Below are 84,944 nucleotides of genomic sequence, written 5' to 3' on the forward strand. Positions count from 1 at the left end.
CTTCCGACCCCGGGCCCCCCCGATCAGCGGACCCCCGACTGGCAGTGCGGGCGGGACGGGGGGTTGGGGGGCACGGCCCCCGGGCCCCCGTTTCTCGTTCGCCGGAAGGGTCCGACGGCCACCGGAGGGCTCAGGGCCGCTTCTGCGGGCGGTACGCCGGAGGGCGGTCACCCTGGTCGGGGTGACCGCCCTCCGGCGCGCCTACGGGGCCTACTTGCCCTTGGCGGCTTCCTTGAGCTTCGAGCCCGCGGAGACCTTCACGCTGTAGCCGGCCGGGATGTCGATCGGGTCGCCGGTCTGCGGGTTACGAGCGGTGCGAGCGGCACGGTGGGTGCGCTCGAAGGTCAGGAAGCCGGGGATGGTGACCTTCTCGTCGCCCTTGGCGACGATCTCACCGACGGTCTCGGCGAGGGCGGCCAGCACGGCGTCGGCGTCCTTGCGGGTCACCTCGGCACGGTCGGCCAGGGCGGCCACCAGCTCACTGCGGTTCATGTTGTTACTCCCGTGTTCTTCTTGCCTGTGAGGCGTGAGATCGAAGCCGATGCTGCCAGGGCCCTCGGACAGTCCCCGGACCCGGGTCTGTCATGAGACCTCGCGCCTGTGGGGTCTCCCCTGGACGTAGTCCTTGGGGAAGCATCCTGCCCCCACCTGCGGCGGGAAAGCCAATCCGGCACCCTCCGGAGTCACACGAAAAGCGCCACTGCCTCGTCGTGGTGACGTTCCGTCGACTCCCTGAAGCGGTCCGCAGCGGGTGCGGACTTCTGCGGGGCTCGCTGCCCGCCCACCCTAAAGGGGCGTTTGGGGTGCCGTGACCCGCGACGCGCCGTGGGTCAGGCCAACGTGGGGGCACCGCGGCCGTGGGCGACGCCGGCAGGGGCCGTGGTGGGTTCTGTGAGTGGGGTGGTTCAGCCGAGGTCCCCCGGGCCCGTCACAGCGCCGCCGGCACCCTTCGCGGCGTTCCGGACGGCTCCGGCGACCGCTCCCGCGACCCTCTCGTTGAAGACCGACGGGATGATGTAGTTGGCGTTCAGCTCGTCCTCGGCGACGACGTCGGCGAGGGCACGGGCCGCGGCGAGCATCATCTCCGTGTTGACCGTGCGGGACTGAGCGTCCAGCAGACCGCGGAAGACGCCCGGGAAGACCAGCACGTTGTTGATCTGGTTCGGGAAGTCGGAACGGCCGGTGGCGACAACCGCTGCGGTCTGGCGGGCGATTGCCGGGTCCACCTCGGGGTCCGGGTTCGCGAGCGCGAACACGATCGCACCGTCCGCCATCGCCGCGACGTCGTCGCCGTCCAGCACGTTCGGGGCGGAGACGCCGATGAAGACGTCGGCGCCCACGACCGCCTGCTTGAGGGTGCCGGTCATCGACTCGGGGTTGGTGTTCTCGGCGATCCAGCGCAGCGGCGAATCGGCGTCGGCGGAGACCAGGTCCTCGCGGCCCGCGTGCACCACGCCGTGGATGTCGGCGACGACAGCGTGCTTGACGCCTGCCGCGATGAGCAGCTTCAGGATGGCCGTACCGGCGGCTCCGGCGCCGGACATGACGACCCGTACGTCCCCAATTCCCTTGCCCACCACGCGCAGTGCGTTGGTCAGCGAGGCCAGGACGACGATCGCGGTGCCGTGCTGGTCGTCGTGGAAGACGGGGATGTCGAGGGCCTCGCGCAGCCGTGCCTCGATCTCGAAGCAGCGGGGTGCGGAGATGTCCTCCAGGTTGATGCCCGCGAAGCCGGGGGCGATCGCCTTGACGATCTCGACGATCGCGTCGGTGTCCTGGGTGTCCAGACAGATCGGCCAGGCGTCGATGCCGGCGAACCGCTTGAAGAGGGCCGCCTTGCCCTCCATGACCGGCAGGGCCGCCATCGGGCCGATGTTGCCGAGGCCGAGCACCGCGGAGCCGTCCGTCACAACTGCGACGGAATTGCGCTTGATGGTGAGGCGGCGTGCGTCCTCGGGGTTCTCGGCGATCGCCATGCAGACCCGCGCCACACCCGGGGTGTAGATCATCGAGAGGTCGTCACGGTTGCGGATGGGGTGCTTGGACGCCATCTCGATCTTGCCGCCGAGGTGCATCAGGAACGTACGGTCGGAGACCTTGCCCAGCACGACACCCTCGATGTCGCGCAGACCTTCGACGATCTCGTCCGCGTGCGAGGTGGAGGAGGCCGCGATGGTGACGTCGATCCGGAGCTTTTCGTGACCGGAGGCGGTCACGTCGAGGCCGGTGACGGACCCGCCGGAGGACTCCACGGCCGTGGTGAGCTGGGAGACCGCTGTGCCGCTCGCGGGCACCTCCAGCCTGACCGTCATCGAGTACGAGACGCTGGGCGCCGTTGCCATGGCCGAGTCCTTCGCTTTCCCTAGCTTCATTGCCACGCGGCCGGGGCGTTCGCCTCGGACGCGCTTCCCGATATTCGCACCTACTGGTGGGTAGACGGTAATGACTGCCGTGTTTCGGAAAGCAGTTTCCACCATACGAGATATGACGGGGTGAGCGGAACCCCAACCGGGGAGACGATCACGCCAGGGCCACAGACAAGAACAGACCCGCGCCACCGGAAGGTGACGGGGTCTGTCTTCTCACTGAAACGGCACCGACCCGCCATGCTCGCCTCGCGGCAAGTGGTCGCTCGTAGCGACGAAGGTTGGGCCCGGGGGCTTGGATCGAGCCGGTGCCGACACCAGGCTAACAAAGACCCCGCAGAAGTGATTCCCCCATCGCGGGTTGACTTCTCCCCTCCGGTCCCCCCGCGCCCCGACAGGCTCTCAGTCCCTCAGCAGGTCCGGCACACCGTCCTCGTCGGGCAGGTCCCGCTCCCCCGACACCACCGTCAGCTGCTGCGTCGCCCGGGTCAGCGCCACGTACAGCACCCGCAGACCGGCGGGTGACTCGTCCGCGATCTCCGCGGGCGAGACGACCACCGTGGCGTCGTACTCCAGGCCCTTCGCCTCCAGGCTGCCCAGCGCCACCACCCGGTCGCCGAGCTCCGCGAGCCACTTCCGGGCCTGGGCGCGCCGGTTCATCGCGACGACGACACCGACCGTGCCGTCCACCTCGCCGAGGAGCCGCCGCGCCTCCTCCCGTACGGTCCCGGCCGGATCGCCGTCGCGTACGGCCACGAAGCGGGGCTCCACGCCCGTCGAACGGACGGCGGCCGGGGACTCCATGCCGGGCATCGCGAGCGCCAGCACCCTCGACGCGAGTTCCGCGATCTCCGCCGGGTTGCGGTAGTTGACGGTGAGCGTGAAGTGGCGGCGCGGGCGCTGGCCGAGCGCCTCGTCGCGCGCCTCCGCCGCCTCGTCCGGATCCGACCACGAGGACTGCGCCGGGTCGCCGACGATCGTCCAGGTGGCCGTCCGGCCGCGGCGGCCGACCATGCGCCACTGCATGGGCGTCAGGTCCTGCGCCTCGTCGACGATGACGTGCGTGTACTCCGTGCGCTCCGCCGCGAGCCGCTCGGCCCGCTCGCGCCGGGTCTCCTCGCGCTGCGGCATCAGCTCCTCCAGACCGGAGAGCTGGTCCAGCGGATCGAACTCGCGCTTCTTCTTCGGCCGGTGCGGGGTGCCGAGCAGTGTGTGCAGCTCGTCGAGGATCGCCACGTCGTGCACGGACAGGGGGCCCTGACCGGCGCTGTCCAGTCGCTTCAGCGAGCGGGCGAGGCGGCGCACCTCGCCCTGGTTGAGGACCCGGCGCGCCCACCGGCCGAGCCGCTTCTCGTCGGCCATCGCGGCGAGCACCCCCCGCGGGGTGAGCTCGGGCCACCAGGCGTTCAGGAACTCCAGGAACGGGGTCTCGGTGGAGACGTCCTCGTCGAAAGAGGTACGCAGTTCCGCGGCGAGTTCCGGGTCGGTGTAGCGGCCCCGGCCGGAGGACTTGTTCCACAGGGCGTCCAGGAGCAGCCTGCGGGCGCGCGGACGCAACAGGTTGACCGGGGCGGTGCCGCCGAGGACGGACTGCCGGATGCGGTGGAGCTCGTCGGCGTTCAGCTCCACGCGGGCGCCGAAGGCGACGACGCGCAGCCGGGCGGGGGTGGTGAGGGGCGTGGCAGCCCCGTCCCCGGACTCGTCGGGGTCGCCGAACGACAGCTGGCCGTCCTGCTCGTTCCGTGGCGCGCCGGGGGTCCGCGGCTGTTCCAGCGCCCCGCGGGCCGCCTTGCGCAGCACCTGGAGCATCCGGGAGGAGCCCTTGATCCGCGCGACGGCCGGTTCGTCGTACGTGGTGGCGCCCTCGACACCGGCCGCCTCGTCGGAGAGCGAGCCGACCGCACGGATCGCGACCTGCCCCTCCTCGCCGAGCGAGGGCAGCACCCCTTCGGTGTACGCGACGAGGAGCGGGGTCGGTGAGACGACGAGGATGCCGCCCGCGTACCGCCGCCGGTCCTGGTAGAGCAGGTACGCGGCGCGGTGCAGGGCCACGGCGGTCTTGCCGGTGCCGGGGCCGCCGGAGACCTCGGTGACGGACGCGGCGGGCGCCCGGATCACCAGGTCCTGCTCGGCCTGGATGGAGGAGACGATGTCCCGCATGGTGTGGCTGCGGGCCTGGCCGAGCGCCGCCATCAGCGCGCCGTCGCCGATCACGGGCAGCTTGTCGCCGTCCTTGTACGCGGTCAGCTCCGGGCGCATCAGGTCGTCCTCGACCCCGAGGACCTTGCGGCCCTTGGAACGGACGACCCGGCGTCGCACCACCCGGCCCGGGTCCTTCGGCGTCGACCGGTAGAACGGCGCGGCGGCCGGTGCCCGCCAGTCGATGACCAGCGGTGCGTAGTCGGAGTCGAGGACCCCGATCCGGCCGATGTGGAGCGTCTCCGCGATATCGGCGGTGCTGTCGTCGCGTACGGCGTCGTCGGCCGGTTCGACGGAGGTGTACGCGCCGTCCGGGCCGCGCTCGCCGTCCTTGCCGAGCAGCAGATCGATCCTCCCGAAGAGGAAGTCCTCGAACTCGCTGTTCAGCCGGTTGAGGTGGATCCCGGCCCGGAACACCTGGGCGTCGCGCTCGGCGAGCGCACCCGGGGTACCGACCTGGCCGCGCTTGACGGCATCGTTCATGAGGAATTCCGCCTCGTGGATCTTCTCCTCAAGGCGGTGATAAACACGGTCGAGATGTTCCTGCTCGACACCGATTTCCCGGTCCCGCAACGAATCGACAGCGGCATCCTGCGCGGCCACCGAGGCCCCCTTCTGACGTGCATTGGGCAGCCGTCAACCCTATGCGAAGGGGGCCCGCCGCGCACCTGCCGCGGGCCCGGATCACGCGCGTCGCAGGTATCGATTGCGCGTCGGCCCCCCTGGCGGGTGCGTCCGCGGCCCGATTTCCCCGATGCCACCCCTACGCGTCGATGTCCACCAGCCGTTTGCCGTCGAAGGTCCGCACCTCGAAATGGTCGATGTCGGCGCGGTCCATCGCCGCGCCGCCGTGGACGTAGAGCGGGTACTTCGCGGACGGGTGCGTGGAGTCCTTGATGCCGTAGCCCCACTTCGGGACGGACCAGGAGGTGACGACCTCCTCATCGCCGCTCTTGGACACGGCGATGAGGCTGCACTTCTCCGGACCCCTGACGTTCTTGAGCTCCAGCACCGCGTGTGTGCCCCACGCCTTCTTCTCCATGCCGACGGTGGCGGCGACCTTGGTGGTGGGGTCGGTCGCCTGCACCTTCTCCTGCATGTGGTGGAAGAACGCGTCCTCGGCGGGGCTGGTGGGGTGCGGGCCGGCGGCCCGGGTCGTGCCGCTGTCACCGCCGGTGGCCGTGACCGCGACGACCGGACCGCCGATGATCAGCGCCGCTGCCGCCGCCACCAGATACATGCCGCGCCGCTTGCGCCGGGCCCGTTCGGCCGCGACCTCGTCGACCAGCCGGTCGAGCACCCGGGGTGCGGGCGGCTCCGGAACGTACGGGACGGGCCGGGCACCGGGCACGGTGGCGGGGGCCTCGGCGAGCATCGCGAGCATGGGTTCCATCCCGGCGAACTCGTCGAGATGGGCGGCGCAGAGCGCACAGCCGGCCAGATGCGCTTCGAAGGCGGACGCTTCGGCGTCGTCCAGGATGCCCAGGACGTACGCACCGGCGGCGTCGTGCTCCGGCCCTTCCGCCGCCGCGCCGGAACCGGAACCGCCGGAACTGCCGCGCCCGCCGAAGCCGCCGAAGTCATCGGGACCGCCGAAGCCGCCCGGACCGCCGGGGAACACGGGCCGGCCACGGGGACCTGTGGGGCCGGTGGGGCTGGAGGGACCGGTCGGCCGGGGCCCGAAAGGCTCCCACTCGTGGTCGCTCATGCCGTGATCCCCCTCTCTTCGAGTGCGAGCTTCATCGAGCGCAGTGCGTAGAAGACCCGGGACCGCACCGTGCCGCTGGGTATGCCGAGCACCTCTGCGGCCTCATCGGCCGTACGTCCCTTGAAGTAGGTCTCGACCAATGCTTCCCGATGGGCAGGGGTCAAATCGTCGAGCGCATCCGAGAGCGTCATCAGCCACAACGCCTTGTCGATCTCGTCCTCCGCGGGAATGACCTCCAGCGGCGACGGATCGACCTCGTGCGGCCGGGCCCGCCGGCTGCGGTGGCCGTCGATGACGATGCGCCGGGCGACCGTCACCAGCCAGGGGCGGACGGAGCCGCTCACCCGGTTGAGCTGACCGGCGTTCTTCCAGGCACGGATGAGCGTTTCCTGCACCACGTCCTCGGCCCTCTGGCGGTCGCCGGCGACGAGGCGGAGCACGTACGCCAGCAACGGTCCGGCGTGTTCGCGGTAGAGCGCCCGCATCAGCTCCTCGTCCGGAACGGCGGAGGGTGACGCGGGCGGTTCACTGCGATGTCGAGCCCTGTGCGGACGGTCATCGGCCACGGCCGCATCCTTGCGCACCCGAACCTCCCGGTCGAGACCCTGCGGAGCTCCTTGGCCATCGAATACGGAGGCGGGCCGCGATCCATTCAAAGCAGTTCAAGATTTTTCACGTGGACACGATGTACCTGTGCGCGATGGTTCACGCGGGCACGTCCGCCGGGGCGGCGAGCGCCGCCGCCCGACGCCGGTGCCGGGCCACCCGCTCCCGGTTCCCGCACACCTCGCTGGAGCACCAGCGGCGCCGCCTCCCCCGTGACGTGTCGAGGTAGAGCCGTCGGCAGTTGTCGCCCTCGCAGCGGCGGAGCCCGGCCCGGGCCTCCGGGTCCGTCAGGAGTTCCACGACGTCGCGGGCGACGGCGGCGAGCAGCGCCCCGCATTCGGGCTCGGCGCTGAACGCCCGCACCAGCGCTCCGTTCCTGGCGCGCACGGCCCGCAGTCCCGGCGGCGGGGCGGCGGCGAGTTCATTGACCCGCTCCAGCGCGCCGTCGGCGCCGCGGCCGCCGAGCTCGGCGGTCAGCAGCCGGTCGACGCCCGTCCGCAGCAGACGGAAGCTCAGGAGCCAGGTGTCGTCGACGACATCGAGACATGTGCCCTTCGGGACGAGTCCGGCGGCCACCAGCCAGTCGGCGAGCCGGTCTGTCCCGTCGAGCAGTTCGCAGGTGCCGGAGGTTCCGATCCCCGTCGCCACCAGGTCCAGGCAGAGCCGCCCGGAGTCGAACCGCCAGTCGCACGAGCCCTTGCCAGCCGCCATGTGCATGTCACCGCCTCGGGTCGCCGGTGGGAGCCACCACCAGAGTGCCCCTCGGCGGCCCGGCCCGTAACCCCTCCCACCACGCGGGCCGCCCCCGAACTCCCCGCGTAGGGTGAGGCCATGAGCGAAGACCCCCGCGCGGCCGCCTTCTCGGCCGGACTCCTGCTGCTGCGGCCCTGGCGCCAGGACGACATACCCGCGCTGGTCGAGGCGTATCGCGATCCGGGGTTGCGCAACCGGCTGTTGCATCTCGTCGCGGACGAGGCGGACGCGGAACGCTGGCTGCGGGTGCAGGCCGAGGGCCGGGAGTCCGGCACCCGGTTCGACTTCGCCGTCGTCGACACGGCGCGCGGCGACGAACTGGTCGGCGATGTGGCGCTGAAGTACCCGCACCCCGGATCCGGTTCGGCCGAGGTCGGCTACTGGACGGCGGCGTGGGCGCGCGGACGCGGGATCGCCCCGCAGGCGGTCGAAGCGCTCACCGGCTGGGCGTTCACCGCCTTCGCCGCGGACGGTCTTCGACGGCTCGAACTGATCCACCAGGTGGACAACGAAGCCTCGTGCCGGGTCGCGGTCAAGAGCGGGTACGCCTTCGCGGAGATCCTCCCGGCCCGCGCGCCGTGGCCGCTCGACGGGCATCTGCACGTCCGGCACGCGGAGTAGGCCGGGAACTCGGCGCGCAGGGCCGACGAGCTCAGCCTGCCGGCGGCCCGTCGTGCAGGATCCGCTGGAACAGCCGGTGGTCCCGCCACTCGCCGTTGATGTGCAGATAGCGCGGAGCCGTACCGAACTCCTCGAAGCCGCACTTGGTGAGCACGCGCTGGGATGCCACGTTGTCGAGCACGGTCCCGGCCTCCACGCGGTGCAGCCGCAGCTCGTCCCTGGCCACCGTGCAGATCCGCTGCACGGCGGCGGTGGCCAGACCGCGCCCGGCGTACGTGACATCGACCCAGTAGCCGAGCACGGCGCTGCAGAACGGGCCGAGCACGATGTTGGAGAGTGTGAAACCGCCGACCGCACGGTCCTCGGCATCGGCGATCACCCAGGGCATCACCCGCCCCGCCTCACGGTCCGCCAGCATCCCGGCCAGACGCTCCCGCTGCCCCTGCTCGGTGTAGAAGGCGTCGGGCCGTACGGGTTCCCAGGGCTGCATGTACGTACGGCTGCGGGTCAGTGCACCGGCGAGCGAGGCGGCGTCGCCCGGGGTGGCGGGACGGAGTCGTACCTCCGCGTCGAGCCGGTGAGTGTCATTGATCATCCCTGCACGGTAGCCCGGCGCGGTTGCGGCCCGCTCACCCCTGTGCGCCCCCACTCCCCCTCACGGCGCCGGCTTCCGCCGGCCGTTCCGCTCCCGCACGCGTTGCAGCGCGCAGCGCCGCTCCCCCGGCCCGCGCAGGTGACTCCTCACCACGCTCGCGGTGTACGCCGCTGCCTTCCTGGTCACCTCTCGCCGTACCGCTCACCAACGCCCTTGCCGACGCGGAAATCCGGCACGGATCGCCGATCCCGCCGCCGTGCGGGAACGGTTCGAGGACGTGCGGGGGCGCCTGGGACGCCGTACGGGCCGTCCTGTGCACCGGCGCACTCGCCCTGCTCCTGCGCGCCTTCTTCCTGTCGGCCCGTCGGCGCCCTCAGGAGTCCGCGTACTTGGCGTCCGCCGCCGGGTCCAGCGCCAGCCGGTAGCCGCGCTTGACGACCGTCTGGATCAGCCTCGGCACACCGAGTGCCGTACGCAGCCGGGCCATCGCCGTCTCCACGGCGTGCTCGTCCGTACCGCTGCCGGGCAGGGCGCGCAGCAGGTCCGCGCGGGTCACCACCCAGCCCGGCCTGCGGGCCAGGGTGTGCAGCAGGGCCATGCCGGCGGGCGGCACCGCGCGCAGTTCGTCGTCGACGAGGACGGCGTGACCGCGGATCTCGACCCGGTGGCCGGCGATCGGCAGCGTGCGTGCTCCGCCGGGCAGTTCGCGGCAGAGCAGCTGGACGAGCGGGCCGAGCCGGAAGCGTTCGGGCTGGATGGTGTCGATGCCGCGGGCCTGCAGCGGCAGTGCGGTGACCGGGCCGACGCAGGCCGAGACGACTTCGCCCTGCAGGGCGCTCAGGATCTCCGGAAGCAGCCCGCGCTTCTCGGCCCGGCTCAGGAACGAGGCGGCAGCGGGGGCGCTGGTGAAGGTCAGCGCGTCCAGGCCGCGGGCGGCGGTGATGTCGAGCAGCCGGTCGAGCGGGGCGAGGTCCTCGGGTTCCATCCAGCGGTAGACGGGTACGCCGACGACTTCGGCACCGCCCGCCCGGAGCGACTCGACAAAGCCGGGCAGCGGTTCGCCGTGCAACTGCAGGGCGATACGACGGCCCTCGACACCCTCGTCGAGGAGCCGGTCCAGGACCTCGGCCATGGACTCGGACCCCGGCGACCAGGCCTCGGTGAGACCGGCGGCCCGGACGGCGCCCTTGACCTTCGGACCGCGGGCCAGCAGCTCGACGCCGCGCAGCCGGTCCAGCAACCGGTCGCCGATGCCCCAGCCGTCGGCGGCCTCGATCCAGCCCCGGAAGCCGATCGCGGTGGTGGCGACGACGACGTCGGGAACCTGGTCGATGAGTTCCTCGGTGGCGGCGAGGAGTTCACTGTCGTCGGCGAGCGGCACGATCCGCAGGGCGGGCGCGTGCAGGACGGTGGCCCCCCGCCGCCGCAACAGGGTGCCGAGTTCCTCCGCCCGCCGTGCGGCGGTCACCCCGACCGTGAACCCCGCGAGGGGCCCGTGCTGTTCGTCGTCGCGCATGTGGCCTACCCGGCTCTCGTCCCGCTGCTGTTCGATGATGCGGAGGACCGAGCCTGCCAACGATGCGTGACAGGCTCGGTTCCCCCGTATTTCCCGCCTGTTACGTCACGCGACGCCGAACGGTCACGATCACACCTCCGCGTAGCCGAGCTGCGGCCTTGCGGGGACTGCGGCGACGCGGCGACGGTATACCGCCCACGTGACCGTGAAGCACAGCGCGTAGAAGACGAGGAAGTACCAGAAGGCCGTCGTACCCGTGCCCGCGGTCCGGAAGGACTGCCGGAACGCGAGATTGATGGCGAGTCCGCCGAGCGCGCCGACCGCCCCGATGAGCCCCATGGCCGCACCGGAGAGCCGTCGCCCGTGGGCGGCGGCCTCCTCGCCGCGCAGCCCCTGGGCGATCGCCTTGGCGTGGAAGATGCCGGGGATCATCTTGTACGTCGATCCGTTGCCCAGTCCGGTGAGGACGAACAGGGCGATGAACCCGACGAGGAACACGGTGAGCGACGCGATGCCGGAGGCGTACACGACGACGCCGGTCGCGGCGGCCATCGCGGCGAAGTTCCACAGAGTGATCCGGGCGCCGCCGTACCGGTCGGCGAGCCACCCTCCCGCGGGCCGGATCAGAGAGCCGAGGAGCGGCCCGATGAAGGTGAGCGAGGCGGCCTGCAGCGGGGTCCGGCCGAACTGGGTCTGGAGGACCAGTCCGAAGGCGAAGCTGTAGCCGATGAAGGAGCCGAAGGTGCCGATGTAGAGCACCGACATGATCCAGGTGTGCGGGTCGCGGACGGCGTCCTTGGCAGCCCCGGTGTCGTTCTGCACGGGGGTCAGGTTGTCCATGAAGGACGCGGCGCACAGAGCGGCGACGACGATCAGAGGTACATACACGGCGAGCACGATCCGCGGGTGGGTGGCGCCCGCCGTGCCGATCACCAGCAGCCCGGCGAGCTGCACGACGGGGACGCCGATGTTGCCGCCGCCCGCGTTGAGCCCGAGCGCCCAGCCTTTCTTGCGGAGCGGGAAGAACGCGTTGATGTTCGTCATCGACGAGGCGAAGTTCCCGCCGCCGATCCCGGCGAGCGCGGCCACCACGAGGAAGGTGGTGTACGAGGTCCCGGGCTCCATCACGAGGTATGCGGCGACGGTCGGCACGAGGAGGGTCAGGGCGCTGAACACCGTCCAGTTCCGCCCCCCGAACCTGGCGACGGCGAACGTGTACGGAACCCGGACCAGGGCCCCGACCAGCGTCGCCGTCGAGATCAGGAAGAACTTCCCGGCCGGGTCGATCCCGTACTCCGGCCCCATGAACAGGACCATCACCGACCACAGGGTCCAGATCGAGAACCCGATGTGCTCGGAGAGCACGGAGAACCACAGATTCCGGCGGGCGATCCGCTCGCCCTTCTCCTGCCAGAAGATCTCGTCCTCCGGCTCCCACTGCTCGATCCACCTGCCGGCCATCACGCCTCCACGGTTCACGTTCCACGGGTGTCGGGTCGTCTGCCTCGACGCTAGGGAGCGTGCGTTTCGGTGCGGTGCTGCGAGGTGACCGGTGGGCAACCTTGCTCTCACCGGGCCGGCGGCGGCCCGGTGAGGAGGGGGACGGTCACCGCGTGGCCGGTGCGTTCCTCCGTCTCCTGGACGCACCGGTCGGCCACAGTCGGGGGCTGCGCTTCGCCGCGACGTCCTCGACCCAGCCGACCGCGAGGATCATCAGCGCCAGCAGCGGCCAGACCAGGACCAGCATCAGTTCCGCGTACGAGGAGCTGATGTACGTACCGAGGTGGTCACCGACCCAGGGGACGGTCCACAGCTGGTCTATGAGCGGCGAGGTCGCCATGATCAGCAGGTTGTGCCAGAGGTAGATCGTCACCGCGCGGTTGTTGGCAAGGGTGATCAGGCTGTCCATGCGGGCCAGCCTGCCGGGGAGCTGCTGCCAGGACGGTGCGTACCGGAGCAGAATCGCGCAGAAGCCGAGCGACCAGGTCGCCTGGGCCAGCGGGATCTCGTCGAGGTTCCAGCCCTCCTCCGTCAGATGCGCCGAGGCCCACCACAGTCCGAACGCCATCACGAGCGCGGCGAGCGAGACCGTCAGATAGCGCGGGATCTTCTTCAGCAGCCCGTCGTGATGGGCGAAGCCGAGAATCCAGCAGGAGCCGAACACCGCGAAGTCGACAAGCCCCTCGCCGGTCTCCCCGGGGACGGTGACCAGTCCGGTGCCGATCACGGCGGTGAGGCCGAGCGGGGCGAGCAGCGTCGGCCAGGGCAGTCTGCGGAAGGTCTTCAGCAGCAGCGGCGAGGCGAGCACGAACCAGAGGTAGGCGCGGATGTACCAGAGCGGGCCGACGGCCTGGTCCGCCCAGGACACCTCCAGAAAGCCGCCCGCCGAGCCACTCTCCCAGGGGTACGGCGGGGCGCCGACCGGAAGGATGTAGCAGCCCAGCTTGATGAACCACCAGATGCCCTCCTCCTTCAGGGGCTTCCAGCCGAGCGCGAACATGACCGGGACGACGACCGCGGCGAACGCCCACATCGGGGGCAGCAGACGGCGTAGCCGGGCACGGACGACAGCCGGGGCGGGGCGGTCCAGCGACCGTGCCATCAGCGAACCCGCGAGGGCGAACATGACGCCCATGGAAGGGAACAGGACCGTCAGCCAGGCCCAGCCGAAGGTGTGGAAGACGACGACACGGACCAGGGCGACGGCGCGCAGCAGGTCGAGATAGCGGTCGCGGCCCGGCTTCTTCGCGGCGGGCGGGGCGGCGGTCTCCGGTGCCGGTGCGGCGGACCGTCCCGGCACCGGCGCCGGGACCGGGTGGGGCGGGGGGAATGCAGAGGTGTAACTGCTCGTCATGCGACGGGCCTCCGATCGTTGCCGTGCCTGCCCTGGCTCACCATCACGCCGGGCGTTTCCACCACTCCGGTACGGCGCAGCTTCTGCCAGCGCAGCCGGCCGCCGGTGAGTGCGGTGATCCAGGACTGGAGCAGCACCACGTACATGAGCTGCCGGTAGAGGATCTGCTGGAGGGGCAGCGAGATCAGATGGGTCATGCGTTCCCGGTCGAGCCGGAAGGCGTACGCGGCGCAGACGGCCTGCACCGCGAGGACGCCGAGCCAGGCGGCGACAGTCTTCTGGGTGGGGCCGAAGACCAGCCCGTACAGCAGAAAGACATCGATGAGGGGTGCGAGCAGCGGGGCGACGACCATGAACAGGGCGACGAACGGCAGCCCGACGCGCCCGAAGCGGCCGGACGGTCCGCGTTCGATGACGGCCCGGCGGTGCTTCCAGATCGCCTGCATGGTGCCGTACGACCAGCGGTACCGCTGCGACCACAGCTGCTGCACGGTCTCCGGCGCCTCGGTCCAGGCGCGGGCGTCCTCGGCGTAGACGACCTGCCAGCCGTCGCGGTGCAGCGCCATCGTGACGTCGGTGTCCTCGGCGAGGGTGTCCTCGCTCATGCCGCCGATCCGGTCCAGCGCATCACGGCGGAAGGCGCCGACCGCGCCGGGGATGGTCGGCATGCAGCGCAGCATGTCGTACATCCGGCGGTCGAGGTTGAAGCCCATCACGTACTCGATGTGCTGCCAGGCACCGATCAACGAGTCGCGGTTGCCGACCTTGGCGTTCCCGGCGACGGCGCCCACCCTCGGGTCGGCGAACGGCTGGACGAGTTCGCGGACGGTGGCGGGTTCGAAGACCGTGTCGCCGTCCATCATCACGATGATGTCGTACCGGGCGTGCGCGATGCCGTTGTTGAGGGCGGCGGGCTTTCCGGCGTTGCGCCGGCGGATGACGCGGACGTTCGGCAGCCGCAGCCCCTCGACGATGTCCGCCGTGCCGTCCGTGGAACCGTCGTCGATGACGATGATCTCGATGGGGTGGTCGCTCGCCGCCAGGGAACGCACGGTGTTGGCGATGCATTCGCGTTCGTTGTACGCGGGCACCAGCACCGAGACGGGACGGGTGAACGCGGCTCCCCGGCCGAAGTCCCGCCCGCGGACCTTCCGGGCGTGCAGGAAGGACAGCAGCAGCATCAGGCCGAAGCGGGCGATGACGAGCACCCCGATGACGGCGAGCCCGGCCACCAGCACGTCGGTGAGGTTCTCCGAGAGGCCGACGGCGTACACGAACGCCTTGCCCTTCCACAGCGCGAACCCGGTCACGGGCGTGTGCGCGCTGGGGGCGCCGAGGGCGGTGGTGAGGTTGGTGAACGTGTAGCCCTGCTGCTGCATCCGCGGGAGGAACTCGTCGAGCGCCGCCACGGTCTGGGACCGGTCGCCGCCGGAGTCGTGCATCAGGATGACGGCGCCCCTGCCGCCCTTGGGCGTGGCCCGCTCGATGATCGCGGGGACGCCCGGGCGCTTCCAGTCCTCGCTGTCGGTGTTGTTGACGACGGTGAGATAGCCCCGGGTGCCGACGTGCTGGGTGACCGGCCAGGACTCGTTGTCCATCGCGTCGGCGAACGACGAGTACGGGGGCCGGAACAGGGACGTACGGATACCTGCCGCGCCTGCCAGGGCCAACTGGTTCTGGGACAGCTCCCAGTCGATACGGGAGTGGGACTGGTAGGAGAGATCGGGATGGCTGAAGGTGTGCAGCCCGACCTCGTGCCCCTCCTCGACCATGCGGTGGACCAGTCCGGGGTAGCGCGACGCCATGGTTCCGGTGACGAAGAAGACGCCGTGCGCGTCGTACTTCTTCAGCGCGTCGAGGACCCGCGGGGTCCACACCGGGTCGGGACCGTCGTCGAAGGTCAGCACGATCCGGTGGTCGGGGACGCTCAGCGACTTGGCGGGCCCGGTGGTGCTCCGGGCATCGATGACCGGACCGCCGTCGAGGATCCTCTCGGGCACCTGGTCGGTGGCCGCCGGGGCCTGAATGCGGTGGTCGGCGAGGATTTCGCTGTGCACGTAACCGCGCAGCATCAGCATGGCGAGCAGGGCAACGAGGAAGACGGACGGCAGCAGATAGCGCATGGGAAGCCTGCGCCGCCGGTTCCGCTTCTGTCGGTTGTGCCCGCCCCGCGAAGCGGGGGTGGTCATCTAGTGGGTGCCTTCTTGCTCTTGCGCGGGAGGATCCGGGGACTCGGTGGGCAGCGCAGTCGTCTGCGTGGGACCGGGATCGACGGGCGGCGTCGTGGTGGCGGCGGGAGACTCGGGGGCCGACGTCGACGGGGAGGGCTTCGTACCGCCGCCGGCCGTGTCGCCCGTGGAGGTGACGCCGGCGGCGGGCTTCGACGGGGCCTTGCCAGGGGCGGACACGGACGGGGAGCCGGATCCGGCGCTGCCCGAAGGCTTCGCGCGGACGTCGGCCGCCGGATCCGCCGCTGTGGCGCCCGGTGCCGCGCCCACCGGCACGACCGTGTCCGCGCCGGCCGACGGAGTGGGTGGCGTCCGGACCTCGTCCGCCTTCTTGTGCTGATTCTGGCCGGAGAGCGGCAGCCACGGCGCAGTGGAATTACCGCCGAGCAGGGCGACGACCAGCGTCACCGCGTAACAGGCACAGACCGCGGCAAGGACCCAGCCCAGACGCCTGAACGTCTTGCTGCGCCGGCCGCTCTCGTCGACGAAGACCGGACCGTCGGAGCCTTCCGGGGCTCCCGGTTCGGCCGAGAGCTCGGAGAGCTGACGTCCGAGACCGTCGCGCTGGACGGTGACGTCGTTCCATTCGTGCGTGTGCCCGGACCGGGCACCTTCACGCCAATTTTCCACAGGTGTAGGCACATCCCACTCAGGTAAACGGGCGCGCACGTTTCAGCCGGTCACGTACCGGCGGACCGGGCCCCCACCCAGTTCGCGCGCCCTTCAGCACCTTGCACCCGGAGGATGAATGTAGCGCACAGAGCTGACGAAAATAGCCCTGAACGAGTGATGCCCACGACGCGGGATACACCGCTTTCACACGGCCTGCGGCCGGGCGACAGGTCCGTAACCGCACGTCCGATCCCCGTTTGTCCATGACGGAGTTGATGGATCGTTGGCCACCAATCGGCCAATCAGCCGCCCCTCTTGGACAGATGTTCCTATCGTGTGGGCACTTCATGAGGATCGAGAACGACATGTCGGTCATCCTCATCGCGGCACGCCTCACGGCCACCTTGTCCGGCTGTGCCGCGGCAGTGCCCGGATGGCTGCCTCCGCGGCTGTCCGGATACGTGGCACGCCCCCGGGCCCGGGGGATCGGCATGGCCGGCATCGGCCTCTTCGCCCTGCCCCACGTCCCCCGACAGGCTCTGAGCCGCCCGACGCGCCGAACCGCCTCCGGACCGCCTTTTCACGCCTACGACATCAGCACCAGATCGCCCTCGGGAAGCCAGCTCCCGGCGGGTACCTCCAGCCCCCGCTCCGCCGCCGTCACCCCCGCCGCGACCCGCCGCAGCGCGTCCACCCCGGGGTGCTTCAGCCCCTTGCGCCACACCAGCGACACCGGTGACAGCGGTACGGGGTCGACCAGCGGCCGTACGACCATCCCCGGCACCTCGATGAACTCGGTACTCGCCAGCACCGACCAGCCCTGCTTCCGCACCACCCGGACGAACTCCTCCTCCCCCACGATCTCCGGGAACGGGGCCACCAGTTCGATCCCCCGCCCCGCGAAGAGCCGCTCCGCGAGGTCGGTCCACTCCGCCGTGGCCGGGTTGCCCGCCGCCGCGTACAGCCGTTCCCCCGCCAGCGCCGCCATCGGGACCCGGTCGAGCGGGGCCAGGGGATGGTCGTCGCGCAGCAGGACGGTCAGCCGTTCGAAGCAGACCGGCTGATGCGCCAGCCCCGCCCGTACCGCCGGATCCAGCCCCGCGACCCGGCCGAAGGAGACATCGAGCCGCCCGGCCAGGATCTCCGCCGCCGCCCCCGTCAGCCCGCTCAGATAGCGCGCCACGAACTCCACCCCCGGCGCCGCGTCGCGAGCGAGCCCGAGCAGCCGGTGGCCCGTCCCGACCGGGGCGCTGACGTCGACCAGCAGCGGGCGCGTCTGCACCGCCCAGGCGGCGCGGAGGTCGTCGTGGGCGGCGATCACCCGGCGGGCGTGCGGCAGCAGCCGTTCGCCGTCGGGTGTGAGGGAGACCTGGCGGGTGCTCCGTACGAACAGCTCCGCACCGAGCTCGCGCTCCAGTCGGCGGATGTCGCGGCTGAGCGCCTGCTGGGCCAGGTAGAGCCGGGCGGCGGCACGGGTGAAGTGCAGCTCCTCGGCGACGGCGACGAAGGCGCGCAGCAGCCGCGGCTCGATATCGGAGGAGGTCACGGGCCCGAATTTACAACACAGGTGCGTGAATGGGTGCGGAGCAGGTGTTGGACCGCACAGGCCGGCCACCGCGAGGGTTGAGCCATGCCGTACGACACTCCCACCACGCCCCTGCATGCCGTCTCCGGAGACATGCTGGTGATCGCCCCACGGACCGGCGCTCCCGTCCGCCGCACCTCCACCAACCCGTACCGCCGACTGCTGGCCACCCCCGGCGCCCGCGCCTTCACGGCGGGCAATCTGATCGCCCGGCTGCCGATGGGCATGTTCAGCGTCAGCGCGGTCATCATGATCGCCGGGTCGCGCGGTTCGTACGCCCTGGCCGGGGCGGTCACCGCGACCGGGCTCGCCTCGACCGCCGTGGTCGCGCCGTGGACGGCCCGGCTCGTCGACCGGTACGGCCAGGCCCGGATCGCCGTGCCCGCCACCGCGATCGCCGTGCTCGGCTCGCTCGCGCTGCTGCTCTGTGTGCACTACGACGCCCCGGACTGGACGCTCTTCGCCGCCTACGCCGCGACCGCCACCACCCCCAACACCGGTGGCATGTCCCGTGCCCGGTGGGCCCATCTGCACCGCGGCGACCCGGCCGCCCTGCACACCGCGAACTCCTTCGAACAGGCCGCGGACGAGCTGTGCTTCATGCTCGGCCCCGCGCTCGCCGCGTTCCTGTGCGCGGCGCTCTTCCCGGAGGCCGGGACACTCATCGGTGCGGTGCTGCTGATGACGGGCGTGCTGATCTTCGCCGCTCAGCGCGCCACCGAACCCCCGGTGGCGCCCGGCACACGGGCGGGCTCCCCGCTGCGCACCAGGGGCATGCCCGCACTGCTCGCCGCCTTCCTCGCCACCGGCGCGGTCTTCGGCGCCATGGAGGTCGTCACGATCGCGCACGCCGGAGGCGCGATCCTGGCGCTCCAGGCGGGCGGCTCGTGCGTGGCGGGACTGCTCTACGGGTCGCTGCGCCCGGCCGTGGACATCCGGCAGCGGCTCCTGTGGTGCCTGGCGGGGATGACGGCGCTGATGTCCCTGCCGCTGCTCGCCGCCTCGTCGACCGATTCGCTCCTCGCGCTGGCCGGCAGTCTGCTGCTGGCCGGCGCGGCGACGGCGCCGACGATGGTCACCGGGATGACGCTGGTGCAGCGGCTGACCCCCGAGGGTCAGTTGAACGAGGGCATGACGCTCTCCGTCACCGCGCTGCTGGGCGGTATCGCGGCCGGTTCGGCGACCGGCGGCTGGATGGTGGAAAACGCCGGGACGGTCACGGCGTACGTGGTGCCGGGGTGCGCGGCGGTGCTGGCGCTCGCGGTGGCGGCGGCCGGGATCCGCGTGCGCGGCAACGGCACGTGACCCCGTAACGGCGCGAGGGCGCGCACCCGCACACAGAACGAGGACCCCGCTGCCGGTGGGCAACGGGGTCCTCGTTCACATGGGAATTGTGGAGATGGCGGGAATCGAACCCGCGTCCAACGGTGCAGAATCAGGGCTTCTCCGAGCGCAGTTCGCTGCGATTTTCTCGGCCCCGGAGATCTCGCGAACAAGTCTCCGACGGGCTCAGTCACTGTTTGATTTCCCACCGAACCCCGTGACCGGGCTCAGTGGTTTAGTCCCCTAGATTATGCCAGGGTCCGGGTCGGGAACACTCCCGGGCTGACACCCATTAAGGGTCCCTCACTCACTGCTTATTAGGCAGCGAGGGCGAAGGACTGGGAATCGCTCTTGGAATTGGCGATTATTGGTTGCGACATATGGTTTACGAGATCATTGCCGCTTCCTCGGCTCGCTTCCCCTGCTTCGACATCCGCTGTCGAAACCGATCATCCCCATGTTGATTTTTCAAAGGCGCACCCGCTGTGCGGTGCAGTCCCATCCTACGTGACCGACGTGCGACGGTGCCAGCCTATTCCTGCCGGAGCGCGCTCAGGCGCTCCGCTGCCGCCGCCGGGCCGCCGAGATCGCACGGTTCGTCTCGCGCAGGTCCTGCTTCTCGCGCAGCGTCTGCCGCTTGTCGAACTCCTTCTTGCCCTTGGCGAGCGCGATCTCGACCTTGACCCGGCCGTCCTTGAAGTACAGCGCGAGCGGCACGATCGTGTGCCCCGTCTCCTGCGACTTCGACTCCAGCTTGTCGATCTCGGCCCGGTGCATCAGCAGCTTGCGCTTGCGCTTGGCGGAGTGGTTGGTCCAGGTCCCCTGCACGTACTCGGGGACGTGCACGTTGTGCAGCCACGCCTCGTGCCCGTCGATCTGGACGAAGCCGTCCACCAGCGAGGCCCGGCCCAGCCGCAGCGACTTGACCTCGGTGCCCATCAGTACGAGACCGCACTCGTAGGTGTCGAGGATGTGGTAGTCGTGCCGCGCCTTCTTGTTCTGCGCGATGAGCTTGCGCCCTGTGTCCTTTTCCTTAGCCATAGTGCGACCATTTTCGCACTACGACCCACCCCCGAGGCCACTCAATACTGTCTCGGCCCGCCGGAGGGCCCGGGAGGAGACCACGAGGTCCGGGGTGATGCCGCGGCCGTCGACGCTGCGGCCCGCCGGCGTGCGGTAGTGGCCGACGGTCAGCTCGGCCACCGAGCCGCCCGGGAGCCTGCTGGGCATCTGCACGGACCCCTTGCCGAAGGTGCGCGAGCCGACCGTGACGGCACGGCCCCGGTCCTGGAGGGCTCCGGTCAGCAGCTCGGCCGCACTCATGGTGCCGCCGTCGACGAGGACGACGACCGGACGGTCCGTGTCACCGCCCGGCGTGGCGTAGAGGGCCCGCTGCACGCCGTGCACGTCGTACGTGGCGACCAGTCCGCCGTCGAGGAATCCGGAGGCGGCGACCACCGCCTCGGTGACCAGCCCCCCGGAATTGCCCCGGAGATCGAGCAGCACCCCGGCACCCGCCGGTGCGTCCCGGACCGCGTCGCGGATCCTGGCGCCCGAGCCCTTGGTGAACGAGTCGACCTTGATCAGTACAGCTGCGGGGGAAGCGGAACGGTCCGGTCCGAGCTGCTTCGCCCCGAGCGTGCGGACCGTGACGGCCTCGACGGTGAGCCGGGCCCGGGTCAGCGTCAGCGCCCTGGCCGGGCCGGTGCCGCGCTGCACCCCCAGCACGACGGTGGTGCCCACGGCAGCGCTCGTACGGTCCCCGCGCAGCAGGGCGACCACCTCGGAAACGGGGCGCCGGTCGACCCGGCGGCCGTCGACGGTACGGAGCAGATCGCCGGGCTCGATGCCGGCCAGGTCGGCGGGACCGCCGGGCTGGACCCGGGCCACCGCGACCAGTCCGCCGGCGGAGCGCTTCGCGGCCAGGCCGACGCCCGTGTAGGAGCCGTCGAGGGCCTGCTCGAACTCCTCGTACTCCCGCTCGTCGTACACCGCGCCCCAGCGGTCCCCGCTGCGGCTGACGGCTTCCTCGGCCGCCTCCGTACTCGACTTGCCGTCGGCCATCGCCTCGGCGGCGGCGGCGGCGATCTCGTCGCGGTCGACGGTGGAGGCGACGGAACGGGCCTTTATCGCCGCGGTCCTCTCGTCGTCCTGCGGCAGCGACCCGGTGGCCGCCGCCGTGGCGAGGACGCTCGCGAAGACCAATGTCAGGGCCGCCCCGCGGCCGAAGCCGCGAGGCCGGAGACGATGCGTGGGGCCCGACATGGCGACGAGTCTAGGACAACGCGCCGAGGGCGCACGGCCGGTTGGCCGCACGCCCCACGGGGCGCATGTCACACCTTGAGGTACTTGCGGAGCGCGAAGAGCGCGGCGACGGCGGGCATCAGCAGGCCGATCGCGAGGACCAGCGGCAGCTTGGTGAAGACCGCGTCCCAGCCGATGAAGTCGATCAGGTTGAGCTTCGACTGGAGGGCCAGACCGCCGTCGATCAGGAAGTACCGCCCGGCCAGCAGCATGACGCAGGCGAGCACGCCCCCGATGAGACCGGCGAACGCGGCCTCCATGATGAACGGCATCTGGATGTAGAAGCCGGAAGCACCGACGAGCCGCATGATGCCCGTCTCGCGGCGCCGGCTGAACGCCGAGACCCGGACGGTGTTCACGATCAGCATCAGCGCAATGACCAGCATCAACGCCATCACGAAGAGCGCGGCCACATTCATGCCGTTCATCAGACCGAAGAGGTTGTCCAGGATCCCTCTCTGGTCCTGGACGGACTGCACCCCGTCACGTCCGGCGAAGGCGGTGGCGACGACCTTGTACTTCTTCGGGTCGTGAAGCTTGACCCGGAACGACTCCTGCATCTGGTCCGACGTGATGTTGCCGGCCATCGGCGAGTCGCCGAACTGCTCCTGGTAGTGGTCGAACGCCTCGGCGGCCGACTCGTGGGTGACCTTCTCGACGGCCTTCATCTTCCGGAGGTCGGTCTCGATCGCCTCCCTCTGCTCACGGGTGACGGCGCCCTTGGCACACTTCGGCACCGACTCCGCGTCGCTCTTGTTGCAGAGGAAGATCGAGACGTTGACCTTGTCGTACCAGTAGTCCTTCATCGTGCTGACCTGTTCGCGCATCAGCAGCGCGCCGCCGAACAGGGCGAGCGAGAGGGCGACGGAGACGACGACGGCGAAGGTCATCGTGAGGTTGCGACGGAGGCCGACGCCGATCTCCGACAGGACGAACTGGGCGCGCATGGCGTCCTTTCAGTACTCGATGCTCAGCGGTTCGGCACGGCCGGTACCGCTCAGTGCTGATAGCCGTAGACGCCGCGGGCCTGGTCGCGTACAAGACGGCCCTGCTCCAGCTCGATGACGCGCTTGCGCATCTGGTCGACGATGTTCTGGTCGTGGGTCGCCATGATGACGGTGGTCCCGGTCCGGTTGATCCGGTCCAGGAGCTTCATGATGCCCACGGAGGTCTGCGGGTCGAGGTTGCCGGTCGGCTCGTCCGCGATGAGCAGCATGGGACGGTTCACGAACGCCCGCGCGATCGCCACGCGCTGCTGCTCACCACCGGAGAGCTCACCGGGCATCCGGTCCTCCTTGCCGCCGAGCCCGACGAGGTCGAGGACCTGCGGAACCGCCTTGCGGATCTCGCCGCGCGGCTTGCCGATGACTTCCTGGGCGAACGCCACGTTCTCCGCAACGGTCTTGTTGGGGAGCAGGCGGAAATCCTGGAAGACGGTGCCCAGCTGGCGGCGCATGTGCGGCACCTTCCAGTTGGACATGCGCGCGAGGTCCTTGCCGAGGACGTGGACCATGCCCTGACTGGCGCGCTCCTCACGGAGGATGAGTCGCATGAAGGTGGACTTGCCGGAGCCGGAGGAGCCCACCAGGAAGACGAACTCGCCCTTCTCGATATCGAGGGACACATCCCGTAGAGCGGGACGGCTCTGCCTCGGGTAGGTCTTGGAGACGTTGTCGAATCGGATCACGGATGCACCACGGTCGGCCGGGAGTAGGTGTGCGTGACCATACGCGACCCGGGCTCAGCCGTGCAGGCGCGCGTCCCTTGATGGGCGATTTATGGCGGAACGGAACCGGGCGGGGGCGCAACCGGAGCCGGAACGGACCGGGCGTTCTCCGGCGGGCCGCGCCGAATTCCGCGCGACCTGGCACAGTGGAGGGGGAACGGATGCGTTTCCAGCAGCGTTGTGCGGAGAGAAGGCGTATGCGGCTCCGCCGCGCGGGAGGAGGAAAGCGCATGACCTATGACCGACTGGTGTGCGCAAACTGCGCGGCGCCCGTCAACGAGGGCCGATGCCCCGTATGCCGGGCCAGCCGCGCACGGCTGCAGGAACAGGGCCAGGGACCGTTCGCGGGGCTGAGCCCGGCGTTGCTGGTCGCCCTGATGGTGGTGCTGGTGGGCGCGCTGGCGCTCCTGGCACACCAGACCGTGTAGCTGTCCGTAGTCACCCGCGCGGCGGGAGTGAGAGCATGCGGAAGGGCCCGGGACGTCATGTCCCGGGCCCTTCCGCGTACGTAGGTCCACCTGGCGGCCACAGGCCTTAGGCGACCGTACGACCGTTCACCAGACGCGGCAGGATCCGGAAGCCGATACCACCGGCGATCATCGTCGCCGCGCCGACCAGCAGGAACGTGGTCTCGGCCGCACCGGTCTCGGCGAGCTCGTCCTTGCCCTTGCCCTGCTCGACCGGCTGGTTGCCGACCGAGTCGGTGTCGGTGTTGTCCGCGCAGTGGGCGCCGTCGAGGTCGACGGTGCAGGTGCCGGTGTCGCCACCGGTGACCGAGCCGGTGCTGCCGCCCTTGTCGGCGGTGCCGCCACCGTTGCCGTTGCCACCGCCATTGTCGGCCGCACCACCCTGGTCACCGGCACCGCCCTGGTTGCCCGCGCCGCCCTGGCTGGTGGTACCGCCCTGGCTGGTGACGCCGCCCTGGCTGGTGGTACCGCCCTGGCTGGTGACGCCGCCCTGGCTGGTGGTACCACCCTGGCTGGTGACGCCGCCCTGGCTGGTGGTACCACCCTGGCTGGTGACGCCGCCCTGGCTGGTGGTACCACCCTGGCTGGTGGTACCACCCTGGCTGGTGACGCCGCCCTGGCTGGTGGTACCACCCTGGCTGGTGGTACCACCCTGGCTGGTGGTACCACCCTGGCTGGTGGTACCACCCTGGCTGGTGACGCCGCCCTGGCTGGTGGTACCACCCTGGCTGGTGACGCCGCCCTGGCTGGTGGTACCGCCCTGGCTGGTGGTACCGCCCGGGTCGGCGCCACCAGGTTCCCCGCCGGCCTCGTCGGCGATGGCGACCTGGGCGGTGACGGAGGCGTCACCGGCGTCCACGCCGATACCGATACCGACGGCCGACGCCACACCGGCAGCGGTGAGCGAGGCGCCTGCGGCGATTACCGCACCTGCGGCTATCCGCGCGACGCGTACTCGCGTCTTCTTGGTCATCTGCTGCTACCCCCAGTAGCTGTTCTCGTCAGTGGAGCAGCCATATGCGGGCTCACGGCTCTGCTGGGGTTGCGCACTCGGCCGGGGCCACGTCGTGCCGTAGCCAAGCCGCCCTCCCCGTTCACACCCGTCCCAGACATACGCATGCTGCAGTAGCACCCTGTCCAGAGATAAGAACTACGTCAAGCCCGTTCCGTACAATGTGCACCGTTTTGCTGCCGGTTGACCGTCATTCAGAATCACGACTGTGACGCAGTCACCATGGCGCCCACGCAACTCGCAGCCCCAACTCCCCTTCCCGGGACGGAATTCCGTGCGCCGGCCCGGCAGGGCCGGCTACCGAAAACGGCGGTGCCGGAACCCCTTGAGGAGCCCGGCACCGCCGTTCGTGCGCTTCGGTGGTTACTTCTCGCGCTGCTTCCGCCAGCGGATGCCTGCTTCCAGGAAGCCGTCGATCTCACCGTTGAAGACCGCTTCCGGGTTGCCGATCTCGAACTCCGTACGCAGGTCCTTGACCATCTGGTACGGATGCAGGACGTATGAACGCATCTGGTTGCCCCAGGAGTTGCCGCCGTCGCCCTTGAGCGCGTCCATCTTGGCCTGCTCCTCCTGGCGGCGGCGCTCGAGGAGCTTCGCCTGGAGGACGTTCATCGCGGATGCCTTGTTCTGGATCTGCGAGCGCTCGTTCTGGCAGGAGACGACGATGCCGGTCGGCAGGTGGGTCAGGCGCACCGCGGAGTCGGTCGTGTTGACGCCCTGGCCACCGGGGCCGGAGGAGCGGTACACGTCGACGCGGAGCTCGGACTCGTCGATCTCGATGTGGTCGGTCTGCTCGACGACCGGCAGCACCTCGACGCCCGCGAAGGACGTCTGGCGGCGGCCCTGGTTGTCGAAGGGCGAGATCCGGACGAGCCGGTGGGTGCCCTGCTCGACGGAGAGCGTGCCGTAGGCGTACGGGATCTGGACGGCGAAGGTGGTCGACTTGATGCCGGCCTCCTCCGCGTACGACGTCTCGTAGACCTCGGTCTTGTACCCGTGCCGCTCGGCCCAGCGGATGTACATGCGCTGGAGCTTCTCGGCGAAGTCGGCGGCGTCGACGCCACCGGCCTCGGCACGGATGTTGACCAGCGCCTCACGGGAGTCGTACTCGCCGGAGAGGAGCGTACGGACCTCCATCTCGTCGAGCGCCTTCTTGACGGACTCCAGTTCCCTCTCGGCCTCGGCGAGGGTGTCGGCGTCACCCTCGTCCTCGGCGAGCTCGAAGAGAACCTCAAGATCGTCGATACGGCCACGGAGGGCCTCGGTCTTGCGGACCTCGGCCTGGAGGTGCGAAAGCTTGCTGGTGATCTTCTGCGCCGCCTCCGGGTCGTCCCAGAGGGACGGCGCCGCCGCCTGCTCCTCGAGCGCGGCGATGTCCGCCCTCAGCGCTTCGAGGTCCAGGACGGCCTCGATCGACCCCATGGTCGAGGAGAGGGACTTCAGCTCTTCGGAAATATCGACGACTGCCACGGGTCCAGCGTAACGGCTGTCGGCTCGGACGATCCCCGGGCCGCCCTTTCCGCGGGGATCCGTGCGGTCGCAGCGCGGTTACGGAGCCACCGGCACCGAGTTCTTCGTGTCCTGCGGGGTCGCGTCCGCGTCGTTGCCACCGAAGGCCAGCCAGCCGCCCACGCCCAGGGCCGCACACGTCACGAGCGCCACCGTGCCCAGCGTGATGCGGCGCTTGCGAATGGCCGCCGACCTGTTCCGCGCCGAGCCCGGACGGGGCTGGCCCGGGGCGCGGGGGGCCCGGGCGGTGCCCCGGGGGCCGCCGGAGAGCTCGTCCGGGGCCGGGACGCGCATGCTGGTGTGGGTGTCCCGGTTGGAGTCCGGGGAGGCGCCGGGGACCAGCGGGACCGCGCCACGACGGCGGGGTTCGTCGGGGGCGGGGGTGTACTGCTGCTCGTCGTAGGGCTGCGGTTCCGGTTCGGCGCCCGGCTCGTCGACGTCCAGGGGCGGGATGCCGGCCAGGTGCGGGAGCTGCTCGCGCAGACGCGCAGCGAGCTCGGAGGCACGCAGCCGGGAGGCCGGGGCCTTGGCCAGGCACTGCACCAGGAGCTGCCAGAGCTCCTCGGGGATGCCGGGAAGCGGGACCACCGTCTCCGTGACGTGGCGGCGCAACACCGCGCCGGGGTGGCCGCCGCCGAAGGGTGTGAAGCCCGCGAGGAGCTCGTACAGCACCGTCGCGAGGGCATAGATGTCGACGGCGGCGCGCGGCGGGAGGCCCTCGACGATCTCGGGGGCCAGATAGTCCGGCGTACCGATGATCTTCGTGGCCTTGGTGCGGCGCGGGGTGTCGATCAGCTTGGCGACGCCGAAGTCGGTGAGCAGCGCGGGGTGCGAGCCGCCGGGGCCGAGCGGGCCCTCCATGTCGAGCAGGATGTTCTCCGGCTTGACGTCGCGGTGGACCACTCCGGCGGCGTGCGCGGCCGCGAGGCCGTCGGCGACGTCCGCGATGATCGCGACCGCTGCCTCGGGGGCGAGGCGGCGCTCGCGGTCGAGACGGGTGCGCAGATCCGTACCGCGTACCAGGTTCATGACCAGCGCCAGGTCGTTGCCGTCCACGACGAGGTCGTGGACGCCGACGATGTGCGGGTGGTCGAGCCCCAGCAGCGCGGTGCGCTCCTGGACGAAGCGTCCGACCAGCTCCTGGTCGGACGCGAGGTCCTCGCGGAGCAGCTTGATGGCGACGGGCCCCTCAGGACCCTCGCCGAGCCACACCGTGCCGGCGCTGCCGCGCCCCAGGATCTGATGGGCGGTGTACCGGCTGCCGATATTCCGTGCCAAGACTGCTCCCTCAGCGGCTGGCGTTGGACCCCTGGTCGACAAAGTTACGCGGCGATCGGGGTGTTACGTGCCCTGGATGGCGCCAACCTTCACTTCTGCGGGCGAAATCGCCCCACAGAAGTCGACAAAGCTACGAAGTTGGTGGTGCGCGCTCTGTCAGTTGGTGCCGCTGCCGCCGCCGTTGGTGCTGCTCCCGCCCAGTTCCGAGACCCACTTGCTGACGGACGAGATCGCGTCGCCGATCGCCTGCCAGTAGCTCTGGCCCTGCCCGATCCAGTCCTGTAGCGGCGTCAGTTCCCAGATCAGCCAGCCCGCGACGAAGAGCAGCACCATCGTGAACAGGCAGCCTTTGAGACAGCCGAGACCCGGGATCTTCATCGGGTTGGCGCTGCGCTGCCTCGGCTCGCGGGGCTGGCGCGGGGCGGGCTGCTGAGGCGCCGGCTGCTGCGGAGGCGCGTACTGCTGCCGCTGCGGCTGGGGGTGTTGCGGTTGCTGGCGGCGCTGGGGGTACTGCTGCTGCGGGTACTGCTGGTGCTGCGGCTGCTGCTGCGGGTACTGCTGCTGGTGCTGCGGCGACTGCTGGCGGTGCTGAGGAGCCTGCTGCTGCGGCTGCTGACGCTGGGGGCGGCGGCGCAGAGGGTCCTGGCTCGGGTCGAGGTACTGGACCTGCGTCTGCTCGTTGCGGTCGCGTGCCGCCTGCAGCTGGGACTGCCACGGGTGCGGGCCCTCGGGCTGCGGGGGGCCGTCGGGGCGCTGCGGTACGGGCGGCATGACCGCGGTCGGGTCGGCGTGCCCGCCCTGCCCCCGCCCGTACCCCTGGCCGGGTGAGTGCTGCATGACGCTGGTCGCCGCGTTCGGGTCGTACGCACCCGCATTGCCCGGCAGCACCTGCGTCGGGTCGGCCGCGTCGGGGGTCTCCGGAACGGCTGCGGGCGCCGGGTCGGGCGCGAGCAGGGCGCCCACGCCGTCGGCGGCCGCGATCTGCGCCGAGGTGGCGTGCACACCGATTCCGGCCGCGACGGTACGCAGTCCGCGGGCCAGGTTCTCGGCGCTGGGCCGTCGGTCCGGCTCCTTGCTCAGGCAGCGCTCTATGACCGTCCAGAGCGGCGCCGGGACGGTGGTGGGGCGGCGGGGTTCCTCACTGAGGTGCCGGTGCAGGACCTCGAGGGCCGTGCCGCCCGAGAACGGCGGGCGCCCGGTGACCAGCTCATACAGCAGGATGCCCGCGCCGTAGATGTCGACGGCGGAGGTCTGCGGGCGGCCCTCGGCGGACTCCGGCGCCACATAGGCGGGCGTCCCGACGAACTCATGGGTCCGGGTCAGACCCGGGGAATCGGCGAGCCGCGCGATGCCGAAATCGGTCAGCATCGGATGCATCTGGCCGTCGCGCTCGGACAGCAGGACATTGGCCGGCTTCAGGTCGCGGTGGACGACGCCGTCGGCGTGGCTGGCGGCGAGCGCGTCCGCGATCTGGGCGGTGAGGAGCGAGGCGGCGACCGGGGTGAGCGGGCCGTTCTCGCGGAGGTAGCGGTGCAGGTCGGGACCGTCGACCAGATCCATCACCAGCGCGAGGAGATCGCCCTCGACGACCAGGTCACGGGTGCGCACGATGTTCTCGTGAGTGAGTCGCAGCAGCACGGACCGCTCGCGCAGGAACCGCATCACCACGTCCGCGTCGTTGGCGAGCTCCTCCTTGAGGACCTTGATCGCCACGGTCTCGCCGGGCTGGCCGGCGACGGCCGCCTCGGAGCCCGCGGTCTCCCGCTGGCGGGCGCGCCAGACGGTGCCCGTCGCGCCGCGTCCCAGCGGCTCTTCGAGCAGGTACTTGCTGCCTACCGGCCGCACGTCATGCGCTCCCTGCTGATCGTGGTGCTTACGGTCTCCCGGGCCCGCCCGGGAGTTTCCGGCCCACTCTAATGCCGCCCCGCGGCCTTCGAACGGGTCACCGGCCAGTCACATTCCGGTCGTGGACGAGGTGTGAGCCATCGTGTCCGAAAGAAGACGCCCACATCGGACAGATGGTTGCCGCACACACGTTCCCATGGCCGGATTCCGATGGTCGCCGGCTTCTGCGCGCGACTCCGGTACCGCCCCAAGCGGGCACTTTTGGGTCCACAGCCGACCTTTCAAGATCACTTCGAGGTGGCCCCCGGGCGTGTTGTCAGTGACAGGTGCGAGGATGCCTCCAGCACGGAACTGTGGGGTCGGGAGCCTCGCGGTACGTGACGACCTGTACCGGACGACGCGTCCGTGCCGGGTGGGGGGAATCACAGGGCGTTTCCCCTGCCGGGCACCCCGCGCAGAAGGGACCGCTGACGGCGATGCAGATCCGGCTGACCGTCCTCGCGCCGCGCAGCGGCCAGACCCCGGTGCGCGCCTGTGACGTGCTCGTCACCGCTCCCGCGGGGACGGCACTCGCCACCGTGGCCTCCCATCTGGCCGCCGCCGTCTCCGGGCCCGACGGCTCGCTCGGCAGCAAAGCGGTGGTGCTGTTCGCCGGGCGCGACCGGCTCGACGCGCAGCGATGCGCGCTCGGTGAGCCGCCGCTGGTCGACGGGGCGGTGCTCTCGCTCCAGGTCCCCGGGGAGGACGAGACCGCGGACGACGCCGTTCCGGCGCAGTTGCACGTGGTCGCGGGGCCCGATGCGGGCGGCGTCCATCTGCTGCACGGCGGCCAGATACTGATCGGCCGCTCCGCCGACGCGGACGTCCCGCTCGACGACCCCGATGTGTCCCGGCTGCACTGCGCGGTGACGGTCTCCGAGGACGGCGCGGTCTCGGTCGCCGACCTGGGCTCGACGAACGGCACCTCGCTGGACGGTACGGAGGTCCGCGACCGCCCGGTCCGGCTGAAGCCGGGCGCCCTGCTGCGGCTCGGCGAATCGACGCTCCGGCTGACGTCGGGCTCGCCCACGCCGTCGCTGGCGACTGCGCCGGACGGCGAGGGGCATCTGCGGGTCGCACGGGCGGCGGGCGGGAGCCGCTCGGAGGAACCGGTCGGGTACGCCTCCGGTCATGCGTACGGCGCGGGTGACGCACCCGTCGCGTACGGGGACGGTGCGCCGGCCGGGTCCGACGACGGGGGCGTGCGGAGCACGGCCCCGCGGGCGTCCGGCCGGTTCCCGGACGACGGGGCACCCCGGCGCGGCGGGATAGGGGCCTGGGCGCGCAGGCTGGCGGGGAACAAGGGCGAGCCGGTGCACGAGGCGGCGCCCGACGAAGCGGGGGCGGCGGGCCTGCCGGTCCCGCCCGCGTCCGTGACGTGGCCGCGCTCGTCCTCGGCGGGGACATGGCCCGACCCGGCGGCCGTGCTGCTGACCGCGCTCGGGCCCGGACCCCGGCTGTGGGAGCGCGACGCCGAGCACCCCGAGGCGCTCGTGGTCCGACTCGGCACCACGGACCGGGCGGAGCTGCCCGCCGTGCCGGTGACCGTGGGACTGCGGGAGGCCGGTTCGCTGGGGCTCGCCGGTCCGCGGGAGCGGCTGGCCGGGCTCGCCCGCGCGACGGTGGCGCAGCTCGCCGCGCTGCACTCCCCGGCCGACCTGGAGATCGTGCTCATCAGCACGGACCGCGCCCGCGGCGCCGACGAGCGCAGGCGCGAGTGGGCGTGGCTCGGCTGGCTGCCCCACCTGCGGCCGATGCACGGACAGGACTGTCGGCTGCTGCTCGCATACGACCGTGAGCAGGCGACGGCGCGTACGACGGAGCTGGTGCGCCGGCTGGACGACGGGCCGCTCGGCACCGGCTGGGCCAGCGTCGACCGGAACACGGTCGCGGAGACCGCCCGGCGGTACCAGGGGCCGTACACCGTGGTGATCGTCGACGGCGACCCCGGATCCGCGGTCCTGCGCGAGACCACGGCACGGCTGGCCGCCGCGGGCGCGGCGGCCGGGATCCATCTGATCTGTCTGGCCGAGACGCCGGCCGCGTCGCCCACCTCGCCTGTCGCGGCGACCTACGAGGCAGCCTGCCATGCGTCGATCGCGTTCCGTGAGTGCGGGGCGGTGGCGATGCTGAGCGGCGACGTGGCGACGGCGCTGCGACTGCTGCGCACGGCGGGCGGACAGGCTGCGGGCCACGGCACGGTGGCCGCGGTGGACGCGGTGTCGGCGGCGTGGGCGGAGCGGTTCGGGCGGGCGCTGGCACCCCTGCGTACGGAGGGTCCGGCGACAGCGCCCGGCCGTCCGCCGGCGGCAGCCCTCCCCCGGTCCGCCCGTCTGCTGGACGAACTGGGGCTGGCCAGGGCCACCCCGGCCTCCCTCATGGCCCGCTGGGCCTCGACCTCCGAGACCCAGCCGGGGGCGACGGTGCGCGGGTCGGGGAACTGGGGCGGTGTTGGCGGCGCGACCGTTTCCGGCGGCGCCGGCGATACGGAGGCGGCAGCCGCGGACGCCCGCGGTTCGGGCCGTACGACCTACCCGGGCAGCGCGGGCCCTCGCGTGGGGGCACAGCGCACGGTGCCGGGCCCGGGCCCGGCGGGTGCCGGCGCCCAGGGCGCCGATGAGGGCTACGGACCGGGATCGGGGCGCCTCGCATATCCCGGCGGCGAGTCGTCGGGCTCGGGCCGTACGCCGCATCCGGGAGGTGAATCCGCCGGATCCGGGCGCACGCCGTACCCGAACGGTGAGACGTCCCGCACGTCGGGCCGCACCGCGTACCCCGGGACGGCGAACGACACGCACGCAGGCACGTCACGACATGCGTTCGGTCGGGCCGAGGGCCGTTCAACGGCCGGTTCGGGCCGCACCGCGGGCACCCCCTACCCGGGCACGGACAGCCAGGCTTCCGGGCGCACGCCCTACCCGGGGAACGACGGTCGTGGTTCAGGCCGCACCCCGGACACGGACACCGACTCGTCCGGCTCAGGCCGCACCCCTCACCCCGCCGCGCCCGCACCCCGCGTCGGTGCGCAGCGTCACGGCAGCGCGTCCGGCGGCTTCGCCGGCTCCCGCGCCGTTCCCGACGCGGAGCGTGCAACGGCCACCGACATGCCCACTCCCGACGCCGCGACCTCGCCCACCCCCGCCGTCGCGTTCGCCGGGAGGCCCGTCGTCGTTCTCGGGGCCGGGCTCCGGGGTGCAGTCAGTGTCGATCTGGCCGATGAAGGTCCCCACCTCCTCATCGAGGGCCCGGCCGGCAGTGGACGTACGGAGTTGCTGCGGGCCGTCGCCGCCTCACTGGCCGCTGCCGCGCGGCCCGACCGGCTCGGCATCCTGCTGGTCGACGGAGCCGGTGGTGAGCGCGGCGAGAGCCTGCACCCCTGCGCGGAACTCCCGCATGCGTTCACCCATTTGGTCGCATCCGATCCGGTCAGAATGCGCGAGTTCGCCCAGGCCCTGGGTGGCGAGCTGAAGCGGCGGGCCGAGCTGCTCGGGCAGCTCGACTTCAACGACTGGCACACCCGGAACGACGTGGCGCAGCAGACGATCGGCCGACGCGCCCCCAGCGCCGCCGAGCAGCGCGGCGACCTGGACCCGGCGATGAGCGGCACACTCCGGCTGCGGCCCGCCGCCGCGCGGTCTGCGGATCCCGGTCCGTCGCCGCTGCCCCGGCTCGTCGTGCTGGTCGACGACTTCGACGCGCTGGTCGCCCCCGCGCTCGGCAGCCCGGGACGGCCCGCCGCCGGTTCGGTCGTACGGGCGCTGGAGTCCGTCGCCAGGGACGGTGGCCGGCTGGGCGTGCATCTGGTCGCGACGTCCGCCCGCGCCGACCGTACGGAGGATACGGAGCTGGCCCGTGGGGCGCGGCTGCGCGCGGTGCTCGACGCACCCGTCGTCTCGCCCTCGCCGGAGGATCCGGCACCGGGCCGCGGTCGGCTGGGGCATCCGGACGGGCGGGTGACACCGTTCCAGGGCGGCCGGGTCACGGGCCGCATTCCGCGTACCGCGACCCTGCGGCCCACCGTCGTCCCGCTGGAGTGGGAGCGGATGGGCGATCCGCCGACCCGGCGCCCGGTCCGGGAACTGGGCAACGGACCGACGGACCTGGCGCTGCTGGCCAGCGCGCTGGAGCGGGCCGCCCGTTCGGTGAACGCCGAGCGAATAGCTCCGCTCGCGCCCTACCACTCCTGAGGCTTCCTCGCCCCGGTCGCCGTGACGTCCTCGATCTCCCCCCATGACCTCAAGGGCATGGGAGGGACCCCCTCGACGGGCTTCGCACTCAAGCCCGTCCGGTGATTCGAAGACGGCTGACCTCACGTCACGAGCCTATCGGTATCAACCAGTTCGAGCCGATATCGGTGTTGCGGCGCCCGTGCACCCGGCGTAGGACTGGTGCGCACACGACGACCTGATGGACGAGCGGCACCGCCGACCGACCGGCGGTCCCACCCGTCCGTCCACGCGCACAGGAGAGACAGGGCAGCGATGCGCACAACGCTTCGGATTCGCAGGGCCGCGATGGTGTTCACCGCCGTCGGCGCACTGGCCCTCACCGGCTGCGGCGATGACGGCGGCAGCGGAAAGAAAAAGGCGGGCGGAGGGTCCGGCAGTGACGAGCCGAGCTCCTCGGCCGTCTTACTGCCCAAGCTGAACGGCGAGAAGATCTCGGTCGCGGCCGTCTGGACCGGGCCCGAGCAGGCCAACTTCGTCAAGGTCCTCAAGGAGTTCGAGAAGCGCACGGGCGCCACGGTCACCTTCGTCCCGGCGCAGGACCCGATCGTCAACTTCCTCGGTACGAAGATCGCGGGCGGCCAGCCGCCGGACGTCGCGATGATCCCGCAGGTCGGTGCGATCAAGCAGGCCGTGGAGAAGAAGTGGGCCAAGCCGGTCGGCGCCGACGCGAAGGCGCAGCTGGCGAAGAACTACGCGAAGGTCTGGCAGGACCTCGGCGCGGTGGACGGCACCCAGTACGGCGTGTACTTCAAGGCCGCCAACAAGTCCCTGATCTGGTACAACGCCAAGGTGTTCGAGAACGCGGGGGCGAGTGAGCCGAAGACCTGGAAGGACTTCATGGCGACGGCCGAGACGGTCTCCGCCTCGGGTGTCACCCCTGTCTCGGTCGGCGGCGCGGACGGCTGGACGCTCACCGACTGGTTCGAGAACGTCTATCTCTCCCAGGCGGGCCCGGAGAAGTACGACCAGCTGGCGCAGCACAAGATCAAGTGGACGGACCCGTCCGTCAAGGACGCGCTGACCACGCTCGCCGAGCTCTTCGGCAAACCGTCCCTGATCGCGGGCGGGGCCGACGGTGCCCTGCAGACGGAGTTCCCGGTCTCGGTCACCCAGACCTTCACCGGCGGCGACCAGCCGAAGGCCGCCATGGTCTTCGAGGGCGACTTCGTCGGCGTCAACATCGCGCAGACCAAGGCGAAGATCGGTACGGACGCCAAGGTCTTTCCGTTCCCGGCGGTCGGTGCCGAGTCGCCCGTGGTGACGGGCGGCGACGCGGCGGTGGCGCTGAAGGACAGCAAGGGCGCCCAGGCCCTGCTGACCTGGCTGGCCTCGGCCGATGCCGCGAAGATCTGGGCCGAGCAGGGCGGGTTCATCTCGCCGAACAAGTCGCTGGACGCCGCCGCGTATCCGAACGAGGTGCAGCGCACCATGGCGAAGGCGCTGATCGCGGCCGGTGACGCCGTCCGGTTCGACATGTCCGACCAGGCCCCGCAGTCGTTCGGCGGAACGCCCGGGAAGGGCGAGTGGAAGACACTCCAGGACTTCCTGAAGAACCCGAAGGACATCGCGGGGACCCAGGCGAAACTGGAGTCCGACGCGGCCAAGGCGTACAAGAGCTGACAGAATGACGACAGCGACAGCGGGGGGCGCCGACGCGGTGCCCCCCGCCGGCAAGCGTCCCCCTGAGCGCTCCGAGCGCCCTGGTCCCACAAGCCCGCGCCGGAGCGTGACCGGCACCCGGAAGATCATCGCGACGCTCTTCCTGCTGCCCGCGCTGGTGCTGCTCGGCGCGCTCGTGGTCTATCCGATCGTGTACTCCGTCTACCGGTCGTTCTTCGACCAGGCGGGTACGGGCTTCGCCGGTCTCGACAACTACAAGGCGCTGTTCACGGACGACACCATCCGTACAGCGGTCAAGAACAACGCGATCTGGATCGTCTTCGCGCCGACGGTCTCCACCGCGCTGGGGCTGATCTTCGCCGTGCTGACCGAGCGGATCCGCTGGGGCACCGCGTTCAAGCTGATCGTCTTCATGCCGATGGCGATCTCGATGCTGGCGGCCGGCATCATCTTCCGGCTGGTGTACGACCAGGCTCCCGAGCGGGGGGTCGCCAACGCCGTCTGGGTGGGTGTGCACGACACGTTCGCGGAGTCGGCCGGCTATCCGAAGGCGCATCCGCTGCCGGTCCATCCGCTGAAGGCGGGCGGCGGCGGGTCGTTCGTCACGAAGGCACCGGTCCGGGCCGGCGTACCGGTGCAGTTGCCACTGGTCGGTGTGGCGCCCGCGAAGATGCCGACGGACGCGAAGCCGGCGAAGGCGGCCCCGACGGAGTCCGGGAAGGTCACCGGCACCGCGTGGCTGGACTTCACCAAGGGCGGCGGCGGGAAGCCCAATGTCATCGACACCAGGGAGCTCGGCCTCAAGGGGCTGAAGGTCGAGGCGGTCAAGGCCGGCACGGTGGTCGCCTCGGCGACCGCGGCCGCGGACGGTACGTTCGCCCTGCCCGCCTCCGCCGACGGCGCCCTGCTCAGGCTTCCCGCATCGAACTTCCGGGAGCCGTACAACGGGGTCGACTGGCTCGGCCCGGCCCTGGTGACGCCCGGGATCATCGGGAGTTACATCTGGATGTGGGCGGGCTTCGCCATGGTGCTGATCGCGGCGGGACTTGCGGGTCTGCCGCGCGAACTCCTCGAAGCGGCCCGGGTGGACGGGGCGAACGAGTGGCAGGTGTTCCGCCGGATCACTGTGCCGATGCTCGCGCCCGTCCTGGCGGTGGTGCTGGTCACCCTGATGATCAACGTGCTGAAGATCTTCGACCTCGTCTTCATCATCGCGCCGGGATCCTCCCAGGACGACGCGAACGTCCTGGCGCTGCAGCTGTACCGGTCCTCGTTCGGCACGGACGCGGATCTCGGGATCGGCAGCGCCATCGCCGTACTCCTCCTGCTGCTGGTGATCCCGGTGATGATCTTCAATATTCGCCGGACACGGAGGGAAGGACGCCGATGACGACTCCGTCGACGACGACCACCTCCGGCCGGGGGTCCCTGGGCTGTCCCCCGTGCATCCACAGCAATATTCGCCGGACACGGAAGGAGGGGCGCCGATGACCACCCCTACGACGAAGGGGACGCAGTCCCTCGGCTCACGGGTAGCGGCCCGCACCGGCGGCGGCGTGATGCGGGTCTTCCTCATCCTGGTGGGCCTGTTCTGGCTGATGCCGACCATCGGGCTGCTGCTCTCCTCGTTGCGCGGCGCCGACGACATCGCGGCAACCGGCTGGTGGAAGGTCTTCACCGCCCCGTCCGAGCTCACCTTCGACAACTACAGCCGTCTGTTGGACAATTCGACCATCACCCACTCCCTGCTGAGTACGGTCCTGATCACCGTGCCCGCGACCGTCCTGGTCGTGGTGATCGGTTCACTGGCCGGGTACGCCTTCGCCTGGATGGACTTCCCCGGCCGCGACTGGTGGTTCCTGCTGGTCGTCGGGTTGCTGGTGGTCCCCGTGCAGGTCGCCCTCGTCCCGGTCTCCAAGCTCTTCGGCGAGATCGGGATCTTCGAGACGACCTTGGGCGTGATCCTCTTCCACACTGCCTTCGGGCTGCCGTTCGCGACCTTCCTGCTGCGGAACTTCTTCGCGGAGATCCCGCGTGAACTCCTGGAGGCGGCGCGGCTCGACGGGGCGGGCGAGATCCGGCTCTTCACCCGGGTCGTGATGCCACTGGGCGGTCCGGCGATCGCCTCGCTGGGGATCTTCCAGTTCCTCTGGGTGTGGAACGACATGCTGGTCGCCCTGATCTTCGCGGACTCCGACTCCCCGCCGATCACTGTGGCGTTGCAGCAGCAGGTGCGGCAGTTCGGCAACAACATCGATGTCCTGGCACCCGGCGCCTTCGTCTCGATGGTGATTCCGCTCGCGGTGTTCTTCGCCTTCCAGCGCCAGTTCGTCTCCGGCATGATGGCGGGCGCGGTCAAGTAACCGCACATCGCACTGACCGGAATCCTCAGCTGTACGTCAACGTGGCGCGGGTCCCCTCACCCAGAACGGGACCCGCCCCACCTGGCACTTCGCGCGAATGCCACGTTCGGCGTAACCCTCGCACTCCATCGGCCGTTTGCGGACCGCCCGCCCGCGCCAGCGAACGACCCATGGATGTGTTGTGCCCCGGTTCAGTGTCATCGTGCCCGCGTACCAGGTTCAGGCGTATCTGGACGAGAGCCTGCATTCGGTGCTGACCCAGTCCTTCGAGGACTTCGAGATCATCGCGGTCGACGACTGCTCCCCCGATGCCTGCGGCGCGATCATCGACGGGTTCGCCGCCCGCGACAGCCGGGTGCGGGCCCTGCACCTGCCGGAGAACGTGGGTCTCGGCCTCGCCCGCAATGCCGGGATCGCACAGGCCACCGGCGACTACCTGATCTTCCTGGACAGCGACGACACCCTCACCCCCGGCGCCCTGCGGACCATCGCCGACCGGATCGCGGAGACCGGCGAACCGGACGTCCTGGTCTACGACTACGCCCGGACGTACTGGACCGGCGAGAGCGTACGCAACACGTTCGCCGAGCATCTCGCCGAGACCGGACCCGCCACGTTCACGCTCGCCGACCGGCCCGGACTGCTGAAGGTCCTGATGGTCGTCTGGAACAAGGCGTACCGCCGCACGTTCGTCGAGGCCGAGGGGTTCACCTTCCCGCCCGGCTACTACGAGGACACCCCCTGGACCTACCCGGCACTGATGGCCGCCGGTTCCATCGCGGTCCTCGACCAGGTGTGCGTCGGCTACCGGCAGCGGCGCCAGGGCAACATCCTCTCCACCACCAGCCGCAAGCACTTCGACATCTTCGACCAGTACGACCGGGTCTTCGCGTTCATCGACGCCCGACCCGAACTCGCCGTCTGGCGGCCGGTGATCTTCCGCCGGATGCTCGACCACTTCTCGACGCTGTTCACCACCCGTGGCAGGCTGCCGCATGGCAGCCGCACCGAGTTCTTCCGCCGCGCCCGCGCCCACTGCGCCCGCTACCGCATCCCCGGCGCCCCCGCCCCGCGCCGCGCCCGGCTGCGCCACGGACTGATCCGGGTCGGTGCCCACCGCACGTACCGTGCCCTGTGGTCCGCGAAGCTGCTGCGCGGACGGCTGCGCCGGTTCACCGGGGCCGTGCGCCGGGTGGTGCGGGCCGCCTCGCTCCAGGCGTACTACCGGATCCAGTTGCGGCTGCCGGTCCGCGCGGACCGGGCGGTGTTCGCGGCGTACTGGCACCGCGGCTACGCCTGCAACCCGGCGGCGATCGAGGCGAAGGCCCGCGAACTGGTGCCCGGGCTGCACACCTCCTGGATCTGCCGCCCCGAGGACGCGCACACCGTCCCCACCGGAACCCGTCCGCTCGCCCCGGGGACGTACGGCTACTGGCAGGCTCTCGCCCGCTCCAAGTACCTGGTGAACAACGTCAACTTCGACCGGCGGCTGGTGAAACGGCCCGGCCAGGTGCTGCTCCAGACCCATCACGGCACCCCGCTGAAGACGATGGGCCTGGACCTTCAGGACCGTCCCGCGGCCGCCCGCTCCATGGACTTCGAGCGGCTGCTCGCCAACGTCGACAAGTGGGACTTCTCGCTCTCCGCGAACCGGCACTCCACCCTCGTGTGGGAGAAGGCGTATCCGTCGGGATCCGCCGGCTGCACGACACTCGAGTACGGCTATCCGCGCAACGACCTCTTCCAGCGGGCCACCGCCGCCGATGTGGCGCGGCTGCGCGAGTCGATCGGGGTCCCCGAGGGCGCCACCGCCCTGCTGTACGCCCCCACACACCGCGACTACCGGCGCACCCAGCACCTCGACCTCGACCTCGAGCGGGTGGTCCGGGAGCTCGGCCCGGGCTTTGTGATCCTGACCCGCGCGCACTACTCGCACGAGGCTCCGCTGGTCCGCGAGCCGCACCCGCGGATCATCGACGTCAGCGGCCATCCGTCGGTCGAGGAGGTCGCGCTCGCCTCCGACGCACTGGTCACGGACTACTCGTCGCTGATGTTCGACTACGCCAATCTGGACCGGCCCATCGTCATCCACAGCAGTGACCGGGAGGCCTACGAGGCGGCCCGCGGCACCTATCTCGACCTGCACTTCTGCCCGCCGGGCGCCATCGCGCACAGCGAGGACGAGCTGCTCGACATCTTCGCCACCGATCACTGGCGCGGCTCCCGCTCCGCGCAGCAGCGGGCGGCGTTCCGGGCGCGGTTCTGTCCGTACGACGACGGGCACGCGGCGGAGCGGGTGGTGCGCCGGGTCTTCCTGGGCCACACGGACGTGCAGGTGACCGGGACGGTCCCGCCGACGGATTGGCGGCAGGTGCCCGTCGCCGTACCCGCGCCTGCGACGGATCCGGGCTCGTCGGCCGTCCCTGCTGCTGCGGGTTCCGGGGGCGTTCCGGCGGACCGGCAGGCGGCGCCCGCCGAGCGCGGCCTCGCCAGGGCGCAGTCCGTCAACGGGACCTGATCGCTGTCTCCCCCCTTGCTTTGCCCCGCCGTGCCAGTGACCGAGAAAGAGCGTGTATGCCCCGGCTGAGTGTCATCATCCCCGTCCGTCGTGCCCGCGGACATCTGCGCGAGTGCCTGGAGTCGGTGCTCTCGCAGTCGTTCACGGACATCGAGGTGATCGGTGTCGATGACGGGGCGCCGGACGGTTCGGGGCTGTTGTTCGACGAGTTCGCCGACCGGGACGACCGGGTGCAGGCCATCCACCTCCCGGCGGACGAGGGTGCGGGCGCCGCCGGCCGGCGCAATGCCGGGGCGGAGCGGGCGCTCGGCGACTACGTCCTCTTCCTGGAGGGGAACTTCCTCCTGCTGCCGGGCGCGCTGCAGGCCGTCGCCGACCGGCTCGACGCCACGGGCGACCCGGAACTGCTGCTGTTCGGCCACCACAAGCGGCCGTTCCGCGGCCGCCCCCAGCCGACCCGGTCGCTGGACCTGCTGCGCGAACTGCCCGCGGGCCCGCTCACCCTCGCCGAGCACCCCGGGCTCCTCGACATCGCCCCGGTCTCCTGGAACCGGGCCGTGCACCGCACCCTCCACGAGTCGGAGAAGCTGGCCTTCGGGCCGGGACAGCACGGCGAGCGGATGTACGCGCTCCAGACACTGGCCGCCGCCGCGTCGGTCGCCGTTCTGCCGCTCGCCTGTGTCGAACACCGCCGGCAGCGCTATCTGCCGGACCTCGCCGACGAGTCGGAGCCGACGGACGGCACGACGCCGCTCCAGCTCGTGGAGGCGTACGCCGGGCTGATGACGTTCCTCACGGACCGGCCGGTGCTGCACCCGCTGCGCGCCCTGCTCTTCGACCGGGCCGCCCAGGAGCTCCTCACCGGATATTCGTCGGTGAGGCGCCGGCGCAGGCGGTACGTACGGTCCGTGGCCGCGTTTCACCGCGCCCACCGGCCCGGGGGGCACCGGTTCCCCGGCGGCGCCAAGGGGCTGCGGCCGCGGCTGATCGGCGCCGGCCGGTACGCGGCGCTCGCCGCCCTCGACACCGTGCTCGCCCTGCGCCGGGGTACGCGCTCCGCACCCGCCGCACTCCGCGCGCAGGCCAAGCGCACGCTGTCCGCGCGCTACTACTGGTGGCAGCGCAGGCGCCCGCTCGACCGCGGGCTCGCCGTCTACGCCGCGTACTGGAACCGCGGCGTCAGCTGCAATCCGGAGGCGATCTTCCTCAAGGCCCAGGAGCTGGCTCCCGGAGTGCGCGGGGTGTGGGTGGTGTCCAAGAACCACCTGGACGCGGTGCCGCCCGGCATCGACCATGTGGTGCCAGGGACCCGCCGCTACTGGGCGCTGCTGGCCCGCGCCACGTACTTCTTCAACAACGTCAACTTCCCCGACCACCTGGTCAAGCGCCCCGGCCAGATCCATGTCATGACCCACCACGGCACCCCGCTGAAGATCATGGGCCTGGATCAGCTGGAGTATCCGGCGGCGGCGCAGGGTCTGAACTTCGACCGGCTGCTCCAGCGGGTCGACCGGTGGGACTGGAGCGTCTCCGCCAACCCGCACTCCACGGAGGTGTGGGCCCGCGCCTACCCGAGCACAGCGCGCTCACTGGAAACCGGCTACCCGCGCAATGACGTCCTGACGACGGCCACGGGCGCACAGATTGCGAAGATCCGGGCCGGGCTCGGTATCCGGCCCGGGCAGCGCGCCGTCCTGTACGCGCCGACGCACCGCGACTACGAGGCGTCGTTCATCAGCCGGATCGATCTGGAACGGCTCACCGACGCGCTCGGCCCGGACACCGTGATCATGGTCCGCGCGCACTACTTCTACGACGGTGCGGGGCTGCCGGACCGTCCGACGCTCCTCGATGTCTGCGACCATCCGCGGATCGAGGAACTGTGCCTGGCGGCCGACGCGCTGGTGACGGACTACTCGTCGGTGATGTTCGACTACGCCGCGCTGGACCGCCCGATCGTGGTGCACGCGCCGGACTGGGAGACGTACCGCACGGTCCGCGGGGTCTGCTTCGATCTGCTGTCCGGCGCGCCGGGCGACACCCCCGGGGCGGTCTCCACCAGCACGGAGGAGCTGGCCCGGATCTTCCTCGACGGAAGGTGGGACAGCGCGGAGAACGGGGCGCTGCGGGCTGCGTTCCGGGCGCGGTTCTGCCCGTACGACGACGGGCACGCGGCGGAGCGGGTGGTCCGGGCGGTGCTGCTGGGGGAGCCGGGGGCGGCCGGCGGGCGTCCGTCCTCCATCGCAGGACGGATTTGACCGTCCCGCCCGGCGAGGGGGTCCCTCCCATGCCCTGGAGGCTACGGGGGAGATCGAGCGCGCACCCGGCCCCCGGATGCGCCTCAGCGTTGCTGGCCCGCCATGACCGTGGCGAGGCCGATGACGACGAGCAGTGAGCCGCCCCAGGTCCACATCGAGGTCCGCTCGTGCAGCACCGTCGATCCGGCCATCACGATCAGCAGGTAGCCGAGCGCGTTGAACGGGTACGCGATACTCAGCGGCACCTTGGCCAGCGTCGCCATCCAGGCGAGTGCGGAGACCGCGAAGACGACCAGCCCGAGGATGACCCACGGACTGGTCACGGCGCGCATCGCGAGCGACCCGCCCTCGCGCCCGGCCGTCGCCGCGGCGCCCTTCATACCGTGCTTGAGCATGATCTGGCCGCCCGCCGACGCGAACACGGCGAACAGGAGCAGCGTCAGACTGGGCAGGGTCAAGGTCTTGCTCCTGACTGCGGCGACGGGCGGCGACCCGGGAGCGCGTGAGGGGGCGGGCACGGAGGCGGCGGCAGCCGCGGTCTCAGACCCCGACCCGGTCGGCAGGGACGTACTGTCGGTTGAGGATGTCCTGAACATCGACGTGCTCTCCAGCGATGATCGTCTCGGCCGCATGCGGGGTGAGCAGTGCGACGTGCTGATAGCCGAACAACGTCGGCCGGATCCGGGTGAGCAGCTTCGAGAGCCCACTGAGGATCGCGGGGAGGGGGCCGCGGCCGCCGAGCAGGGACCAGAACGGCGCCCCGGTGGAGGCGATGTCGAGGACGTCGTAGCCCGCGTTCCGGACGGTGCGGCGCAGGCTGGCCCGGGTGAAGAAACGCAGATGTGTTTCGTCGAGGATGCCGCGCCGGTCGTAGTCGAAGATCCCGAGCGCGACCCGCAGCCGTGAGTACCAGTGGCTGAAGTTCGGTACGGAGAGCAGCACCTGGCCGCCTGGGCGCAGCACCGTCGCCACCTCGGCGAGGACGCGTTCGGGGCGGGAGAGGTGCTCGATGACATCGCCGGCGACCACATAGTCGAAGTCGACGCCGATCTCGGTGGGCAGCCCCTCCTCCAGGTTGGCGAGATGGAAGTGTGCGCACTTCTCGCGGACACCCGGCACCTCGATGTAGTCGACGCCGGTCACTTCGTGGCCGAGCGCTTCGAGGCGCTGGGCGAACAGTCCGCCGGAGCAGCCGAGATCGAGGACGCGGCCGGGCGGGAGCGCCCGCATCTTCTCCAGGATGACGGCGTGCGAGGAGCCGTCGCCCTCCTTGAAGGCGTACTCGACGGGCTTGGGGATCCAGGCGCAGGTGCCGAACCCCTTGACGGCGAGGCGGTATTCGAGGACGTCCTTGACGACATCCTTCGCGTACTTCATACCGTTGACGTAGCAGATCTCGTCGCCGTAGTACGTCGGTACGGGGATCTCCTTGATCCGCATTCCTTCGTTGAGCAGCTGGACGATGATCTGCGTGTCGAAGTCGAACGCGTCGGTGTTCCGGCCGATCGGCAGTTTCTTGAGCGCCGCGACGCTGTAGGCGCGGTAGCCGGAGTGGAATTCGGTGAGCTGCGAGCCGAGGAGCCCGTTCTCCAGCCGGGTGAGAATGCGGTTGCCGAGCCATTTGTACACCGGCATGCCGCCCTTGAGAGCGCTGCCGGACTTCATCATCCGCGATCCGAACACAGCCTCGCATTCACCGCGTTCAATGGGTTCGACCATGTCGGGAAGCAATTCGGGGGCATACTGTCCGTCGGCGTGCAGCAGCACGATGATGTCGAGTCCGTGTTCGGCGGCCAGCGCGTATCCGGCCTTCTGGTTCCCGCCGTATCCGAGGTTCTTGGTGTGCCGCATCACGATGGTCCGGGGCATCCCCTCCGTCTGGGACCAGCGGCATCCTGCGGTGAAGGTCGCGTCATGGCTCGCGTCGTCGAGAATGAGGACCTCCGAGATCCGGGACCGGAAATCCTCCGGAATCCGGTCGAGGGTGTTCTCCAGCGTCGTCTCGGCGTTGTACGCGACCACCAGAATGCCGATCCTGGGGCTGGGGCTTTCCTTCACGGGAGGTTCTCCAGTTGTGCTCGGGTGTGGTCAGTTGACGGCGGAACCGGACGGCTGTGAGGCACGGGGCGCCGTGGCCGACGCCTGTTCGGCGGAGGTAGCCGAGGGCGGGGCGGCGAGGATCTTGCGGACGCCGGTGACCAGCCCGACCGCGAGGACGAACCATCCGACGGCGCCGAGCTGCAGCACCGTTTCGCTCCAGCGCACGGCGGACCGTCCCTGGTAGCCCAGGACGGCCGTCCAGCCGAGCAGGCAGCTGTACGCGAGTCCCTCCCAGAACCCGATGACGAACATCGCGGCTGCCGCCCAGGTCAGGTACTGGAGGGCGGAGGCGGTGGAGAGGAGGAGCAGCAGGCCCATCGTCACGGCGACGACCCCGGGCAACTGCGCGGGCCGCACCCAGGCCAGCCAGACGCCGACGACCACGCAGATCAGCACGAAGAGGAAGTGGCCCTCGCCGCGGATGAAGGCGATGAACGGCTCCGGCAGTCCGAGCACATCGGCGAACCGGACGAGCCCCCAGAGGCGGTAGTTGCCGCCCGCGTACTCCAGGACGTTCGCCTTGAGGTTCTCCGGCACGGTCACCAGGACCGGCCCCCAGACGAGGGCGATCAGAGCGGTGAACCCCGCGGTGAAGCGGACGAACACCGGCCGGCCGCCGCGCAGCGCGACGACGAACAGCGCCGGGATCACCACGACAGGGATGAACTTCACGCTGATGGAGAGCGCGGCGGCCACCCCGGCGGCCAGCGGTCTCTTCCGGTCGGCCAGCAGGTACGCGGCGGCGAGGGCGAAGGTGATGGCGACCGCGTCCGTGTTGCCGTGGTACCCGGAGGTGGCGATCAGTACGGGGCTGAGGGCCACGCCCGTTCCGCAGGCCACCGCGGAACGGAGAGAGCGGCGCCGCCGGACGATTTCGAACACGACGAGCGCGCAGAAGAAGTCGGCGATCGAGGCAGGTGATCGGATCAACGTCCCGAACGACATTCCGAGTTCGGCGAGTTCATTCAGCCCGAGAAGCATCCATCCGGCCAGCGGCGGATGGTTGTAGACGGGCAGGCCGGGCAGCGGCTGCTCATAAATGCGAATGGGGCCGTAAACGGTGATGGCCTTTGCGAAACCTTGGAAGATGCGCACGTCGGCGGGGCCCGGCGTGTTTGCCGCGATCAGCATTCTGACGAGCAGCCCGACGGCTGCGGCGACGAGCACGGCGGCTCTTGCGCGTCGTACGTTCCAGGTGTCGCACCACATTCGGATACCCATGAAAACAGAACGTAGCAACCAGAGACCGCTATGCAGCGCACCGATCAACATACTTAAGCGGGCTGGTAATAGATTCCCTGCCGAACTGCACCCGCACCGGATGGCGCGAATCACTCGAACGGTTCATGCAGCCTGCATTCCGACGAACCCGTTCGCGTTCACCGCCGCTTTCTCCCCCGAGCCCGGTACCGGCCCCCACGGCGTACGGGAGCCGGTACCGGTGAACACCGCTGCGCCGCCTACAGCATCCGGTCGACCACCCGCTGCGCCGCATGCCCGTCGTCGAGATCGCAGAAGTCCCGCCGAAATGCCTCGTACGCCTGCGCGTGTCCCTCGGTGGCCCGGACCGGATCGCGCAGCGCCTCGACGAGGCCGTCGGAGTCGGGGATCAGAGGACCGGGAGCGCGGTTCTCGAAGTCGAAACAGAAGCCGCGCAGGGTGTCGCGGTAGTGGGTGAGGTCGTACGTGTGGAACAGCATCGGGCGGCCGGTCTGGGCGAAGTCGAACATCAGCGAGGAGTAGTCGGTGACCAGCACGTCACTGATCAGCATCAGCTCGCCGACGTCCCCGTAGCGCGAGACGTCCCGCACGAAGCCGCTGCCGGTGTCCGGGAGCCGGTCGGTGACGAGATAGTGGCGGCGCACCAACAGCACACTGTCGGCGGCGAGTTCTCGTTCGGCGGCCGCCAGATCGAGCTGAAGGTCGAGGGCGTACCTGCCGCCGCCCTGCGGCCGGTCCTCGCGCCAGGTCGGCGCGTACAGCACGACCCGCTTGCCGGAGGGGATCCCCAGCCGCTCCCGCACCGAGGCGGCCACCTTGGTGCGGTCCGGCGCGTGGAAGAGGTCGTTGCGGGGGTAGCCGCACTCCAGCATCTCCCCCCGGTAGCCGAAGGAGCGCCGCAGGACGGGGGTGGAGAAGCTGTTCGGGGAGACGAGGACGCTCCACTGGCTTGCGCGCTGTTCGATGGTGGCGATGTAGCCGGCGTTGGCCTGGGCGGTGCCCGCGAGGTCGAGGCCGATGCGCTTGAGGGGCGTGCCGTGCCAGGTCTGGACGACGGTCTGGCCGTCGCGCCGTTCGAACCATTCGGGCAGCTGGGTGTTGGTGACGATGTGGCGGCTGCGGGCCAGCGCCTCGTGCCAGGCGGCGGAGCCGTGGACGACGGCGGTCGCGCCTGCCGGGATGCGGGCCTGCTGATCACGGACGGCCCACAGGTGCTCGAACTCGGTGGTGCGGGTGGCCAGTTCCTCATGGACCGCCCGCGGCGAGTCGGAGTACTGGCGGCCGTCGAAGCTGCTGTAGAGGACGGCGTCGCGCAGCGGCGCAGCGGTGCGCTGCCTGCCGTACGCCTCACGCAGCAGCCGCTTGCCGCGGGCGCCGCGTTCGGCGACGGTGAGCATCGACGCGCAGTCGATGAGCAGCTGGTCGTGGTAGCGCCGCTCGATGACGTACGTCCGCCCCGCAAGGGTTCGTCGGGCGGGGAGGGTGCGGTGAGCGGCGGCCGGGACGCGCAGCGGCAGGTCGAGCGCGTCGTCGGTGGCGCCCTTCTCGCGCAGGAAGAGGTACCAGTGTCCCTCGCCCAGGGGCAGTGCCCCGCCGGGTGTCTCGACGGCGTCGGGCCGCAGCTCGGCCAGGAACCGGCGGGCCTCGGCGGGCCCGGAGAGGGCCACCGGGAACACGGCCTCCTCGCGGTGTCCGCTGTGCCGGGCGACCAGCTCGACGAGGCTGTCCCTGGCGCCGGGGAAGGTGCCCTCCAGGAGCAGCAGGCCGTCCTCCGTCCAGCTCGCCAGCTCGCAGGCGGGCTGCACGGTCCGGTCGCTGATCAGCAGATTGCCGCGGGAGCCGGCGGTGAGTGCGAGCTCCCGCCTGCCGCCGTCGGATCCACTCGCGACCGGGTAGCGGCCCGGCAGGACGGGGCCCGGCACATCGATCGGTGTCCGACGGCCGTCCGGTCCGACGAGGTGGAGGCTGTACGGGACCGCGCCCGCGCCCGTCGGCGGCCGGGCGTCGGTGACCGCGCGGAGCGGGATCTCGGCGGTGAAGCGCCGCCAGCCCGCCGCCGACGGCACGGCGCCCTCGTGGACCGTCGCCGGACAGTCGACGGAGGTGCCGGAGGGCCGGTGGGTGAGGCCGATCCGCAGCGGGCCCTTGCCGAGGCGGTCGCGGATCATGCCGTCGATCACCACGGTGCGTGTCCCGTCGCCCGCGTCGCCCTCACGGTGCGTCTCGAACCGGGCGTCGATCCGCTCGGCGTGCAGCACCAGCCTGCCGCTCTCGAAGGCGGGCACGATCCGGTGGTCGCCGTCCGGCCGGTGCACGGGCGGCGGCGCCACCGCCTCGTCGGTGGAGACGTCGGAGCGGCGCAGCATCCCGTGCCCGGCGATGCCGATTTCGAGACGCCAGGTGAGCCGTTCGGCAGAGCCGCCGGGATCGATCCGGAGCCTGGCCGGGTCGACGACCGTCTCGAAGCCGGACCGGCCGTAGTCGTGCAGGCTCTGCCGGGAGCGTGCGGTGGCCTCCGGCTCGTCGACGGTGCGCAGCCGCAGCGGCACCAGATGCCTTCGGCCGGCCCGTAGCCAGCCGGCCCGGAACTCGCTGTGCCGCGAGGCGGCGGGCAGGTTGCGGATGTACGCGTACCCCTTGAGGTGCAGCTTCCCGCCCTGCCAGTGCGCCTCGCGCAGCCGGGCGGTGAGCGGCAGGTCACGGTCGCCGACCCGCAGCACCGACCGTGGCACGGGCCGCGTCAGTCCCGGGTACGAGGCGCTGCGGCGCCGCACGCCCCGTACGGCGAACGCGCCCGGTTCGGCCTTGTCGTGGGCGAGCAGCGCCAGCAGTTCGTCGGTGCGCCGTTCGCGTACGAGGTGCCACATCAGGCGCAGGCGCAGCGGCAGCCCGTCGAGGACGGTGGGGTCGACCTGGTCGGTGAACTCGTTGGCGTACGTGAGGAAGGCGCGGCGGTACTCGTCGTCGCCGTCGGGCAGCGCCTCCATGAAGTACCAGAGGTCGTTGGCGAGGACGTGGGCCTCGTAGCGGCGCTTGTCGGCGGCGCTGCGGTGCTCGTCGAGGAAGGTGGAGACGCCCAGTACGTGCGAGGCCCGGTCCTGGATGCCGCGGACGACGGCGCGGCGGGTGGTGATCGAGCCCGCCCGGTCGCGCCAGTGGTAGACGGGGTCCTTGACGACGTCGACGGTGCGGGCCAGGAAGTGGGCGGGGAGGACGACGGGGATGTCCTCGTAGAGGGCGCCTACCGGGAAGGCGAAGGCGTGCTCGTCCCAGAAGGACCGGCGGAAGACCTTGTTGCAGGCGATCCGGTCGGCGGCCAGGTCCCAGTCCCGGGAGATGTGGGTGCGCAGCCGGGTACTCGCCATGGGCTTGCGGAAGTTGGGCGACTGCTGGAGCTTGCCGGAGGCGCGCAGCCGGAGCACATTGCCGGACGCGAGGTCGGAGCCCGTCTCGTCGAGTGCGCCGACGAGGAGTTCGTACGCCCGGGACGGGAGGATGTCGTCGCTGTCGACGAAGGCGAGGTAGCTGCTGCCCGGGTCGCAGTTGCGGACACCGGTGTTGCGGGCGTGCCCGAGTCCGCCGTTCTTCTGGCTCACCAGCCGGAAGCGGCTGTCCTGTGCGGCGAACGCGGTGGCCAGGGCGGCACTGTCGTCGGTGGACCCGTCGTCGACCATCACCACCTCCAGATCGGCCATGGTCTGCTCCGCGAGGGACTTCAGGCAGTCCGTCAGATAGAGCTCGACGTTGTGGACGGGGACGACGACACTGAGCCGTGGCGGCATGTTGAGCACGTCCGTTCATCGGGGGCCTGGTTGTCCGTACGGCTCAACCCCGTGAACGCCCGGGGGTCACCGGTTACGGCCTCGAACGTGTGACATTAGGCGCCGTCCAGGAACAGTCGTCGCACCACGCGCTCGGCGGCGCGCCCGTCGTCGTACGGACAGAACCGCTCCCGGAACGTGGCCCGGAGCGCGGTGGTCTCCGCCGACCGCCACTCCCCCGACCTGAACACCTCGATCAGTTCGTCCTCGGTGGTGGCGACGGCGCCCGGGGTGTCGCCGGGGCGGCCGGACAGCAGGTCGAAGTACGTGCCGCGCGAGGCCCGGTAGGCGGCCCAGTCCGGGGCGTAGCTGATGATCGGGCGGTCCAGGCAGGCGTAGTCGAACATCAGTGAGGAGTAGTCGGTGATCAACGCGTCCGAGGTCAGGCAGAGTTCCTCGACGGACGGGTGTCCGGTCACGTCGATCACGCGGGCGCCGTCCAGCTGCGCGGAGCGGCCGTAGAAGTAGTGGGCTCGCACCAGCACCACGTAGTCCGGACCGAGTTCGCGGGCGAGGCGCTCCAGGTCGAGGTGGGGGACGAAGCCCTTGCGGTAGTCGCGGTGGGTCGGTGCGTACAGCAGGACGGTCTGTCCGGGGGCGAGGGAGAGCCGGTCCCGGAGTGCGGCCCGCTGCGCGGCTGTGGCGGTGAAGAAGATGTCGTTGCGCGGGTAGCCGAGGTTCAGATGCTCGTACGAGGACGGGTAGACCCGGTCCCAGATCTCGGTGGCGTGCGGGTTGGCGGACAGGGAGAAGTCCCACTGGTCGGCGTGGGCGACGATCTTCTCGAAGCTGATTCCGTTGGTGAGGGCCGGATAGGCGCGCTGGTCGAGCCCCATGGTCTTGAGCGGGGTGCCGTGGTGGGTCTGGAGGTAGACCTGGCCGGGGCGTTTGGTGAAACCTCCGGGGAAGCTGGAGTTGTTGATCAGATACGTGGCGGTGGCCATGGCCCGCCAGTAGGCCCGTGAGCCCTCGATGACGTACGGGACGCCGGACTCCATCCGGTCGCGGTGGCGGGACGAGACGACCCAGACGCCCCGGATGTGCGGGGCGAGTTCGCGCGCCTTGGCGTGGATCGCGGCCGGGTTGCAGGCGACGCCCCGGTTCCAGTAGGCGCCGTACACCGCGAGGTGGGGGTCGAGCGGACGGTGCAGGTCGGTGCGGTAGGCGGCACGCATGACGCGGGCGCGCAGCGTCTTCTTCCGGCGGCGCAGGGCGGCGGCGGTCCGGGTGCGCCGGTCGCGGGCGGCCTGCCGGGCGCGGTGGGCGGTGTAGCTGCCGGGGAGGCCGGCGGCACGGTGGAAGGCGGGGCGGTCGGGCGGAGCGATCCGGCCGGGATCGGCGAGCACGGCGCGCAGATGGCGGGTGCGCGCCTCCTCGACGCGCGGGTCGTGGCCCGTCTCGGTGCGCAGCCGCTCGTACGCGTCGATGACCGCGAAGTGGTGACGGCCGGGGGTGGTGGCGAAGGTACCGGTGCGGCGGATGCGGTGGCGGACACAGACCCGGTCGAGCTCGGCGAGGGTGCCCGCGTCGGCGGCGAGGAGTTCGGCCCGGTGGACGGGGAGGACGTCCTCGTAGGGGCCTTCGGTGAAGTGGAGGCCGTGCGCGGTCCAGAACTCCCGGCGGAAGAGCCGGTTGCGGACCGACGGGACATCGTCGGCGGGGGCGGTCTCGCCCCACCAGTCGACGCGGTCGTGCCCGAGGAGCAGCACGTCGGGCTCGCTCCGGGCGAGCCGGTCGGCGATCGCTTCCGGTGCGCCCGGTCGCAGCAGGTCGTCCCCGTCGAGGAAGAGCAGATACGTACCGCGTGCCTCGGCGGCCCCTGCGTTGCGGGCCGGTCCCGCGCCGCGACGCCGGGGTAGGTCCACCACCCTCACCCGTCGGTCGCGTTCGGCGAACCCGGCGGCGATCGCGGCGCTGCCGTCCGTCGAGCCGTCGTCGACGACGATCAGCTCGGTCCCGGCGCCCGACCGGTCGAGCACGGACTCCAGGGTCGCCCTGAGATATCCCTGAACGCGATGGACAGGCACGACAACGCTGAGACGGAGCATGGCAGCCGAGCGTAACCGTGCGCACCGCTTGCCGAATCGCGCGTTCACCCGTTCGGGTCAGTGCCGGTGACCCGGAGCGCCCGCCCGGGTTGACCCGGGCATGAAGCCTCGTCTCAGTGTCGTCGTCCCCGTCCACAACGTCGAGGAGTATCTGGAGCCATGCCTGCGATCGGTGGCCGAGCAGTCCGTCGACGCCATCGAGGTGGTGCTCGTCGACGACGGTTCGACGGACGGCAGCACGGCGATCGCCGAGGCCTTCGCCGCCCACGACCAGCGCTTCCGCTATGTCCGCCAGCCCAATGCGGGGCTGAGCGCGGCCCGTAACGCGGGGGTACGGCACACCACCCCCGGCGTCCCGTATCTGGCGTTCGCCGACAGCGACGACATCGTCGTCCACGACGCGTACGAGCGGATGCTGGCATCACTGGAGTCGACCGGATCGGACCTGGCGGCCGGCAATGTCTGGCGGCTGACCGAGCAGGGCCGGCAGCAGGCCTGGCAGTACCGCTGGCTGACCGCGACCCGTGCCCGCACCCACATCAGCCGGGACCCCCGGCTGCTCGCCGACCGGGTCGCCTGGAACAAGGTGTTCCGGCGTTCGTTCTGGGACCGGCACGCCTTCGCCTTTCCGGAGGGGAAGCTCTACGAGGACACCCCGGTGATGATCCCCGCGCACTTCCTTGCCGGCTCCGTCGATGTGCTGCACGAGCACGTCTACTACTGGCGGGTGCGGGAGGGGTCGATCACCCGGCGGCGTACGGATGTGAAGGGCGTACGGGACCGGATCGCGGCCTGCGAGCAGGTCAGCGCGTTTCTCGGCGGGCGGGAAGCGAACAGGGGCGCGCGCCGGCGCTACGACGCGTCCTGCCTGCGCGACGACTTCGTGTATTTCCTGGAGGGGCTGCCGATGGGCGGGCCCGAGTACCGGGACGCGTTCATGGCGGGAGCGGGCGCGTTCCTCGACCGTGCGGGGCCGGCGGTCCTCGACGAGCTGCCCGTGGAGCTTCGGATCAAGTGGCAGCTGGTGCGGGAGCGCAGAATGGCCGAGCTGCTGTCGGTCCTCGCCTTCGAACAGGCCAATGGCGCGGGAACGTTCGCGGTCACCGGGGTGCCGGGGCGGCGGCGGGCGTCCTTCCCGGGCGTGCCGGAGAGCGCACGCCCGGCCAGAACCGATCTCCCGGCGGTGGCGCGGCTGCTCAGGGCGGAGTGGGGCGGCGACGGGAAGCTCCGGCTGCGCGGATACGCGTACATCCGCAATCTGTCGGCCTCGGCGCCGCGCCACTCGCTGAAGATGGGGATGGTGCGCGCGGCCCGCGGCACCCGGCTGCGGACCGTGCCGGTGCGGAGCGTTCCCGCCCCCGAGGCGACCATCGACTCCGGTCAGGAGTTGCACAGTTATGACCGGTCCGGCTTCGAGCTGGTCCTCGACCCGAGGCGGCTGCGGCCGGGCAGCTGGCTGGTCGGCGTGATGGTCGCCGGGCACGGTGTGGTGCGGCGCGTCGCGGTGCGGGCCCTTGAGGCGGGTGCGATGCAGCCGCTCGTCCACGACCTGGGCGACGGGCGGCGGGCGGTGCTCGACTACCGGGGCGGACGGCTTCAGCTGACCGTGGCGCAACTGTCCGCCCGGTGCGAGGCCCATCGCACCGGGGACGAACTGGAGCTGACCGGCCGGCTGTACGGGGGCGTGCGGCCGACATCGCTGGTGCTGACGTGCGACGGGGCGCCGGGGAGCGAGTACCGCTACCCGTTCGAGTGCCGGGCCGAAGAACGCTTCACGGTACGGATCCCGCTCACCGACCTCGCCCGCATGGCGGACGCACCCCGCCCGCCGCACCGGGCACCGCGCGAGGTCGAGGCGGAGCCCGGCGGGCGGTGGCGGGCACGGCTGATCCTGGCGGACGGCGCCCGCGTGCCGCTCCCCGCGGCACCGGACCTGCCGCTTCCGGCGCTCGCCGACGCGGGGGGCGAACTGGTCCTGGACCTGACCGGGCAGCCGGTCGTGGACCGGGCCGGGTGGACGACGGACGGGGCGCTGCGCCTGGAGGGCGCGGCAGGTTCGGCTCAGGGCGCACCCCGGCTCGTACTGCGGCACGACGCGCTGCGCGAGACGGTGACCCTCCCGGTGACGCACGACGAGACGCCCGGAGGCCGGCGCGCGGCAGGCCGTTTCACCGCGCTCCTCGCCCCGTCGGTCGCAGCGGGTCTGCACGAGGGGCGCTGGGATTCGCATCTGGGCGGGCTGCCCGTCCGGGTACTGACCGCGCTCACCGCGCGGCTGCCGCTCCGCCGGATGGGCGAACACGCCAGCGGTGTAAGGGAGTTCACGCTCGACCGTCGTCACGGCGACCGGCTGACCGTGCACGCGGGGCCGGTCCTCGCACCCGCCGAACGGGGCGCGTACCGCCAGGCCGCGCTGCGGGGCACGTACCACCCGGCCCAGCGCGGCCTGCCGCTGCGCGACGCCGTCCTGTACACCGGCGGCGACTCCCCTCGCGCCGTCCACCACGAACTCGTGCGCCGAGAAGTGGAGTTCGAGCACCTCTGGGTGACGGACGGGCGGGAGGACCACCTTCCGCCCGCAGCCGTGCCGGTCGTCGAGCACAGCACCGCCTGGTACGAGGCTCTGGCCCGGGCGCGCCGGATCGTCACCGCCGGCCAGCTGCCCGAGTGGTTCGAGCGGCGCCCCGGGCAGACGGTCGTGCAGACCTGGCACGGCACTCCGCTCGGCCGCTTCGGCACCGACCTCACGGACTCCCTCTACACCGACCACCACCACCTGGCGTCCCTGCCGCACCGCTCCGCCCAGTGGTCGGTCCTGGTCTCCCCCAGCAGCTGGGCCACGCCTCATCTGCGCCGGGCACTCGCCTACGACGGCGAGGTCCTGGAGGCCGGGTCGCCCGCCAACGACCTGCTCTTCGCCGCCGACCGGGCGAAGACCGCCGAGCGGGTACGGCGGAGGCTCGGCATCCCGGCCGGGCGCCAGGTGGTGCTGTACGCACCGACCTACCGGGACCACCTGGCCCACGCGGCCGTCGGCGCCCACCGCTATCGCTGGGATCCGGCGCTCGATCCCTCGGCCCTGTCGGAGGCGCTCGGCGACACTCACACCGTGCTGGTGCGCAGGCATCCGCGGGTGACCGGCTCCGTGCCGGACGGCCCCCATGTCCGCGATGTGTCCGCGCACCCGGACACCGCCGAGCTGCTGCTGATCGCCGATGTACTGGTCACCGACTACGCCGGGCTGATGTTCGACTTCGCGCACACCGGCCGCCCGATGCTCTTCCACACGTACGACCTGGAGCACTACCGCGACACCGTGCGCGGCTTCTGCCTCGACTTCGAGACCCGCGCACCCGGCCCGCTGCTCGTCGGCACGGACGAGATCGCCCGCGCGCTGCGCAACCCCGGCACTCTGGCCGCGTCGGCGCAGCGGCATGCGGAGGCGTACGAGAGCTTCCGCAAGGACTTCTGCGACCTGGACGACGGCGGGGCGGCGGCCAGGGTCGCGGACCGGTTGCTGGCACCGCGGACGGCGGAGCGGGCGGTCAGTTCTCCTTGAGGGCCGCGACCGCCGAGGCGGCGAGATCGTCCAGGTACCCCTTGGGCAGCTCGCTGCGGACCACCGCGAGCCGCCAGTAGAGCGGTCCGACGATCAGGTCCAGCGCACGGTCCGGGTCGCTGCCCTCGGGCAGTTCGCCGCGGGCGACGGCGTCCCGGACGACGACGGCGGCGATGCCCTGCTGCGGGTCCAGCAAGGCCGCCTTGATCGTGTCCGAGATCTCCGGATTGCGCGCCGCCTCGACCAGCAGATCCGGGATGACCTGCGAGGCGACGGGGTGACGCAGGGCGTAGGCGGCCAGCTGCAGCACGGCGCGGACGTCCCCGTACAGCGAACCGGTGGCCGGAGCCGGCATGCCCTGGACCGCGACGGCGGAAACCAGGTCGAGAACCAGCGCCAGCTTGGACTTCCAGCGGCGGTAGACGGCGGTCTTGCCGACGCCCGCGCGCCGGGCGATGCCCTCGATCGACATCCGGGCGAAGCCGACCGCCGCCAGCTCCTCGAAGACGGCGCTGCGGATGGCATCGGTGACGTCCTCGCGCAGCACAGCGGCTCCGGCGGGGACGCGGCGGCGGGTTCCCGGGTCGGTGGTCATGGCCAGAATGATAGTCCGTAACGACGAAACGGTTGCGTTGCGACGTCCTCGGTCCTACTCTCGACGTAGCGACGATACGGTTCCGTTCCGGCGATCGCGTGTGTTCCTGCCCTCCCGTCGAAAGCGATCGTGGTGAGCCAGACAACAGCCTCAGCGACCCCGCCGGCCGCACCCGCCCCGGCGGTGACCGACGCGGTCCCCGCCCACGCGCTCCTTCCGGTGTACGAACCGGGCGAGCTCGCCGCGCTCGCGGCCCGGCACGGGCTGACCGTGAGCGGCGCCCGGCCGCCCCTGGGCGCCTACATCCGACAGCTGTGGGGGCGCCGGCACTTCATCACGGCATTCGCCACCGCCAAGCTCACCGCCCAGTACAGCCAGGCGAAGCTCGGCCAGATCTGGCAGATCATGACCCCGCTGCTCAACGCGACGGTCTACTACTTCATCTTCGGCGTCCTGATGAACACGAAGCGCAACGTCGAGGACTTCGTGCCGTTCCTCGTCACGGGCGTCTTCATCTGGACCTTCACCAGCAGCTCGATCACCGCGGGCACCCGCGCGATCAGCGGCAACCTCGGCCTCGTACGGGCCCTGCACTTCCCGCGCGCCTCGCTGCCGATCGCCCTGGCCCTGCAGCAGCTCCAGCAGCTGCTGTTCTCGCTGGGCGCGCTGGTGCTGATCCTGATCGGGTTCGGGCAGTTCCCGCGGCCGTCCTGGCTGCTGGCGATTCCGGCACTGTTCCTGCAGGCCGTGTTCAACACCGGCGTCTCGATGGTGGTGGCGCGGCTGGCCGCCCGGACCCCGGACATCGCCCAGCTGACGCCGTTCGTCCTGCGCACCTGGATGTACGCCTCCGGCGTCATGTGGAGCATGGACTCGCTGCTCAAGGGGGACCGGGTCCCGCACGTCGTGAAGGTCGCGCTGGAGTGCAATCCCGCCGCCCTCTTCATCGACCTGATGCGGTTCTCCCTGATCGAAAGCTTCAGCGCGTCCCAGCTGCCCCCGCATGTGTGGGCCATCGCCGCGGGCTGGGCGCTCGTGTGCGGGGTGGGCGGTTTCGTGTACTTCTGGAAGGCCGAGGAGCTGTACGGACGTGGCTGAGAACATGACCGACACCGACAAGCAGGTCCCGACCGTGGTCGTCGACGACGTCCACATCACGTACAAGGTAAATGGCGCCCGCACCGGAAGGGGCAGCGCCACCTCGGCCCTCAGCCGGATCGCCTCGCGGCGGCAGACCCCCGGAGTACGTGAGGTGCACGCCGTGAAGGGCGTCAGCTTCGCCGCGTACAAGGGTGAGGCGATCGGCCTGATCGGCTCCAACGGCTCCGGGAAGTCGACGCTGCTGAAGGCGATCGCGGGTCTGCTGCCGCCGTCGAAGGGCCGGGTCCACACCCAGGGCCAGCCGTCCCTGCTCGGGGTCAACGCGGCGCTGATGAGCGATCTGACCGGCGAACGGAACGTCATCCTCGGCGGGCTCGCGATGGGCATGACCCGCGAGGAGATCCGCGAGCGCTACGAGCAGATCGTCAACTTCTCCGGCATCAACGAGAAGGGCGACTTCATCACCCTCCCGATGCGGACGTACTCCTCGGGCATGGGCGCCCGGCTGCGCTTCTCCATCGCCGCCGCCAAGAGCCATGACGTGCTGCTGATCGACGAGGCTCTCTCCACGGGCGACGCCAAGTTCCAGCGGCGCAGCAAGGAGCGCATCATCGAACTGCGCAAGGAAGCGGGCACGGTCTTCCTGGTCAGCCACAGCAACAAGTCGATCATCGAGACCTGCGACCGGGCGATCTGGCTGGAGGCCGGGGTCCTGCGGATGGACGGTCCGGCGAAGGACGTCGTCGCCGCGTACGAGACGTTCATCACCGCCAAGAAGTAGCGGACCCGAACCCAAGGGGGCGCCCCGGGCCGAAAGCCCGGGGCGCCCCCTTCCGTACAACCGTCGCCGGATCAGCCGTGCGTACGCAGCAGCGTCCGCATCGTCCGCATGGCCACCGACAGGTTCGCCAGGTCGAACGCGTCCGACCCCCGGATCTCCTCCAGCGTGGAGCGCGAACGCGTCAGGATCGCCGCGTTCTTCTCCTCCCACGCCTCGAACCGCTCCGGCGGCGTCGACGTCCCGTTGCCCACACCCAGCACATCCGCCGTGAGCGCGGCATGCGCGGCGTACAGGTCCTCACGGATGGAGGCGCGGGCCATGGACTGCCAGCGGTCGTTCCGCGGCAGCTCGATGATCCGGTCCATCAGCTGGGTGATGCCCAGCCGGTCGGCGAGGTCGTAGTAGACCTCGCCGACGGCGAGGGGGTCCTTGCCGACGCGCTCGGCGATCGCCACGATGTCGAGCGCCGGGAAGGCGGAGGAGAACCCGGCGACGCGCTGCGCCAGCTCGTCCGGGACGCCTGCCTCGGTGAGCTCGTCCAGGATCGACTGGTACCACTCCTGGTCGGCGCCCTTCAGCATCTTGGGCAGCTCGGCCCAGACCTGGTCGACGCCGTCCTTGAAGAAGCCGATCGTCCCGGCGATCTCCAGCGGCTGCGGCCGGTTGCCGAGCAGCCAGCGCGAGCCGCGCTCGACGAGTCGGCGCGAGTGCAGCCGGATCCGCGTCTGCACATCGGCGGCGACCTTGTTGTCGAGCGCCTCGACGGCGTCCCACACCTGGCCCAGGCCGAAGATCTCGCGGGCTGCGGCCTGCGCCCGCACGATCTCCTCGATCGATGCGCCGGTCTCTTCCCGCAGCCGGTGCAGGAAGGTCGAACCACCGGTGTTCACCGTGTCGTTGACCAGCACCGTGGTGATGATCTCGCGACGCAGCGCGTGCCCGTCGACCGCCTCGGGGAACTGTGCGCGCAGCTGGTCCGGGAAGTAGGCGTACAGCAGCTTCTGCAGGTACGGGTCGTCCGGCAGGCTGGTCCGGATCAGCTCGTCGGATGTGGTGATCTTCGTGTAGGCCAGCAGAACGGCGAGCTCGGGCTGGGTGAGGCCCTTGCCGCTGTTCAGCAGCTCCCGGATCTGCCGGTCGGCAGGCAGGAACTCCAGCGCGCGGTCCAGGTGCCCGTCGCGGCCCAGGCGGCGCATGAAGCGCTGCTGGGCGTGGAGCAGGGAGGCGGACTGGGCGACGGAGTTGGCGAGCGCGGTGTTCTGCGCGTAGTTGTTGCGCAGCACCAGGCGGCCGATCTCGTCGGTCATGTCCGCGAGCAGCTTGTTGCGCTGCTTGACGGTCATGTCGCCGTCCCGGACCAGTCCGTTGAGCAGGATCTTGATGTTCACCTCGTGGTCGGAGGTGTCCACACCGGCGCTGTTGTCGATCGCATCGGTGTTGATCCGGCCGCCGCCCCGGGCGAACTCGATCCGGCCGAGCTGGGTCGCGCCGAGGTTGCCGCCCTCGCCGACGACCTTGGCCCGCAGGTCCGCGCCGTTGACGCGGACCGCGTCGTTGGCCTTGTCGCCGACGTCCGCGTTCGACTCGGCCGACGACTTGATGTACGTACCGATGCCGCCGTTCCACACCAGATCGACGGGGGCCTTGAGGATGGTCTGCATCAGGTCGGCGGGCGTCATCTTGGTGACCCCCGGCTCGATGCCGAGCGCCTCGCGGACGTGCGCGTTGACCGGGATCGACTTCGCGGTACGGGGGTGGATGCCGCCGCCCGCGGAGAGCAGGTCCTTGTCGTAGTCGGCCCAGGAGCTGCGCGGCAGGTCGAAGAGGCGGCGCCGCTCGGCGTACGAGGTGGCGGCGTCCGGGGTCGGGTCGAGGAAGATGTGCCGGTGGTCGAACGCGGCGACGAGCCGGATGTGCTCGGAGAGCAGCATGCCGTTGCCGAACACGTCACCGGACATGTCGCCGACGCCGACGACCGTGAAGTCCTCGGTCTGGGTGTCGTGGCCGAGCTCGCGGAAGTGCCGCTTCACGGACTCCCAGGCGCCGCGGGCGGTGATGCCCATGCCCTTGTGGTCGTAACCGGCGGAGCCACCGGAGGCGAACGCGTCGCCGAGCCAGAAGCCGTACCCGACGGCGACCTCGTTGGCGATGTCGGAGAAGCTCGCGGTTCCCTTGTCGGCGGCGACGACGAGGTACGTGTCGTCCTCGTCGTGCCGTACGACGTCGACGGGCGGCACGACCTCGCCGGCCACCAGGTTGTCGGTGATGTCGAGCAGCGCCGAGATGAACGTCCGGTACGAGGCGATGCCCTCGGCCATCCAGGCGTCACGGTCGACGGCCGGGTCCGGCAGTTGCTTGGCGACGAAGCCGCCCTTGGCGCCGACCGGCACGATGACGGTGTTCTTCACCATCTGCGCCTTGACCAGGCCGAGGATCTCCGTACGGAAGTCCTCCCGCCGGTCCGACCAGCGCAGACCACCGCGGGCGACCTTGCCGAAGCGCAGGTGGACGCCCTCGACGCGCGGCGAGTACACCCAGATCTCGAACGCCGGGCGGGGCGCCGGAAGGTCCGGGATGGCCTGCGGGTCGAACTTCATCGAGACGTACGCGTGCGGCTTGCCGTCGTCCGACATCTGGAAGAAGTTCGTGCGCAGGGTCGCCTTGATGACCGTGAGGAAGGACCGCAGGATCCGGTCCTCGTCGAGCGAGGCGACCTGGTCCAGCGCCCCGTCGAGCTCTTCGAGGAGACCGTCGGTCAGCTCCGTGCCGGCGCTCTGCCGACCGGGCGACATCCGGGCCTCGAAGAGGGAGATCAGCAGCCGGGTGGTGTGGACGTTGTTATGGAGGGTGTCCTCCATGTAGTCCTGGCTGAAGGTCGAACCGGCCTGCCGCAGGTACTTCGCGTAGGCGCGGAGCACCACCGCCTGCCGCCAGTTCAGCCCGGCGCCGAGCACCAGGGAGTTGAAGCCGTCGTTCTCGGCCCGCCCGGTCCACACCGCGGCGAACGCGTCCTGGAATCGGTCGCGGGCGTCGTCGGCGAGGTAGGTGCCGGTGCCGTTGACCTGCGGCATCCGCAACCCGAAGTCGTAGATCCAGGCGTGCGTACGGTCCGCGCAGCGCAGCTCGTACGGACGCTCGTCGACGACCTCGACCCCGAGCCGCTGGAGCGCCGGGAGAACGGCGGAGAGGGAGACCTGCTCACCCGTCCGGTAGATCTTGAACCGGCGCTCACCGGGGCCGGCGCCGACCGGCTCGTACAGGCTGAGCGCGAAGTCCTTCTCGTCCTTCTTCAGCGCTTCGAGGTGGACCAGGTCGGCGACGGCGGCGCGCGGCGTGTGGTCGGCCTTGTAGCCCTCGGGGAACGAGTGACCGTAGTGGCGCAGCAGCTCGGCGGCGCGCTCCTCACCGCACTCGGCGGTCAGCGCCTCCTGGAAGCCGTCGGCCCAGGAGCGGGCGGCCTCGACAAGACGCGCCTCGATGCGGTCGGCCTCGGCGCCGGTCAGGTCGGGCAGCTCGGTGCCGGGCGCGACACGGACGACGAAGTGCAGCCGGGAGAGGATCGACTCGGTGTTCCAGGCGGTGAAGTCGACACTGGTGCCGGCGAGCTCCTCCTTCAGGATGTCGATCAGCCGGAGCCGCACACCGGTGGTGTAGCGGTCGCGCGGCAGGTAGACGATCGCGGAGTAGTAGCGCCCGTACTCGTCCTGGCGGAGATAGAGGCGCAGCCGGCGCCGCTCCTGGAGGTACAGCACGGACGTGACGATGGAGCGCAGCTGGTCGACGCGCGTCTGGAAGAGCTCGTCGCGCGGGTACGTCTCCAGGATCTGCATCAGATCGCGTCCGTCGTGGCTGTTGGGCGAGAAGCCCGCGCCCTCCAGGACCTCGGCGACCTTGCGGCGGATGACGGGCACCCGGCGCACGGACTCGGTGTAGGCGGCGGACGAGAACAGTCCGAGGAAGCGGCGCTCACCGATGACATTGCCGTCGGCGTCGAACTTCTTCACGCCGACGTAGTCGAGGTAGCTGGGGCGGTGCACGGTCGACCGACTGTTCGCCTTGGTGAGGATCAGCAGCTTGTGCTCGCGGGCCTTGGCGCGGGCGTCGGCGGGCAGCCGGTCGAAGGACGGGCTGACCGGGTGCGCCTCGTCCTCGCTGTGGTGCGGGTCGGAACGCAGGATGCCGAGGCCGGTGCCGGGGACGGCGGCCAGCGCGTCGCTCTCCTTCAGCTCGTACTCGCGGTAGCCGAGGAAGGTGAAGTGGTCGGCGGCGAGCCAGCGCAGCAGCTCGCGGGCCTCGTTCACCTCTTCGTCGCCGAGCTCGTCGAGCGGCTCGCCGGGCAGGTCGTCGGCGATGCGCAGCGCGGCGTCGCGCATCTTCTCCCAGTCCTCGACGGTCTCCCGTACGTCGGACAGCACGCGGAGCAGATCGACGGAGATCTGCTTCAGGTCGGAGCGGTCGGTCTCGCGGTCGATCTCGACGTGGATCCAGGACTCGACGAGCGCGTCGTGCGGCAGCGCGTGCGTCCCCGTGGCCCCGTTGGCACCCTTGCGGCCCTGCGGGCCGGCAGCGATGCCGTTGCCTTCGGCGAGGACCTCGATGAGCTTGCCGGTGACATCGCGGCGGACGATGACCTGCGGGTGGATCACGACATGGATGCCGCGCCCCTGCCGGGACAGCTCATTGGTGACGGAGTCGACCAGGAACGGCATGTCGTCGGTGACGACCTCGACGACGGAGTGGCTGCACGTCCAGCCGTTCTCCTCGACGGTCGGGGTGTGCACCCGGACGTTCGCGGTGCCCTGCGGGCGGTTCTCCGCGAGCCGGTAGTGGGAGGAAGCAGCGCCGAAGACATCGACCGGGTCGCGGCCGGCGAGGTCCTCCGGAGCGGTGTGCAGGTAGTAGCGCTGGAGGTACGAGAGCAGCACGTCCGGGCTCGGACGCTCGTCCTGCCCGGCACCGGTGACGTCGGCCCCGGTGCCCGTGACGTGCACCTGGGGGGTACCGCCCGGGCCGCCGACACCACCGCCCGGACTGTTGTCAGCTACCCGGGCCGCCCGTGCGAGCAGCTCGGCCTTGGCTTCGTCCAGCTTGGTCTGCATGTCCTCTGGCTCCTGTCGCGCGCCGTTGCGTGACGTAGGTGAAAAAAACGACGTACCGCCACGACACGGGGGTTCCGGTCTGAGACGACGCTATGCCGCTATGAGAGATGCCCGGGACCATATCGGCCATTTTTGGTCGTGGGTCCGGGACGGGGGGATCAGTGATAGCCCGGGCACGGTGGCACTCCGGGCGCAGGCCGGGGGCTTCGCTGCCCCCGAGGCGTATCGCGCTGATCACGGGGTCCAGGCTATCTCGCCCGTACCGGGAACCGTCATGAGCCGTATGTGTACAAAAGAAGGCCCCGAACTTTGACACTCTGGACAGCGCGCAACGGACAGATGCACGCTTGATGCAGACGTCCGCGTGAGGGGAGACCGCACCATGGCACCGAAGGTCCTGATCGTCACCGGCGACGCCGCCGAGTCCCTGGAAGTCCTGTACCCGTACCAGCGGCTGCGCGAGGAGGGGTACGACGTCCATATCGCGGCCCCCGCCCGCAAGACGCTCCGCTTCGTCGTCCACGACTTCGAGCCCGGCTTCGACACGTACACCGAGAAGCCCGGCTACACCTGGCCGGCCGACCTGGCGTTCTCCGAGGTCGACGCCGGTGACTACGTCGCCCTGGTCATCCCCGGCGGACGTGCCCCCGAGTACCTGCGCAACGACGCCGAGCTCCGCAAGATCCTCAAGGCCTTCTTCGACTCGGACAGGCCCGTCGCCCAGATCTGCCACGGCCCTCTGCTGACGGCGGCGATCGGCGAACTGAGCGGCCGCCGCGTCACGGCGTACCCCGCACTGGAACTCGACATGCAGGCGGCGGGCGCCACCTTCGAGGACCATGAAGCAGTGGTGGACGGCACCCTGATCTCGTCCCGCGCCTGGCCGGACCACTCGGCCTGGATGCGTGAATTCCTGAAGGTCCTGCGCACGAAGGCCCCGGCGAACTGAGGTCTGGGCCGGCTGAGGCGTCGCCGGTCCGCGACGTCGTCGCAGCCCCCTCAGCGCCTCGTGGGGCCCCGCCCGCCCCCTCCGGGCACCCCTCAGCCAGTCATCTGCTCGGCAAGCTCCACAGCCTCGGCCAGGCTGTCCACCACCGGCACGCCGGCCGCCTCCAGGCTGGCCCGGCTGTGCGACCCCCCGGTATAGAGCACCGCCCCCGCGCCGACATGCGACGCGGCCAGCGCGTCGTCCACCGCGTCGCCGATGACCACCGTGCGCTCGGGCGATATCCCGCCCAGAGCGGCAAGGTGCCGTTCCATGTGCTGAGCCTTGCTGCCGCCGGACGGCCCGGTGCGGCCGTCGACCCGTGTGAAGTGCCGCTCGATCCCGTACCCCCGCACCACCGGCACCAGCTGCTCGTGGACATACATGCTCAGGAGCGACTGGCTGCGCCCGGCGAGCTGCCACTGCGCCAGCAGCTCCGTAGCCCCCGCGGTCAGCCCACAGGCGACCCGACGCTCGGTGTAGTAGCGGTGGAAGATCCCGTCCATCCGCTCCCACTCGGCCTCGGTGGGCAGCCGGCCCATCAGCCGCTCGTAGAAGCGGGGGATCGGGATGCAGTACATCTCCCGGTACTGCTCCAGCGTGAGCGGCTCCAGGCCGACCTCGGCGAACGCGGCATTCGTCGCCCCGACGACCGCGTCGTTGTCGTCGAGCAGTGTGCCGTTCCAGTCCCAGACCAGATGCGTGCGGTGCTTCCCGTGCGTCCCCATGGATAGAAAGTACCTGCCGGGTACGACAGCCGGGTCAGCCGATCAGGTTGGGAATCTCCTGCACGCCGAACCAGAGCAGCTCGTGGTCCTCGGCGCCGTCCACGGTGAACTGCGCGTCGTCGTCCCCGAGGTCCGCGGCGCCGAGCACCGCGGCGGCCGCCGCCACGCCCTTCTCCGCGTCGTCCGCGTCGACATGCACTGCGGCCGCCTTCTTCAACGCCACCGCGGACGCGATCCGCACCTCGCCGAGCGACGACGGATCGAGGCTGTGGTCGGGGTCGGCGACGGCTTCGCCGTCCGGTACGTCGACGGCGACGACCACACGTCTGCGCACGGCGCCGGGGTCCCCGGCGATCATCCGCAGCGAGGCGGACGCGGCCCGGTTGAGCGCCGCGTACTCCAGCTCCTCGATGTCGTCGGAGACGTACCACTCGCGGAGCGCGGGTGTCACCGCGTACGCGGTCAGCGGACCGGGGCCGACCTCGCCCGCCCGGTGCGCCGCTGCGAGACCGGAGAGGGTCAGGGGGACGTACACGCGCATGGCTGGCCGCTTTCGTAGTCGGAGACGCCCTCAGGATACGTGCGACGTCCCCCTTCGGGGTTACGGGTACGGCCTCCGGCCCGTCCACTCCGCGCGCACGATTCACCCCTCACGCCGCCCCCACGCACCTCGCGGCACCGCGTCCGTCACCCGGATAGGTGAACCTCAAGGACCGCGCCCGGCACCCCGACGGCGCTTGCGGCCGTGTACGTCACCGCCGTAGAAGATCCCCAGCAGAAGTTACCGCCCGGTATCCGACCGGGCCTCGGATCAACGGGGCGATGAACGATGAGCGTGAACAGGACCCGGCCCGCCGGACGTCACGACCAGCGCAGGCCCGAAGCGCTACCGGCGCAGCGTCGCCGGGCGGCGCAGCGGATGCGCCCGCACCACTGGTTCGCGGAACGCCTCCTCGCGGTTCTCAGTGGCCAGCGCCCGGTGCACTGGATGCTCGGTCACACGATCGGCGAGGCCTACGACCAACTTGCCGAACTGGCCCCGGCCACCCCGCTCAGGGCTCGCGGCGCCCGCCCGGTGGTACGCCGCTGCCACGGCGCCCAGCCCGCGCCGGGAGTGGTGGAAGCGTGCGCGAGCATCGCGGCGGGCGAAGAGGTGCGCGCCATGGCCTTCCGTCTGGAACAGGGCGCGGATCTCCGCTGGCGCTGCGCAGCGGTAGAGCTGGGCGGCACCAAGTCCGGCAGCTGAGGCGATACACCCGCCCCCGCACACGGCTGGGGCCGGACACCCCTCGGTGCCCGGCCCCAGCCGTGTGCAGAGCGAACCCACGCCCACAGGGCGCAAGCGCGGCCGCGCGCTACTTCTTGCGGCGCCGTCCCCCGCCCCCGCTCTTCTGCGCCTTGCGGCGCTCCGCCCGGGTGAGTCCGTCCGACTCCGACCCGGCCCCACCGTCACCGTTGGCGAAGTCGCCCTCGACGACACCGCCTTCCCCGTCCACCGTGGGAGCGGAGAAGTGCAGCCGGTCCGGCCGCTGCGGAGCGCCGAGCCCCTTGGCACGGATCTCCGGGCGCGCCGCAGCCGGAACCGCGGCATCCTCCTTCGCCAGCGAGGTCCGCTCGGCCGCATCCTGCACCGGGACCTCCTCGACCTGCTGCTCGACCTGGACCTCCAGGTTGAACAGGTAGCCGACGGACTCCTCCTTGATGCCCTCCATCATGGCGTTGAACATGTCGAAGCCCTCGCGCTGGTACTCGACCAGCGGGTCCTTCTGCGCCATGGCCCGCAGGCCGATGCCCTCCTGGAGGTAGTCCATCTCGTAGAGGTGCTCACGCCACTTGCGGTCCAGGACGGACAGCACGACGCGCCGCTCCAGCTCCCGCATGATGTCCGAGCCGAGCTGCTTCTCGCGCTCGTCGTACTGCTCGTGGATGTCGTCCTTGATGGACTGCTCGATGAACTCTGCGGTGATCCCGGCCCGGTCCCCGGCCGCGTCCTCGAGCTCTTCGACGGTGACCTTCACCGGGTAGAGCTGCCTGAACGCTCCCCACAGCCGGTCGAGGTCCCACTCCTCGGCGAAGCCTTCGGCGGTCTCCTGCCGGATGTAGTCGTCGATGGTGTCGTCCATGAAGTGGCGGATCTGCTCCTGCAGGTCCTCGCCCTCCAGGACGCGACGGCGCTCGCCGTAGATGACCTCGCGCTGCCGGTTGAGCACCTCGTCGTACTTCAGGACGTTCTTACGCGTCTCGAAGTTCTGCTGCTCGACCTGCGACTGCGCCGACGCGATCGCCCGGGTCACCATCTTGTTCTCGATCGGCACGTCGTCCGGCACGTTCGCCATCGACATCACGCGCTCGACCATCTGCGCCTTGAACAGTCGCATCAGGTCGTCGCCGAGCGACAGGTAGAAGCGGGACTCACCCGGGTCGCCCTGACGGCCGGAACGACCGCGCAGCTGGTTGTCGATACGCCGCGACTCGTGCCGCTCCGTACCGAGGACGTACAGCCCGCCGAGCTCCTTGACCTCTTCGAACTCCGCCCTGACGGCCTGCTCGGCCTTCTCCAGCGCGGCGGGCAGCGCGGCCGCCCACTCCTCGACGTGCTCGACGGGGTCGAGACCGCGCTGGCGCAGCTCCGCCTCGGCGAGATCGTCGGGGTTGCCGCCGAGCTTGATGTCCGTACCGCGGCCGGCCATGTTCGTGGCGACCGTGACCGCGCCCTTGCGGCCGGCCTGGGCGACGATCGTCGCCTCACGGTCGTGCTGCTTGGCGTTGAGGACCTCGTGCTGCACACCGCGCTTGGAGAGCTGCTGCGAGAGGTACTCGGACTTCTCGACCGAGGTGGTGCCGACCAGGATCGGCTGGCCCTTCTCGTGCTTCTCTGCGATGTCGTCGACGACCGCGGCGAACTTCGCGACCTCGGTCCGGTAGATCAGGTCCGACTGGTCGGCACGGACCATCGGCCGGTTCGTCGGGATCGGCACGACGCCGAGCTTGTAGATCTGGTGGAACTCGGCGGCCTCGGTCATCGCCGTACCGGTCATGCCGGACAGCTTGCCGTAGAGGCGGAAGAAGTTCTGCAGGGTGATCGTGGCGAGGGTCTGGTTCTCGTCCTTGATGTCCACCCCTTCCTTCGCCTCGATCGCCTGGTGCATGCCCTCGTTGTAGCGGCGGCCGGCGAGGATACGGCCGGTGTGCTCGTCGACGATCATGACTTCGCCGTCGATGACGACGTAGTCCTTGTCCTTCTTGAAGAGTTCCTTGGCCTTGATGGCGTTGTTGAGGTAGCCGACGAGGGGGGTGTTGACCGACTCGTAGAGGTTGTCGATGCCGAGCCAGTCCTCGACCTTCGCCACACCAGGCTCATGGATCGCGACGGTCCGCTTCTTCTCGTCGACCTCGTAGTCGCCGGTCTCCTCGATGCCCTTGAGCGGGTTGCCCGCCTCGCCCTTCTTGAGGCGCGTGACCAGCTTGGCGAAGTCGCCGTACCACTTGGTCGCCTGATCGGCCGGGCCGGAGATGATCAGCGGCGTACGGGCCTCGTCGACGAGGATCGAGTCGACCTCGTCGACCACCGCGAAGTTGTGGCCGCGCTGGACGAGCTCGTCCGCGGACCATGCCATGTTGTCGCGGAGGTAGTCGAAGCCGAACTCGTTGTTCGTGCCGTACGTGATGTCGCAGGCGTACTGCTCACGACGCTGGGCCGGCGTCATGTTCGCGAGGATGCAGCCGACGGACAGGCCCAGGAACTTGTGGACCCGGCCCATCATCTCGGAGTCGCGCTCGGCCAGATAGTCATTGACTGTGATCAGGTGCACGCCCTTGCCGGAGAGCGCGTTGAGATACGCGGGCAGGGTGCCGACGAGGGTCTTGCCCTCACCGGTCTTCATCTCGGCCACATAGCCGAGGTGCAGCGCCGCGCCACCCATCATCTGGACGTCGTAGTGGCGCTGTCCGAGGACTCGCTTGGCGGCCTCACGGACCGTCGCGAATGCCTCGGGGAGCAGGTCGTCCAGGCTCTCGCCGTCCGCGTACCGTTCCTTGTACTCGTCGGTGAGCGCCCGCAGCTCGGCGTCGGAGAGGTTGACAAAGTCCTCTTCGATGGAGCTGACCTGGTCCGCGATGCGGTGCAGTTTGCGCAGGATCTTGCCTTCGCCTGCACGCATGAGCTTGTTGAAGACGGACACTGAGGCTGGTCTCCTTGCCGGTCGGGCCTGGCACTGGGTCGTGTGATGGACGCTGGCACGGGCACGGCAGGTGGGCCCCACCGCAACGGCCATCGTAAGCGAGGACCCCGCCGCGCCGGGAGGGCTGCCGCCGCGTTGAGCCCGCTGTGCCCTTTCGAGTCAACGGATGGAGGACTCGGAAGGTGCCGGGAAGCCCGAAATCCGGTCGCTTTGCGGTCGGCGCCTCACCAGAATCCGTACATGGAGCCGATCACTCTCACCACCGAACGTCTTCTGCTGCGCCCCTTCGCCCGGAGCGACGCGGACGAGGTGTACGCCGCCTGTCAGGACCCGGACATCCAGCGCTGGACGGTCGTCCCCTCCCCGTACAGCCGGGCCGATGCCGAACTCTTCACGGAGAAACTGTCCCCCGGCGGCTGGCAGGACGACTCCATGTACAACTTCGCGGTGGTCCGGCGCGACAGCGGGGCGCTGACCGGTGCACTCGGCATCAATCGGCGCACTCTGCCGGGCACGTACGAGGTGGGGTTCTGGACGGCGAAGGAGCACCGCGGTCTCGGCCATACGACGGAGGCGGTACGGGCCGCCGCCCACTGGACGTTCACCGCGCTCGGCGGGGACCGGCTGGAGTGGCGGGCCGAGGTCGGCAATGTGCCCTCGCGGGCCGTGGCGCGGCGGGCAGGCTTCCATCTGGAGGGCGATCAGCGCTCGGGGCTGCTGAACAAGGGCGTGCGGCGGGACACCTGGGTCGGCGCGTTGCTCCCGTCCGACCTGGGCCTGCCGGGCACCCACCCGTATCTGCCGAGGAAACCTCCCATCGGCACCCCCTCCGGTCGCACGGACCTGTCCACCGCTCCGTGAACGAATGTCAGTGCGGCCCTCTAGGGTTCGGTCCATGACGTCTGTGCCGCCTCCCGCTGCCGAACTCTCCGCCGACCAGGCACGCAGGATCGCCCTGCGCGCCCAGGGTTTCCTCGGGGCACCGGACCGGCGCGCGGGGGTGCCGGGCGTGCTGCGGCACCTCGGCGCCGTACAGCTCGACACGATCTCGGTGCTGGCCCGATCCCACGAGCTGATTCCGTACGCACGGCTCGGCGCCGTCGGCCGTCGCACGATCGAGGACGCGTACTGGTCGGGTGGCCGCACCTTCGAGTACTGGTCGCATGCGGCGTGCCTCCTGCCGGTCGAGGAGTGGCCGCACTTCGCGTTCCGCCGCCGCTCCTACCGCGCACGCCCGCAGTGGAACCACGACCTGCCGGAGGGGGCGTACGACACGGTGATCAAGCAGTTGAGCGCCGAGGGGCCGCTGACGGCGACGGAGCTGGGCGGGGCGAAGAACGGCGGGGAGTGGTGGGACTGGTCGGCGTCGAAGGTCGCCGTCGAGCGGGCCCTGATGTACGGCGAAGTGGTGTGCACCGAGCGGCGCGGCTGGAAGCGGGTGTACGACCTTGCCGAGCGTGCTCTGCCCGATGCCGTACTGCACGACGATCTGGACGACACGGAATGTCTGCGCCGGCTGGTCGCACTCGCCGGGCAGTCCCTGGGGGTCGGTACCCGTGCGGACATCGCGGACTACCACCGGCTGAAGGCCGAACAGTTCGACGCGGTGGTGGCGGACTCCGGGCTGCTGCCGGTGACGGTGGAAGGCTGGGCGAAGCCCGCCTGGGCCGACCCGGCGGCGCTGGCTGCGGAGCCGCGCGGACGGCACCGTACGACGCTGCTGTCACCGTTCGACTCACTGATCTGGGAGCGGGCGCGGACGGAGCGAATCTTCGGTTTCACCCACCGCCTGGAGGCATATGTCCCCAAGCCCAAGCGGATCCACGGCTATTTCGCGATGCCGCTGCTGGCGGGCGGAAAGCTCCAGGGCCGGGTCGATCCGGCGCGCGAGGGCACGACCCTGGTCGCCCGGCAGGTGTCCCTGGCAGGCAGGAAGGCCGTGGCGCCGATGGCCGAGGCGCTCGTGGAGGCGGCGTCCTGGGTCGGCTGCACGGCGGTCCGGGTGGAACGGGTGGACGGACCGGAGCTGCGCGAGCCGCTCAGCCAGGAAATCGCGCGCGCCCTCGGCTGACCCAGCTGTACCGGCGTACCCGATTCACCTGATCTCCAGGATCTTCTCCCGCATGGCATAGACCACTGCTTCCATCCTGGAGTGCAGCTGCAGCTTCTCCAGAATATTGCGGACGTGGTTCTTCACGGTGTTCTCGGAGATGAACAGTTCCTTCGCGATATCGCGATTATTCATGCCCGTGGCAACCAGTTTGAGGACTTCGAGCTCACGGTCGGTGAGCCGTGGCGCCGGTACCAACCTGCGCTCGTCGGTCCGCTGGATCATCGACTTGAACTCGGTGAGCAGCTTGGACGCCATGGACGGGCTGATCTGGGACTGTCCGTCGGCGACCGCGCGGATCGCCGTGGCCACCTCGTCCGTGGAGATCTCCTTGAGGAGATAGCCGGTGGCGCCCGCCTTGATCGCGTCGTAGAGGTCGGCCTCCTCGTCACTGATCGTCAACATGATGATCTTCGCGCTGGGGGCCACTTCCTTGATGGAGGTGCAGGCCTCGATGCCGCCGCGCTTGGGCATCCGTACGTCCATCAGCACGATGTCGGGCAGCAGGTCGGCCGCCTTGTCGACGGCCTCCGCCCCGTCACCCGCCTCGCCGACGACCTGGATGTCCTCCTCCTGGGCGAGGACGATCTCCAGGCCTCTGCGGAAGAGCGCATGGTCGTCCACGACCAGGACGCGGATCGGCTCCTTACGGGAACTCTCCGCGTCCGCGCCGGTATCGGCACAGGCAGCGTCGTCGGCATCATTCGCATCGCGCACGGGCCCGAAGGTGTCCGCCATCGTTCCTCCCCCAGAAGGCCACGGCCTGAAGTTCACAAACTGTCCGCCAACGGCAGTTCACAGAGCACCTATTGGCTTGGGACGTCATGATTCCATGCCTGGACGTCAGAGCGGTGGTCGTGTGGTCCCACGCGGGTGCCCCTGGTGGCGTGATTACGCCCCCAGGGGCACCCACCGATACGGGGCGTCAGCCGCCGAGCGCACCGCCCGCGCCGCCCGCCTCGTCAGCGGCCAACGGGTCGGTCCTCAGATGAATGACACCGTAGTCGTAGGCGTGCCGCCGGTAGACGACACTGGGTTCCTTCGTCTCGGCATCGACGAACAGATAGAAGTCGTGCCCGACCAGTTCCATCTCGTAGAGGGCCTGATCGAGCAACATCGGCGCCGCGACGTGCGTCTTCTCGCGCATCACCAGCGGCCCTTCGCCCTGCACCTCGAGCGAGCCGATCCTGGTGGTGGGTACGGACTGTGCCTCGCCGCCGGCGAGGTCACCCTCACTGTTGAACGACGCCGCACCCGGCACGGTCTCGGCGACTTCGGCAGCGGGAATCCGGCCGTTGCCCCGGCGGCTGTAGCGCTTGTCGTGCTGCTTGCGCAGCCGCGCCTCCAGCTTGCCGGTGGCCAGGTCCAGCGCTGCGTAGGGGTCGGCTGCGGCCGCTTCCGCACGGATGACCGGTCCCCGCGAGCGAAGCGTGATCTCCACCCGGTCGGAACGGTCGGCCTGACGGGGGTTTGGCTCCTTGGACACCTCGACGTCGAGGCTGATCACCTTGCCGTCGAACTTCTGGATCTTGTCCAGCTTCAGCTTCTCGGCCACGTGCTTGCGGAACCGCTCGGGCACCTCGGTCTTGCGGCCCTTGACGACGATGTCCACGCAGAACTCCGTTCCCGGATCGCTCCGCTCGGCGGCGGAGCATCTCCCTTTTGCACCAGGCCCCGGTGATCGCCGGAGCCGCGGACTCGGTGGCTTCGACCTCCTCCTCCCCCATCCGGGAGGCCTCCACCCCACCGACTTTTCAGCTTCTGGACTACCGGTGAGTTACCTGCCCGAAACGTGGTGGTGCATTCGTCGAGGTCCGGCATTCACCATTCCTCACAACCGAACATAGCCTGCTCGGCCGGATCTCGGCACCCGCTACTCGCACGTACCTCCGTTCAGGGCTCTTTACCCACTCACTACCTGCAACGATGAAAGTTCATGGGCAGTTCCGGTTTATTTCGAAGGCGGACGGAGATGCCGCAACAACGGCCGCCTGCCGCATGCGAGGACCCCTGTCTTCGCGCAGGTCCGCCGCGTCGATCGCGCGTGCTGCCTCGGCCAGCGAGGCCCCGGTCGTCAGAAGGTCGTCCACCAGCACCACCCGTTCGGTCGCAAGCAGCCGCTCACCACCGGCCACCACCTCCAGCGCACCCGCCAGATTCTCCTGACGCTGCCGCGCACCGAGTCCCGACTGATCGGCCACCGGGCGCCGTTGCCGCAGAACGGAGGCCACCTGTGCCGGCACGCCACCACGCCGCAGCTCCCCCGCGGCCGACAGCGCGATCCTGCGCGCCGGATCGTGCCCGCGCGCCGCCACCGCCCGCCGCGCCGACGGTACGGGCACGAGCAGCACCGGTCCCGACCGACCTCCCACCTGCCCCGTCCCGGCCCTTACAGCACCCGCCAGCGCCCTGCCGAGCTCCCGCGACAGTCCCAGTACGCCACGCTCCTTGTGAGCCAGGAGCGTCGCCCGCACCGCGTTCTCGTACGCCGCGGCGGCATGCACCACCGGCAGCCCGGCCGGCTCCGGCGCGGGTCTCACCCGTCGCGGCACCGCTCCATGAAGCGCCGCCCGGCATTCCTCGCACAGCTCCGTCCGCGGTCTGCCGCAGCCACTGCAGGCCACCGGCAGGACCAGCCCAACAATCTCCCGCCACCACCCCCGCATGACTCCACTGTGCGCCCGTGGCACGAACCCGGCCACCCCTGTGGAAAACGCAGCCGCGACGAACGGGTCAGCGCACCCGTCACCACGCGATCACCCGGCACCGCTGGTCCGGGGAGCCCCCGGACCAGCGCTCAGCCCGGGTAGACCAGCGACGAGCCCTCCTTGAGCACCGTCTGCCAGTTGTCCCCCGGCGACAGCATGACGACCCCGTCGTCCTCGGTGTCCGCCATCAGCGGCAGCTGCTCGTCGTCCGCCGCGGCGACCGACGACACCTGATTCGCTCCGGGCAGCACACCCGACGCCGGAGCCGAACCGTCCGCCTGGACATAGCGCACCTGCTGTACGCCGCCCTGTTCCTTGCCAACCACCACCAGGCGGCTCCGGCCCGACCAGGACATCGCGGTCACATCGGCCAGCTGCGGCGCGGCCTGCCGCAACGCCACGACGGAGACGTCCTGCTTGGTGTCCGGATCCCGGCGCTCGATCCGGCCGATCTTCAACGTGGTGTGGCCGCCCTCGGTCAGCAGCAGCGCGATCCGGACACCGTCCGCCGACAGCCGCAGCGCCTCGATCCGTGCGCCGCCCAGGCCCGGCACCGCGACGTCCAGTGGCTTGCCGGTACCGCCGGCCAGCCGCAGCAGCCGGGGATCGTCCGGATTCCGGTCGGCCACCCAGAGATCGCCCCGACCGTCCCAACTCGGCGCCGACAACCGGTCCTCCGGCTTCTTCGCCTTGCTGATCACGGTGGGCGCGGGGAGCTGGCCCTGCGCGTCGACGGAGGAGACGGAGGAGACGTACAGAACCGCACTGTTCTGCGAGACCGCCGCCGCCAGCTGTTCGTCCCGGGCCACGCCGACCGTGCTCATCTGCACCGGTCCGTTCCCGAGCGGGCCGGCCACCGGCTCCGGATCACCGCTGCCCCTGGTGCTCCCGGGGATGCGCTGGACATGTCCCTTGTCATCGACGAAGTACTGGCTGTCGGGGCCGCCCGAGGAACTGTCCGGAGCGAACTCCTCCGCCTGGTCCGCGCCCAGGACACAGAGCGTCGAACCGTCGGACCGCTGCAGCTCGACCTGCTCAACCCGTGCGGACGTCAGATCGCGCACGGTGTACAGCACCTGAGAGGCCATCATGCGGCAGGAGCGCTGCCCGGCGCCGTCCGCCTTCTTGGTGAGCGGAACCTTCAGTACGTTGCGGTCGTCGGGCGCCAGGGCCGTGACGCCCTTGCGCAGGACCGTACCGGTGGGGAAGCGGGAGTCGACTACCGGCCGCAACCAGTTGGTCGGTCCCTCGACGAGACTGCGGACCGTCTGCGTCACGGTGTCCATCCCCGTGATCGGGTCCGTCCGGTTGCGCACGTAGACGGGGTCGGCGACCAGCATCGACCGACCTGCCGACGGTCCGCTGGCGAAGTAGTACTTGTTGACGGAGCGGTAGAGCCGCTTGAAGTCGGACTGACCGAGCAGCAGGCCGTCCGGCACGAAGTCGATGCGCCACTCCTTGCTGCCGTTCTGCCGCACCAGGTGCAGGGTCCGGTTGAAGTCCGTGGGCGCGACGGGCCTGTATGCGCTCTGCGCGTCGACCGTCGCCACCTTCTCACCGGTCAGCGTGTAGGTGAGTTCCGTGCTGCTGCGGTCGCCGTCGCGGACCGGGCGATCGCTCCGGTTCGGCGCCTTGGAGAGCACTGTGGTGAACGCGCTCGGCTTCCAGGTGCGCGAAGCCTCCTTCGTCAGGTACTTCCGGGTCGTCCGGAAGCCGGGGTCATCACTGGTCATGGACTCCAGGAAGCCGTCGACCACCTCGTCCGGAGTGGCGTTGTCGCGGGGCGCCACCGCGTACACCTGCACCTGGGAGTCACCGGGCTGCGAGGCATCGACCGCCTTGATGTCCCCGGTGACGGGCATCGAGCCGCACGCGGAGAGAAGCACGACGCCGCATCCCAGCAGAGCGACCAGCCCCACCGTACGTCCACGGCCGCCCTCACGACGGTCAGCGCCCACGAGTTGTGTCCTCCCGCTCCGGGTCCTGCGCGGCAACGTCGATGGTGTCGCCCGGCCGGTCCTCGGCGGGGCGGGCGATCACACGGGCGCCGTTGCCCGGCAGTGCGGCCGGATGCACCGACGACGGTGCCGTCCGAGGAGCCACGGGGACGGGCAGCGGCGAACGGTCCGGGCTGCCCGGCTGGGTCGGCACCGCCGTGAGGCGGTGCTCGCTCCCGGTCGTGCCGACGTCCGTGGGCCGCTCCCGGTTCTCGCGGTTGCGTCGCGAGTCCTCGGGCTCCAGCGGTATCGGCGAGCCGCGCAGCGGCTCGTCCGCCGTACGCGGCAGCGTCAGCCGGAACTGCGAACCGCCGCCCGGCTCGCCCCACGCCTGCAGCCAGCCGCCGTGCAGCCGGGCGTCCTCGACAGCGATCGACAGTCCGAGACCGGTGCCGCCGGTCGTCCGTGCCCGCGCCGGGTCTGCGCGCCAGAACCGGTTGAAGACCCGGGTCGCCTCGCCGGGCTTGAGTCCTACGCCGTAATCCCGGACGGCGACGGCGACCGCGCCTCCGGCCACCCCCATCCGCACCACGACGTCCCGGCCCTCACCGTGCTCGACGGCGTTGACGACAAGGTTGCGCAGCACGCGCTCGACCCGCCGCGCGTCGGCCTCCGCGATCACCGGCTGCTCGTCGCCGACCACCCGGATCCGGGTGCCCTTGCGCTCGGCGAGCGGCTCGGCGCCGCCGATCACCCGCCGTACGACCTGTCGCAGGTCGATCGGTTCTGCCTCCAGCGCCGCGGCGCCCGCGTCGAACCGGCTGATCTCCAGCAGATCGGAGAGCAGCGACTCGAACCTGTCGAGCTGATCGCCGAGCAGTTCCGCGGAGCGCGCGGTCACGGGATCGAAGTCGACGCGTGCCTCATGGATGACATCGGCGGCCATCCGTACGGTCGTGAGCGGCGTCCGCAGCTCGTGCGAGACGTCCGAGACGAAGCGGCGCTGCATTCGGGAAAGGTCCTCCAGCTGCTGAATCTTCAGCTGCAGGTTCTGAGCCATCTTGTTGAAGGCCTCACCGAGCCGGGCGATGTCGTCCTCGCCGGTGACCTTCATGCGCTCCTGGAGCCTGCCGGCGGAGAGCCGCTCGGCAATCCCCGCAGCCATCCGTACGGGCGTGACGACCTGCCGCACCACGAACCAGGCGATGGCCCCGAGCAGCACGACCACGAACAGTCCTGCGGTGGCCAGCGTGCCCTTGACCAGGGTCAGGGACTTCTCCTCCTGCGTCAGCGGGAAGAGGTAGTAGAGCTGGTACGGATTGTGGTCGATGTCGTACAGACGCTTACCGACAACGAGCCCGGGCTGCGACTCCTGTCCGTTCGCGTACCGAATCAGGGAGTACGTCTGGAACGCACCCGGCCCCTTGTCCACCGCCTCCCGCAGACTCTGCGGAATGCTGGCCGCTTCGACACTGCCCGAGCCGCGCGGCGCACGGGTGCCCTCGTCGGCGCTGAGCGCCACCACGTTGAAGGCGTTCTTGCCGCCACTGGCGAGCTGGTCGACGAGCTCCGTCCGCCACGAATTGTTGGCGGTCGTGCCGTCCCTGGCGTCGCCGCCCTGCCCACCAGGGGTGAGCGGAGCATTCGCCTTGTCCTGGGCCGCCGCGAAGCCACCGGCGGCCTGCGTCTGGGCAGCCTTGCCCTTCGCGTCGAGCAGGCCGTTGCGGACCTGCCCGATCACGACCAGGCCGAGCAGCAGCACGACACCGAGCGACATGAGCAGCGTGCCCGCGACGACCCGCAGCTGCAGGTTGCGCCGCCACAGCCGGACGGCGGGCAGCAGCGGGCGCCGAACCCAGCGCATCAGCAGTCGCGGCACAGGACCGCCGGGCGCCCGGTCGTGGAACAACCGGCCGCCCTGCAGAAGACGTCCGAACGCGGAGGTCGTGTGTCCGGAACCGGTAGCCCGCCCCGTACGGACTCCCGGCTCCCCGGGCTTCGGGGCAGCGCTACCCAGGGACATGTCAGCTCGGTCCGGCCTTGTAACCGACGCCTCGGACGGTCACCACGATCTCCGGCCGCTCCGGGTCCTTCTCGACCTTGGAACGCAACCGCTGGACATGCACATTCACCAGCCGGGTGTCGGCGGCGTGGCGGTACCCCCACACCTGCTCGAGCAGCACCTCACGGGTGAAGACCTGCCACGGCTTGCGGGCGAGCGCGACCAACAGGTCGAACTCCAGCGGGGTCAGGGCGATCGACTGCCCGTCCCGCTTCACCGAGTGACCGGCCACATCGATGATCAGGTCCCCGATGGTCAGCTGTTCCGGTGCCGGCTCTTCGGACCTGCGCAGACGTGCCCTGATCCGGGCAACCAACTCCTTAGGTTTGAACGGCTTGACGATGTAGTCGTCGGCCCCTGACTCCAGGCCCACCACCACATCGACCGTGTCGCTCTTGGCAGTGAGCATGACGATCGGCACGCCCGACTCGGCCCTGATCAACCTGCAGACCTCGATGCCGTCCCGTCCGGGCAGCATGAGATCCAGCAGGACCAGGTCCGGCTTGGCCTCTCGAAATGCGGCAAGTGCCTTGTCGCCGTCCGCTACGAACGACGGCTCGAACCCTTCACCACGCAGCACAATCCCGAGCATCTCGGCCAGTGCGGTGTCGTCGTCGACGACAAGGACGCGTCCCTTCATAATCGACATCATCCCATTAGCTAATCGTTACCTGCGATGATCTGGCACACAGCTCTGCCAGTCCGACCCCCGTGACCGGGGAAACTGCACCCTCCTCCGTGACGATCGCCGTGATCAGTTCTGGCGGCGTGATGTCGAATGCGGGGTTGTACGCCTGGGTTCCCAGCGGTGGGACAGGCAGTCCGCCCACTTCCCCACCCGCCCCGATCCGGGGCAATGTGAGCTCTGTCACTTCTCGTCCGGGGCGCTGCTCCACGACGATCGATGCCCCGTCCGCAGTCTGCAGATCCACGGTCGTGGTCGGCGCCACCACAATGAACGGCACATGGTGGTATTTGGCAAGCACCGCCAGCGGATAACTCCCCACCTTGTTGGCCACGGACCCGTCCGCAGCAATGCGATCCGCCCCGATGAGCACGGCATCCACCTCCCCCGCGGCGAACAGCGAACCCGCAGCATTGTCCGTCAGCAAGCTGTACGCCATCCCGTTGCGCGCCGCCTCGTACGCGGTCAGCCGGGCCCCCTGCAGCAGAGGCCGCGTCTCGTCCACCCAGAGCCGTCGCAGCCGTCCGGCCCGGTGCGCCCCGAGCGCCACAGCAAAGGCCGTGCCCTCACCACCCGAGACCAACGCCCCCGAATTGCAGTGGGTCAGAAGCTGATGTCCGCCGCCGGGCAGCAGCTCTTCGAGCAGCGCGAGCCCGTACTGCGCCATGCGCCGACTGGCCTCGGCATCCTCCCGGTGCAGCGCCTCGGCCTCCGCCAACGCCACCGCGGCCGCCCGCTGCGCATCCACGCCCTTGTCCAGCGCCGCCCAGTACGCCCCCGCCGCGCGCCGCACGCCGTACCCGAGGTTCACCGCGGTGGGCCGCGCCCGCTCCAACAGCCCCGAAGCCTCCGCCACGTCGTCGCCCCGGACGGCGGCCAGCGCGACCCCGTAGGCCCCAGCAATGCCCAGCAACGGCGCCCCGCGCACGGCCAGCGTCTGGATGGCCTGCACCAGCGCAGGCGCATCCGAACACAGCAGCTCGGTCTCCTCGGCGGGCAACCGTGTCTGGTCGAGAAGCACCACTGCAGGGCCTTCCGGGAGCTCGGCCCAGCGGATGGAGGGAAGCGCGGGAGGCTTGATGCCCACCGGCGATTGCGCGTCCTGATCAGCCATCCGCCCAGTCTGCACGGTGAGCCGCCCACAAATGAAGGTACGAAGGTGATGGAGCACCCGGCCCGTACCGGAGCAACGCGTGGCACGATGGCTGCCAACCTGCCGCCCCGATGAGCGGACAGGACCATGAAGGAGCGAGAATGAACGACACTCCGGGCTGGGCCTCGCCCGGATCTGCCCCCTCCGACGGCCAGGAGGCGGGCGTCCCCCGGCCTTCCGAGCCCATCGACAGCAGCGGCTCTGCGGGAAACTGGTCTTCCACGCAGCCACCGGCAGGGCAGTGGTCCCCACCGAGCACCCCTGGCAACGGCCCCGGCGTACCGCCACCCGCCCCTGGCTGGGGCGGCAGGCCGCAGGCAGTCGCCTGGGGTCAGCCGCCAGCTGCCGCAAAGCCCGGTGTCATCCCGCTCCGCCCGCTCGGCGTCGGAGAGATCCTCGACGGTGCGGTGTCCACGATGCGCGCCCACTGGCGCACGGTTCTCGGCATCACACTCACCGTCTCCGTCATCGCACAGATCACGATCATTCTCGTGCAGCGCTACCTGCTGCCGGAACCCGCTACGGTCGACCCGAACGTGACCGGCGCGGAAGAGCTCCGCCAGGCCGCCGACGCCATGCAGTCGAGCCTGATCAACAGCGCGCCGTCGACGCTCGTCGCCCTGATCGCGACGCTCTTCACCACCTCCATGCTCACCATCGTGATCAGCCGCTCGGTGGTGGGCCGATCCGTGACGCTCTCCGAAGCGTGGACCGAGGCCCGGCCCCGCCTCCTTCAGCTGCTCGGCCTGACCCTGCTCCTGACTCTGATGGCCGCCGCCGTCATGGCGGTGGGCGTACTCCCCGGCGTGCTGATCGGCTCCGCTGCCGGCGTCGCTCTCGCCCTTCTCGGATTCCTGGCTGCCACCACCGTCATCATCTGGCTGATGGTCCGCTTCTGCCTCGCCTCGCCGGCACTGATGCTGGAGCGGCAGTCGATCACCGTCTCAATGCGCCGCTCCGCGAAGCTGGTGCGGGGCGCCTGGTGGCGGACGTTCGGCATCCTGCTCCTCACCTGGCTTCTGACGCTCATCGTGACGCTGATCATCGCGATCCCGTTCGGCATCATCGCGATCATCCTGGACGGCGACGGGGTGGGAGCGTTCCTCACCGGGCAGCCCACCGACTTCGGCTGGCCATTCCTGATCATCTCCGGTATCGGCGAGGTGATCATCTCGACGATCACCTACCCGCTCTCCGCCGGTGTGATGGCCCTGCTCTACGTGGATCAGCGCATCCGTCGCGAGGCACTCGACCTCGAGCTCGCTCGGGCCGCTGGTCTGCCCGGCTACGACACCAGGAGCTGATGCCGTGTCGGGGGCGGGGGGCGCGACAGCAGCACGACTGCTGATCCACGCGAGCAGCGACATACCGGTGGACACTCCACGCGTCCCCGCCCGCGAGGCGGCGAGACACGAGCTGTCCAAACCGATGTACCACGAGAACGACCCGAACCTCCTCCAGCGCGGTCTCGACCGCCTCTGGGAGTGGCTCGGCGATCTCTTCTCCGCAGTCTCGAACACCGCGCCCGGCGGACCGCTCGGGCTGATCGTCCTCGTGCTGGTCGTCATCGGCCTGGCCGCCGCCCTCTGGTGGCGGCTGGGCACCCCGCAACGCACCACCCGCCCCGCCGACGCCCTGTTCGACGACAGCCCCCGCAGCGCCGCCGAACACCGGACCGCCGCCGAGGCACACGCTGCCGCCCACCGCTGGGACGAAGCCGTCCAGGAACGCATGCGCGCCATCGTCCGCTCGCTGGAGGAACGCGCCCTGCTCGACCCCCGCCCCGGCCGCACGGCCGACGAGGCCGCCGCCGAGGCAGGCCGCTCACTGCCGATGCACGCGCTGCCCCTTCGTGCCGCCGCCCAGGAGTTCGACGCCATCACGTACGGCGGTCGAAACACCGGCAGGCAGGCGTATCTGATAGTGCGGGACCTGGACCTCGACCTCGAGAACGCCAAGCCCCTGCTGACCACCCCGGCCCAAGGAGCGGCCGAATGACCGCGCCCACTGCCACCTCGACCGTGCCCCCAAGCTCGGTCTCTCCCACCCCGCGCCAGGTCTGGACTCGCACCCGCGGTCTGGTGCTTGCCCTTCTCCTTCTCATCACAGCCGGAATCGTGCTGGCCACCGCACGCTCCGGTGCCCAGCACGGCCGACTCGACCCCCGCTCCGCCGACCAGCACGGTAGCCGGGCCGTCGCCGAACTCCTCAAGGACCGCGGCGTCTCCGTACGAGTCGCCGCCACACTCGACGAGGCCACCGCCGCAGTCGGCCCGGACACCACCCTGCTCGTCACCGCCCCCGACCTGCTGACGCCACGCCAGCAGCGCGAACTCCGCGCAGCAACCGCCGACTCGGCCGGCCGTACCGTCCTCCTCGCAGCGGGCCCCCCGTCCGCGGGCACACTGGCCCCCGGGGTCCGCGCGACGTACGCCGGACCGGTTGCCCCCCGTGCACCGCATTGCTTGCTGCCCGGCGCCCACAGCGCGGGCACTGCTGACACGGGAGGCTTCCACTACACCGCGGACGGCCTCGAAACCCTCGCCTGTTACCCCAGCGGGGGTCTCCCCACCCTGCTCCTGGTCCAGGAGCAGGGCACCGGCGACACCGTCCTTCTCGGCTCCGTGAACTTCCTCTACAACAGCCGTCTCGACAGCCAGGGCAACGCTTCTCTGGCCCTGCAACTGCTCGGCTCCCGTCCACATCTGGTCTGGTACCTCCCCTCGCTCGCTGATCCGTCCGCCACCGGGAACGGCGGAGACAGTGACGACAGCACGGGCAGCGATGATGCCGACAACGGCCGCAGCTTCACCGACCTGATCCCGTCGGGCTGGCTGTGGGGAACCCTGCAACTCGCAGTCGCCGCCGTGCTCGCCGCCATCTGGCGCGCCCGTCGACTGGGTCCCCTGGTCACCGAACGGCTGCCCGTGGCCATCCGCGCCTCCGAATCCACCGAGGGTCGCGCCCGCCTCTACCGCAAGGCGAACGCCCGCGACCGGGCCGCCTCCTCACTTCGCTCCGTCACTCGCACCCGTATCGCGCCGCTCCTAGGGGTCTCACCCCGCGATGCCCATTCCCCCGCGGTTCTCCTTCCCGCCGTCTCCGCACGCCTCAGCAGCACCGAAACCGGCCTCGACACCGTCCTGTTCGGCACGGCTCCGTCCGATGACGCCGCCCTTGTCCGTCTGGCAGACCAACTCGACACCCTCGAAAGAGAGGTACGCACTTCATGAGCGCCCCGCCCCCAGTGCCCGCCCGGACAACCGAGACTGTCGGGAACGACGACGCAGTCCGCGCATCCCTGGAAGCCCTGCGCTCCGAGATCGCCAAGGCCGTAGTCGGCCAGGACCCCGCCGTCACCGGCCTCGTCGTCGCGTTGCTCTGCCGAGGCCACGTCCTCCTCGAAGGCGTTCCCGGTGTGGCCAAGACCCTCCTGGTCCGCGCCCTCGCCGCCTCACTCGAGCTCGACACCAAGCGCGTCCAGTTCACCCCCGACCTGATGCCGAGCGACGTCACCGGCTCGCTGGTCTACGACGCCCGCACCGCTGAGTTCTCTTTCCAGCCCGGCCCGGTCTTCACCAACCTCCTCCTGGCCGACGAGATCAACCGCACGCCCCCGAAGACGCAGTCGTCCCTCCTCGAAGCGATGGAGGAGCGCCAGGTCACCGTCGACGGAACCCCCCGCCTCCTACCGGACCCCTTCCTGGTCGCCGCCACTCAGAATCCCGTCGAGTACGAGGGCACCTACCCCCTCCCCGAGGCCCAGCTGGACCGCTTCCTCCTCAAGCTGACGGTTCCATTGCCGTCCCGCGACGAGGAGATCAACGTCCTGACCCGCCATGCCGACGGCTTCAACCCCCGCGACCTGGCATCAGCAGGTGTACGCCCCGTCGCAGGTCCTGCCGACCTGGAATCCGCCCGGGCCGCGGTCGCCAAAACCACGGTCTCCCCCGAGATCGCCGGCTATGTCGTCGATATCTGTCGTGCCACGCGTGAATCCCCCTCGCTCTCCCTCGGGGTCTCTCCCCGAGGTGCTACCGCCTTGCTCGCCACTGCCCGCGCCTGGGCCTGGCTGACCGGTCGTGACTACGTCATTCCGGACGACGTGAAAGCCCTGGCACTCCCCACGCTCCGTCATCGCATCCAACTCCGTCCCGAGGCGCAGATGGAAGGAGTCACCCCCGACTCCGTCATCACCGCGGTCCTCGCCCACGTCCCCGTACCCCGATGAGGCAGTGACCGTGGCCCTCACCGGACGAACAGCGCTGCTCGCCGCCTTGGGGTCACTCCCTGTAGGCATTCTTGCCCCGAGCTGGACAGGCATGATCGCCGTCAACGCCCCCCTCTCTCTAGCAATTCTGTGCGACTATGCCCTGGCCGCGCCAGTGCGAACGCTCCAGTTCACCCGATCCGGTGACACAACCGTTCGACTCGGCGAGGGCGCAGAAGTACAACTGACCGTAACCAATTCTTCGCGTCGTCGCCTGCGCGCGCATCTCCGCGATGCCTGGCCGCCCAGCAGCTGGCTCACCGGTACGGAACAGGCGGCGTCCCGCCACAGGCTGGACATCCCGGCAGGTGAACGCCGCCGCCTCACCACGCTCCTGCGTCCCACTCGACGCGGCGACCGCCGAGCCGAGCGCATCACCGTACGCTCGTACGGGCCGCTGGGCCTGGCAGCCCGGCAGGGACATCATCAAGTTCCGTGGACGGTGCGGGTACTGCCGCCGTTCACCAGCCGCAAGCATTTGCCGTCCCGCCTCGCCAGGCTCCGGGAACTGGACGGACGCACCAGCGTTCTCACTCGCGGCGAAGGCACAGAGTTCGACAGCCTGCGCGCCTACGTCCCCGGCGACGACACCCGCTCCATCGACTGGCGGGCCACGGCCCGGCAATCGGCCGTCGCAGTCCGTACATGGCGCCCCGAGCGGGACCGCCACATCCTCATCGTCCTCGATACCGGCCGCACCTCAGCGGGCCGAGTCGGTGATGTGCCCCGCCTCGACGCTGCAATGGACGCGACCCTGCTCCTCACCGCTCTCGCCGCACGCGCCGGCGACCGTGTGGACCTGATCGCGTATGACCGCCGCATCCGCGCCCAGGTTCAGGGACGTGCCGCGGGTGAAGTCCTGTCGGCCATGGTCACTGCGCTGGCGCCGCTCGAACCTGAACTAGTGGAAACGGACGCCCGAGGACTCAGCACCACTGCCCTGGCAAGCACCCCTCGTCGCTCTCTGATCGTGCTCCTCACGAGCCTGGACGCGGCTCCCATCGAGGAGGGTCTACTCCCTGTCCTCCCTCAGCTGACTCAGCGCCACACGGTGCTGGTGGCAGCCGTGGCCGACCCGCACATCGCGCAGATGGCCGAAGCCAGGGGCGCGGTGGACGCGGTCTACAACGCTGCAGCGGCGGCTCAGGCCAAAGCTCAACGGCAACGGACCTCGGAGCAACTCCAGCGCCATGGTGTGGTGGTCGTCGACGCCACCCCGGACAGTCTCGCCCCGGCTCTCGCCGATGCCTACCTGGCTCTCAAGGCAGCAGGCCGACTCTGATCCAACACTCCGTGACAACCACACCAGGCACTGACCATGAGGAGGTCTGGTGGCAATCTTCCTGTGAACGCAGAAAAGCCCCGCACCAGAGGTGCGGGGCTTTCCCGGAATAATTGTTCGGCGGCGTCCTACTCTCCCACAGGGTCCCCCCTGCAGTACCATCGGCGCTGAAAGGCTTAGCTTCCGGGTTCGGAATGTAACCGGGCGTTTCCCTAACGCAATGACCACCGAAACACTATGAAATTAACCAACACCGGGCAACAACACGGCCGTTCGTTATTTCAGAACTAACACAGTGGACGCGAGCAACTGAGGACAAGCCCTCGGCCTATTAGTACCAGTCAGCTCCACCCGTTACCAGGCTTCCACATCTGGCCTATCAAC

General features: G+C 70.4%; 59 protein-coding genes, 1 rRNA gene and 1 other RNA gene. 21 read left to right on the top strand and 40 right to left on the bottom strand.

Going from position 1 to position 84,944, the window contains the following annotated elements:
- Positions 1 to 210 precede the first annotated feature (210 nt).
- The 6 genes from AB0I23_RS06480 to AB0I23_RS06505 all read right to left on the bottom strand — a co-directional run bounded on the left by AB0I23_RS06480 (position 211) and on the right by AB0I23_RS06505 (position 7,590).
- The gene (locus AB0I23_RS06480) at positions 211 to 492 is read right to left on the bottom strand and encodes an HU family DNA-binding protein (protein WP_037692421.1); all 282 of its coding nucleotides are present in this window, start codon (positions 490 to 492) and stop codon (positions 211 to 213) included.
- 413 nt (positions 493 to 905) lie between these two features.
- Positions 906 to 2,342, bottom strand: a complete 1,437-nt coding sequence (locus AB0I23_RS06485) for an NAD-dependent malic enzyme (protein WP_359107383.1) — start codon at positions 2,340 to 2,342, stop codon at positions 906 to 908.
- Positions 2,343 to 2,768: 426 nt separating this feature from the next.
- Positions 2,769 to 5,168, bottom strand: coding sequence for a HelD family protein (locus tag AB0I23_RS06490; protein WP_359107385.1), 2,400 nt, complete (start codon positions 5,166 to 5,168; stop codon positions 2,769 to 2,771).
- Between the two features lie 160 nt (positions 5,169 to 5,328).
- Positions 5,329 to 6,273 carry an anti-sigma factor family protein gene (locus AB0I23_RS06495; RefSeq protein ID WP_359107387.1) on the bottom strand — a complete coding sequence of 315 codons (945 nt, stop codon included), beginning with the start codon at positions 6,271 to 6,273 and terminating at the stop codon, positions 5,329 to 5,331.
- Complete coding sequence (locus tag AB0I23_RS06500; RefSeq protein ID WP_359107389.1) at positions 6,270 to 6,857, bottom strand: sigma-70 family RNA polymerase sigma factor; 588 nt, start codon at positions 6,855 to 6,857, stop codon at positions 6,270 to 6,272. Before AB0I23_RS06500 ends, AB0I23_RS06495 begins: the two co-directional genes overlap by 4 nt.
- Before the next feature lie 121 nt (positions 6,858 to 6,978).
- Entirely contained in the window at positions 6,979 to 7,590 is a 612-nt protein-coding gene (locus tag AB0I23_RS06505) for a CGNR zinc finger domain-containing protein (RefSeq protein ID WP_359107391.1), read from the bottom strand.
- 120 nt (positions 7,591 to 7,710) lie between these two features.
- Here AB0I23_RS06505 and AB0I23_RS06510 point away from each other — a divergent pair, with 120 nt between their 5' ends.
- The gene (locus AB0I23_RS06510; RefSeq protein WP_359107393.1) at positions 7,711 to 8,253 is read left to right on the top strand and encodes a GNAT family N-acetyltransferase; all 543 of its coding nucleotides are present in this window, start codon (positions 7,711 to 7,713) and stop codon (positions 8,251 to 8,253) included.
- Between the two features lie 31 nt (positions 8,254 to 8,284).
- Here the strand turns inward: AB0I23_RS06510 and AB0I23_RS06515 are convergent, their stop codons facing one another.
- From AB0I23_RS06515 to AB0I23_RS06545, 7 genes are all read right to left on the bottom strand, one after another.
- Positions 8,285 to 8,848, bottom strand: a complete 564-nt coding sequence (locus tag AB0I23_RS06515; protein ID WP_359107395.1) for a GNAT family N-acetyltransferase — start codon at positions 8,846 to 8,848, stop codon at positions 8,285 to 8,287.
- A 373-nt stretch (positions 8,849 to 9,221) separates the two neighbouring features.
- Positions 9,222 to 10,364 carry a uroporphyrinogen-III synthase gene (locus tag AB0I23_RS06520; protein ID WP_359107397.1) on the bottom strand — a complete coding sequence of 381 codons (1,143 nt, stop codon included), beginning with the start codon at positions 10,362 to 10,364 and terminating at the stop codon, positions 9,222 to 9,224.
- A 129-nt stretch (positions 10,365 to 10,493) separates the two neighbouring features.
- Positions 10,494 to 11,825, bottom strand: a complete 1,332-nt coding sequence (locus AB0I23_RS06525; RefSeq protein WP_359107398.1) for a nitrate/nitrite transporter — start codon at positions 11,823 to 11,825, stop codon at positions 10,494 to 10,496.
- Between the two features lie 145 nt (positions 11,826 to 11,970).
- Positions 11,971 to 13,218, bottom strand: a complete 1,248-nt coding sequence (locus AB0I23_RS06530) for an acyltransferase family protein (RefSeq protein WP_359107399.1) — start codon at positions 13,216 to 13,218, stop codon at positions 11,971 to 11,973.
- Positions 13,215 to 15,407 (bottom strand): bifunctional polysaccharide deacetylase/glycosyltransferase family 2 protein, encoded by a 2,193-nt coding sequence (locus tag AB0I23_RS06535; protein ID WP_436846880.1) that lies wholly within the window; start codon positions 15,405 to 15,407, stop codon positions 13,215 to 13,217. Before AB0I23_RS06535 ends, AB0I23_RS06530 begins: the two co-directional genes overlap by 4 nt.
- Positions 15,408 to 16,076: a hypothetical protein gene (locus AB0I23_RS06540; protein ID WP_359107401.1), complete on the bottom strand. Its 669-nt coding sequence runs from the start codon at positions 16,074 to 16,076 to the stop codon at positions 15,408 to 15,410.
- A 568-nt stretch (positions 16,077 to 16,644) separates the two neighbouring features.
- Complete coding sequence (locus AB0I23_RS06545; RefSeq protein WP_359107403.1) at positions 16,645 to 17,604, bottom strand: LysR family transcriptional regulator; 960 nt, start codon at positions 17,602 to 17,604, stop codon at positions 16,645 to 16,647.
- Positions 17,605 to 17,688: 84 nt separating this feature from the next.
- On the opposite strand from AB0I23_RS06545, the gene AB0I23_RS06550 reads away from it, so the two are divergent.
- Positions 17,689 to 18,948, top strand: a complete 1,260-nt coding sequence (locus AB0I23_RS06550) for an MFS transporter (RefSeq protein ID WP_436846881.1) — start codon at positions 17,689 to 17,691, stop codon at positions 18,946 to 18,948.
- Between the two features lie 86 nt (positions 18,949 to 19,034).
- Here the strand turns inward: AB0I23_RS06550 and ssrA are convergent.
- The 5 genes from ssrA to ftsE form a co-directional block, all read right to left on the bottom strand.
- Positions 19,035 to 19,423: a transfer-messenger RNA gene (ssrA, locus tag AB0I23_RS06555) on the bottom strand.
- Positions 19,424 to 19,518: 95 nt separating this feature from the next.
- Positions 19,519 to 20,007, bottom strand: coding sequence for an SsrA-binding protein SmpB (gene smpB / locus AB0I23_RS06560; protein ID WP_359107404.1), 489 nt, complete (start codon positions 20,005 to 20,007; stop codon positions 19,519 to 19,521).
- A gap of 18 nt (positions 20,008 to 20,025) precedes the next feature.
- Positions 20,026 to 21,231: a S41 family peptidase gene (locus tag AB0I23_RS06565; RefSeq protein ID WP_359107406.1), complete on the bottom strand. Its 1,206-nt coding sequence runs from the start codon at positions 21,229 to 21,231 to the stop codon at positions 20,026 to 20,028.
- Positions 21,232 to 21,299: 68 nt separating this feature from the next.
- Complete coding sequence (gene ftsX / locus AB0I23_RS06570) at positions 21,300 to 22,217, bottom strand: permease-like cell division protein FtsX (RefSeq protein WP_359107408.1); 918 nt, start codon at positions 22,215 to 22,217, stop codon at positions 21,300 to 21,302.
- 50 nt (positions 22,218 to 22,267) lie between these two features.
- Positions 22,268 to 22,957, bottom strand: a complete 690-nt coding sequence (gene ftsE / locus AB0I23_RS06575; RefSeq protein ID WP_327337139.1) for a cell division ATP-binding protein FtsE — start codon at positions 22,955 to 22,957, stop codon at positions 22,268 to 22,270.
- Between the two features lie 269 nt (positions 22,958 to 23,226).
- On the opposite strand from ftsE, the gene AB0I23_RS06580 reads away from it, so the two are divergent.
- Entirely contained in the window at positions 23,227 to 23,424 is a 198-nt protein-coding gene (locus tag AB0I23_RS06580) for a hypothetical protein (protein ID WP_359107410.1), read from the top strand.
- A gap of 106 nt (positions 23,425 to 23,530) precedes the next feature.
- Here AB0I23_RS06580 and AB0I23_RS06585 read toward each other — a convergent pair whose 3' ends face one another.
- From AB0I23_RS06585 to AB0I23_RS06600, 4 genes are all read right to left on the bottom strand, one after another.
- Positions 23,531 to 24,436, bottom strand: a complete 906-nt coding sequence (locus AB0I23_RS06585; RefSeq protein ID WP_359107412.1) for a hypothetical protein — start codon at positions 24,434 to 24,436, stop codon at positions 23,531 to 23,533.
- 402 nt (positions 24,437 to 24,838) lie between these two features.
- Positions 24,839 to 25,945 carry a peptide chain release factor 2 gene (gene prfB / locus AB0I23_RS06590; RefSeq protein ID WP_359107414.1) on the bottom strand — a complete coding sequence of 369 codons (1,107 nt, stop codon included), beginning with the start codon at positions 25,943 to 25,945 and terminating at the stop codon, positions 24,839 to 24,841.
- Between the two features lie 78 nt (positions 25,946 to 26,023).
- Positions 26,024 to 27,262, bottom strand: coding sequence for a serine/threonine-protein kinase (locus tag AB0I23_RS06595; protein ID WP_359107416.1), 1,239 nt, complete (start codon positions 27,260 to 27,262; stop codon positions 26,024 to 26,026).
- 156 nt (positions 27,263 to 27,418) lie between these two features.
- Positions 27,419 to 29,107, bottom strand: a complete 1,689-nt coding sequence (locus AB0I23_RS06600; RefSeq protein WP_359107418.1) for a serine/threonine-protein kinase — start codon at positions 29,105 to 29,107, stop codon at positions 27,419 to 27,421.
- A gap of 476 nt (positions 29,108 to 29,583) precedes the next feature.
- Between AB0I23_RS06600 and AB0I23_RS06605 the strand changes: the two genes are divergently transcribed.
- The 6 genes from AB0I23_RS06605 to AB0I23_RS06630 all read left to right on the top strand — a co-directional run bounded on the left by AB0I23_RS06605 (position 29,584) and on the right by AB0I23_RS06630 (position 42,134).
- The gene (locus AB0I23_RS06605) at positions 29,584 to 33,333 is read left to right on the top strand and encodes an FHA domain-containing protein (RefSeq protein WP_359107420.1); all 3,750 of its coding nucleotides are present in this window, start codon (positions 29,584 to 29,586) and stop codon (positions 33,331 to 33,333) included.
- 294 nt (positions 33,334 to 33,627) lie between these two features.
- Positions 33,628 to 34,995: an ABC transporter substrate-binding protein gene (locus AB0I23_RS06610; protein ID WP_359107422.1), complete on the top strand. Its 1,368-nt coding sequence runs from the start codon at positions 33,628 to 33,630 to the stop codon at positions 34,993 to 34,995.
- 4 nt (positions 34,996 to 34,999) lie between these two features.
- A complete protein-coding gene (locus AB0I23_RS06615; protein WP_359107424.1) occupies positions 35,000 to 36,385 on the top strand; it encodes a carbohydrate ABC transporter permease in 1,386 nt (461 codons plus the stop codon).
- Positions 36,386 to 36,482: 97 nt separating this feature from the next.
- Positions 36,483 to 37,358: a carbohydrate ABC transporter permease gene (locus AB0I23_RS06620; RefSeq protein ID WP_359107426.1), complete on the top strand. Its 876-nt coding sequence runs from the start codon at positions 36,483 to 36,485 to the stop codon at positions 37,356 to 37,358.
- Between the two features lie 181 nt (positions 37,359 to 37,539).
- Positions 37,540 to 39,876, top strand: a complete 2,337-nt coding sequence (locus AB0I23_RS06625) for a bifunctional glycosyltransferase/CDP-glycerol:glycerophosphate glycerophosphotransferase (RefSeq protein WP_359107428.1) — start codon at positions 37,540 to 37,542, stop codon at positions 39,874 to 39,876.
- Between the two features lie 56 nt (positions 39,877 to 39,932).
- On the top strand, positions 39,933 to 42,134 hold the full coding sequence (locus AB0I23_RS06630) for a bifunctional glycosyltransferase/CDP-glycerol:glycerophosphate glycerophosphotransferase (RefSeq protein ID WP_359107430.1): 2,202 nt from the start codon (positions 39,933 to 39,935) through the stop codon (positions 42,132 to 42,134).
- 83 nt (positions 42,135 to 42,217) lie between these two features.
- On the opposite strand, the gene AB0I23_RS06635 is transcribed toward AB0I23_RS06630, so the two are convergent.
- From AB0I23_RS06635 to AB0I23_RS06655, 5 genes are all read right to left on the bottom strand, one after another.
- Positions 42,218 to 42,592, bottom strand: coding sequence for a hypothetical protein (locus AB0I23_RS06635; RefSeq protein WP_359107432.1), 375 nt, complete (start codon positions 42,590 to 42,592; stop codon positions 42,218 to 42,220).
- An 82-nt stretch (positions 42,593 to 42,674) separates the two neighbouring features.
- Entirely contained in the window at positions 42,675 to 44,192 is a 1,518-nt protein-coding gene (locus AB0I23_RS06640) for a bifunctional glycosyltransferase/class I SAM-dependent methyltransferase (protein WP_359107433.1), read from the bottom strand.
- 30 nt (positions 44,193 to 44,222) lie between these two features.
- Positions 44,223 to 45,443 (bottom strand): glycosyltransferase family 39 protein, encoded by a 1,221-nt coding sequence (locus AB0I23_RS06645; RefSeq protein ID WP_436846885.1) that lies wholly within the window; start codon positions 45,441 to 45,443, stop codon positions 44,223 to 44,225.
- Positions 45,444 to 45,694: 251 nt separating this feature from the next.
- Entirely contained in the window at positions 45,695 to 49,237 is a 3,543-nt protein-coding gene (locus tag AB0I23_RS06650) for a bifunctional glycosyltransferase/CDP-glycerol:glycerophosphate glycerophosphotransferase (RefSeq protein ID WP_359107436.1), read from the bottom strand.
- A gap of 95 nt (positions 49,238 to 49,332) precedes the next feature.
- A complete protein-coding gene (locus tag AB0I23_RS06655) occupies positions 49,333 to 51,324 on the bottom strand; it encodes a bifunctional glycosyltransferase/CDP-glycerol:glycerophosphate glycerophosphotransferase (protein ID WP_359107438.1) in 1,992 nt (663 codons plus the stop codon).
- A 100-nt stretch (positions 51,325 to 51,424) separates the two neighbouring features.
- Between AB0I23_RS06655 and AB0I23_RS06660 the strand changes: the two genes are divergently transcribed.
- Positions 51,425 to 54,883, top strand: a complete 3,459-nt coding sequence (locus AB0I23_RS06660) for a bifunctional glycosyltransferase/CDP-glycerol:glycerophosphate glycerophosphotransferase (RefSeq protein ID WP_359107440.1) — start codon at positions 51,425 to 51,427, stop codon at positions 54,881 to 54,883.
- Here AB0I23_RS06660 and AB0I23_RS06665 read toward each other — a convergent pair.
- On the bottom strand, positions 54,870 to 55,478 hold the full coding sequence (locus AB0I23_RS06665; protein WP_359107442.1) for a TetR/AcrR family transcriptional regulator: 609 nt from the start codon (positions 55,476 to 55,478) through the stop codon (positions 54,870 to 54,872). The genes AB0I23_RS06660 and AB0I23_RS06665 overlap by 14 nt on opposite strands.
- Before the next feature lie 129 nt (positions 55,479 to 55,607).
- Here AB0I23_RS06665 and AB0I23_RS06670 point away from each other — a divergent pair, with 129 nt between their 5' ends.
- The gene (locus AB0I23_RS06670; RefSeq protein ID WP_436846882.1) at positions 55,608 to 56,576 is read left to right on the top strand and encodes an ABC transporter permease; all 969 of its coding nucleotides are present in this window, start codon (positions 55,608 to 55,610) and stop codon (positions 56,574 to 56,576) included.
- Positions 56,577 to 56,580: 4 nt separating this feature from the next.
- On the top strand, positions 56,581 to 57,360 hold the full coding sequence (locus AB0I23_RS06675; RefSeq protein ID WP_359107506.1) for an ABC transporter ATP-binding protein: 780 nt from the start codon (positions 56,581 to 56,583) through the stop codon (positions 57,358 to 57,360).
- Between the two features lie 71 nt (positions 57,361 to 57,431).
- Here the strand turns inward: AB0I23_RS06675 and AB0I23_RS06680 are convergent, their stop codons facing one another.
- Positions 57,432 to 62,459 (bottom strand): NAD-glutamate dehydrogenase, encoded by a 5,028-nt coding sequence (locus AB0I23_RS06680; protein ID WP_359107444.1) that lies wholly within the window; start codon positions 62,457 to 62,459, stop codon positions 57,432 to 57,434.
- 382 nt (positions 62,460 to 62,841) lie between these two features.
- Here AB0I23_RS06680 and AB0I23_RS06685 point away from each other — a divergent pair, with 382 nt between their 5' ends.
- Positions 62,842 to 63,408: a DJ-1/PfpI family protein gene (locus AB0I23_RS06685; protein WP_359107446.1), complete on the top strand. Its 567-nt coding sequence runs from the start codon at positions 62,842 to 62,844 to the stop codon at positions 63,406 to 63,408.
- A gap of 92 nt (positions 63,409 to 63,500) precedes the next feature.
- On the opposite strand, the gene AB0I23_RS06690 is transcribed toward AB0I23_RS06685, so the two are convergent.
- Together AB0I23_RS06690 and AB0I23_RS06695 are read right to left on the bottom strand one after the other, a co-directional pair.
- Positions 63,501 to 64,172, bottom strand: a complete 672-nt coding sequence (locus AB0I23_RS06690) for an HAD family hydrolase (protein ID WP_359107448.1) — start codon at positions 64,170 to 64,172, stop codon at positions 63,501 to 63,503.
- A gap of 34 nt (positions 64,173 to 64,206) precedes the next feature.
- Complete coding sequence (locus AB0I23_RS06695; RefSeq protein WP_359107450.1) at positions 64,207 to 64,713, bottom strand: DUF6912 family protein; 507 nt, start codon at positions 64,711 to 64,713, stop codon at positions 64,207 to 64,209.
- Between the two features lie 288 nt (positions 64,714 to 65,001).
- On the opposite strand from AB0I23_RS06695, the gene AB0I23_RS06700 reads away from it, so the two are divergent.
- Positions 65,002 to 65,418, top strand: a complete 417-nt coding sequence (locus tag AB0I23_RS06700; protein ID WP_359107452.1) for an Rv3235 family protein — start codon at positions 65,002 to 65,004, stop codon at positions 65,416 to 65,418.
- A gap of 109 nt (positions 65,419 to 65,527) precedes the next feature.
- On the opposite strand, the gene secA is transcribed toward AB0I23_RS06700, so the two are convergent.
- Positions 65,528 to 68,353, bottom strand: a complete 2,826-nt coding sequence (gene secA, locus AB0I23_RS06705; protein ID WP_359107454.1) for a preprotein translocase subunit SecA — start codon at positions 68,351 to 68,353, stop codon at positions 65,528 to 65,530.
- Between the two features lie 240 nt (positions 68,354 to 68,593).
- On the opposite strand from secA, the gene AB0I23_RS06710 reads away from it, so the two are divergent.
- Complete coding sequence (locus AB0I23_RS06710) at positions 68,594 to 69,214, top strand: GNAT family N-acetyltransferase (RefSeq protein ID WP_359107456.1); 621 nt, start codon at positions 68,594 to 68,596, stop codon at positions 69,212 to 69,214.
- A 34-nt stretch (positions 69,215 to 69,248) separates the two neighbouring features.
- Complete coding sequence (locus AB0I23_RS06715) at positions 69,249 to 70,424, top strand: winged helix-turn-helix domain-containing protein (protein ID WP_359107457.1); 1,176 nt, start codon at positions 69,249 to 69,251, stop codon at positions 70,422 to 70,424.
- Between the two features lie 24 nt (positions 70,425 to 70,448).
- On the opposite strand, the gene AB0I23_RS06720 is transcribed toward AB0I23_RS06715, so the two are convergent.
- From AB0I23_RS06720 to mtnA, 7 genes are all read right to left on the bottom strand, one after another.
- Complete coding sequence (locus AB0I23_RS06720; protein WP_266985005.1) at positions 70,449 to 71,201, bottom strand: response regulator; 753 nt, start codon at positions 71,199 to 71,201, stop codon at positions 70,449 to 70,451.
- Between the two features lie 187 nt (positions 71,202 to 71,388).
- Positions 71,389 to 72,075, bottom strand: a complete 687-nt coding sequence (gene hpf, locus AB0I23_RS06725; RefSeq protein ID WP_037699191.1) for a ribosome hibernation-promoting factor, HPF/YfiA family — start codon at positions 72,073 to 72,075, stop codon at positions 71,389 to 71,391.
- Positions 72,076 to 72,397: 322 nt separating this feature from the next.
- A complete protein-coding gene (locus AB0I23_RS06730; RefSeq protein ID WP_359107460.1) occupies positions 72,398 to 73,129 on the bottom strand; it encodes a ComF family protein in 732 nt (243 codons plus the stop codon).
- Between the two features lie 131 nt (positions 73,130 to 73,260).
- A complete protein-coding gene (locus AB0I23_RS06735) occupies positions 73,261 to 75,129 on the bottom strand; it encodes an LpqB family beta-propeller domain-containing protein (protein WP_359107462.1) in 1,869 nt (622 codons plus the stop codon).
- Positions 75,119 to 77,131 carry an MtrAB system histidine kinase MtrB gene (gene mtrB / locus AB0I23_RS06740; RefSeq protein WP_359107464.1) on the bottom strand — a complete coding sequence of 671 codons (2,013 nt, stop codon included), beginning with the start codon at positions 77,129 to 77,131 and terminating at the stop codon, positions 75,119 to 75,121. Before mtrB ends, AB0I23_RS06735 begins: the two co-directional genes overlap by 11 nt.
- 1 nt (position 77,132) lies before the next feature.
- The gene (gene mtrA, locus AB0I23_RS06745; protein WP_359107466.1) at positions 77,133 to 77,822 is read right to left on the bottom strand and encodes a two-component system response regulator MtrA; all 690 of its coding nucleotides are present in this window, start codon (positions 77,820 to 77,822) and stop codon (positions 77,133 to 77,135) included.
- A 4-nt stretch (positions 77,823 to 77,826) separates the two neighbouring features.
- Entirely contained in the window at positions 77,827 to 78,969 is a 1,143-nt protein-coding gene (gene mtnA, locus AB0I23_RS06750; RefSeq protein WP_359107468.1) for an S-methyl-5-thioribose-1-phosphate isomerase, read from the bottom strand.
- Between the two features lie 140 nt (positions 78,970 to 79,109).
- Here mtnA and AB0I23_RS06755 point away from each other — a divergent pair, with 140 nt between their 5' ends.
- From AB0I23_RS06755 to AB0I23_RS06775, 5 genes are read left to right on the top strand one after another with little or no spacing between them, the layout of a single operon-like run.
- Complete coding sequence (locus AB0I23_RS06755; protein ID WP_359107470.1) at positions 79,110 to 80,312, top strand: DUF7544 domain-containing protein; 1,203 nt, start codon at positions 79,110 to 79,112, stop codon at positions 80,310 to 80,312.
- Positions 80,313 to 80,316: 4 nt separating this feature from the next.
- Complete coding sequence (locus AB0I23_RS06760; RefSeq protein ID WP_359107472.1) at positions 80,317 to 81,006, top strand: DUF4129 domain-containing protein; 690 nt, start codon at positions 80,317 to 80,319, stop codon at positions 81,004 to 81,006.
- Positions 81,003 to 82,241: a DUF4350 domain-containing protein gene (locus AB0I23_RS06765; RefSeq protein ID WP_359107473.1), complete on the top strand. Its 1,239-nt coding sequence runs from the start codon at positions 81,003 to 81,005 to the stop codon at positions 82,239 to 82,241. Before AB0I23_RS06760 ends, AB0I23_RS06765 begins: the two co-directional genes overlap by 4 nt.
- On the top strand, positions 82,238 to 83,239 hold the full coding sequence (locus AB0I23_RS06770) for an AAA family ATPase (protein ID WP_359107475.1): 1,002 nt from the start codon (positions 82,238 to 82,240) through the stop codon (positions 83,237 to 83,239). Before AB0I23_RS06765 ends, AB0I23_RS06770 begins: the two co-directional genes overlap by 4 nt.
- A 10-nt stretch (positions 83,240 to 83,249) precedes the next feature.
- Positions 83,250 to 84,560: a DUF58 domain-containing protein gene (locus AB0I23_RS06775; RefSeq protein ID WP_359107508.1), complete on the top strand. Its 1,311-nt coding sequence runs from the start codon at positions 83,250 to 83,252 to the stop codon at positions 84,558 to 84,560.
- Between the two features lie 115 nt (positions 84,561 to 84,675).
- On the opposite strand, the gene rrf is transcribed toward AB0I23_RS06775, so the two are convergent.
- Positions 84,676 to 84,792: ribosomal RNA gene (gene rrf, locus AB0I23_RS06780) — 5S ribosomal RNA — on the bottom strand.
- Positions 84,793 to 84,944: the final 152 nt, after the last annotated feature.

Source organism: Streptomyces atratus (assembly GCF_040655115.1).
Classification (GTDB): domain Bacteria; phylum Actinomycetota; class Actinomycetes; order Streptomycetales; family Streptomycetaceae; genus Streptomyces; species Streptomyces atratus_D.

Coding starts and splice junctions, on each gene's coding strand:
- AB0I23_RS06650 (WP_359107436.1), bottom strand. CDS start 49,237: ATGCCGCCACGGCTCAGTGTCGTCGTCCCCGTCCACAACGTCGAGCTC.
- AB0I23_RS06510 (WP_359107393.1), top strand. CDS start 7,711: ATGAGCGAAGACCCCCGCGCGGCCGCCTTCTCGGCCGGACTCCTGCTG.
- AB0I23_RS06515 (WP_359107395.1), bottom strand. CDS start 8,848: ATGATCAATGACACTCACCGGCTCGACGCGGAGGTACGACTCCGTCCC.
- AB0I23_RS06520 (WP_359107397.1), bottom strand. CDS start 10,364: ATGCGCGACGACGAACAGCACGGGCCCCTCGCGGGGTTCACGGTCGGG.
- AB0I23_RS06770 (WP_359107475.1), top strand. CDS start 82,238: ATGAGCGCCCCGCCCCCAGTGCCCGCCCGGACAACCGAGACTGTCGGG.
- AB0I23_RS06690 (WP_359107448.1), bottom strand. CDS start 64,172: ATGGGGACGCACGGGAAGCACCGCACGCATCTGGTCTGGGACTGGAAC.
- AB0I23_RS06610 (WP_359107422.1), top strand. CDS start 33,628: ATGCGCACAACGCTTCGGATTCGCAGGGCCGCGATGGTGTTCACCGCC.
- ftsX (WP_359107408.1), bottom strand. CDS start 22,217: ATGCGCGCCCAGTTCGTCCTGTCGGAGATCGGCGTCGGCCTCCGTCGC.
- AB0I23_RS06525 (WP_359107398.1), bottom strand. CDS start 11,825: ATGGCCGGCAGGTGGATCGAGCAGTGGGAGCCGGAGGACGAGATCTTC.
- mtnA (WP_359107468.1), bottom strand. CDS start 78,969: ATGGCTGATCAGGACGCGCAATCGCCGGTGGGCATCAAGCCTCCCGCG.
- AB0I23_RS06530 (WP_359107399.1), bottom strand. CDS start 13,218: ATGACGAGCAGTTACACCTCTGCATTCCCCCCGCCCCACCCGGTCCCG.
- AB0I23_RS06730 (WP_359107460.1), bottom strand. CDS start 73,129: ATGCGGGGGTGGTGGCGGGAGATTGTTGGGCTGGTCCTGCCGGTGGCC.
- AB0I23_RS06720 (WP_266985005.1), bottom strand. CDS start 71,201: ATGGCGGACACCTTCGGGCCCGTGCGCGATGCGAATGATGCCGACGAC.
- AB0I23_RS06505 (WP_359107391.1), bottom strand. CDS start 7,590: ATGGCGGCTGGCAAGGGCTCGTGCGACTGGCGGTTCGACTCCGGGCGG.
- mtrB (WP_359107464.1), bottom strand. CDS start 77,131: ATGTCCCTGGGTAGCGCTGCCCCGAAGCCCGGGGAGCCGGGAGTCCGT.
- AB0I23_RS06675 (WP_359107506.1), top strand. CDS start 56,581: ATGACCGACACCGACAAGCAGGTCCCGACCGTGGTCGTCGACGACGTC.
- AB0I23_RS06715 (WP_359107457.1), top strand. CDS start 69,249: ATGACGTCTGTGCCGCCTCCCGCTGCCGAACTCTCCGCCGACCAGGCA.
- AB0I23_RS06565 (WP_359107406.1), bottom strand. CDS start 21,231: ATGTCGGGCCCCACGCATCGTCTCCGGCCTCGCGGCTTCGGCCGCGGG.
- AB0I23_RS06655 (WP_359107438.1), bottom strand. CDS start 51,324: ATGCTCCGTCTCAGCGTTGTCGTGCCTGTCCATCGCGTTCAGGGATAT.
- AB0I23_RS06680 (WP_359107444.1), bottom strand. CDS start 62,459: ATGCAGACCAAGCTGGACGAAGCCAAGGCCGAGCTGCTCGCACGGGCG.
- AB0I23_RS06710 (WP_359107456.1), top strand. CDS start 68,594: ATGGAGCCGATCACTCTCACCACCGAACGTCTTCTGCTGCGCCCCTTC.
- AB0I23_RS06550 (WP_436846881.1), top strand. CDS start 17,689: ATGCCGTACGACACTCCCACCACGCCCCTGCATGCCGTCTCCGGAGAC.
- AB0I23_RS06580 (WP_359107410.1), top strand. CDS start 23,227: ATGACCTATGACCGACTGGTGTGCGCAAACTGCGCGGCGCCCGTCAAC.
- AB0I23_RS06495 (WP_359107387.1), bottom strand. CDS start 6,273: ATGAGCGACCACGAGTGGGAGCCTTTCGGGCCCCGGCCGACCGGTCCC.
- AB0I23_RS06630 (WP_359107430.1), top strand. CDS start 39,933: ATGCCCCGGCTGAGTGTCATCATCCCCGTCCGTCGTGCCCGCGGACAT.
- AB0I23_RS06765 (WP_359107473.1), top strand. CDS start 81,003: ATGACCGCGCCCACTGCCACCTCGACCGTGCCCCCAAGCTCGGTCTCT.
- AB0I23_RS06615 (WP_359107424.1), top strand. CDS start 35,000: ATGACGACAGCGACAGCGGGGGGCGCCGACGCGGTGCCCCCCGCCGGC.
- AB0I23_RS06485 (WP_359107383.1), bottom strand. CDS start 2,342: ATGGCAACGGCGCCCAGCGTCTCGTACTCGATGACGGTCAGGCTGGAG.
- AB0I23_RS06685 (WP_359107446.1), top strand. CDS start 62,842: ATGGCACCGAAGGTCCTGATCGTCACCGGCGACGCCGCCGAGTCCCTG.
- AB0I23_RS06585 (WP_359107412.1), bottom strand. CDS start 24,436: ATGACCAAGAAGACGCGAGTACGCGTCGCGCGGATAGCCGCAGGTGCG.
- AB0I23_RS06695 (WP_359107450.1), bottom strand. CDS start 64,713: ATGCGCGTGTACGTCCCCCTGACCCTCTCCGGTCTCGCAGCGGCGCAC.
- AB0I23_RS06700 (WP_359107452.1), top strand. CDS start 65,002: ATGAGCGTGAACAGGACCCGGCCCGCCGGACGTCACGACCAGCGCAGG.
- mtrA (WP_359107466.1), bottom strand. CDS start 77,822: ATGATGTCGATTATGAAGGGACGCGTCCTTGTCGTCGACGACGACACC.
- AB0I23_RS06535 (WP_436846880.1), bottom strand. CDS start 15,407: ATGACCACCCCCGCTTCGCGGGGCGGGCACAACCGACAGAAGCGGAAC.
- AB0I23_RS06660 (WP_359107440.1), top strand. CDS start 51,425: ATGAAGCCTCGTCTCAGTGTCGTCGTCCCCGTCCACAACGTCGAGGAG.
- AB0I23_RS06620 (WP_359107426.1), top strand. CDS start 36,483: ATGACCACCCCTACGACGAAGGGGACGCAGTCCCTCGGCTCACGGGTA.
- AB0I23_RS06645 (WP_436846885.1), bottom strand. CDS start 45,443: ATGTGGTGCGACACCTGGAACGTACGACGCGCAAGAGCCGCCGTGCTC.
- AB0I23_RS06755 (WP_359107470.1), top strand. CDS start 79,110: ATGAACGACACTCCGGGCTGGGCCTCGCCCGGATCTGCCCCCTCCGAC.
- AB0I23_RS06665 (WP_359107442.1), bottom strand. CDS start 55,478: ATGACCACCGACCCGGGAACCCGCCGCCGCGTCCCCGCCGGAGCCGCT.
- AB0I23_RS06605 (WP_359107420.1), top strand. CDS start 29,584: ATGCAGATCCGGCTGACCGTCCTCGCGCCGCGCAGCGGCCAGACCCCG.
- smpB (WP_359107404.1), bottom strand. CDS start 20,007: ATGGCTAAGGAAAAGGACACAGGGCGCAAGCTCATCGCGCAGAACAAG.
- AB0I23_RS06480 (WP_037692421.1), bottom strand. CDS start 492: ATGAACCGCAGTGAGCTGGTGGCCGCCCTGGCCGACCGTGCCGAGGTG.